This window comes from Cedecea neteri NBRC 105707 = ATCC 33855, from assembly GCF_001571265.1.
Taxonomy (GTDB): domain Bacteria; phylum Pseudomonadota; class Gammaproteobacteria; order Enterobacterales; family Enterobacteriaceae; genus Cedecea; species Cedecea neteri.
Genome location: NZ_BCTL01000010.1, coordinates 114,909 through 198,134, shown reverse-complemented (window position 1 = coordinate 198,134; position 83,226 = coordinate 114,909). Strand labels below are relative to the sequence as shown.

Annotated in this window: 82 protein-coding genes and 1 pseudogene (1 of these 83 cut by a window edge); 34 read left to right on the top strand and 49 right to left on the bottom strand. The window is 55.4% G+C overall.

Features of this window, described 5'->3' with window-relative positions:
- Positions 1-81 precede the first annotated feature (81 nt).
- From sctU to sctW, 11 genes are read right to left on the bottom strand one after another with little or no spacing between them, the layout of a single operon-like run.
- Complete coding sequence (gene sctU, locus CNE01S_RS06160) at positions 82-1,164, bottom strand: type III secretion system export apparatus subunit SctU (protein WP_045783357.1); 1,083 nt, start codon at positions 1,162-1,164, stop codon at positions 82-84.
- 24 nt (positions 1,165-1,188) lie between these two features.
- Positions 1,189-1,998 (bottom strand): type III secretion system export apparatus subunit SctT, encoded by an 810-nt coding sequence (sctT, locus tag CNE01S_RS06155; RefSeq protein WP_061274338.1) that lies wholly within the window; start codon positions 1,996-1,998, stop codon positions 1,189-1,191.
- Positions 1,995-2,261 (bottom strand): type III secretion system export apparatus subunit SctS, encoded by a 267-nt coding sequence (gene sctS / locus CNE01S_RS06150; protein ID WP_039291380.1) that lies wholly within the window; start codon positions 2,259-2,261, stop codon positions 1,995-1,997. Before sctS ends, sctT begins: the two co-directional genes overlap by 4 nt.
- Positions 2,262-2,268: 7 nt before the next feature.
- Complete coding sequence (gene sctR, locus CNE01S_RS06145; protein ID WP_008460987.1) at positions 2,269-2,934, bottom strand: type III secretion system export apparatus subunit SctR; 666 nt, start codon at positions 2,932-2,934, stop codon at positions 2,269-2,271.
- Positions 2,934-3,986, bottom strand: a complete 1,053-nt coding sequence (locus CNE01S_RS06140; protein WP_061274336.1) for a FliM/FliN family flagellar motor switch protein — start codon at positions 3,984-3,986, stop codon at positions 2,934-2,936. The genes sctR and CNE01S_RS06140 overlap by 1 nt, the downstream gene beginning before the upstream one ends.
- On the bottom strand, positions 3,983-4,606 hold the full coding sequence (locus tag CNE01S_RS06135) for a type III secretion system HrpP C-terminal domain-containing protein (protein WP_061274334.1): 624 nt from the start codon (positions 4,604-4,606) through the stop codon (positions 3,983-3,985). The genes CNE01S_RS06140 and CNE01S_RS06135 overlap by 4 nt, the downstream gene beginning before the upstream one ends.
- Entirely contained in the window at positions 4,603-5,070 is a 468-nt protein-coding gene (locus CNE01S_RS06130; RefSeq protein ID WP_061274332.1) for a hypothetical protein, read from the bottom strand. Before CNE01S_RS06130 ends, CNE01S_RS06135 begins: the two co-directional genes overlap by 4 nt.
- Positions 5,057-6,421, bottom strand: coding sequence for a type III secretion system ATPase SctN (sctN, locus tag CNE01S_RS06125; protein ID WP_061274330.1), 1,365 nt, complete (start codon positions 6,419-6,421; stop codon positions 5,057-5,059). Before sctN ends, CNE01S_RS06130 begins: the two co-directional genes overlap by 14 nt.
- Positions 6,415-7,359, bottom strand: coding sequence for an FHA domain-containing protein (locus CNE01S_RS06120; RefSeq protein ID WP_061274328.1), 945 nt, complete (start codon positions 7,357-7,359; stop codon positions 6,415-6,417). The genes sctN and CNE01S_RS06120 overlap by 7 nt, the downstream gene beginning before the upstream one ends.
- 11 nt (positions 7,360-7,370) lie before the next feature.
- Positions 7,371-9,467 (bottom strand): type III secretion system export apparatus subunit SctV, encoded by a 2,097-nt coding sequence (gene sctV / locus CNE01S_RS06115; RefSeq protein WP_061274326.1) that lies wholly within the window; start codon positions 9,465-9,467, stop codon positions 7,371-7,373.
- Positions 9,468-9,494: 27 nt separating this feature from the next.
- Entirely contained in the window at positions 9,495-10,670 is a 1,176-nt protein-coding gene (gene sctW, locus CNE01S_RS06110) for a type III secretion system gatekeeper subunit SctW (protein ID WP_061274325.1), read from the bottom strand.
- A 262-nt stretch (positions 10,671-10,932) separates the two neighbouring features.
- Between sctW and CNE01S_RS06105 the strand changes: the two genes are divergently transcribed.
- Positions 10,933-11,526, top strand: a complete 594-nt coding sequence (locus tag CNE01S_RS06105; protein WP_039291392.1) for an RNA polymerase sigma factor — start codon at positions 10,933-10,935, stop codon at positions 11,524-11,526.
- A gap of 45 nt (positions 11,527-11,571) precedes the next feature.
- Positions 11,572-13,059 carry a histidine kinase gene (locus CNE01S_RS06100; RefSeq protein ID WP_061274323.1) on the top strand — a complete coding sequence of 496 codons (1,488 nt, stop codon included), beginning with the start codon at positions 11,572-11,574 and terminating at the stop codon, positions 13,057-13,059.
- Here the strand turns inward: CNE01S_RS06100 and CNE01S_RS06095 are convergent.
- A complete protein-coding gene (locus CNE01S_RS06095; protein WP_061274355.1) occupies positions 13,037-13,669 on the bottom strand; it encodes a response regulator in 633 nt (210 codons plus the stop codon). The two genes, CNE01S_RS06100 and CNE01S_RS06095, sit on opposite strands and share 23 nt — an antisense overlap.
- Before the next feature lie 227 nt (positions 13,670-13,896).
- Here CNE01S_RS06095 and CNE01S_RS06090 point away from each other — a divergent pair, with 227 nt between their 5' ends.
- From CNE01S_RS06090 to ybiB, 6 genes are all read left to right on the top strand, one after another.
- Positions 13,897-14,379 carry a CesT family type III secretion system chaperone gene (locus tag CNE01S_RS06090; protein WP_169799398.1) on the top strand — a complete coding sequence of 161 codons (483 nt, stop codon included), beginning with the start codon at positions 13,897-13,899 and terminating at the stop codon, positions 14,377-14,379.
- A gap of 20 nt (positions 14,380-14,399) precedes the next feature.
- On the top strand, positions 14,400-15,035 hold the full coding sequence (gene xopG / locus CNE01S_RS06085; RefSeq protein WP_061274318.1) for a XopG/HopH/AvrPtoH family type III secretion system effector: 636 nt from the start codon (positions 14,400-14,402) through the stop codon (positions 15,033-15,035).
- 77 nt (positions 15,036-15,112) lie between these two features.
- The gene (locus CNE01S_RS06080; protein WP_061274316.1) at positions 15,113-16,492 is read left to right on the top strand and encodes a hypothetical protein; all 1,380 of its coding nucleotides are present in this window, start codon (positions 15,113-15,115) and stop codon (positions 16,490-16,492) included.
- Between the two features lie 2 nt (positions 16,493-16,494).
- A complete protein-coding gene (locus CNE01S_RS06075) occupies positions 16,495-16,893 on the top strand; it encodes a CesT family type III secretion system chaperone (protein ID WP_061274314.1) in 399 nt (132 codons plus the stop codon).
- 138 nt (positions 16,894-17,031) lie between these two features.
- Positions 17,032-19,191, top strand: a complete 2,160-nt coding sequence (dinG, locus tag CNE01S_RS06070; RefSeq protein ID WP_061274312.1) for an ATP-dependent DNA helicase DinG — start codon at positions 17,032-17,034, stop codon at positions 19,189-19,191.
- A gap of 14 nt (positions 19,192-19,205) precedes the next feature.
- Positions 19,206-20,168 (top strand): DNA-binding protein YbiB, encoded by a 963-nt coding sequence (ybiB, locus tag CNE01S_RS06065; protein WP_061274311.1) that lies wholly within the window; start codon positions 19,206-19,208, stop codon positions 20,166-20,168.
- 130 nt (positions 20,169-20,298) lie between these two features.
- On the opposite strand, the gene ybiJ is transcribed toward ybiB, so the two are convergent.
- Complete coding sequence (gene ybiJ / locus CNE01S_RS06060; protein WP_061274309.1) at positions 20,299-20,559, bottom strand: DUF1471 family protein YbiJ; 261 nt, start codon at positions 20,557-20,559, stop codon at positions 20,299-20,301.
- A gap of 361 nt (positions 20,560-20,920) precedes the next feature.
- Between ybiJ and CNE01S_RS06055 the strand changes: the two genes are divergently transcribed.
- The gene (locus tag CNE01S_RS06055; RefSeq protein WP_061274307.1) at positions 20,921-21,754 is read left to right on the top strand and encodes a hypothetical protein; all 834 of its coding nucleotides are present in this window, start codon (positions 20,921-20,923) and stop codon (positions 21,752-21,754) included.
- A gap of 33 nt (positions 21,755-21,787) precedes the next feature.
- On the opposite strand, the gene CNE01S_RS06050 is transcribed toward CNE01S_RS06055, so the two are convergent.
- The 5 genes from CNE01S_RS06050 to CNE01S_RS06030 all read right to left on the bottom strand — a co-directional run bounded on the left by CNE01S_RS06050 (position 21,788) and on the right by CNE01S_RS06030 (position 26,767).
- Positions 21,788-23,230 carry a leucyl aminopeptidase gene (locus tag CNE01S_RS06050; RefSeq protein ID WP_061274306.1) on the bottom strand — a complete coding sequence of 481 codons (1,443 nt, stop codon included), beginning with the start codon at positions 23,228-23,230 and terminating at the stop codon, positions 21,788-21,790.
- The gene (locus CNE01S_RS06045) at positions 23,227-24,195 is read right to left on the bottom strand and encodes a glycosylasparaginase (RefSeq protein WP_061274304.1); all 969 of its coding nucleotides are present in this window, start codon (positions 24,193-24,195) and stop codon (positions 23,227-23,229) included. Before CNE01S_RS06045 ends, CNE01S_RS06050 begins: the two co-directional genes overlap by 4 nt.
- 6 nt (positions 24,196-24,201) lie before the next feature.
- Positions 24,202-25,509, bottom strand: a complete 1,308-nt coding sequence (gene celB, locus CNE01S_RS06040; RefSeq protein WP_061274303.1) for a PTS cellobiose transporter subunit IIC — start codon at positions 25,507-25,509, stop codon at positions 24,202-24,204.
- Positions 25,510-25,701: 192 nt separating this feature from the next.
- Positions 25,702-25,959: a multiple stress resistance protein BhsA gene (gene bhsA, locus CNE01S_RS06035; protein ID WP_061274301.1), complete on the bottom strand. Its 258-nt coding sequence runs from the start codon at positions 25,957-25,959 to the stop codon at positions 25,702-25,704.
- Positions 25,960-26,140: 181 nt separating this feature from the next.
- Positions 26,141-26,767: a flavin reductase family protein gene (locus CNE01S_RS06030; protein WP_061274298.1), complete on the bottom strand. Its 627-nt coding sequence runs from the start codon at positions 26,765-26,767 to the stop codon at positions 26,141-26,143.
- A 102-nt stretch (positions 26,768-26,869) separates the two neighbouring features.
- Here CNE01S_RS06030 and rlmF point away from each other — a divergent pair, with 102 nt between their 5' ends.
- On the top strand, positions 26,870-27,811 hold the full coding sequence (gene rlmF, locus CNE01S_RS06025) for a 23S rRNA (adenine(1618)-N(6))-methyltransferase RlmF (RefSeq protein WP_061274296.1): 942 nt from the start codon (positions 26,870-26,872) through the stop codon (positions 27,809-27,811).
- A gap of 1 nt (position 27,812) precedes the next feature.
- Here rlmF and ybiO read toward each other — a convergent pair whose 3' ends face one another.
- The 6 genes from ybiO to rhtA all read right to left on the bottom strand — a co-directional run bounded on the left by ybiO (position 27,813) and on the right by rhtA (position 34,521).
- A complete protein-coding gene (gene ybiO, locus CNE01S_RS06020; RefSeq protein ID WP_061274294.1) occupies positions 27,813-30,071 on the bottom strand; it encodes a mechanosensitive channel protein in 2,259 nt (752 codons plus the stop codon).
- A gap of 132 nt (positions 30,072-30,203) precedes the next feature.
- On the bottom strand, positions 30,204-30,926 hold the full coding sequence (gene glnQ, locus CNE01S_RS06015; RefSeq protein WP_008461025.1) for a glutamine ABC transporter ATP-binding protein GlnQ: 723 nt from the start codon (positions 30,924-30,926) through the stop codon (positions 30,204-30,206).
- A complete protein-coding gene (glnP, locus tag CNE01S_RS06010) occupies positions 30,923-31,582 on the bottom strand; it encodes a glutamine ABC transporter permease GlnP (RefSeq protein WP_008461026.1) in 660 nt (219 codons plus the stop codon). The genes glnQ and glnP overlap by 4 nt, the downstream gene beginning before the upstream one ends.
- Positions 31,583-31,710: 128 nt before the next feature.
- Positions 31,711-32,457, bottom strand: a complete 747-nt coding sequence (gene glnH, locus CNE01S_RS06005; protein WP_008461028.1) for a glutamine ABC transporter substrate-binding protein GlnH — start codon at positions 32,455-32,457, stop codon at positions 31,711-31,713.
- Between the two features lie 362 nt (positions 32,458-32,819).
- Complete coding sequence (gene dps / locus CNE01S_RS06000) at positions 32,820-33,323, bottom strand: DNA starvation/stationary phase protection protein Dps (RefSeq protein WP_038474241.1); 504 nt, start codon at positions 33,321-33,323, stop codon at positions 32,820-32,822.
- A 310-nt stretch (positions 33,324-33,633) separates the two neighbouring features.
- Positions 33,634-34,521, bottom strand: a complete 888-nt coding sequence (rhtA, locus tag CNE01S_RS05995; protein ID WP_061274292.1) for a threonine/homoserine exporter RhtA — start codon at positions 34,519-34,521, stop codon at positions 33,634-33,636.
- Between the two features lie 371 nt (positions 34,522-34,892).
- On the opposite strand from rhtA, the gene ompX reads away from it, so the two are divergent.
- On the top strand, positions 34,893-35,402 hold the full coding sequence (gene ompX, locus CNE01S_RS05990) for an outer membrane protein OmpX (RefSeq protein ID WP_061274290.1): 510 nt from the start codon (positions 34,893-34,895) through the stop codon (positions 35,400-35,402).
- A gap of 71 nt (positions 35,403-35,473) precedes the next feature.
- Here the strand turns inward: ompX and CNE01S_RS05985 are convergent, their stop codons facing one another.
- Positions 35,474-37,057, bottom strand: a complete 1,584-nt coding sequence (locus CNE01S_RS05985) for a phosphoethanolamine transferase family protein (protein ID WP_061274288.1) — start codon at positions 37,055-37,057, stop codon at positions 35,474-35,476.
- 320 nt (positions 37,058-37,377) lie between these two features.
- Positions 37,378-37,506 (bottom strand): manganase accumulation protein MntS, encoded by a 129-nt coding sequence (mntS, locus tag CNE01S_RS05980; RefSeq protein ID WP_061274286.1) that lies wholly within the window; start codon positions 37,504-37,506, stop codon positions 37,378-37,380.
- A 190-nt stretch (positions 37,507-37,696) separates the two neighbouring features.
- Here mntS and mntR point away from each other — a divergent pair, with 190 nt between their 5' ends.
- The 3 genes from mntR (at position 37,697) to CNE01S_RS05965 (ending at position 40,446) form a co-directional block, all read left to right on the top strand.
- On the top strand, positions 37,697-38,164 hold the full coding sequence (gene mntR / locus CNE01S_RS05975; protein WP_061274284.1) for a manganese-binding transcriptional regulator MntR: 468 nt from the start codon (positions 37,697-37,699) through the stop codon (positions 38,162-38,164).
- A 2-nt stretch (positions 38,165-38,166) separates the two neighbouring features.
- Entirely contained in the window at positions 38,167-39,279 is a 1,113-nt protein-coding gene (locus CNE01S_RS05970; protein WP_061274282.1) for an anion transporter, read from the top strand.
- Positions 39,280-39,402: 123 nt separating this feature from the next.
- Positions 39,403-40,446 (top strand): aldo/keto reductase, encoded by a 1,044-nt coding sequence (locus CNE01S_RS05965; protein ID WP_061274280.1) that lies wholly within the window; start codon positions 39,403-39,405, stop codon positions 40,444-40,446.
- Between the two features lie 72 nt (positions 40,447-40,518).
- Here CNE01S_RS05965 and CNE01S_RS05960 read toward each other — a convergent pair whose 3' ends face one another.
- From CNE01S_RS05960 to CNE01S_RS05950, 3 genes are read right to left on the bottom strand one after another with little or no spacing between them, the layout of a single operon-like run.
- On the bottom strand, positions 40,519-40,959 hold the full coding sequence (locus tag CNE01S_RS05960) for an acetyltransferase (protein WP_061274278.1): 441 nt from the start codon (positions 40,957-40,959) through the stop codon (positions 40,519-40,521).
- Positions 40,960-40,977: 18 nt separating this feature from the next.
- On the bottom strand, positions 40,978-41,790 hold the full coding sequence (locus CNE01S_RS05955) for a Cof-type HAD-IIB family hydrolase (protein ID WP_061274276.1): 813 nt from the start codon (positions 41,788-41,790) through the stop codon (positions 40,978-40,980).
- Positions 41,791-41,801: 11 nt separating this feature from the next.
- A complete protein-coding gene (locus CNE01S_RS05950) occupies positions 41,802-43,007 on the bottom strand; it encodes an MFS transporter (RefSeq protein WP_061274274.1) in 1,206 nt (401 codons plus the stop codon).
- Between the two features lie 110 nt (positions 43,008-43,117).
- Here CNE01S_RS05950 and CNE01S_RS05945 point away from each other — a divergent pair, with 110 nt between their 5' ends.
- Entirely contained in the window at positions 43,118-43,678 is a 561-nt protein-coding gene (locus tag CNE01S_RS05945) for a TetR/AcrR family transcriptional regulator (protein ID WP_061274272.1), read from the top strand.
- Positions 43,679-43,883: 205 nt separating this feature from the next.
- On the opposite strand, the gene CNE01S_RS05940 is transcribed toward CNE01S_RS05945, so the two are convergent.
- Complete coding sequence (locus CNE01S_RS05940) at positions 43,884-45,566, bottom strand: aspartate:alanine antiporter (protein ID WP_061274353.1); 1,683 nt, start codon at positions 45,564-45,566, stop codon at positions 43,884-43,886.
- A gap of 297 nt (positions 45,567-45,863) precedes the next feature.
- Between CNE01S_RS05940 and CNE01S_RS05935 the strand changes: the two genes are divergently transcribed.
- On the top strand, positions 45,864-46,253 hold the full coding sequence (locus tag CNE01S_RS05935) for an inner membrane protein YbjM (RefSeq protein WP_061274270.1): 390 nt from the start codon (positions 45,864-45,866) through the stop codon (positions 46,251-46,253).
- A gap of 26 nt (positions 46,254-46,279) precedes the next feature.
- On the opposite strand, the gene CNE01S_RS05930 is transcribed toward CNE01S_RS05935, so the two are convergent.
- Entirely contained in the window at positions 46,280-46,552 is a 273-nt protein-coding gene (locus CNE01S_RS05930) for a GrxA family glutaredoxin (protein ID WP_038474203.1), read from the bottom strand.
- 98 nt (positions 46,553-46,650) lie between these two features.
- Between CNE01S_RS05930 and CNE01S_RS25715 the strand changes: the two are divergent.
- The 10 genes and pseudogenes from CNE01S_RS25715 to rlmC form a co-directional block, all read left to right on the top strand.
- Positions 46,651-46,743: pseudogene (locus tag CNE01S_RS25715) on the top strand (DUF1418 family protein); the annotation flags it as partial.
- Between the two features lie 49 nt (positions 46,744-46,792).
- Complete coding sequence (gene nfsA, locus CNE01S_RS05925) at positions 46,793-47,515, top strand: oxygen-insensitive NADPH nitroreductase (protein WP_061274268.1); 723 nt, start codon at positions 46,793-46,795, stop codon at positions 47,513-47,515.
- Between the two features lie 190 nt (positions 47,516-47,705).
- On the top strand, positions 47,706-48,608 hold the full coding sequence (gene rimK, locus CNE01S_RS05920) for a 30S ribosomal protein S6--L-glutamate ligase (protein ID WP_061274265.1): 903 nt from the start codon (positions 47,706-47,708) through the stop codon (positions 48,606-48,608).
- A 92-nt stretch (positions 48,609-48,700) separates the two neighbouring features.
- Positions 48,701-49,180 (top strand): YbjN domain-containing protein, encoded by a 480-nt coding sequence (locus CNE01S_RS05915; protein ID WP_045781881.1) that lies wholly within the window; start codon positions 48,701-48,703, stop codon positions 49,178-49,180.
- Between the two features lie 384 nt (positions 49,181-49,564).
- On the top strand, positions 49,565-50,677 hold the full coding sequence (gene potF / locus CNE01S_RS05905; protein ID WP_061274261.1) for a spermidine/putrescine ABC transporter substrate-binding protein PotF: 1,113 nt from the start codon (positions 49,565-49,567) through the stop codon (positions 50,675-50,677).
- Positions 50,678-50,818: 141 nt separating this feature from the next.
- Entirely contained in the window at positions 50,819-51,952 is a 1,134-nt protein-coding gene (potG, locus tag CNE01S_RS05900) for a putrescine ABC transporter ATP-binding subunit PotG (RefSeq protein WP_061274259.1), read from the top strand.
- A 9-nt stretch (positions 51,953-51,961) separates the two neighbouring features.
- Positions 51,962-52,924, top strand: a complete 963-nt coding sequence (potH, locus tag CNE01S_RS05895) for a putrescine ABC transporter permease PotH (RefSeq protein ID WP_061274257.1) — start codon at positions 51,962-51,964, stop codon at positions 52,922-52,924.
- On the top strand, positions 52,921-53,766 hold the full coding sequence (gene potI, locus CNE01S_RS05890; RefSeq protein WP_061274256.1) for a putrescine ABC transporter permease PotI: 846 nt from the start codon (positions 52,921-52,923) through the stop codon (positions 53,764-53,766). Before potH ends, potI begins: the two co-directional genes overlap by 4 nt.
- Positions 53,767-53,841: 75 nt before the next feature.
- Positions 53,842-54,315: a YbjO family protein gene (locus CNE01S_RS05885; protein ID WP_061274254.1), complete on the top strand. Its 474-nt coding sequence runs from the start codon at positions 53,842-53,844 to the stop codon at positions 54,313-54,315.
- A gap of 48 nt (positions 54,316-54,363) precedes the next feature.
- The gene (rlmC, locus tag CNE01S_RS05880) at positions 54,364-55,491 is read left to right on the top strand and encodes a 23S rRNA (uracil(747)-C(5))-methyltransferase RlmC (protein WP_061274251.1); all 1,128 of its coding nucleotides are present in this window, start codon (positions 54,364-54,366) and stop codon (positions 55,489-55,491) included.
- A gap of 78 nt (positions 55,492-55,569) precedes the next feature.
- Here the strand turns inward: rlmC and CNE01S_RS05875 are convergent, their stop codons facing one another.
- Positions 55,570-57,423: a hypothetical protein gene (locus CNE01S_RS05875; RefSeq protein WP_138089280.1), complete on the bottom strand. Its 1,854-nt coding sequence runs from the start codon at positions 57,421-57,423 to the stop codon at positions 55,570-55,572.
- A gap of 71 nt (positions 57,424-57,494) precedes the next feature.
- Complete coding sequence (locus CNE01S_RS05870; protein WP_061274247.1) at positions 57,495-58,424, bottom strand: DUF7916 family protein; 930 nt, start codon at positions 58,422-58,424, stop codon at positions 57,495-57,497.
- A gap of 323 nt (positions 58,425-58,747) precedes the next feature.
- On the opposite strand from CNE01S_RS05870, the gene CNE01S_RS05865 reads away from it, so the two are divergent.
- Complete coding sequence (locus CNE01S_RS05865) at positions 58,748-59,497, top strand: GntR family transcriptional regulator (RefSeq protein WP_061274244.1); 750 nt, start codon at positions 58,748-58,750, stop codon at positions 59,495-59,497.
- 313 nt (positions 59,498-59,810) lie between these two features.
- On the opposite strand, the gene artJ (CNE01S_RS05860) is transcribed toward CNE01S_RS05865, so the two are convergent.
- The 6 genes from artJ (CNE01S_RS05860) to CNE01S_RS05835 form a co-directional block, all read right to left on the bottom strand.
- The gene (artJ, locus tag CNE01S_RS05860; RefSeq protein WP_061274242.1) at positions 59,811-60,542 is read right to left on the bottom strand and encodes an arginine ABC transporter substrate-binding protein ArtJ; all 732 of its coding nucleotides are present in this window, start codon (positions 60,540-60,542) and stop codon (positions 59,811-59,813) included.
- Between the two features lie 158 nt (positions 60,543-60,700).
- Positions 60,701-61,369 carry an arginine ABC transporter permease ArtM gene (gene artM / locus CNE01S_RS05855; protein WP_061274240.1) on the bottom strand — a complete coding sequence of 223 codons (669 nt, stop codon included), beginning with the start codon at positions 61,367-61,369 and terminating at the stop codon, positions 60,701-60,703.
- Positions 61,369-62,085, bottom strand: a complete 717-nt coding sequence (gene artQ / locus CNE01S_RS05850; protein WP_038474157.1) for an arginine ABC transporter permease ArtQ — start codon at positions 62,083-62,085, stop codon at positions 61,369-61,371. The genes artM and artQ overlap by 1 nt, the downstream gene beginning before the upstream one ends.
- 8 nt (positions 62,086-62,093) lie before the next feature.
- Positions 62,094-62,825, bottom strand: coding sequence for an arginine ABC transporter substrate-binding protein (gene artJ, locus CNE01S_RS05845; protein WP_061274238.1), 732 nt, complete (start codon positions 62,823-62,825; stop codon positions 62,094-62,096).
- Positions 62,826-62,845: 20 nt separating this feature from the next.
- A complete protein-coding gene (gene artP, locus CNE01S_RS05840; protein WP_061274236.1) occupies positions 62,846-63,574 on the bottom strand; it encodes an arginine ABC transporter ATP-binding protein ArtP in 729 nt (242 codons plus the stop codon).
- A 227-nt stretch (positions 63,575-63,801) separates the two neighbouring features.
- Entirely contained in the window at positions 63,802-64,326 is a 525-nt protein-coding gene (locus tag CNE01S_RS05835) for a lipoprotein (protein ID WP_061274234.1), read from the bottom strand.
- Between the two features lie 108 nt (positions 64,327-64,434).
- Between CNE01S_RS05835 and CNE01S_RS05830 the strand changes: the two genes are divergently transcribed.
- Both CNE01S_RS05830 and CNE01S_RS05825 read left to right on the top strand, forming a co-directional pair.
- Entirely contained in the window at positions 64,435-64,758 is a 324-nt protein-coding gene (locus CNE01S_RS05830) for a heavy metal-binding domain-containing protein (protein WP_061274232.1), read from the top strand.
- The gene (locus tag CNE01S_RS05825) at positions 64,755-65,585 is read left to right on the top strand and encodes an N-acetylmuramoyl-L-alanine amidase (RefSeq protein ID WP_061274230.1); all 831 of its coding nucleotides are present in this window, start codon (positions 64,755-64,757) and stop codon (positions 65,583-65,585) included. Before CNE01S_RS05830 ends, CNE01S_RS05825 begins: the two co-directional genes overlap by 4 nt.
- On the opposite strand, the gene CNE01S_RS05820 is transcribed toward CNE01S_RS05825, so the two are convergent.
- The 4 genes from CNE01S_RS05820 to poxB all read right to left on the bottom strand — a co-directional run bounded on the left by CNE01S_RS05820 (position 65,582) and on the right by poxB (position 70,936).
- Positions 65,582-66,592, bottom strand: coding sequence for a 3-beta-hydroxysteroid dehydrogenase (locus CNE01S_RS05820; RefSeq protein WP_061274228.1), 1,011 nt, complete (start codon positions 66,590-66,592; stop codon positions 65,582-65,584). The genes CNE01S_RS05825 and CNE01S_RS05820 overlap by 4 nt on opposite strands.
- 88 nt (positions 66,593-66,680) lie before the next feature.
- Complete coding sequence (locus CNE01S_RS05815) at positions 66,681-68,132, bottom strand: DUF2867 domain-containing protein (RefSeq protein WP_061274226.1); 1,452 nt, start codon at positions 68,130-68,132, stop codon at positions 66,681-66,683.
- A gap of 15 nt (positions 68,133-68,147) precedes the next feature.
- Complete coding sequence (gene ltaE / locus CNE01S_RS05810; protein WP_061274224.1) at positions 68,148-69,149, bottom strand: low-specificity L-threonine aldolase; 1,002 nt, start codon at positions 69,147-69,149, stop codon at positions 68,148-68,150.
- Positions 69,150-69,214: 65 nt separating this feature from the next.
- A complete protein-coding gene (gene poxB, locus CNE01S_RS05805) occupies positions 69,215-70,936 on the bottom strand; it encodes a ubiquinone-dependent pyruvate dehydrogenase (RefSeq protein ID WP_061274222.1) in 1,722 nt (573 codons plus the stop codon).
- Between the two features lie 150 nt (positions 70,937-71,086).
- Here poxB and CNE01S_RS05800 point away from each other — a divergent pair, with 150 nt between their 5' ends.
- Positions 71,087-71,518: a DoxX family protein gene (locus CNE01S_RS05800; RefSeq protein ID WP_061274220.1), complete on the top strand. Its 432-nt coding sequence runs from the start codon at positions 71,087-71,089 to the stop codon at positions 71,516-71,518.
- A gap of 35 nt (positions 71,519-71,553) precedes the next feature.
- Here CNE01S_RS05800 and hcr read toward each other — a convergent pair whose 3' ends face one another.
- From hcr to aqpZ, 4 genes are all read right to left on the bottom strand, one after another.
- Positions 71,554-72,522 (bottom strand): NADH oxidoreductase, encoded by a 969-nt coding sequence (gene hcr, locus CNE01S_RS05795; protein WP_061274218.1) that lies wholly within the window; start codon positions 72,520-72,522, stop codon positions 71,554-71,556.
- Between the two features lie 9 nt (positions 72,523-72,531).
- Entirely contained in the window at positions 72,532-74,184 is a 1,653-nt protein-coding gene (gene hcp / locus CNE01S_RS05790) for a hydroxylamine reductase (protein ID WP_061274216.1), read from the bottom strand.
- A gap of 141 nt (positions 74,185-74,325) precedes the next feature.
- Positions 74,326-75,225 (bottom strand): LysO family transporter, encoded by a 900-nt coding sequence (locus tag CNE01S_RS05785; RefSeq protein ID WP_061274214.1) that lies wholly within the window; start codon positions 75,223-75,225, stop codon positions 74,326-74,328.
- A gap of 148 nt (positions 75,226-75,373) precedes the next feature.
- Positions 75,374-76,069 carry an aquaporin Z gene (gene aqpZ / locus CNE01S_RS05780; RefSeq protein WP_061274212.1) on the bottom strand — a complete coding sequence of 232 codons (696 nt, stop codon included), beginning with the start codon at positions 76,067-76,069 and terminating at the stop codon, positions 75,374-75,376.
- A gap of 410 nt (positions 76,070-76,479) precedes the next feature.
- On the opposite strand from aqpZ, the gene CNE01S_RS05775 reads away from it, so the two are divergent.
- On the top strand, positions 76,480-78,135 hold the full coding sequence (locus CNE01S_RS05775; protein WP_061274210.1) for an ATP-dependent endonuclease: 1,656 nt from the start codon (positions 76,480-76,482) through the stop codon (positions 78,133-78,135).
- A 24-nt stretch (positions 78,136-78,159) separates the two neighbouring features.
- Here the strand turns inward: CNE01S_RS05775 and CNE01S_RS05770 are convergent, their stop codons facing one another.
- Positions 78,160-79,107 carry a VirK/YbjX family protein gene (locus CNE01S_RS05770; protein ID WP_061274208.1) on the bottom strand — a complete coding sequence of 316 codons (948 nt, stop codon included), beginning with the start codon at positions 79,105-79,107 and terminating at the stop codon, positions 78,160-78,162.
- A 142-nt stretch (positions 79,108-79,249) separates the two neighbouring features.
- On the opposite strand from CNE01S_RS05770, the gene macA reads away from it, so the two are divergent.
- Both macA and macB read left to right on the top strand, forming a co-directional pair.
- Positions 79,250-80,365, top strand: coding sequence for a macrolide transporter subunit MacA (gene macA / locus CNE01S_RS05765; protein WP_061274206.1), 1,116 nt, complete (start codon positions 79,250-79,252; stop codon positions 80,363-80,365).
- Entirely contained in the window at positions 80,362-82,308 is a 1,947-nt protein-coding gene (gene macB / locus CNE01S_RS05760) for a macrolide ABC transporter ATP-binding protein/permease MacB (protein ID WP_061274204.1), read from the top strand. The genes macA and macB overlap by 4 nt, the downstream gene beginning before the upstream one ends.
- A gap of 89 nt (positions 82,309-82,397) precedes the next feature.
- On the opposite strand, the gene cspD is transcribed toward macB, so the two are convergent.
- Entirely contained in the window at positions 82,398-82,619 is a 222-nt protein-coding gene (cspD, locus tag CNE01S_RS05755) for a cold shock-like protein CspD (protein ID WP_008461102.1), read from the bottom strand.
- A gap of 323 nt (positions 82,620-82,942) precedes the next feature.
- Here cspD and clpS point away from each other — a divergent pair, with 323 nt between their 5' ends.
- Positions 82,943-83,226, top strand: the 5' portion of a protein-coding gene (gene clpS / locus CNE01S_RS05750; protein WP_008461103.1) for an ATP-dependent Clp protease adapter ClpS. 37 nt of this gene lie beyond the right edge of the window; the window shows 284 of its 321 coding nt (coding positions 1-284); its start codon is at positions 82,943-82,945; its stop codon lies off the right edge, out of view.

The following is an 83,226-nucleotide window of genomic DNA, read 5'->3' as shown; positions in this document are numbered from 1 at the left end:
TGCGGAGCGAAAGATATCTCCTGGAGGATTCACAAGTTAAATGTGACTAAGACAGAGCACAAGGAAGGGGCGATCGCTCCATTACTCCTCAAACTCAATCGTCTCACCCTTCAGGCGGCCCTCAAGCTTGCGCAGCAGGCGGTAAATAGCGGCCACCGCTTTTAGCGTGTCGCGCGGAATATAGGCCCCTTCTTCGGTGGTGCGATAAAGGTTACGGGTGAGCCAGACGTAGCGCACCACCGGGATATTGGCGGCATGGGCCAGTTTAATCAGCGCTTTGGCGTCTTCGTCCTGGGCTTTAAACAGCAGCACCGGCAGCGGCGTTTCGTCCGGAAGATAGCGCAGCCCCACGGCGAAGTGCGTCGGGTTCACCAGCAGAACGTCGGCTTTTTCCATCTCTTGCGGAGTGACTTTTTTTGCCGGGGCGTTGAGGATTTCATGGGCGACGTGTTTGCGGTGGCCCTTGGTGTGTGGGTCACCTTCCATCTGCTTATATTCGTTTTTTACGTCCTCGTGGCTCATGCGGTTCTGCTTAAGGAAGAAGTATTTCTGCAGCGCAAAGTCGGCCACCGAAAATACCAGCATCACGCCAACGATGGTGTGAGCGAGGGTTTCCAGAATCGCCACGCCCGCATGCCAGAAGCCGTCCAACGTGCCGCCTGAAAGATTGGCCATTTGCGACAGGCGGGGCTTGATAAGCAGCCAGAACACCACGGAAAGGGTGATGGCCTTCAGCAGGCTGTTGAGGATCTGAATAAACTGCTTCACCGAAAACATCTCTTTGAATTTATTCAGCGGATTCAGCGCCTCAAGCTTCGGGGCCAGCGCGGCGATGGCAAACAGCGGGCCAAACTGGATCCAGCCTGCGGCGATGCGCAGCAGAATCACGGTGCCCACCGTCATCATAAAAAACACCCCGACGGTCAGCAGCGCGGCACCACCCACTTCCCCTAACGCCTGGTTGAAGGGGCTGCTGAGGCGCATCAGCGGCAGGAGCATCAGCGCCTGAAGCTTCGCCATGCTGGCCTCCATCATCGAAAAAATAAGCTGCAGCACGCCGAACATAATCAGCAGTTTGGGAATGTCCTGGCTCTGGCTGACCTGGCCTTTTTTGCGGGCCTCCTGAAGTTTATGGGGGCTGGCCTTCTCTGTTTTTTCACTCACGGCTTGGCACCCTCCGAAGCGGCGTTACCAGGTGGTTTGACGGGCGGGCAGAATATCCGCCAGGTGCGGGATTAAATCGCGCAGGCTGCTGAACTGGTGGCCGGCGAAATACTCCAGCGTGGGCAGGTAAAAGATAAAGAACAGCAGCCCGGCGATGCACTTCAGCGGCACGGTCAGCACCGTAGCCTGCAGCTGAGGGCTGTAGATGCTGAGCACCCCGACGGCAAAATCGAGGAACAGCAGGAGCAGTACCAGCGGGCCAGCGTACAGAATGGTGTCGATAAACATCTGCTTCACCTGGTCGAGGAACACCAGGAATCCCTGCTCGCGGAAGTCCGGCAGCCAGCTGTCCACCGGCCACAGCCGGTAGCTGTCCCAAATAACCTGAGTGGCCAGGGAAAGGCCAAAGTTGACGATAAGCACCATCATCGACCACTGCAAAAGCATGTAGCCGAGCGGCGTTTCGTCTGCGCCCAACGCCGGGTTAAGCTGGCCGCCGCTCAGCGCCCCGCGCTGGTTATCAAACAGCACGCCAACGGACTCAAACAGCCAGAAGGGAAGCGCCAGAAGGTAACCAAGAAAAATCCCCAGCACCACTTCTTTCAGCATCATGGCGACAATGCCCCACGGCGTGTGCGGGGCATTAGTCAACATTGGCACAATGGTCGGCGTGACAAAAAGCGCCAGAGGGACAACAACCGCCGTGCGGATCATCCCTTTCAGGGCAGAGAACGCAAACAGCGGCGTCAGTAGCACGCAAGGGTAAATACGGGCGATTGCCAGCCCAAGTCCCAGCATGCCGTTGAAAATGGGCGTCAGTTCGGCGGCAATCATCGCAGGGTTCCGGACGCGGCCATCATGTTGAAGGCGGACTGCGCCAGCTCCACCATTTGCAGGCCAATCCAGCGGCCGCTCAGCGCCAGCGTGGTGCCCACGGCCACCAGCTTGATGGCGAAGGGCAGGGTCTGATCCTGGAGCTGAAACACCGCCTGCAGCAGGGACACCACAATGCCCACCAGCACGGCGACCACCAGCGGCGGCGCGGAGAGCACAACCACCATCAGTACCGCCTGCTTAAACATGTAGATCATGTCCATAACGTCCTCACATATAGCTGTAGAACAGGCCGTCCAGCAGGCGCGTCCAGCCGCTCACCATCACAAAGAGCAGAATTTTGAGCGGCAAAGAGATGGTCATCGGCGACACCATTTGCATCCCGAGCGCCAGCAGCACGTTGGAGACAATCAGGTCCACCACCAGGAAGGGGATAAAAATTAAAAAGGCGATCTTGAAGCCGTTTTGCAGCTCGGACAGCACGAACGCTGGGATCAGGATCAGCAGGTTATCGCGCTGGTGCACAACCTTTTCCGACAGATCTTTAGGCCACATGCGCTGGCTGTTTTCCATCAGGTGTGTTTCGAGGTCCGGGTCGCTGTTGCGCAGCATAAAGTCGGTCAGCGGCTTGATGCCGTACTGCAAACTGTTCTCCAGGCGCTCGGCGCTGGTGGTATCGAGAGGCTTTTCCTTGAAGCGGGTTTGCATCCCGTCAAACACCGGCGCCATCACGAACAGCGTGGCGGCCAGCGCGATGCCGTAAAGCGCCATGTTGGGCGGCGTTTGCTGCACCCCGATGGCGTTACGCGTCAGCATCAGCACCATTGAGATCTTGAGAAAGCTGGTGGTGATCATCAGCAGCAGGGGCAGCAGCGAAATGGCCCCCAGCAGGATGGCCAGCGCGAGCGGATTGAATGAGCTGATATTCTCGGCCATCAGACGGGTTCCAGGGATGAACCTGCCTGGCGAAGCATGCTAGTCACCTGGAAACCGAGCGTGCCGTTAACGTCCACCAGTTCGCCCTTGGCCAGCAGGCTATTGCCGTGACACAGCAGCGCCTCACCCGGCGTGACGTGCTGAACCAATACCGTTGACCCCGCATCCAGCTGCTGCAGTTCGCCGAGCGTAAGCTGTAAGTTGCCGCAGCGGATGGTCAAATCCAGCGACAAGTCGTCGAAACTCCCCCGTGTTGTTTGCCATTCCCCGGCGGGTACCACTTCCTCGCCGTCCTGCTGATCGTCGTACTCCTGGGAGGCGTTCGGGTAAGTCATGGTTAGCTCCTCGCTAAACGTAATGTGTAGTAAGTCTCTGTGAGTTGTTTCGCTCGCCAGTTCCAGGTGAACCTGAAATTGTCGTCGCGCCAGCGGCATGACGCCGTGCCCTTCCGGTGAAAAGAAAGCCTCGGTCGGCAGGAGCAAATCTCCATTAGCCAGGCGGCGGGCGGCACCTGCGGAAAGCTTGAGCTTGCCAACGGTCAGCGGTAACTGGAGCGGAGTTTCAGGGTTAAGCGGGGCCATCAGCCGCTGCCAGGCCGGATGCTGAGCAAGCTGATGCAGCGTGGCCCAGGAGAGCGACAGCAGGGTGCTGGCCTGGGCTTCGCCGAGAAAAACCTCAAGGCGCAGCGTGATGTCAGGCTTTTGCTGCTCTTCTGCGGGCTGCAGAAATTCAAAGAGTTCGGCCAGTTGAGGGCTGAGCTGCTGGCTGAAATAGCGCCAGTACCAGGCATTGTCCTCGGTGGCGATGCCGGGCAGCGCCGGGCAATCTGCCATTAGCCCCAGTACCGGCAGCGGGTCGCTAAAAAACAGCGTGCCCGCCGCGCAGCGGAAGGCTTCAGGCAGTATCTCGGGCTGGTTCTGCGTACGGGAAGGCAGGAGGCGGAGTTCGCCGGCCAGCTCCTCCCGAAAAAAAGGAAGCCGCCAGCCGCTGCCGGTCCAGCGCCGCAGGCGGGCTTCATCCGCTGACTGAGCGGCAAGCGCCAGACGTTTCATACCGCCTCCCGCCGCTTAAAGCGGAGGCGAACGTTTTTCCCCAGACGGCCGCTGAGCGAGCCCTGTCCGTCCTTTTCAAAGCCGCGAACTTTGTCCCAGGCCTCGGCGGAAAAGCCGAGTGCAATATCCAGCCCATCGCCATTGGCCGGGATAACCTGTGCCACCACTTCGCCTAAATCCGGCAGCAGCAGGCTAAAGCGGGCGGGCAGGCTTTCCTGCTGTTCAATACCCTGCACCAGATGCGATTCCAGCATTGCCTGTAGGGCTGAGGACTGGGATTCACTGGCCTGCTGCGGCTGTTCGGTACCGCCGAGCGAGCCGTCAAACAGGTTAAGCGCGAGAATAGGCATCACCGGGGCTGGTTCATCATCAGACAGGAGATCGCTGAACTCTTTTTCATCCCGCGATAGCTTCTGACGGTCGCTGGCCCGGCTAAAGGAGGAGGCGCTTCGGGCCGGCATTTGCGGCATTGTAGGCATGCTATTCACCGCCGTGCGCGGTGCGCGAGGGGCTGGCGTTTGTGGGGCGCTCTCCGGCTGGTGATGCGGCTGCGGGGCCGGATGAGCCTGTTGCCAAAGCCTCGGCTGTGGGTGAGGATTTTTTAGCGCGTGATGAATCATAAGGCGTTCCCCTGATTTTGGTTGAGCAAATACTCCATTTTTTCGATGTCCCGCTGGCAGCGCTGCACGGCTGACTGCGCGGCGGTGAGGCGTTCTTGCTGCTGCTGCGCCTCTGTATGCAACTGGTGCGTTTGCTGAATTTGTTGAATAACACCCGCACGGCTGGATTTCTCTACATCCAGCGTCTCCCGCAGGTCGTTAAGCGGCTGCGTGACGCCCGCGTGCCGGGGCACGAAATCATTGCGTAGCTGCAAATAGCCGATTTTCTGTTCTGCCAGCTGTTGCTCACCCCGTTCGACGGCCTGCTGGCAGCGACGAAGCTGCTGCTCATGCTGGCGCTGCTCGCTTTCACAGCGGCGTAAGCGCCGCCGCCGGATGGGGAGCAAAATCTTCAGCACCTGTTCCAGAGCAATCTGCTGTGGATCGGGTGAGGACGGCGTTTCGGCCTCGCTATAACGGCGCATAAGCAATCACCTCCTGCAGCTGCTGGCGGGTATCGACAAAGTCGCTCGGGGCGTGGTTGGCCTGGCGTAAAAAGGCGTTGATGGCCGACTGAGACTGCACCGCGGCGTCGGTCATTGGGTCATTTCCCGGCTGGTATTCGCCGAGGCGGATCAGCATTTCAACCTGTTGGTAAGCCGACATCATCTGGCGCAGCGTGCTGGCTTCGGCAATGTGTTCTCGTGGGACGACGTTGCTCATGGTTCGGCTTAGGCTGGCCAGCACGTCCACGGCAGGGTAGTGCCCACGCTCGGCCAGGCGTCGGGTTAAGACTATGTGGCCGTCTATCAGCGAGCGGACTTCGTCGGCCACGGGATCGTTCATCGAGTCCTGTTCAATCAGCACCGAATAAAGGGCGGTGATGGAGCCGCGCGAGGTTTTTCCGGCGCGTTCGAGCAGTCCCGGCAGCAGGGTATAAACCGACGGCGGCAGTCCGCCACGGCCCGGAGGTTCGCCGAGCGCCAGGCCAATTTCGCGCTGGGCACGGGCAAAGCGCGTTAGCGAGTCGATAATCAGCAGGACGTTTTTGCCTTTGTTACGGAATGCCTCGGCAATGGCCGTGGCGGTAAACGCCGCGCGGGCGCGTTCCATGCTGCTGCGGTCAGAGGTGGAGCAAACCAGCACGGTGCGTGAGCGCAGCTCGGCGTCCAGCTCGTGGTCGAGGAATTCGCGGAGTTCTCGGCCACGTTCGCCAATCAGGCCAAACACAATGGCATCGCACGGTGTGTTGCGTGCCATTTCGGCGAGCAGGGTCGTTTTGCCGCAGCCGGCCCCGGCGAAAACGCCGACGCGCTGGCCCACGCCAATCGTCAGCACGCCATCGATGGAGCGGATCCCCGTTGGCAGCGGAGTATCAATGCGCGGCCTGTCCGTGGGCGGCGGTGCATCGCCGAGCACGCCTCGGGCGTCCGGCGTTTCGCTGGCCAGCGCAAAAGCAGACAGACTGTCTTCGTCAATAGCGCGGCCGAAGCCGTCCAGCACGCTGCCAAATAAGCTGTCCGACACGCTAATCGAGTGGGGCTGAAACAGCGGCGTGACGCGGGCGCCCTGGGCGATGCCGTCCAGCGGTCCCAGCGCGGAAAGCAACGTGTGGCGAGGGTTAAAGCCGACAACTTCGGCCATTACTTCGGTGTCGCCGCTGCGGCTGATAAGACACAGGTCGCCGATGCGCGCCTGCGGCAAGCTGCTTTCTAGCAGAATGCCGCTGATGCCGGTGATGCGGCCATAGGCGCTGACGGCGGAAAGCTGGCTTAGGCTGCTATGGCGCTGGGCAAACCAGGCGTTGAGGTCGGTCTGATAGCGCACCATTACCATTTCACCGCGATGTTTTCCTTGCCGCCGAACTGCACGCTGTCGGCGGTAATGCCGGTCAGGCGCAGGCCGTTACGTTCGTCGCCGACAAACAGACGCTGCCCGTCCTCGGTCACGATGTTGGCGTGCGGTCCGGCGGTAATTTGCACGATATGGAAGGGCAGCACGGCCTCACGCACTTTAGTTTGGTTAGTCAGCGCCACCTTGAGCTGATAATCGCCGCGGATGCTGTCCACCATACGGCTGACAATCGGCAACTGGTTTTCCTGCAGGTCGCCGGTGAGCGTAATACCCTGCGGTGTGCTGGTGAGCTGCACCTTGTTATAAAGCTCGCGTTCGCGGAGATCCTGTTCCAGCACGCTGCGCAGTTCGTTGCTGTTGGTAATAGCCGGTTTAATTTGCGGCTCGTCGTCGCTGTTCTGCTGGGCGATGCCGGGCTGTAGCACCCAACTGAAGATGGTAAAGGTCAGCAGCATCAGGCTGGACAGGGTGAAGATTTGCGCCCAGCGGGGCAGGATCTTTGCCAGCAGCGAACGGCGTGCAGCCGGAGCCGGTTTGCTTTGTGTCCCGCCGACGGGTTCGCGTAGGGTGGGGGCCGGTTCGCTCGGGCTGGCAACAGGCAACGGCGGCGGCGGGCGGTTATCCCACTCGTCGTCGGCGGCAGCAAGCGTCAGCCAGACGCCGCCGACGGCGAAGATTTCACCGGGCTGCCAGAGCTGCTGTGTGCTCAGGCGCTCACCGTGGCGGTGGCAAACGGTGCCCTCCATCGGCGTGAGCAGCCAACCTTCGGCGCTGCGGCTTAGCTGGGCATGGCTGGCTTTAATGCCGCCATCGTTGAGCTGCAAATCGCTGTCGGCCGCGTTGCCCAACTGCCAGCACTCGCCGCTTAACGGCAGCGCCGCGCCTTCATGTAATCCGTTTAATACTCTCAGCTCATACATGGCAGCACCCTTTATGCAGTGAAGGCGTCAAGCGCGTTTTCGTGAATATCAATGCGCCCCAGCACGTTGACCGGAAGGTTAAATTGCAGTTCGGCGAACGAAAGCACCGGGACGTGATGGAATTCGTCCTGGATAAGCAGGCGCAGCGGGCTACGTAAATCCTGGGCGGACAGCAGCACGCTGGTTTGCCGCTGGAACAGGGGGAACACTTCCCGCAGCTGTTCCAGCAGCAGGGCGTGTTTGTCCTGGCTAAGGGCGAAGAAGGTTTCGTTCTGCGTCTGGCGCAGGCTGTCGCGCAGGATCTCTTCGGTTTCCGGCGTCAGCAGCCAAACCTGTATCCCGCCATCGTGGCTGTACTGGTGGCAGATGTGTTCTTTGATATCGATTCGAACCTGGTCGACCAGCAGGCCCACATCGCGCTCGTGCTGGCCATGCACAATCAGCGACTCGGTAATGCTTCGCACCGAGCGCAGCGAAATACGTTCCGCCACCAGGCGCTGCAGCACGGCGCTCAGGCGAGTGATTGGGAAGATGCGCTGGAATTCCTGTGCCAGTTCCGGCAGGTCCATCTCCAGCCACGAGATAATGGCGCGGGTCTCTTGCAGGCCAATAAAGCGCGGGCCGCTGGCAAAGAGCGCTTCTTCCATGCGGGCCAGCAGCAACTGGTGAGAACTCCAGGACTCCATCTGGAATTTATCCAGCAGTGGGTCGTTTTCTTCCAGCCACGCCCAGCCTTTTTCCTGCGGATAGGTTTCCGTGCTGAGTTCGGTGCCGGTCTCTTCCTGAGCCAGCAGGCGGTGGTCCAGCGCCCGCTTACTTGAGGTAAAGGTGCCAATCACTTTAGGCACTTCATACACCAGAAAACGAAATTCATTGTCGGGCTGGTACGGCGAAAAATCGATGTTGAACACCGGCAGCGTGAAGCCGTACTGGTTCACGATCCGGTTACGCAGGCGGCGAATGTCTTCGATAAGCGCCATTGCCGCCGGATCGCCGGCGCGAGCGGATGAGAAGCTGAGGACAAACAGGCGGCTGGGGTTGAAGGTACGAATGTCTTCTTCACCGTTGGCTTCCGGGGCGACAATCTCACCGCTGGTGCTGGTGGCCGCCGCGCGTTTGGCACGCCACATCTGGAAAAGCCCCGAGCCCAGAGTGATTATCCCCAGCACGATAAATACCGCCGTTGGCATGCCCGGCAGCAGGCTGAAGCAGAACATGCCGATGGCGGACATGATCCAGGCCTTGGGTTGGTTAGTCAGCTGGTCGCTTATTTCGCGGCCAATGTTGTTGTTGGGGATGTCTTCATTGGCCGATACGCGGGTGATCATCATCCCGGCGGTGAGCGAGATAAGCATCGCCGGGATCTGGTCAATCAGGCCGTCGCCGATGGTCAGAATGGAGTAGACATTGGCGGCGTCGCCCGCGGCCATGCCCAACTGCAGCACGCCAATACAAAAGCCGCCCACCATGTTGATGCTGAGGATCACGATCCCGGCGATGGCATCGCCTTTCACAAACTTCATGGCGCCGTCCATTGCCCCGAAAAGCTGGCTCTCTTTCGCCAGATCTTCACGTTTACTTTTGGCCTGCTGGACGTTAATCAGCCCGGCGCGCAGATCGCTGTCGATAGACATCTGCTTGCCCGGCATGGCATCGAGGGTAAAGCGGGCGGCCACTTCGGCGATACGCTCCGACCCTTTGGTGATAACGAGGAAGTTCACCACCGTCAGGATCAGAAACACCACCAGCCCCACCGCCAGATTGCCGCCGACCACAAAGTTGCCGAAGGCGGTGACGATATGTCCGGCGTTTTGCTGCAGCAGGATCTGGCGCGTGGTGGAGATAGAGAGCCCGAGGCGGAACATGGTGGTCAGCAGCAGCACCGCCGGGAAAGTGGTGAACGCCAGCGGTTTGGGCAGGTACATCGCCGTCATGATAAGCAGGCATGAGACGCTGATGTTGACCGCAATCAGTACGTCAATCAGCCCCAGCGGCAGCGGGATGATCAGCATGAACACCACCGCCAGCGCGATGAAAGCCCCGACGACTTCGGAGCGTTGCATGGCGGTTATTGCCAGCCGGTTAAGAAGGTTAAACAAAGCGTTCATGGGCTATTCAATCCTGGTAAAGTCCGTTTACTGCGCCAGCTGGCTGCGTTTTTCCCACGCGGCGTATTCGCCGTTCAGGGTGCGCAGCAGAAGCAGGGCGTTGCTGCGGGTTTCATCGTTCCCGCCCCAAATTTTTTCCGGCAGCGCCTGAAGCAGCGTCAGCAGACCGTTGAAAAAGAGCGACTGCTGTAAGGGTTTTTCACCTACTACCTGCAACCCAAGCTGGGTGAGGTCGCGGGAATAGAAGCCGTTGCGGCACATACTGAGCAAGGAGCGAGTCATGACATCGGCCCCCATAGTGACGTGGGAATATTTGCTCTTCAGGCGGTCGAGGAACTGGGCGACTTCCGACAGCGTGTGCGTAATCGCACGGGTATCGTTCAGCCCGGAGAGCAGGCGGCGCAGGGCCGTCGGCGGGGCGGAAGGCGCCAAAGCGGCGATATCATCGGAAAGCGCGCGCTGCAGCGTTCGCAGGGCGGGCACGAAGCCGTCGACGCCAAACTTGTCCAGCAGCACATCCATGATGTTGTCGGCGGACTGCTGGTTGATCACGCCGCTGTAATAGAGTTTGCGCATTTCGCGCTTCTGCGCCGGATCGCTGCTGAACGCGGCAATCGCCGGGGCGGTATTTACCCCGGCGTTAATTTTTTCCGGGTGCTGCTGCTGCAGGTCGGCAAGCATTTGCTCGACCCGTGCCGCAAGCGCCGGGTTGCTGCCGTTACGCAGGCGCATCGCCATCAGGCTAAGGGTCACAAATGCGGAGGCCGGGTCGTGATTGGCCTGTTCGAGCAAATCATCCAGCGTCGGGTTCTTCCCGTCGCCACCCGACAACATCCGTTCGAAGGCCGATTCCTGCTCGGCCTGCTCTTTCCCCGACGGGCTTTCTAGCAGTTTCCCCAGCTCCACAAGGTGAGTGACCTTGATAGCCGCCACGGAGATACGGCGCAGCTGGGTGGCCTGCGTGCGTTGCTCCTCATGTTTGATTTTCTGCTCGATGCTTTCCGCAAAGGCTGACGCCATCGACTCCTGAGCAGCACCGGGCCGCTGCGGGGCGGGAGCTGCACGGGTGGCGGACGATGAGCTGCTCGCCGCGCTCTTGTCGTTATTAGTGTCGCTGATTAGCTCATCGACCAGCGCGTCCGCCTGTTCGGTTTCGAGACGCAGATTGTGGTGATGGTGGTGCTGGGGGATTCTCATGTTCATTGCGGTGTGCCTTACCCGATTCGCCTGTCAGTGTGTGGGCTAAGGCCTGGGGCGGTTCCCCGACAAATAAAAAATTTCCGCCGCTGGGGTTGTGTAAAAAGTTGCACAAACCCGTTTTCGGGCTGTGTGTGTTTTTGCTCATATTTATCTGATTAATAAAAATTAAATGTTAATAATCAATGTATTGAGTTGATATTTTTCGCTGGCATGGCGCTTGCTATAGGACGAACTCCTGAATCTATTCAATAAAAAGGTGTTCACTATGTCAGCAATGTTTGATTTCGAATCACAGGTTTTCCCGGATGCCCAGTCTGCTTTTGAGTCCAACGTTGTGCAGGGCGAGTTTCCGGTGGTTAACTGGGAGCGCGTGATGCGCGACAACGAACAGCGGCTATACAATTTTATTCGTAAACGCGTGGCAAATTTTGCCGATATAGAAGACCTTGTGCAGAACACCTGGTATGAGGTGATTCGCAATAAGCACAAGTTTTGCGGCACGTCGCGCCCGGAAACCTGGATGTTCGGGATTGCGGTAAACCTGGTGAAAAATCACTATAAATCCGTCAAAGTGAGCTACCTGCACGATGAGTTAAACGATGACGTGCTCGGTACGCTGCTGCATTCGGAGCAGCCGGAAGGGGTGACTGAGGGTAAGGACATCCTGTCGAAAGTGTTGCAGCGCATTGCGCAACTCCCTGAAGATTATCAGCAATTATTACAGCTGATCGTTGATCACGATATCAGTTACCAGGAAGCGGCTGACCGGATGACTATTCCTATCGGCACCGTGCGTTCCCGTCTTTCCCGTCTCCGGCAGTCTTTGAAACAGGATCTGGGGTGGGACAGCCTGAACTGAGCGGGCGGTGCTTCGTGACTCCCTGAATGAGAAGAATCACACTTTATGAAACAAGACGGCGGGCCGCACCCACGGCCCAATGACACTCAGGCACTGCTGAGCGCCGCTTTTAACAGCATGCGCGAACTGGTTTTCATTGTTGACAGGGATTTCAATATTGTTTTTGCCAACCACAAGGCGCTCAGCCTTTGCCTGCCGGAAGATGCCGGCCAGGCAAGCGCCGGGCATCTGGTGGGCGAAAATATTTTTACCCGGCTGCGAGGCTATGGCGATCTGCCGCTGCTGGCGGTGGTTGAGCAACAGCTGGAGCAGCCGGAACATTCGCCGTATGGCGATAAAATTAATGCCCGGTTTCAGACGGCAGCGCAGGTTATTCCGGTGGAGGTTTGCCCGAGCCGCTTTGAGTTTCAGCGGCAAAACTGGGTGATGATGGTGGTATGCGATACCCGCTATCGCAATGATATTCATCGTTTTTACTACGATCGTGAAAACGAGCTTCGCGACATTCTGGACAATATGCCGGATGCGATTCTGCGCGTGGACAGCGAGCAGCGGCTGCTCTATGCCAACGAAACGGCGCTGCAGTGTATGCCCAGGAGCGCGGCGGCCATCGGGCTGAAGATCAATTCGCTTATTGGCGATTCGACGCTGATGGAGCAGATCAGCTGCTCGCTCCAACTGGTGCTGCGCAAGCATATTCAGCTGGAGGCCGTGCTGCACGGCGTGCGCTCCGACCTGAGGGTGTCGAGAATTTACCAGGCGCGTTTTATTCCTGAATTTACGCTGCAGCAGACGCTGAAATCCGTGCTGGTGATAGCTCGCCCGGCCTCCCGGCAATATTTTGCCGAGCAGCAGGTGCGCCAGACTCACGAACAGCTGCGGCAAATGACCCAAAAGCTGCAAAGCAGCGTCGAAAATGAACGCAAACATATGGCGCGGGAAATCCACGATGAGCTGGGTCAGCATCTGACTTCGCTGCGGGTAGGGATCTCTCTGCTGGGCCAGAACCATCCTGCGCTGCGGCAGGAAGTCGAACCGCTGACACAACTGGTGGATGGCACCATTAAAGTGGTGCGCGATATCGCCACCCAGCTGCGTCCGGCGGTGCTGAATATGGGGCTGAAGCCCGCGCTTATCTGGCTGCGGGACCAGTTCAACAAGCACCGTTCCGGCGTTTGTACGCTGACTATTCAGCCGCTGCCGGTGGCGCTGTGTGACGATGAGGTGACCGCCATTTTTCGCGTGGTGCAGGAGTCGCTTACCAACGTCCAGCGGCATGCCAAAGCGCGGGAAGTGGAGGTGAAAGTTTTGACTCGGGGCAAAGTCGTGCTGATTTGTATTCAGGATGACGGGCAAGGGTTTGACCCCGGTCAGGTATCCGACGGGGCCTTTGGATTATTGAGCATGCGGGAGCGCTGCATGATGAAAGGCTGGGCGTTTAACATCCACAGCGCGCCGGGTAAAGGGAGCTGTGTGCATATCGAGATCCCTTACACCCAGCCGACTCCGGCTAAAGTTTATGATAGCGAATAGCAAACTTGATGATGTCGGCGTTGTTGTCGAACTGCATTTTTTCCATCATCCGGGTCTTGTGGGTGCTGACCGTTTTGTTGCTGATGCTTAGCACTTCCGCAATCCCGTTGATGTTTTCGCCGCTGCTCAGCAGGCGGAGGATCTGCTTCTCACGTTGGGATAGCGTGGCGTAGCGGCGAAGCTGGTCGTTTTCCTGAGTTGAAAAGACGATGGCTTCCGCCAGCGAGGGGTCTATGTAACGCTGCCGGGAGGCAACGCGATGGATGGCGTGCAGCAGCGTTTGCGGAGCCTGGTCTTTAGTAATGAACCCGTGGGCGCCGCTGGCGAGGACCATTTGGGCGATTTGTGGCTCGTTGTGCATGCTCAGTACCAGCACCGGCAGCATAGGCCACAGGCGGGTAATTTGCTGTACCAGCTCCGGCCCGGAGTCACCGGGCATGGAGAGATCCAGCAGCAGGACATCTACGTCGGTTTCCGTCAGCAGTGACAGCACCGTTTTGCCACAGCCCGCTTCCGCCACCACTTTGATTTTCTTATCCAGTGAAAAAATCTGTTTCAGGCCCTCGCGCATCAAAATGTGATCGTCCGCGAGGAGGAGTCTGATTGCCATACCGTCTGTCATCCATAATTTATAGTTATTAAATCGTTCTTTTTTATAAGAATAATTATCACGCACGAATTGCAAAGACGCGTGTTAAATGAACATAGCAGCCTCGCTGCGGCGAATCTAGCTTTGCCGGGAGCGATAAGGTTGCAGCTTGTTACAAGTTCTCCCCGGAACCCGCTTCGTCCGCCGGCCACTCACGCCCCATGTTCCTGACCGAGACAGGTGAAATCATGGTGATTGCTGAGCAGCTCTACCACAAACTCCAGCCGCTGTTTAAACAGCTGAATGTTCCCGGCATTGTTTTCAACGCCCGGGGCTACTACTCGCTAACGCTCGACGATGGCCAGACGGTTTTTCTGGAACTGACGGAAAATATGACGCTGGCGATGGTGGGCCTGCTTGCGCTGCCCGACAACCCCGGCGAGGCGCTGCTTCTCGAGCTATTACAGGCCAACCTGAACATTGACCAGCAGCCAGCCGTCACCGTTGCCGCCGATAAAGACCGTGCACAGTTGGTGGTCTGGGCGGCGTTGCCGCTGGACGAGCTGCATCTCGACACGCTGCTTCCCCTGTTTGAGCGTTTGAGTTGGACGCTGTCGGTGATTGGCCGCTGGTGCCAGCCTGCCGCGCCGCGCGAACGGCAGGCTACGCCGGAGGCAGAAAAAGACCGGCTTCAGCGCCGTCAGGTTGAAGCGCTGCTGCTGCGACGTTAACGTCATACAAAGGGGAAAAGATGAGTACGATCTCTGCCAGCCATGTTGCACCACATATCGCGATTGAATATCACCGCCCGGAAGACTACCTCGCCGCTGAAAGCGCATTGCGAAAGCTGCTCAGTCGGCCTAATGGCAGGAGCCTGGTGGATGAGCTACGTAACCTCAGCACCCAGGGCCGTTACGTTAAAGTGAAGGTGACGGCGATGGCGAATACGGTTGCCCGCCCGGTGCTGACCGACTCTCAGGTTCGTCGGTTTCACCTCTCCAGCAGCGAATACGATAAGGCGCACAATAAAAAAGCGACGCACCTGGCCCAAAAACAGCCGCTCGGCAAGAAAGGCGAGGGGACAAGCGTCAGCGTCGACTGGAACCCACGGCAGTCCGTGGCTATCGATGCCCACGGTCGCCCAAGCCTGCTGGACGATACTTCGCTGGCCTTTGTTTCCCTTGCCCATGAACTGGTTCACGGTTACCGCATGATGAAGGGGACATACACCGGGGGGACTTCCGACCGCTACGATACTGGCTCTCCGGCCGGACAGGAGGAGTCCCGCGCGGTGGGGATCGGCAAGTATGCGGGGGAAGCGCTGTCCGAAAACGGTATTCGCCAGGAGCACGGCCTGCCGCTGCGCGGGCAGTACGCCGCAGGGTAAATTCTTTCGCGGCAGGAACCACCGCGCCACTCTCCCCACTTAACCTTTTGACTCAACAACTAAAGTGGGGAGATATCATGCCGTTAAACAACGTTGATACCAGCCTGCGGGTCGATCCCGGCCTGATAAGCGGTAACTCAAACCGACGGGTATCCATGCGCATCGCGCTGGAGCCTGACAACCCTCAGCATTTCGATTGCACCGTGAAGGTATCGTCGCGCCGGGCGGATGCGCTCTATTACGCTAATAAAGCGATTGATGATACCTGGCGTATTCTGGACATGGGGTCGGGCAACCAAAAGAACCATGTGCGCGCCACGATGGCCGAATCCTATAAGCGAACGCTCCTCTCGCAAAAGGGAACCGGCAACGGAGACTACACGGTGCGCGCCTGGGAGGCCGCTAAGTTTCGAGCGGGCAACTGCGGCGAAATGGCGGCGGTGAATGCGCTATTGTTGGCGAATACCCGCGTCAGGCAGCCGGTTTCCGTAGTGCACAACCGTGACGTAGACCATGCCTTTGTGGTCATCGGCGATCCGCGCGTAGACGGGAAGTCCATTGTGTCCGACCCCTGGCCGGAATTTGGCCGGGCGATGCGGATAGAAGACGCGAAATTCGGCGACAGTTACCACGTACTGCATACCTATCCTGTTGGCCACAGGGACGATGATGTCCGCGAGAAGCTGCTGCGCGGCGAGAAAGCGACGCAGGCGGAAGTGGATAAAGCGTTCCGCAAGGCCGCGCCAAAACTCGCGAAGCTTAGCCCGGAACAGCTGCGGGACTCGGTGGTGGCAGGGCCGGGATACGTGCAGCGCCACGCCTCCAATAACCTGGGTATTCAGTACGATGGTACCGACAGCCGGGGCGTTGTGCAGCATTTTGATCAGTCGCTGTCCGTTGGGCAGATGCGCTCTCGAGTGAATGGGCCTCAGGCGGCGGCAGAAGTCCAGCAGCGCGGAACGCCTGCGCCAACGTTCACCAGTAACGATCGGCCTCGTCAGCGCACGGAATCGTTCGCCGCGGAATCTTCTTCCCGGGGGCGCCGACCAAGAACGGCATCTAATGCCGTTCCAGCCACCGCGCCTCGTCGCCGGGCAAACTCCGTGGATATTCGCCCGGCCCCGATGCCCATTTATGCCCCACCGCCTCCCGCGCCGGGAGGGATGTACAGCACTGTTCCGTTGCCGGCTCATGGCCCCGCATTCAACTACGGTCCGCCACCTGCAGCCGCGCCGGTTTACAGCTACGGCCCGCCGCCTGCCGCAGCACCAGGTTACAGCTATGGCCCGCCGCCGATGCACGCCCACGCGCCGATGCACGCGATGGCAAGCCGCCCGGTTTACCGTGAACCGCCGGTTATTCCGCCAGACGTCTACGGCACTGCGCCAGCCCCGGCCCGAACGCGGCCTCGCTCTAACTCTGTCACGGCCGCATTCCGGCGAATTTTAGGGAACTAATGATGTCTGCACCTTCAAAATTAGTGCAAATTTTGCAGCCGCTACTGACCGATGAGCTGGGGCAAAGAGCCGAGCTTGAGAACGCAGAAGGCTATTCCGTTGAGCTTGGTGAAGGCGTGACGCTGGAGATCAGCGAATCTCCGGTTGGGCACCTGCTGCTGAGCTGCATGCTGCCCGTTCAACCCATCCGGCTTAGCGATACCGATACGCTCACGGTGCTGCTACAGGCTAATCTGCTGGGGATGGATTATCCACCTGTGCTCACCGGGATGCTGCCCGATCGGCAGCAGGTTGTGCAGTGGAGTAGTCTGCCGTTTCATCAACTGGAGCCGGAAGTGTTGAAGCGGCTGTTTAACCGTTTTGCGCAGCAGGCCGAAAAGCTGGCCGCGTGGTTGGTTTAAAAACGGTCTCCACGTTTTAACCGCCCCAGCGCGGTTAAAACGTTTTCCCGAATGAGCTTCGCAGAAGAGGAAAAAACGCTACTGTCAGGGGAGTAAAAGTGAAACAATAGTGGCTGTTTATACAGTAGAAGTGATGTTATGGCTTTGTCGTCGGCGCAAAAAGCGCAAATAGGTGCCTGGTATAAGGCGTTACAGCAGCAGATCCCGGATTTTATTCCACGAGCGCCTCAGCGGCAGATGATCGCCGAGGTGGCGAAAACCCTTGCCAGTGAAGAAGGGCGGCATCTGGCTATTGAAGCGCCAACCGGCGTCGGCAAAACCCTCTCTTACCTGATTCCCGGTATTGCTATTGCCAGAGGGGATCAAAAAACGCTGGTGGTCAGCACCGCCAACGTCGCGCTGCAGGACCAGATTTACAGCAAAGACCTGCCGCTGCTGCGCAAAATCATTCCTGACCTGAAGTTTACCGCAGCCTTTGGCCGTGGGCGTTACGTGTGCCCGCGCAACCTGGCCGCACTGGCGACAGATAACTTTACGCAGGGCGATCTGCTGGCGTTTCTGGACGATGAAATGTCGCCGACCAGCAAAGCCGAACAGCAGCGCTGCGCCAAACTTAAAGCCAGCCTCGACGGCTATAAATGGGACGGGCTGCGGGATCACACCGACGAGGCGATTGACGACGATCTCTGGCGGCGGCTAAGCACCGACAAAGCCAGCTGCCTGGGACGAAACTGCCATTGGTATAAAGAGTGCCCATTCTTTGTGGCGCGCCGGGAAATCGATGAAGCGGAAGTGGTGGTCGCTAACCACGCGCTGGTGATGGCGGCGCTGGAAAGCGATGCGGTACTGCCGGAAGCGAAAAACCTGCTGCTGGTGCTAGACGAAGGGCATCATCTGGCGGACGTTGCACGCGACGCGCTGGAAATGAGCGCGGAGGTAACGGCGGGCTACAGCCGCCTGCAGCTCGACCTGTTCAGCAAGCTGGTGGAAACCTGCATGGCGCAGTTCCGGCCCAAAAGCCCGCCGCCGCTGACCATGCCTGAACGTCTGACCAATCACTGTGACGAAGTGTACGAGCTGCTGCAGTCGTTTAACACGATCGTTAGCCTTTGGCTGCCGGGGGAACGGGAAGGCGAACATCGCTTTGAAATGGGCGTCTTGCCCGAAGAGGTGATGGTGATTTGCCAGCGCCTGGCAAAGCTGATGGAGGCGCTGCGTAGTCTCTCCGAAGCGTTGCTGAACGATCTGAGCGAAAAAACCGCCAGCCACGACATCGTGCGACTGCATCGGGCGCTGCTGCAGATGAACAGGGCGCTGGGCTTTTTTGAAGCGCAGAGCAAGCTGTGGAAGCTGGCGGCAATGGAGCAGGCCTCCGGCGCACCGGTGTCGAAGTGGGTGACGCGTGAAATCCGCGAGGGGCAGCCGCATCTGTTCTTCCACTGTGTGGGGATCCGCGTCAGCGATCAGCTGGAGAAAATGCTCTGGCGCAAAGTGCCGCACGTGATTGTGACCTCCGCCACGCTGCGTTCGCTCAACCGCTTTGATCGCCTGCAGGAGATGAGCGGGCTGCGTGAGAAGGCGGGTGACCGCTTTATCCATCTCGACTCGCCGTTTAACCATATCGAGCAGGGTAAAATCGTGATTCCGAAGATGCGCTTTGAGCCGCTGATGGAGCACGAGGCACAGCATATTGCCGAGATGGCGGCGTTCTTCCGCGCGCAGCTGGCACAAGGCGAGCACAAAGCCATGTTGGTATTGTTTGCCAGCGGCCGGGCGATGCAGCAGTTTTTAACCCACGTTACCGACCTGCGGCTGATGCTGCTGGTGCAGGGTGACCAGCCTCGCTACCGGCTGGTTGAGCTGCACCGCAAGCGCGTTGAGGCCGGAGAAACCAGCGTGCTTATCGGCCTGCAATCTTTCGCCGAAGGGCTGGACCTGAAAGGCGAGCTGCTGACCCAGGTCCATATCCATAAAATTGCCTTCCCGCCGGTAGACAGCCCGGTGGTGGTCACCGAAGGGGAGTGGCTGAAAAGCCTTAACCGCTATCCTTTCGAGGTGCAGAGTTTGCCCAGCGCCTCTTTTAACCTGATCCAACAAGTTGGACGTTTAATTCGCAGTCACGCCTGCTATGGTGAGATAGTCATTTACGATCGCCGCCTGCTGAGTAAACGCTACGGCGAGCGTCTGCTGGCCGCGCTGCCAATATTCCCGATTGAACAGCCTGACGCGCCGGAAGCAAAAGTGATAATAACGACGCCGAAACACACTGTACGGCGCAAACGTGTGAGCAAGAAATAGCAAGGAGAGTCTGAATGGACTATCGCAAAATCATTAAAGAAATTGGCCGTGGGAAAAACCACGCCAGAGATCTCGATTTTGATACCGCGCGCGGATTGTATAGCCATATGCTGAAGGGCGAAGTGCCTGACCTTGAGTTGGGCGGGGTGCTGATTGCCCTGCGTATTAAGGGCGAAGGCGAAGCGGAAATGCTCGGTTTTTATGAGGCGATGAAGCAGCATGTGATTACGCTCACGCCGCCGCCCGACAAGCCGATGCCGATTGTCATTCCTTCCTATAACGGCGCCCGTAAGCAGGCTAACCTCACGCCGCTGCTGGCGCTTTTGCTCAACAAACTTGGCTACCCGGTTGTGGTCCACGGCGTGAGCGAAGATCCAACCCGAGTACTGACGGAAACTATCTTTACGCTGTTGGGCATTGAACCGACCCGACACGCCGGGCAGGCGCAGGCAAAGCTTGAGTCTCATCATCCCGTCTACCTGCCGATTAGTGCGCTTTGCCCGCCGATGGAAACCCAGCTGGCGATGCGTTGGCGCATGGGCGTGCGTAACAGCGCGCACACGCTGGCGAAGCTGGCCACGCCGTTTGAGGAAGATGCCGCGCTGCGTCTGGCGAGCGTTTCTCACCCGGAATATGTGCCGAAAGTGGCGAAGTTTTTTGCCGATATCGGCGGACGCGGGCTGTTAATGCACGGCACGGAAGGTGAGGTATATGCCAACCCGCAGCGCTGCCCGCAGATAACGCTGATTGATGGTCAGGGCACCCGCATCGTGAGCGAGCGGCAAACCGAACAGGAAGGCGTCGTGCTGCCGACAGGCAAAGATCCTGCGGTCACCGCCCGCTGGATTGAGCGCTGTGTAGCCGGGGTTGAGCCTGTGCCGCAGTCGCTGAAAATTCAGATGGCCTGCTGCCTGCTGGCCACCGGCGAAGTGGCGACGCTTGAGGCTGGCCTGGCGCGTCTGGATGAGGTTTTCTGAATACTAAGCAAAAAAAAGCCCGCGACAGGCATCGCGGGCAAACAAGGGTAACATCAGGGTTAAACAAGGGTAGTGCTATCAAGGCCGATGAGGGTACCGGCCTCAATGAGGGTAATGCTTGAGCGCGTGATTATTTGTAGATAACCGCGGTGCCGCTCATTTGACCTTCAGTGTTGGCAGAGGTAATTGCGTAAGAGCTTGCGCCAGCTGCTTCCGCTTTAGCCGCCAGTTTTGCTTCCAGGCCATCCAGAGTCGTTGCACCAGTTGCGGAAACAACACCCATTTTATTCAGGTTCTGTGCCTGTGCTTCGTTCACGGATTGGGCAGCGAAAGCACCGAAAGACAGAGTAGAAAGAGCAATTGCAGCTACAGCATATTTGATGGTTTTCATGGCTAAATTCTCGCAGGTTGTTCTGTTAAGGTGACGTTGTTCCGTCGATGTGATTATGGTCACACTTTTTAGCGGAAGAATAAATCGAAGAGAATTGACGACCTTAATCAAAAAAATTGAATTAGTTATAACCTGTTGAAATAAATAGTGATTACGGGGTAAATAGTTTCAATGCGTGACGTTAACCCTGGAAACACTTAGCTTGCGCACATTTTGCTACTCTTTTTGCCAATGCTGGTCTTACCTGATGAGCAATCGCTTGCGCCTCTTTTTCAGCATGACTTTGATTATTTGCGCAGTAACATTCTGGGGAAGCTTTTATACTGTTGTCTTTCCTTTTCAATCCGATGGATGAGGTTCGATGGAGATAAAGCTGCACTCCAACGCCACAACAACGCCGCGTACGCGTAAGTACATTCAGGAGTCCGCAAAAACTGACGGTGAGCTGGCGGGAGAGCTGAACATTTCGGTCGATACCGTTCGGCGCTGGCGTAAGCGCGACGACTGTTACGACAAGTCTCATCGGCCCAATACGATTCATCGGGCGTTAAGCCACGAACAGGAGTCGATGCTGGTGTTCCTGCGTCTGCGCCTCGCGCTTTCCCTTGACGAACTTCTCGAGGCCGCCCGTTTACTGATTCAGCAGGGGATTTCCCGCGCCAGCGTCAGCCGTATGCTGCAAAACTGGCAGCAGTCGCGCATGACTAAACCGACGCTTAGCCAGATGCCGGGCCATTTTGTGCTGGATATCTTCCCGCTGCCGGAACTCATTAGCCATAAGCAGGGCGAGCTGCTGGTATTCAGCGAAAAAACCTCTGGTTATATGGCCGTTGCGCTGCGTGAACGCGGCAGTGAAGAGGTGGCGGAGCCTCTGGTGGGCTTTTTACGCGAAGGGTTACCGCTGGCCGTACTGTCCTTAACGGCAAAACCCTGCTCGTTCACCCGGAAGCTTGCCGGTGCGCTAGACGTGCCTTTACATACGGCGGAGCAGGAATCCTGGCTGGAAAAAGCCGGACAGGGCAATTATCACCAGCAGCTGGATGCGCTGTTAAACGGCGAGCGCTTTGATAAGCGGCTGGGGCTGGGGGCGGTGCTGCTGGAGTTTGAAGATCTGCTCAATAAAAGGATTATCCGCAGCCGACTGAAAAACCTGACGCCGGAAGCGTGGCTGAAGCTTAATCATTCCAGACGCTAAGCGCCCGTTTGGGCGCTATAGGTTGATGGAACGCTATTTCCCCTCACACAGCGACAGAAAATACTGCGTCAGCAAATGTGCCGGGCGGCCGCTGGCCTGGGTGAATTTCCCTCGCGACAGCGCTGTGCCGCTGACGTCCAGGTGCGCCCACGGGCGCTGGTGGCAGAACTTACTCAGAAACTGCGCGGCGGACACCGCAATGGCGGCGTTGTTGGGGGGCGTATTGGTGTAGTCGGCAATCGCACTTTTGACCTGGCGGTCAAAGCTTTCGTCCAGCGGCAGAGGCCAGACGCGGTCCTGCGTCAGACTGCCTGCCTGCTGCAGGCGCTGGCTTAACGCTTCATTGTTGCTCATTAATCCCGAAATGTCGTAGCCCAGGGCTTTAACCACCGCGCCGGTCAGCGTGGCGACGTCGATCATTTCGGCGGGCTTAAAACGCTCTGCGGCATAGCTGAGCGCGTCCGCGAGAACCAGTCGTCCTTCGGCGTCGGTATTAATAATTTCCACGCTTGCTCCTGCGTGGGAGCGCACGACATCACCCGGCATCATTGCTGTGCTGCCGGGCATGTTTTCGGCCAGCGCCATGACTGCCACGATGTTAATGGGCAGGTTCAGGCGTTTCACGGTTTCCATCATGCCGAACACCACCGCCGCGCCGCACATGTCGTACTTCATCGTGCGCATGCCTTCGCCTTCCTTCAGCCACATCCCGCCGGTATCGAAGGTGATCCCTTTGCCGACGAGGGCATAAACCGGCGCTTCCTCGCTGGCACCCTGCCAGCGCAACGTCACCAATCGGGGAGGATTGACGCTGCCTTTTCCCGTGGCGTGCAGGCAGCCGAGGCCGTGGTCAAAAATGGCCTGTTCGTCCAGAATCTCACACTGGGTTTGCGGGTGCTGGTGAGCCCAGGTTTCAGCCTGCAGCGCCACATCCTGCGGGCGGCAATCCAGCGCGGGCAAATCCGCCAACTGACGAGAGAGCAACATGCCCTGGGCGATGGCTTCGGCCTGGGAAGCCAGGCGGCGAGCCAGCGCATTATTGGGTTCGGTAATCAGCCACAGCTCGCCGTTGCTTTGCAGTTCATCTTCGCGATAGCCCAGCTGCGGCAGCTGATAGAAGCGGTTGAGGAAGGCAATAAGCAGAGTGCGCAGGCGAACAAACGTGGTTTCATCTGCCAGATTAAAGCCCGCGAGATCCAGCGCAACGGGCTGCAAAACAGGGGAGGGCACCAGCGTTTCAGCGGCGGAAAGCAGCTGGCGAAGCACGGCTGGCTGAGCGATTTCTGCGGAGGGCAGCAGCGACAGACGCTCGCAGATACCCTGTAAACCAAACGTGGTGGTTTGCGGTTCATCGTGGGCAGACATCTCTTCCAGCAAGGATTGCAGCGCGTTTGGCCAGCGGCTCAGGGAGGTGTCCCACAGGATAAGATGTGTATTGTTAAAGGCTGCATCGGGCGAAACGAGTATACATTTCATTGGATTACCTCCGCGGTGATGCGCTGTTTATAGGCGTCCAGCCACTCGCGGTCTGCTGGGCGGATGACCGTTCGGTTGCCGTCCCTGGTCGTGAGAAACACCTGGGCCGGCTGCGTCGGAGTGGCAACAGAGAAGGAGAAGTTGTCGATGGTTGTCGCCGCGCCGTATTCGCCCCGGTTGTTCATGCAGACGACGGACAGGTCGCCTGCCCGGCCATAGCGGGCAATCAGTCTGGCTTCAAGATCGTACACGGCGGACTCAGCCGCACGCTGGGGCGACATGCCATGCGCCATACGGCTGACGATCTCATAGCTGATACAGCCTTTCATCAGGTCTTCTCCCAGACCTGTTGCCGTAGCAGCTCCCACTTCGCTGTCGGCGTAGAAGCCGGAGCCGGAGACCGGCGAATCGCCCACCCGACCTGGGCGTTTCATAAACAGGCCGCTGGTGGAGGTGGCGACCGCCATTCTTTGCCGGGCGTCGAGGGCGATAACGCCCACGGTGTCGTGCCCGGTATACGGGCTTAATCCGCGATCCAGCGTTTCTCGCTTGCGCTTCAGGTAATGATTGTACGCGCGCTCGGTCAGCATAGTTTTGCTTTCAAAACCCCGATCTTTGGCCCACGTTTCTGCGCCCTGGCCGACCATGAAACTGTTGAAACGCTCTTCGCTCAGGGCTTTTGCCACCAAAATCGGGTTAGCAATATTTTTCACCCCGGCGACGGCACCGAGCGCGAGGCTGGTACCGTCCATAAAGGCGGCGTCGAGTTCGACTTCGCCTTGTTCATTAGGCAGGCCGCCAAAACCGACCGATTTATAGAAGGGATAATCCTCCACGCATTTAACCGCGTGCACGACGGCATCGGTCGCCGGAACGCCTTGCTGCAGGCGTTCAGCGGCCTCGCCTATCCCTTCCCATGCCATACGCCAGGTGGCGATCGTTCCCCAGTTTGCTGATAACGTCATGTTTAACTACTCCGTGGCGGGTTTACGTTCAGTCACTTGAGCCGGTGATTCATTGGCCCGATATTGCCGGTCGACCACTTTCAGGAACGGCAGATAAATCAGCGCCCCGATGCACAGGTTAATGAGCTGGATAACCGCGCCGCTCAGGTGGCCGGTGACGATAAATCCGCTTACGACCGGCGGCAGCGTCCAGGGGATGTACACCCCGGTGGTGGTGGCTACCATGCCAATGGACATCGCGATGTACTGCACCGTGACCAGCACCAGCGGCACAAGGTTGAACGGGATCAGCATGACGGGGTTCATGATGACCGGCAGGCCAAAGAGCACCGGCTCGTTGATGTTGAAAATGGAGGAGCCCACGGCCAGGCGCGAAACGTTTTTGATATGCTGACTGCGGGCGAACAGCAGCATGGCAATCACCAGCGATAATGTAGCGCCCGCGCCACCCATCCAAATCATGTCGTAAAACTGTTCAGTGACTACGTGCGGGGGCGGCATCCCGGCCTGCGTGGCGGCCAGGTTATCCATTTGGTTTTCCATCCAGAAGGGGCGAAGGATGCCGTTGACCATTGAGCCGGAGTTAATGCCCACCGACCACAGGCTGGTGATGCTGAAGCAGGTAAACAGCGCGCCAATATAAGAGGTGCCGAAGTGGCGAATAGGCGTCGCCAGCACTTCATACACGAACTGATGAATAGTGTGGTAGTCGGTTTTGGCAAACAGCACGCGAACCGCCAGGGCTATGATAAGAATCAGCAGCGAAGGAATGAGCGCCGCGAAGGATTTTTGCACCGCCGGAGGGACACCGTCCGGCATTTTGATCACCCAGTTCTGGCGCAGCATCCAGGCAAAAAGCTCCGTGCTCGCCAGCGCGCCTAACATTGCCACAAACAGCCCTTTCGATCCCAGCCACTCCATCGGGATCAGGTTGCCGACTTCCGGGTGCTTCGCGAAAGGCGTCAGGATCAGAAAGCAGGAGAGGGACAAAATGCCGGATGACATTCTGTCGATGTCGTAGCGTTCCGCCAGCCGGTAGGCCACCAGAAAACTGATAAACACTGCCATGGTAGAGAAGATGGCGTTAAAAGGGATCTCAACGGTGGCGGACCACCCCTCACCAAAGACAGAAGCCATAAACTGCTGGTAATGGGTGCTCGGGAAGGACGAGATCACCAGCAGAATGGAACCAACGATAATAAACGGCATGAACGAGATATAGGCGTCGCGGATGGCGCCGAGGTGGCGCTGCTGCGCCATTTTGGCAGCCAGCGGCATCAGCCGGGCTTCTAATGCGGCCATCAGGTTTTTCATTTTACCGCTCCGTAAGTAATCACAAGAGACAATTCTTGCGTGCCTCTACCTTAGAGCTTGTTCGTGGCTAATAAAGTGAGTTAATTCACAGATGAGCCATATAAGTATCATATGATTGCTTAAATGGTTTTAGGGGGAAGGTGCAATAAAAATGCCCCGCAAAGCAGGGCATTATGTTGGCGGAAGAACGGGCTATTTGTAGATAGTGGCGGTACCGTACAGGTGGTTATCACCGCCTGCAGAGTTAATCACGTAGCCGGTTGCGCCCTGTTCTTTGGCTTTTTCTGCCAGTTTGGCCTGCAGATCGTCAAGGTTGCTGGCTTTGGCCGTTACGGTGCCGATAGGGTGCATTTGACCAAGGTTTGCGTCACTCATTTCCTGGGCTGCCATGGAGGCAAAAGGCAGTGCAGCAAGAGAGATAACCGCAGAGAAATACAGCAGTTTTTTCATCTTTACATCCTCATGAGCGTTGAGAGCAAAACACCTTTTTGTTGTCTGACAATTACAGTCTAGTTCCCCTTTTGGCAGACAATGACGCAAAAAATTGATGGACTTGTGCTTGTTTTTTGAACGATAAAACTTGACCTAAAACTGACAAAAAACAGACATGTAGGTGACTGATATTGTTGATTTAGCGCGCGTCGGGGCGAATCAGGTCAAAACGTTGTGATTCATCAACCGTGTAATAAGCGGTTGGCCCTCCGGCCCGCAGCACGGGTTGTGCCAGTGCGGTTTGGTAGATACCGTCGATAAGTAAGGCTTCATCAATGTGTACGGCAACCACTTCCCCCAGCACCAGCCAGCTGTTCAATTCGTCGCCGTCGGCAGACGTCAGGCGAATGCACTGCGACAGGCGGCATTCAAAATTGACCGGGCTTTCTGCGACCAGACTGGCGCTGACCTTCGTGCCAGCCATTGGGGTCAGGCCTGCACGCTGGAACTCATCTTCGCCTCTGGGGAGCGTGACGGAGGTTTCATTCATCTGTTCTGCCAGCGGGCGCGTGGCCAGGTTCCAGACGAATTCTTTGGTGTCGAGGATGTTCTGGACGCTGTCTTTCCAGCCGGTGCTGGCGAAACCAATGATTGGTGGGCGATAGTTAAAACAGTTAAAGAAGCTGTAAGGTGCGAGATTACGCTGGCCCTGTAGATTGCAGGAGGAAATCCAGCCAATCGGGCGCGGCCCGACAATGGCGTTCAGCGGATCGTGTGGTAAACCGTGGCCTTCCGAGGGCTCGTAGTAATAACGTTTTTTACTCATTACGCACCTGAATTCATGTTGGAAAGGTCAAATCGTCAGCGATGTATTTACCCGACGCGGAGAGCAGAGTATCTTACGCGGCCACACAAGGAGAAGCCCCCAATGAAAACCCCTGCCGACACCAAACCTGGTTTGCATCCGCGCAACCGTCACCGCAGCCGCTATGACTTTGCCGCATTAACCGCGAGCAGCCCGGCGCTGGCCGAGTTTTTGCGCCCGGGTCCGCACGGCGACACGACCGTTAATTTCGCGGATCCGCTGGCGGTGAAGGCGCTGAACCAGGCGCTGTTGGCACACTTTTATCAGGTTAAGCAGTGGGATATCCCTGAAGGGTTCCTTTGCCCACCGGTGCCGGGACGGGCGGATTATATACACCATCTGGCCGATCTGCTGGCGGAAGGCAACGGCGGCGTTGTGCCTGCCCAGGCTTCTGTCCTGGATATCGGCGTCGGCGCTAACTGCATTTATCCACTCATTGGGCAACACGAATACGGCTGGCGTTTTACCGGCTCTGAGGTGGACGACGAAGCATTTCGCAGCGCGCAGCAAATTGTAGACGGCAATCCTGGGCTTAGCCGCATGATCCGCCTTCGTCGCCAGAAAAATGCCGACTGCATTCTGGACGGGATTATCCACAAAAATGAAACCTACGACGCCACGCTATGTAATCCGCCGTTCCACGATTCAGTCGAGGCGGCACGCAGCGGCAGCGAGCGTAAACGCCGCAATCTTGGCCAGGACGCAGGGGCCGCGCTGAATTTTGGTGGCCGCGAGCAGGAGCTGTGGTGCGAAGGCGGCGAAGTGGCCTTCGTTAGCCAGATGATCAAAGAAAGTAAGGCGTTTGGTCGCCAGGTCCTGTGGTTCACCTCGCTGGTGTCAAAAGGTGAAAATCTGCCGGCGCTGTACCGCGTGATGCAGGAAACCGGCGTGGTGAAAGTGGTGAAAAAAGAGATGGCCCAGGGGCAAAAGCAGAGCCGTTTCATCGCCTGGAGCTTTATGGATGATGCCCAGCGCGCACGCTGGGCAAAAAACCGCGGGAAGTAATTTAGCCGGTCGGGCTGGCGGGAGGTAAAGCGCCAGCCGCCGCCTCTGAGGCCTGTAAAGCCTGCGCCGCATCGGCCCCCGGCTGCATGACCTGCACGGTTTGCACCGGTGGCCTGATGCCCGCTTCATCAAAGTATTTTTTGACCATGCCGTCGAGCGCGTAGCGCACCGTCCACTGTTTTAGCGGCAGGGTGGTAAAGGTGACTCTCACCGTAAAGGCCTGATTCGTCAGCCTCACGATGCCCGAGAACGTCGGCTCGCCAATCACCAGCATTCGAATATCTTCCTGACCCATCAGCGCTTCCACCGCCTCTTTCAGCACCCGGTTAGCTTTATCCACGTCCTCCTGCCTGTCGACGTCATAGTTTGCGACGAAGGAGCCGATCCCGCGCACAAAGTTGGCGAAGGTCGTTATCGAGGACCACGGAATAATGTGGTAAGCCCCGGTATCCTGGCGGACGCCCACCGAACGAATAGACATTTTCTCAACGGTGCCGGTAATCGCGCCGATGGTGACGTAGTCACCGGTATTCATCCCATTTTCAAACTGAATGAATATCCCGGTAATAATATCTTTCACCAATGTTTGCGAGCCAAAGCTTATCGCCAACCCCAGCGCGCCCGCCCCGGCCAGCAGCGGTGCGATGTTCACGCCAATCTCAGAAAGCAGGATCATGATGGTGATGGTGCTTATCACCACGGCCAGCGCGTTGCGGAACAGCGTCAGCAGCGTGCGCGCTCGCGCACTTGGCATCGGGCGGCCGTGGATATCGGAGGCCAGGCGGTTTTCGATCAGGCTTGCCAGCAGCGTCCAGCCGACCGCAGAGAAGAAAAGGATAAGCACGATGCGAATCAGGATATCGACGGTTTTCTCCCCGGCTCCCTGGGTGAGCCATTGCCAGACATCGAAAAGTCCCCAGGCATCCAGCAGCAGCATGACTGCCACGCAAACGGTAAGAATGCGCGCCAGCTTCAGCGAGACGGATATCCAGCCGTTAAGGCGCTTTTGCAGCTCCGGATAATTACGCTGTACCTGGGGAGAAAGGGTGATGGTTTTTGCTATCCAGCGTGAAAGCATGCCGGAGATAAACGCCGCCACGCCGACGATCGTCAGGCTGTGCAGCGAGGCGCCCATCATAAATTTCAGGCTGTTGCCCGGATCGAAAAGCGAAAGGAAAAACAGCACCACAAAATAAAGGCAGGCGAGCCAGTGCCAGATGAGTGCAAAAGCACGAATAAACAGGCTAAAGAAGCTCATTGAGCGGTCTGCCAGGTGAATCAAGCTTTGCTGGATGGCGCGTTTATTGTGAAAAATCAGGTACTGCGCCCAGACGGTGATCAGCAGCATTACTACCACGTTGACCGTGGCGCTGATCTGGGCGTTGACCTGATTGGCGAGAATCGGCACCACCACCAATAATCCATAGCCGATAATTGTACTCAGCCACGAAAGGCGCAGGCTCCAGTAGCGGGCGCCCTGGTCGCCGATGGGGAAGGGGCGCAGCGCCGGGAAACGCGGGCTGAAAATAAGGCGCAGAACGGCCTTGAAGAATTCTATAAGCCCAAAGGCGTTGAGAAACAGCCCCTGCTGGCGCGCGATGGTGGCGTTGCCGGCGTTCATTTTGTCGCTGAGAAGCTGCCCGACGAACAGCGTCAGCGCCAGCAGCAGGATATCCACCGCGAAAGCACCGAGGATGGTTATAGGCAGGTGAAGCCAGTTGGTATGGTCGCGGTTTTTTCTTCTCCCCCAGTCGCCCATTTTGGCCCACAGCGGCCTGACGCAGGCGCGAAGCAGGAAATAAAACACGAAGACCGCGCTGGCAAGCATCGCGAAGTGGCTCAGCGCATTGAAGAAAGTCTGCTGGTTAAAGGCTTTCCTTGGTGCGCTGGCGATGTTTTGCTGGAGCTGCTCAAAGCGCTGCGTGAGTTCTCCCCCGTAGCGGCGGCTGACGTCGGTGACGTTTTCGAGCACGGTTTTATCTTCGGTGAGCGTATCCGGTGGCGTGATGGCAGGCACGGCCTGCGAGGCGTCGTCAGCGGCGACTTTGCGAAGCTGTTCGATAAGTTCACTGCGGGACTTGGGGTTGTCCAGGACGTCGGCGAGCGCCGAATAAGCTTTTTTCTTTTCTTCTACGCTGGGCTCAGCCGGTGTTGCGGTATTACTCTGGGACGTTGAGGCGGCAACGGCGGCGGCGGGTAAGGTGACCGCATGGCCGGGCAGGCTCATGAGGCTAAACAGTAATATCAGGATCCATCGCACAGCGCTCCTCCGGACTGAGAAAATCGGACAAAGGAGTAAGTATAGTGGCTGAGATTTTGGCGAGGTAAAAAGCGGGATAATTCCAGAAAAAGCAGGGCGGCCGGTTTGTTGCCCGCCGCCCTGAGTGAAACGTTATGCGACGTGCTGCAGGAACTCGCGCAGACGCGGGCTCGGCGGGTTGTCGATAAGCTCCTGTGGATTACCGTCTTCCGCCACGCGACCTTTATCGATAAAGATCAGGCGAGAAGCCACTTTGGCGGCAAAGCCGACTTCGTGGGTAACGATAACCATGGTCATGCCTTCTTCGGCCAGGTCCTGCATAACTTTCAGCACTTCATGACGCAGTTCCGGGTCGAGAGCCGACGTTGGCTCATCAAACAGCATCATCTTCGGCTTCACGGCAAGGGCACGGGCAATAGCCACACGCTGCTGCTGGCCGCCAGAAAGCTCTGACGGGTAGTGATGCGCGCGTTCCGCCAGGCCAACCTTCGCCAGCAGTTCTTTCGCCAGCTTCTCAGCGGCGTCTTTTTTCATGCCGCGAACGCGAATCGGGCCGAAGGCGACGTTTTCCAGCGCCGTCAGGTGCGGGAACAGGTAGAACTGCTGGAACACCATGCCAGCTTCCTGACGGATCAGGCGATCGTCGACCTTCGGATCGTTGACCTTCAGGCCGTCGACGATCAGGTCACCGCTGGTGATTTCTTCCAGCTTGTTGATGCAGCGCAGCAGGGTTGATTTGCCGGAGCCGCTTGGCCCGATAATCACCACCACTTCACCCTGTTTGATGTTCAGGTCAATATTGTGCAGCACCTGGGTTTGGCCAAAGTGCTTGGAGACGTTTTTAAATTCAATCACAGGATTTTCATCCTTCTTTCAAGGCGACGCAGCACGAAGCTCAGCACCAGGGTAATAATCAGATAGAAGACCGCAACGGCGCTCCAAATCTCCAGCGCGCGGAAGTTACCGGCGATAATTTCCTGACCCTGACGAGTCAGCTCTGCTACACCGATAACGATGAACAGCGAGGTATCTTTAATGCTGATGATCCACTGGTTACCCAGCGGCGGCAGCATACGGCGCAGCGCCAGCGGCATAATCACGTGACGGATGGTTTCACGTTTTGACAGCCCAAGCGCAAGGCCCGCTTCCTGGAAGCCTTTATGAATAGACAGTACCGCCCCACGGGTGATTTCTGCGATGTAAGCCCCTGAGTTGATCATGATGGTGACGACCGCCGCGCTAAACGGATCGATACGCAGATCTGTAAAGGCCATCGGCAGGGCGAAGTAGATAAACATCACCTGCACCACAATTGGCGTGCCGCGAATCACTTCGATGAAAACAAGGGCAACGTGGTTGGCAATCCAACCGCCGTAGGTGCGAGCAAAGCCCGCGACTAAACCAATTACTAAACCGCCGCAAAGCCCCAGGATAGAAATCCATAGGGTCATTTTAGCGCCTTCAAACAAGATGGGAATTGCAGGCCAAATGGCGCTCCAGTCAAACTGCATGATGTGTTCCTGTTGTCTACCGTGGTTCACCTCTTTGGGCTTTCAGGCCGGGGCCTGGCAGCGTGAGAGGCGTTTAATAATAAGAGGGGCGAAAGGCGCCCCTCAGATCTTACTCATACTTAGAATTATTATTTTGGTTCAGTGCCGAACCATTTTTTGTAGATTTCGTTGTACGTGCCGTTCTCTTTCAGGGTTTTCAGCGCGCCGTTGATTTTGGTGCGCAGTTCGTCGCTGCCTTTAGGCAGGGCGATACCGTACTGCTGAGCTTCCAGAGACTCACCTACCGCTTTGAACTGACCGTTACCGGCGGTTTTGATGAAGTACAGGATGTTTGGCGTGTCGTGCAGAACCGCGTCAGCGCGGTTGGTGCCCAGTTCCATGTAAGCGTTATCGATGTTCGGGAACTGACGCAGGTCTTTGGTTTTGATGTTGGCTTTGGCGTAATCAACGGAACCGGTGCCGCCTTTAACAGCAACCACTTTACCGTCCAGGTCTTTCACGCTTTTGATGTCGTTGTTATTGGCTTTGACCATCACCAACAGGCCGCTTTTGTAGTAGCCGTCGGAGAAGTCGATCGCTTTTTCGCGCTCAGGGGTGATGGTGATCCCGGCCAGCGCCAGGTCAACGTTTTTGGTTTGCAGGGCAGGGATGATGCCGCTGAAGTCCATTGGCTTCAGGGTGTAGTCCAGCTTCAACTCTTTGGCGATAGCTGCCCACAGATCCACGTCAAAGCCGACATACTGATCGCCTTGTTTAAATTCAAAAGGAACGAACGCGGTGTCGGTCGCAACGACCAGTTTTTTATCAGCGGCATGGGAAGATACAGCGAAAGCCAGGGTAAGTGCAGCCAGTGAAACTTTCAAAATCGACTTCATAGCATTTCCTTTGTTAATCCACGGGGCGATCCCCTGCGTCAGCGGCGACTCATGAAAGAATCGTGCCAAATTTGCAACTTACTGTTTTTGCAAGGATATGATTATTTAACATTGCGCATCGAGCGTTGCAAGCTGGTCATAACGCACCGTTATGGTGCACCATTTTGGTGCGTGTTATGGGCCGGCAGGGCTGGGGGTAGTTTTACCGCGAAAACAGTGGACAAAACAATCATTCGTTAACGATTGTGTGAGGTGATTATTACATTTGATTAACTTTGGGCTATGAATTAATCGATGGTCTGCTCTGTTTTGGTGCAGGCTCCGCCCCCGGGCGGAGGAGGAGCCATAGGAAAATGCTCTGGTTACTCGATATTGGACTCAATGAACCACAAGAATTTGTCCAAATCGCGGGAAGCTGCGGTCAAAATATCTGCGGTGTCTTCGTCTTTCGCTTCGCTGACGGCTTTACGCACATCGTTCGCTACGATGGCATAGCGATCGGCCAGTTCTTTCAGGTGTTCCTGAACGGTGTGAATGTCCAGCGGGTAGCTTTTCAGCGGGGTTTTGCTGTTGATCACCTGAGTGGTGCCCAGCGCCACGCCGCCAAGCTGCACGGCACGTTCAGCCATGGTGTCCAGGTGCTCGGTCAGTGCGGTGCGGAAGCCGTCCAGCATTTCGTGTACTGCAATAAAGTTAGCCCCGCGCATATTCCAGTGAGCCTGTTTGGTAATCAGCGACAAGTCGATGAACTGGACGACCTGGCGATTCAGCAGCTCGATGGTGGCTTTTTTCTCGCTGTCTTTCACATCATTGCGGGTATATAGCAGGTTTGTAGATTTAGTTTTTACCAGTTTAGCGGTACTCATAATCTTTCATCCTCTTGATGTTGGTGTCCCAATGAATTACCGGCAATAAGTATAGCACCGCTTTTTTACTTTGCTGGTGAGGGTAATACCTATCAAACCGATAGCGAGAGGAAAATGGTAAAAGTAAATGCATTGTGGAACAGTGGGTTATCTTTACTTTCAAATTTGTGTCAAAAAGAATGAATAAATATGACGGCGAAAAGAAAATAATTCTTATTGAGTATTACAGAGTGGACAAAATATAAGTGCTTGATTGCGAGTAAATCATTTAATGCGGTAATTATCACCGCATTAAATGAAGGGCGACGGATTAATTTATGTCGACATTTTTAAGCTGCGTTTCGCGCTTCATGGTCAGCGTTGAACCCACTGAAGCCGCGATGATGGAGAGCAACGCCAGCCATTGCACCAGCGTCAGATGTTCGCCGAGGAACAGCATACCTGACAGCGCCGCGAGGCCGGGTTCCAGGCTCATCAGCGTGCCAAAGGTGCGGGTTGGTAGCCGGGTTAACGCAATCATTTCCAGCGAGTAGGGCAGCGCCGTTGAAAGCACGGCAATCGCCAGGCCGACGGGCAGCAGCGACCACTGCAGCAGCGAGCTGCTGGCTTCCCAGGCGCCCAGTGGCACAAAAATAATGGCCGCAATCAGAGACCCAAACGCGACCGTGGCCGGGCCGTGCTCAGCGCCCGCTTTTTGCCCGGCAATAATATAGACCGCCCAACAGGCACCCGCCCCCAGCGCATAGGCGGCGCCAGCAAGGTCAACATGGGAGATGTCCTGACCCAACGGGAGCAGGAACCACAGTCCGGCAACCGCCAGCACCACCCAGATAAAATCCACCGCCCGGCGTGAAGCGAATAGCGCGACGGCTAGCGGCCCGGTAAATTCGAGCGCCACAGCAATGCCCAGCGGCACGGTACGCAGCGAGACATAAAAGAGATAATTCATGCTGCCCAGCGCCAGCCCGTAAAGCAACAGAGGTAAACGTTGTTCTGGCTTAAAGCGCAGACGCCAGGGCTTAAAAATCACCACAAGGATTAGCGTTCCCAGAAACAGACGTAGCGAAGTCACGCCCTGAGGACCTATTAGCGGGAATAATGATTTAGCCAGCGAAGCGCCGCTCTGAATCGACGTCATGGCAATAAGCAGAACTACGATGGGCAGCCAGCGCGGCATATTACGGGAGGTTTGCGGCATCCTGTACCTTGTCAGTATTTGTCTGTATTTGGTCAAGAAAATAAAAGTCAGCCCAGTCTAAAGGATTAAGTTATGGGTGGTTGAACTTTCATTAAGAAAAATTCTCATGACGTGGAGTACGATCGGGGCACTTTTGTCAGTTTGTGTCAAAAATAATTCCAGAATTATCTGAATGACGACGTTGTTAAAGGGGTTAATATTTGCCGTCGTATGGCCTTATTCCTCTGGTTTTTTAGTAAGTTAACATGTAGTGGAAATGTTATGTTACATGAAAAGGTTCGTTAGACAACACAATTGGCGAAGAGTTTCTGTCATGGTTTTGTTATATTTAAAACTTAGGACTTACTTGAAGCACATTTGAGGTGGATATTATGAAAAAAATTGCATGTCTTTCAGCACTGGCCTGTGTACTGGCCGTCTCCGTAGGTACCGCATCTGCAGCAACCAGCACCGTAACCGGTGGTTATGCTCAGAGCGATATGCAGGGCGTTGCTAACAAAGCTGGCGGTTTCAACCTGAAATACCGTTACGAAAATGATACCCCGCTGGGCTACATCGGCTCCTTCACCTACACCCAGAAAAGCGACACTTCTGACGGCGTTTACACCAAAGGCCAGTACTACGGTATCACCGCTGGTCCAGCTTACCGCATCAACGACTGGGCAAGCATCTACGGTGTAGTCGGTGTTGGCTACGGTAAATTCCAGGCAACTGAATACCCAGCTGCTCACGATTCCGTTAGCGACTACGGCTTCTCCTACGGTGCTGGCCTGCAGTTCAACCCAATTGAAAACGTTGCTCTGGACTTCTCCTACGAGCAGAGCCGTATTCGTAGCGTTGACGTTGGCACCTGGATCGCTGGCGTAGGTTACCGCTTCTAATATCCCTTCCGGGATAGAAATAAAAAATCCGCCCAAGTGGCGGATTTTTTTTATCGGTAAACCGACTGAAGTTAGCGAGTCCTGGTCTCAAACATATCCGTCTGCAGATGAGTATAGTCCACTTTTTTCAGGTTGAAGTTGGTTATCCAGACCAGCCCGGCTTTTTGCTCGGAGATAAACTTGTACTTCGGCGTAAGCTCTTTCGCCTTAATCCCCGTCCATGCAGAGAAGAAGTTGAGGAAATCATTGGCGCTGCGGCGGGCTTTGATTAGCCGGTGCGTGGTGTCATCGCTCGACAGCACCATAAACGGCACCTGGAAATTCTGCTGGAACTTATCGTCGTGCGCCAGATATTGCACGTCGGTACCGCGCTCTTTGAACGCCAGCCCGTGGTCAGAGAAATAGACCATTGAGAAGGTGTTGCCGGTGTTTTGCAACTGCAGATAAAGCTGTTTTAGCAAGTCGTCGGTTTGCGTCATGCTGTAGAGATAGCAGGACGTCTCTTTAGACTGCACAAAATCTTTGTATTTGCCCTGAGTACGATCGCAGGCCTGCGGGTGAGAGCCCATCAAATGCAGCACAATCAGCTGCGGTGTGTTGCGCTGAGTGGCAAAAACCTGAGCCGTCATCTTTAACAGAGCTTCATCTCGGGTGTTTTTATCCGCCTCAAAATCCCCATTTTTCAGGAACTGCACTTCGTCCGCGCGTTTGGCGATACTGGCAATGGCGGTATCGTATTCGCCTATCTGCCCCTGGTTTGAGAACCACCAGGTCTGGAAGCCCGCGCGGTTTGCCAGGGTCACAAAATTGTCCTGATATTGAGGTTTACCGTCCACGACGCGGTTCAGCGTCAGCCCCAGCGATTTTTGGGTTGAGCCGCTGGCGGAGACGTAATCCATAAACAGATTGCCTTTTACCTGGCTTGCGAAGGGGGTGTTGTCCCAGTGGCCGCCAAAGGCACCCAGCGCATCACGGCGAGCGCTTTCGCCAATCACCACCACATAGGTGTGGTATTTAGGCTGCACCGACAGCACGTTCCAGGAGTCTTTTTGCTGTGAAAGCGCCTTCATGCGGGCTTGCTCTTCGATGACTTCGTGGTTGTTGACTACGACATCTTTTACGAAGCGCACAACCGGGTAGCCGGTATCTTTAAATTTAAATACGCCGCCGTAGGCGAGGTTGGTGACCGGCGTGACAAAAAAACAGACCACGCTGACGGCCAGACATAAGCTATCGAAATGACCCCAGGGACGTTTTTCTTCACGTTTGCGGCGCAGCGCCATCACGCCGAGGGCGAGAATAAAGAGAGAAACCACGTAGCTGTACCACGGGAAGATAGTCATGATTTCCGTGGATTCTTCAAAGTTGGTTGAGTGCAGCGCCAGCAGAGTATTGAAGTTGGGTGAGCCGTAGGCCTGGCCAAACGGGAAGTACATTGCCGCCACGAGACTGCAAAGCCCAAGCAGGGCTTTCTGGGCGCGTGGAGCCGTGCGCCACAGCAGCATAAGTACGCAGCTAAAGGCGATGGCGTAAATCAGGCTGAAGGCATAGCCCAGCGCAAAGTTGATCAATAGAGACTGCAAAAAATAGAAACCAGCCCACGGATTCAACACGATTCCGCGAGCAGTCAGGGTGTCTTTAACCGTTACATTCATCTTTATTATGGTCTTGCAAAACGCCATGCGGTGACCCTGGCGATAAGGGTAGAGCCTGCCTGACAGACGGAAACGAAGGGGAATTGCACCGCATCTGCGAGCCGCTTCATGTGCAGGGCTGCAAGAAGATAGAGCCGTAAGATAAGAATATCAACTGATAACAGAGCGCGGTTTTGCGAAGCTGATTGCAAATCCGACAAATGATGGGGTTAAAGCTCGGCCAGAGTAGCCATTAACGGGGATTTTGCAGGGGGATTATGACAAAAGAATGATCGTTAGCGTGGAACGCTAAACAAAATCGCCAGGCGGCGGGCCTGGCGTTATTGCTGTTTTTCTTCTTTCTGCTGGGGTTTGCCGACAACCCACTCACAAATCATGTTCAGCAGCATTAAGCGTACCTGGAAGGGAGATTGTGAAAACACGTTGATGCACCTCTTGAATTCGTTCATAGCGTCCTCCTGTTAGCCGTACGACCGTTTTTCCGTAAACGCGTCTGACTGGATTACATACAGGTATAGCACAGGCTATATTTTATAGCCACGGCTATTTCGTTAATTTTTTGTGGATGAGCAATGCTGGTTTACAATAAAGCCTTCCGTCGTCAGATGACGACGCCGCGCCACTGGAAGAGGAAGCACTATGAGCCGTCGGGTAGGGCAAAAGAACAGCGAAAAAGTGACGCCATTACCGAATATTGAAGAGCATGTTGAGGGCTTCAGGCAGGTACGCGAAGCGCATCGCCGCGAGTTAATTGATGATTACGTTGAGCTGATTTCGGATTTGATTCATGAAGTGGGTGAAGTACGCCAGGTGGATATGGCCGCTCGTCTGGGCGTTTCCCAGCCGACCGTGGCGAAGATGCTTAAGCGTCTTGCATCCGTTGGCCTGATTGAGCAAATTCCGTGGCGTGGGGTCTTTTTAACGCCGGAAGGGGAAAAACTGGCGCAGCAAAGCCGCGAGCGCCATCAAATCGTTGAAAACTTCTTTCTCGCGCTGGGCATCAGCCCGGAGACCGCGCGCATTGACGCCGAAGGTGTGGAGCACCACGTCAGCGAAGAGACGCTGGAAGCTTTCCGTAAATTCAGCGCAGAGCGGGGTATCGGCTAAACATGCTGCTGCGTCTGGCGCAGCCGTTCCTGCGCGATCGATTCCTGCATTTATTGTTGTTAATCGGCGTCGCCCTGAGCCTGGCGGTGCCGTTCCGCCCGGCTTTGTGGCCCGCGGCTATCGACTGGCACACCATTATTACGCTGACCGGGCTGATGATGTTGACCAAAGGCGTGGAGCTGAGCGGGTATTTCGACGTGCTGGGCCGCAAGATGGTGGCGCGTTTCGCCAACGAGCGGCAGCTGGCGCTGTTCATGGTTGCGGCGGCGGCGGTTCTGTCGACTTTCCTGACTAACGATGTTGCGCTGTTTATCATCGTTCCGCTGACCATCACGCTGAAAAAACTCTGTTCCGTACCGGCCAGTAAACTGATTATTTTTGAGGCGCTGGCGGTCAATGCCGGCTCTTTGCTTACGCCTATCGGTAACCCGCAGAACATCTTACTGTGGGGGCATTCCGGGATCTCTTTTGGCGCGTTTACCTGGCAGATGGCACCGCTGGCACTGGCAATGATCGCCAGCCTGCTGATACTGGCGTGGATCTGCTTCAAACCCAAACCGTTGAGCTACCACGGCGAAGTGAATGAAAACCGCTGGCAGCCTAAGCTGGTCTGGTGCTGCCTGGCGTTTTATATCGTGTTTATTCTCGCGCTGGAGTTGAAGCTTGAACTCTGGGGGCTGGGGCTGATTGCGCTTGGGTTCCTGGGGCTGGCGCGCAAAGTGCTGCTCAGCATTGACTGGAGCCTGCTGGTGGTGTTTGTGGCGATGTTTATTGACGTTCACCTCATTACTCAACTGCCGGTGCTGCAGCACTCTCTTCAGGGCGTGGCGCAGCTCTCTTCTGGCGAGTTGTTTGGTCTTGGTATTTTGCTTTCGCAGTTTATCAGTAATGTTCCAGCCACTATTTTATTGCTGAACTATGTACCCGCCTCGCTGCTGCTGGCCTTTGCGGTCAATATCGGCGGTTTTGGACTGTTGCCGGGTTCGCTGGCTAATCTGATCGCCCTGCGTATGGCGAACGATCGCCGCATCTGGTGGCGCTTCCATCTCTATTCTCTCCCTATGCTGCTTTGGGCCGCGCTGGTCGGCTACGGCTTATTACTGCTTTTGCGTTAACGCATGGTCAGGCAGAAACAGGCAAGGAATGAGCAGAAATCCCCCATTCCAGAACCTCGCGCGACGCGTATAACTGGCAGTCCGCACTCTTCCTTCCTGAAATACTGACCACGAGGTACCGCTATGCGTTATAAAAAATTAGGGAATACCGGCCTGTTTGTTTCAGAGCTTTGCCTGGGCACCATGACCTTTGGTGGTGAAGACGGTATCTGGGGAAAAATAGGCCAGCTTGCGCAAAACGATGCCGACAGGCTGGTCGGGAGCGCCCTGGACGCCGGGATTAACTTTATTGATACGGCTAACGTGTACTCCGGCGGACGCTCGGAAATTATCACCGGCCAGGCGCTGAAAAACCTTAACGTGCCGCGTGAGAATGTGGTGGTGGCCACCAAAGCCTTTGGCGAAACCGGCACCGCCGGGCCGAACTCCCGGGGCTCATCGCGCTACCATCTTCTGAACAGCGTCAAAGAGAGCCTGCAGCGGCTGCAGCTCGACTATATCGACCTGTACCAACTGCACGGCTTTGACCCCGCAACGCCGATAGAAGAAACGCTACGGGCGCTGGATTCGCTGGTGCAGCAAGGGCTGGTACGCTACATCGGCGTTTCCAACTGGGCAGCCTGGCAGATCATGAAGGCTCTCGGGATCTCCGAACGTCTGGGGCTTGCGCGCTTTGCCTCTTTGCAGGCTTATTACACCCTTGCCGGGCGCGATCTGGAGCGAGAGCTGGTGCCGATGATGCAAAGTGAAGGCGTCGGCCTGATGGTGTGGAGTCCGCTCGCGGGCGGGCTGCTCAGCGGCAAGTACGACCGAGACGGTAAAGCCGAAACCGGGAGCCGCCGCCTGGAGTTTGATTTCCCGCCGGTCAACAGGGAGCGCGCGTTTGATTGCGTGGATGTGATGCGTGACATTGCCGGCGTCAAAGGCGTATCCGTGGCGCAGATTGCGCTGGCCTGGCTGCTGCATCAGCAGGCGGTGACGACGGTCATCGTTGGCGCGAAACGCATTGAGCAGCTTGAGGACAATATCGCTGCCACGGGCGTTCAGCTTAGCGCGGACGAACTTGAAAGGCTGAATGCGGTGAGTGAGCTGCCGCGCGAATATCCGGGCTGGATGCTTGAGCGGCAGGGGGAGTATCGCCGGGAACAGCTCAAGAATCAGTCATAAATCGGGAGTAATTTAGCCCTCACCCCGGCCCTCTCCCTGAGGGAGAGGGGGAAAACAAGCGATGCGATAAAACTATCGTTTAAGCTTCAAATGCAGCAAAGGGAAAGGATTCCCTTCACCGTCGAGTTCTGAACGCCCGATCTGTGCAAAACCCATATGCAGATAGAAACCTACGCCCTGCGGATTTTGTTCGTTCACATCCACTTCATCGACCTGCAAATGTTCAATAGCGTGCTGCAGAAGCTGCTTACCCACGCCCGTGCCACGGCTCTCCGGCGAAACAAACAGCATTTCAATCCGATTATCGTGACAGCCGATAAAGCCCAGTGGCTCGCCGGTTTTGCCGGATGCCAGCAGCATCGGGATCTGCGGCATATAGAGTTCGCGAACCTGAGGCTTCAACGTCCTGATATTTTCCTCAGGTAAAAAATCATGCGTGGCGCGAACGGACGCCTCCCAGATTTCCGCCAGCGCATCAAAATCCGCCGGGGTTGCTTTTCTTATCGTTAACATTCTTGTTCTCAGAGGCTGTCAGTTAAATGGCGCTTCTTTCTTCAGGATCTTGTCGATCACATCCAGCACGCCTTGCTGATTGCAGTGTCCGGCCTGGTAGCTGGCAATGCGTTTGATTTTGTCCGGTGCGTTGGCCATAGCAAATCCATATCGGGCCTGGGTTAGCATCTCGATGTCGTTGCCGCCGTCGCCGAAGGTCACCACTTCGCTGTCCTGGATGCCCCATTTTTCCTGCAGGATCCGCAGGCCGTTAGCTTTATGGATGCCCGGAATAATCAGGTCGATAGAGCCGTGTCCGCTGGTGACCGGCACCATAATGCCTTCCAGCTCTGCGCCCAGAGCATCCATGGTTTCATCGAGCTGGCTGTCCGGCAGGTTCAGGGCAAACTTGAAGAACACATCGTCCAGGCCGGAGAAGTTTTCCACGTGTTCAAGGCGGTGGTAGTACTTCGCCGCCAGCGCTTTAAAGTCGTCGTCATAGCCGTTGAGGGTATAGCCGTTACGCTTGCCACAGGCGATGATCTCCACGTGTGGCAGGGTCAGCAGGTGATCCACCACCGTGTTGAACTCTTGTCTGGTCAGCTCGCCGTTGAACAGATCTTTGCCTTCGCTGACCACCCAGCCGCCGTTATCGGCCACGAAAGAGATCTCGTGGGCAATTTCCGGAAAGAAGGAGATCAGCTGAAAATACTGGTTCCCGCTGGCCACCACAAAGCGGATGCCTTGCTCTTTCATCTGCTGATATTGCGCCGCAAAGCGTTCGCGGTTGTAGGTTTTTTCGTCATTAAGAAAAGTGCCGTCCATGTCTACTGCAATCAGTTTGATGCTCATTGAACTCTCCATTATTCAGTTTCTAAAGTCTGCCTGGAAGATTGCCCTGGTTTAGCCACGGCGCGGGCAACCAGCGCCGCAATCACCATCAACGTCAGCACGACCAGCATGGCCTGGCGTAGGCCGTAGTGCTCGCCGAGGAAGCCCAGCAGCGGCGGGCCAACTAAAAAGGCGACGTAGCCCGAAGCGGCAACGACGCTAACCCGGCTGGCCGGATCGGGGCCGGTATCGCCCGCCGCAGAAATGGTCAGCGGGAAGCCTAAAGAGGTGCCTAGCCCCCACAGAATCACCGATACGCCAGCAAGGAATGCGTTGTCGACGAACACAATGGTGCCGATACCAATAATGCCCATGATCGCACAGGCGCGAACCACAATAACGCGGCTGTAGCGGTCAATAAACCAGCCGCCGGTGAAGCGCCCGACCGTCATGCCGAGGGTAAAGCCAACGTAGATTAGCGACCCGGAGGTTGGGCTAAAGCCGTGCCCGTCCACCATTAACAGCGGCAGCCAGTCGTTGGCCGAGCCTTCGGCAAAGGCCATCGCCAGCACGACAAAGCCAATCAGCAATAGCTGAATATCTTTATAAAACGGGCGATGCGGCTCGTGCGCTTCGTCTTTCTCCTGGTTGTCTTTACCCACGCCGTGCGGCACGGCGATAAGCGCGATGGCAATTGGCGCGATGGTCAGCAGGCCAATCAGCAGCAGGTGCCCCCAGGACACTACGTTCCACGCGGTCAGGCTCAGGCCAATCCCGGCACCAACGAGCGTGCCCAGGCTAAAGAAGCCGTGCATCATCGGCAGCACCGTTTTCTTCATCAGGCCTTCGATAATGGCACCTTCGACGTTCATCGCCACTTCAGACGAACCCAGTCCGCTGCCAAGCAGCGCCAGGCCAAAGGCAAACAGCACCGGCGAGGCAAGATAAAGCGCAAGGCTCATCACCAGCATCCCGATGACCATCAGCGTCATGCCGCTGCGAATAATGGTGCGGGTGCCAAAGCGTTTCACCAGCCAGCCGGAACAGAGAATACCGCCCATCGATCCTATCGACAGGCCAAATAATACGATGCCCATTCCGGCCGTAGAGACGCTGAGCGTATCGCGGATTGCAGGGGTGCGCGTGGCCCAGGATGCCATCACCAGGCCTGGAAGGAAGAAGAAGGTGAACAAGGCCCAGGTACGGAGCTGTAAGGCTTTTCTCGGCGAAACGGACATAAACAACAACCAGTGAAAGAGAAACAGGGATGCAGACTAGCAAGCTTGTGTACATTTGTACACATCCCGGTATAGACTCTTTGTCATACTCTAAATTCAGGTAGGTAATGATGAGCAAAGCCCCGCGCCGGAATGACCCCGAACGCCGCTCGCGTATTTTGCAGGCGACGCTGGATATGGTGGTAAAGCATGGCATAAGCGATATCACACACCGCAAAATTGCCGCTGAGGCCGGCGTTTCGCTGGGATCGATGACCTACTATTTTGCTGGTATTGAGTCGCTGCTTTGCGAAGCGTTTACCCTGTTTGCCCACCAGATGTCGGACAGTTATCGGGAGCGAATGCAGCAGGCCAGCAATCGCGATGAGGCGTGCGAAGCGATTGTCGATATGATTTGCGGTGGCTGCGTGGCCACGCCGTACAACATGCAGGTGATGTACCAACTTTATGCTTATGCCAGCTGCAATCCGCAGCTAAAAGGCATCATGCAAGAGTGGATGATCCGCAGCCAGCAGGCGCTGGAGCCGTTTTTCGATCCGCTAACCGCCAGGGCGCTGGACGCGTTTCTGGAAGGCATGACGCTGCACTACGTCACCGATCGCGAACCGATGAGCCGCGACGATATGCGGGTAATGGTGAGAAGGATTGTGGTGGCGAGTGATGCAGAATAGAACGAGTGGAAAATCCGATAATGCTTTGTTGTTAATGCTCTAAAAAATAAAAACCCATCAACCTTGAACCGAAAACGGCGGGGTTGATGGGCTCCACAAATTGGGGACATCAAAGAAAAGCAGTGGCACTAATTCAGACTGACGCCCCGAAAGAAAGTTCGCTCAGGCATAAAAAAAAAGTATTTTTCTTTGTCTGTGGTTGCGATCACAAACCTGGCCATATCACGACAATTAGCGTACCGGCCAGCGTTAACAACACGTTAGCGATAGCATAGGTGCCGGCGTACCCCAGCGCAGGGATGTTGCTGCGGGCAGTGTCGCTGATGATCTCCATCGCTGGCGCACAGGTTCGTGCCCCCATCATCGCGCCGAACAGCAGCGCGCGGTTCATTCGCAGCACATAGGCACCGAACAGGAAGCAAATGATGACCGGCACCAGGCTCACGATAAGGCCAGAAATCAGCATCTGGCCGCCTACAGCGCCGAGGCCATTGCTGATGCCGCTGCCGGCGCTCAGGCCAACCCCCGCCATAAATACCATCAGCCCGAACTCTTTCACCATGTTCAGTGCGCCCTGCGGAATGTAGCCGAAGGTTGGGTGGTTGGCACGCAGGAAGCCAAGCATGATGCCCGCAAACAGCAGGCCCGCGGCGTTACCGACGCCGAAGCTGAACGAGCTGAACTGGAAGGTGACCATACCCACCATCAGACCAATAACGAAGAAGGCGCAAAAGGCCAGCAGGTCGGTTATCTGGCTGTGGATGGAGATAAAGCCGATGCGCTCTGCAACGGTTTTGACGCGTCTGGCATCGCCGCTCACCTGCAGAACATCGCCTTTGTTCAGCACGATGTTGTCGTCGATAGGCATCTCAATCTGGCTGCGGATCACGCGGTTCAGGAAGCAGCCGTGGTCGGTAAGCTTGAGCTGGGCCAGGCGACGGCCCACGGCGTTGTGGTTTTTCACCACAATCTCTTCGGTGACGATACGCATATCCAGCAGATCGCGGTCGAAAACCTCTTTGCCGTTTCTGAAGCTTGGGTCAAGGCGCGCATGCGAGTCCGGGTAGCCCACAAGGGAGATTTCATCGCCCATTTGCAGCACCGCATCCCCGTCAGGGTTAGCCAGAATACCGTTGCGGCGAATACGTTCGATGTAGCAGCCGGTCTGACGATAAATGCCCAGTTCACGCAGGTTTTTGCCGTCGGCCCAGGCAACCAGCTCCGGCCCGACGCGGTAGGCGCGGATCACCGGGAGGTAAACTTTACGGCTGGCGTCGGTATCCAGACCGCGTTCGCGGGCAATTTGCTGGGCACTGGTCTGCAGATCCTGATGCTGAAGCTTCGGCAAATAGCGAGCGCCGACAATCAGGCTAACCAGGCCAATCAGGTAGGTCAGGGCATAACCGAGGCTCAGGTTATCCAGAGAGGTCGCAAGCTGTGCGGCGGGAATACTGGAATGGCGCAGGGTATCGCCCGCGCCGACCAGCACAGGCGTGGAGGTCATGGCGCCAGCGAGCATACCGGCGGTCAGGCCGATATCCCAGCCGAAAAGTTTGCCCAGGCCGAGGGCAATCAGCAGCGCGCTCCCGACCATGACCAGGGCCAGCATCAGATAATTTTTGCCGTCGCGGAAGAAAATAGAAAAAAAGTTTGGTCCCGCTTCAACGCCCACGCAAAAAATGAACAGCATAAAACCAAGATTTAACGCGTCGGTATTGATCGAGAAATGTTGTTGCCCAAGTAATAAAGAGACCACTAAAACACCAATGGAATTACCCAGTTGCACCGGACCGAGGCGTAATTTCCCCAGGCAGAGTCCGAGCGTGAGTACAACAAATAACAAAAGGATGTAATTCCCGTTTAACAAATCTGCGACGTTTATATTCACGAAGGCTAACTTCTTGTTTACCAGTAAGCTGTTGAAAGAGATAGAGTTATGCGCTAAGGTTTTGACGGTTTCGTCAGTGACGACCGGCAAAACATCACGCATCTAAATATCTCACGCGATGACCGAATTTCCGCCGCTAGTTTAATCTTTCTCAGTATCAGCGGCTAGTAAGAATATTGTGCTAATTGTGGCAATGCTTTATCGGCACGGATGGCCAGGATTTATCAAATCGGGTAAAGACTCTGCAGAGCGTTCAGGCGGGGTATTTGCGAGCAGAAGCAGATGTCAGGAGGTAAAATGCACAGACGAGCGCAACGGTGGCTGGGGATTATCTGCTGCTTCGTGCTATTTATTCTGGTTTTTCTTTCGCTGCATTTAAATATGATGGGGCGATTTATTGCAACCGGACACTATGAGCTTGGGCTGCTGTTTTTCCTCTTCCCAGGTGCTGCTGCCAGTTTTTTCTCCCGGGACGATAAGGTGGTAAAACCGCTGGCTGGCGCAATGCTCGCTTCGCCGCTTTGTTTGTTGATTGCTCACCTGTTTTTACCCGTAACTCGCTCCTTCTGGCAGGAGGTGGCGTGGTTGCTCAGCGCGGTGTTTTGGTCTTCTCTTGGTTCACTTTGCTACCTTCTCTTTATCATGTGCCGCGACCGGGCGCGCAGCCATAAAAAAACCGACTCCTGAGAGTCGGTTTTCTGCGTGCTTAAAGCTTACTGTGCGGTCTGGAACAGGTTCAGGTGTTCTTTCGCGTAGGCTTCAAAATCAGTGCAGCCACCGATGTGCTGCTGATCCAGGAAGATCTGCGGCACGGTTTCAACCGGTTTACCCACGGTTTTTTCCAGGTCGGCTTTGGTAATGCCTTCGGCGTGGATATCAACATAGCGGAAGTTGAAGTCATCACGCTCGGCGGTCAGTTTCTCAGCCAGTTCTTTAGCGCGAACACAATATGGGCAGCCAGGGCGTCCAAAAATTACTGCAAACATGCTCTCTCCTCAGTTTTTATGGCCGATACGAACCGGCGAATGATCTTATAATGCCGACATCCGTCACATTTTGAAAGAAGGTCGTGCCTGTTAGTTCGATGCCCGTAGGCTATCTGACGTTGCCCGCACCAATCGCCAGTGCAACGGCGGCTATAGTCATGGTATTTATTGGCCCTGGGCTAATACAGCCTGGTTCTGTTTCGCAATACTCTGATTTAAAAAAGCCAAAGGAAAATCGTGATGACGCCGACCATCGATCTGCTTCGTTCCCACCGTTCAATTCGTCATTTTACCGGCGAACCCATTACCGACGAGCAGCGCGAGGCAATTATTGCCAGCGCACAGGCGGCTTCTACTTCCAGCTTTCTCCAGTGCAGTTCAATCATTCGCATTACGGATAAAGCGCTGCGCGAGCAGCTGGTGCCGCTGACCGGCGGCCAAAAGCATGTGGCGGAAGCGGCCGAGTTTTGGGTGTTCTGCGCCGACTTTAACCGCAATCTGCAAATCTGCCCGGATGCCCGACTTGGGCTGGCGGAACAGCTGTTATTGGGCGCAGTTGATACCGCTATTCTGGCGCAAAATGCGTTTACTGCCGCAGAATCTCTGGGGTTAGGCGGCGTCTATATTGGCGGTATCCGCAACAATATTGAAGCGGTGGGAGAGCTGCTGGGCGTGCCGAAATACGTGTTACCGCTGTTCGGCCTCTGCCTGGGCTGGCCTGCCGCCACGCCGGATATCAAGCCGCGTATGCCGGCCGCAATGCTGGTGCATGAAAACCGCTATCAGCCGCTGAACAGACCGCTGCTGGACGAATATGACGAGCAGCTGGCGCAGTATTATTTAAGCCGGGACAGCAACACGCGGCGCGACACCTGGAGCGATCACATCAGCCGCACCATTATTAAAGAAAGCCGGCCTTTCATTCTCGATTATCTGCATAAGCAGGGCTGGGCGACGCGCTAATTCACGCGGGGTCAGGTCGATTCCCGCCGATCTTTATGCCGTCTTCTATCCGATGCATCTCACTTCGACCACAAAGTCATTCATTGAGGTACTTAAGAAGTCTCCCGCTGATTAGCCCATCGTTGAAAGGTAAGGGCAGTGGTATGATTAGCGGGCGGTTAATTTTGGTCTGGTTGCTCAGAGGTGCAGGTTGAAAATCGCTATTTTATCCCGGGATGGAACGCTCTATTCATGCAAGCGCCTGCGCGAGGCGGCGATGCGTCGCGGCCATCAGGTGGAGATCATCGATCCCCTTTCTTGCTATATGAACATTAATCCGGCCGCGCCTTCCGTGCACTACAAGGGACGTCAATTGCCGCATTATGACGCGGTTATCCCGCGTATTGGCTCGGCTATTACCTTTTACGGTACGGCGGTGCTGCGCCAGTTTGAAATGCTGGGAAGCTATCCGCTGAATGAGTCGGTGGCGATCACCCGCGCGCGGGACAAGCTGCGTTCGCTGCAATTGCTGGCGAAGCAGGGAATTGATTTGCCGGTGACGGGGTTTGCCCACTCGCCGGACGACACCAGCGATCTGATTGATATGGTGGGCGGCGCGCCGCTGGTGGTGAAGCTCGTTGAAGGCACGCAGGGCATTGGTGTGGTGCTGGCCGAAACGCGGCAGGCAGCGGAAAGCGTGATTGATGCGTTTCGCGGTCTGAACGCCCATATTTTAGTGCAGGAATACATCAAAGAAGCGAAAGGAAGAGATATTCGCTGCCTGGTGGTGGGTGACCAGGTTGTTGCCGCCATTGAGCGTCAGGCCAAACCCGGCGATTTCCGCTCAAATCTGCACCGCGGCGGCGTCGCGCATCAGGTAACCATTACCGACCTCGAGCGAGAAGTGGCGCTAAAAGCGGCCAGTACGCTGGGGCTGGATATTGCCGGCGTGGACATTTTACGCGCCGATCGCGGGCCGCTGGTAATGGAAGTGAACGCCTCGCCGGGGCTGGAAGGCATTGAAAATACAAGCGGTGTTGATATCGCCGGGCTGATGATCAAATGGATAGAGCAGCAGGCGCGTCCTGGGTACTGTCTTAAAACCGGGGGATAATCGCCAAATCGGCGCTTATGCATAGTATGACGTGTCATTTTTGCGTAAGATGGCACGTTAATTTTTGAACCGGTAATGAGGTTTTTGCGTTTATGGATTCACTCGTCGTCCCTACTCTGGACACTTTACGCCGCTGGCTGGATGAAATCGGCGTAACCTTCTTCGAGTGCGATACCTGCCAGGCATTGCATTTGCCCCATATGCAGAACTTCGATGGCGTATACGACGCAAAAATCGATCTCGTGGATAACATTATTCTGTTTTCCGCATTGGCAGAGGTTAAGCCTTCGGCGCTGTTACCGCTGGCGTCCGATCTCTCCTCGATCAATGCCAGCTCGCTGACGGTGAAAGCGTTCCTGGATATACAGGATGATAACTTGCCGAAGCTGGTGGTGTGTCAGTCTTTGTATGCCTCGGTGGGCATTACCCGCGAGCAGTTTGCCGCTTTCGTACAGCAGAGCGAAGAGCAGGTTTCCATGGTGATCCTCGAGGCCTGTGCGAATCAGCTGCTTTTTGTGGCTGAAGAAGAAGAGCGCGACAGCACAATTATTCACACTCACTCTCTGCACTGATCCTTTCTTATTTTGACGCAGCGGCCACCAGCGCCGCCGCGTTCCGCATGTTTTTATTCTGTCATATTGCCGTCACAGCCAGACAAATCCCTGCCATAAGGCGCGTTTTTGCCGAATGAATAGACGAAAGATGTCTAAAAAGTTGATAAAAGGCGTTTTTTCATCCGGGCTATAGTCGCCAACCCTGGCTACAGTTATTCTTGCGTGGCCGTAAAAACGAGCAACGTCTGCGTGAAGATTACCCAAATTCTTTTTCTGCAGAATGAATAGAGATGCATGAATCTTGCATGTTGGAAACAGCGTGCGGTGAGTGCGGATAAGCCACATTGCGTAAATTCGGCTCATACGAGCCAGGTTTGGCCTTTATTCAGAAGGAATGAAATTATGCTCTACCTAGGTAAAAAAGGGTTGTTGGGGATGGTTGCTGGTGCGCTGATGGTGGCTTCTGCCGCCAGCTCTGCCGCCGAACAAAAGACGCTGCACGTCTATAACTGGTCTGACTATATTGCGCCGGATACCCTGGCAAACTTCACGAAAGAGACCGGCATCAAAGTGGTCTACGACGTGTTCGATTCCAACGAGGTACTGGAAGGGAAGCTGATGGCGGGCAGCACGGGTTATGACCTGGTGGTGCCGTCTTCGCAGTTTCTTGAGCGCCAGGCTCAGGCCGGTATTTTCGAGCCTCTGGATAAAAGCAAACTGCCGAATTACAAAAACCTCGACCCGGAAATGCTCAAACTGGTGGCGCAAAACGACCACGACAACAAATACGGCATTCCTTACATGATGGTGACGACCGGCATCGGCTATAACGTCGAGAAGGTGAAAGCCGCGCTGGGGAAAGACGCGCCGGTAGACAGCTGGGATCTGATCCTTAAGCCAGAGAACCTTGAAAAACTGAAAAGCTGTGGCGTGTCTTTCCTGGACGCACCAAGTGAAATTTACGCCACCGTGCTGCACTACCTGGGCAAAGATCCTAACAGCACCAACGCCGCAGACTACACCGGGGCGGCTAACGATCTGCTGCTGAAGCTGCGGCCAAATATTCGCTACTTCCATTCATCCCAGTACATCAACGATCTCGCCAACGGTGATATTTGCGTGGCGATTGGCTGGTCCGGGGATATTCTGCAGGCCGCTAACCGTGCCAAAGAAGCCAAAAATGGCGTGAATGTTGCTTACTCCATTCCTAAGGAAGGCGCGATGGTCTACTTCGATATGTTTGCCTTGCCGGTAGACGCGAAGAATAAAGACGAAGCGTATCAGTTCCTGAACTACCTGATGAAGCCGGACGTTATCGCCAACATCAGTAATCATATTTACTACGCGAACGCCAACAAAGAAGCTACGCCGTTACTGAGCGAAGAAGTCCGCAGCAACCCGGGCATTTACCCGCCGGCGGATATTCGTGCCAAGCTGTTCACACAAACGGTGATGCCAGCGAAGATTGACCGGGTTATCACCCGCGCGTGGACTAAGGTTAAAACAGGCAAGTAGTCCTGTGACGCCCTGCACCGGGCGGTTGCACCAGAGTTGTGCAATCGCCCCAGCCTGAACGGAAGCCCTTGTTTCCGGGGTGGCTAAAAGTACGGCAACCGGGCCGTATCTTCTTTTTGCTTTTGCCGGAGAGCAACAGAATTGAACGACGCAATCCCTCGCCCGCAGTCCAAAACACCCAAAGCGCTGACGCCGCTGCTGGAAATTCGTAACCTTACTAAATCGTTTGATGGTCAACATGCCGTGGATGACGTCAGCCTGACCATCTATAAAGGCGAAATTTTTGCTTTGCTGGGCGCCTCGGGCTGCGGCAAATCTACGCTGCTGCGCATGCTGGCGGGGTTTGAGCAACCTAGCGCTGGGCAAATCATGCTTGATGGCGTCGATTTGTCGCATGTGCCGCCTTACCAGCGTCCGATCAATATGATGTTCCAGTCCTATGCGCTGTTTCCACACATGACCGTGGAGCAAAACATCGCCTTTGGCCTGAAGCAGGACAAGCTGCCGAAGGCGGAAATTACCCGTCGCGTGGCAGAAATGCTGACCCTGGTGCACATGCAGGAATTTGCAAAGCGCAAACCACATCAGCTTTCCGGCGGCCAGCGTCAGCGCGTGGCGTTAGCCCGAAGCCTGGCTAAGCGCCCCAAATTACTGCTGCTCGACGAGCCCATGGGGGCGCTGGATAAAAAGCTGCGCGACCGCATGCAGCTTGAAGTGGTGGATATTCTTGAGCGCGTCGGCGTGACCTGCGTGATGGTGACCCACGACCAGGAAGAGGCGATGACCATGGCCGGGCGGATTGCGATCATGAATCGCGGTAAGTTCGTGCAAATTGGTGAGCCGGAAGAGATTTATGAGCACCCAACCACCCGCTATAGCGCGGAGTTTATCGGGTCGGTAAACGTCTTCGAAGGGCTGCTGAAAGAGCGCCAGGACGACGGGCTGGTGATCGATAGCCCTGGACTTGTGCATCCGCTGAAGGTGGATCCTGATGCTTCCGTAGTAGACGGCGTACCGGTTTTCGTCGCCCTGCGCCCGGAAAAGGTGATGCTTTGCGAGGAGCCGCCCGCCGATGGCTATAACTTTGCCGTCGGAGAAGTGGTGCATATCGCCTACCTCGGCGATCTCTCCATCTACCACGTTCGCCTGAAAAGCGGGCAGATGATCAGCGCCCAGCTACAGAATGAGCACCGCTACCGTAAAGGGGCGCCCACCTGGGGGGATGAAGTTCGTCTGTGTTGGGATGCCGACAGCTGCGTGGTTCTGACAGTTTAAGGGGGCAAGATGACAACACTTTCTGAAGGCCCGGCAGAGACAGCGGTTCCTCGGCCCTCGGGCGCGAAGCGTTTGCTCGCCCGTTTGCAGATGGCGCACGGGCGCAAGCTGGTGATTGCGCTGCCCTATTTGTGGCTGATCCTGCTGTTTATGCTGCCGTTCCTGATCGTTTTTAAGATCAGTTTTTCGGAAATAGCCCGCGCGATCCCGCCTTACAGCGACCTGGTGAGCTGGGCTGACGGCCAACTGTCGATCACCCTGAACCTGGCGAACTACTTCCAGCTGACGGACGATCCGCTCTATTTCGAGGCTTATCTGCAGTCTCTGCAGGTGGCGGCGGTGTCAACGCTGTGCTGCCTGGCGCTGGGCTATCCGCTCGCCTGGGCGGTGGCGCACAGTAAACCCTCGACGCGAAACATCCTGCTGTTGCTGGTGATCTTACCTTCGTGGACCTCGTTCCTGATCCGCGTGTATGCGTGGATGGGCATCCTGAAAAACAACGGCATCTTGAATAATATGCTGCTTTGGCTTGGGGTTATCGATCAGCCGCTGACTATTCTGCACACCAACCTTGCGGTCTACATCGGGGTGGTTTATGCCTACCTGCCGTTTATGGTGCTGCCGATTTATACCGCGCTAACGCGCATAGATTATTCGCTGGTGGAGGCTTCGTTAGATCTCGGCGCTCGGCCGCTGAAAACGTTCTTCAGCGTGATTGTGCCGTTGACCAAAGGCGGGATTATTGCCGGCTCGATGCTGGTGTTTATTCCGGCGGTAGGGGAGTTTGTGATCCCGGAACTGCTTGGCGGGCCGGACAGCATTATGATTGGTCGCGTTCTGTGGCAGGAATTCTTTAATAACCGCGACTGGCCGGTGGCCTCTGCCGTGGCGATTATCATGCTTCTGCTGCTGATCGTGCCGATCATGTGGTTCCATAAATACCAGAACAAAGCCGCGGAGGATCACGCATGAACAACTTACCGGTTGTGCGCTCCCCGTGGCGTATTCTTATTCTGGTTATTGGCTTTACCTTCCTGTATGCGCCAATGCTGATGCTGGTTATCTACTCGTTTAACAGTTCTAAGCTGGTAACGGTGTGGGCTGGCTGGTCAACGCGCTGGTATGGCGAGCTTTTCCGGGATTCAGCAATGATGAACGCCGTTGGCCTGAGCCTGACCATTGCCGCGGCTGCCGCCACGATGGCCGTTATCCTGGGGACGATTGCCGCCGTGGTGATGGTGCGTTTTGGTCGCTTCCGTGGCTCAAACGGCTTTGCCTTTATGCTGACCGCACCGCTGGTTATGCCGGACGTGATCACCGGGCTTTCGCTGCTGCTGCTGTTCGTGGCGCTGGCGCACGCGATTGGCTGGCCGAGTGACAGGGGGATGCTCACCATTTGGCTGGCGCATGTGACGTTCTGCACCGCCTATGTTGCGGTCGTCATTAGCTCGCGCCTGCGGGAGCTGGACCGTTCCATTGAAGAAGCGGCGATGGATCTGGGGGCGACACCGCTAAAAGTTTTCTTTGTTATCACCTTACCGATGATCTCGCCTGCCATTATCTCCGGCTGGCTGCTGGCGTTCACGCTTTCGCTTGACGATCTGGTTATCGCCAGCTTCGTGTCGGGACCGGGCGCGACCACGCTGCCGATGCTGGTGTTCTCAAATGTGCGTATGGGGGTTAATCCGGAAATTAACGCGCTGGCGTCGATTATTCTCGGCGTTGTGGGCGTTATCGGCTTGATTGCATGGTGGTTTATGGCGCGAGCAGAAAAGCAGCGGCTGCGTGATATCCAGAGTGCAAGACGTGGTTAAAACGCCTAAAATCTGCAATGATGTGCCTCCGGTGCCGCGCTTGTCGCGGCACCGTGACGTAAGGAACGCGAGGTTGTGGAAATTATCAGGAAACAGCGGTCATCCCATGCAAAATTAAACGTCCCCACGCTGGTGATGGTGGCGGCTATCGGCATCGTCACTACCCGATGCCTCGATTTGCTACTGCTGTTGAATATGCTCGGCGTCAGCGGGGTGATGGATTTTGTGCACCGCAGCGTACAAACCTGGCCCCTGACGCTGGTGTTTCTCGGCAGCCTGGTGATGCTTTTTGTCGAACTGCGCTGTGCGTTCGTGATAATCAAAGGACGCAACTGGGGGCGCTGGGTGTTCCTGCTGACCCAAATTATTTCCGTGGCTTATTTGTCTCTGGCCTCGCTTGGCTGGGGGTATCCGGAGTTATTCAGTATTTCCGGCGGCACAAAACGTGAGATCTTCCGTTCGCTGTTCACCCAAAAGCTGCCTGATATTCTGGTGCTGCTTCTGCTGTTTGTCCCCGCCCGCAGTCGGCTTTTTTTCAGACTTCAGTAAGCGCAGAGTGCTACAATCTGCGCCCTCGTTTTTTCTCAGGGTTTATCTATGCAATGCGCGCTCTATGATGCCGGTCGCTGTCGTTCCTGCCAGTGGATTGAACACCCGGTTGAAGACCAGCTTCTCGCTAAAATGACCGATCTCCGGCATCTGCTGGACGGGATTGTGGTGGGCGAGTGGTGCCAGCCGGTCAGAGGCCATGAGCAGGCATTTCGCAACAAAGCCAAAATGGTGGTCAGCGGCAGCGTGGAAAAACCGCTGTTGGGGATGCTACACCGCGACGGCACGCCCGAAGATTTAACCGACTGCCCGCTTTATCCCGCTTCATTTGAGCCTGTTTTTGCAGCGCTAAAGCCGTTTATTGCTCGTGCGGGATTAACTCCGTATAACGTGGCGCGCAAGCGTGGGGAACTGAAGTATCTGCTGCTGACCGAGAGTCAGGCCGATGGCGGCATGATGCTGCGCTTTGTATTACGTTCGGAAAGCAAGCTGGAGCAGTTGAAAGCAGCGCTGCCGTGGCTCCAGCAGCAGCTTCCTCAACTTAAGGTGATTTCGGCCAACATTCAGCCCGTACACATGGCGATTATGGAAGGCGAGCAGGAAATTCCGCTGACCGAACAGCGTGCGCTCGAAGAGGTTTTCAACGGCGTGCCGCTTTATATTCGCCCGCAAAGCTTCTTCCAGACCAACCCTCAGGTGGCTTCCCGGCTGTACGCCACGGCCCGTGACTGGGTGCGCGCGCTGCCGGTTAACCATATGTGGGATTTGTTCTGCGGCGTCGGCGGTTTTGGACTGCATTGCGCCACGCCGGAGATGAAGCTAACCGGGATAGAAATTGCCCCGGAAGCCATTGCCAGCGCGAAGCAGTCGGCTGAAAAACTGGGCCTGCATAATCTTCATTTTCAGGCGCTGGATTCCACGCAGTTTGCCGTCGCCCAGCAGGACATCCCGCAGCTGGTTCTGGTGAACCCGCCGCGTCGAGGCATTGGCAAAGCGCTGTGCGATTATCTGACGCAGATGGCCCCGGCGTTTATAGTCTACTCAAGCTGCAATGCGCAGACCATGGCGAAGGATATTAAGATGCTGCCGGGTTACCGCGTGGTGCGTACCCAGCTGTTTGATATGTTCCCACATACTTCGCATTATGAAGTGCTGACGCTGCTGGTGCTGGACTAAAATCCCGGGAAGCGGAAGTCGCCTGGTTGGTGCCATCATGATGCATGTGTCCGCTTCTTTATGTTGCCGTTAAGAATGTCAGAAGCCAGTGATCATGATATCACCCAGCCTGTGTTTAATGGCGTGCATCTCGTTGATGAATTCTGTGTTCCAGCATTTTGAACCGTCTTTAAACAGTTTAGCCACTTGCTGACGCAAGGGTAGTTCAGGCATTTCCGTTTCAGGAATCTCAATAGCGTTGCTGAGCATTTTGTTATTCTCAAGCATCAGTCCCAATTCCCATGGGCTGGCGAAATGAACGGAATTTGTCGCCTTGTCGCTATACCAGATGTTGATGCTGCCCGTCGGTGAAGAGGCCAGAGCCTGCATGCCCTGAAACACAATTTTTAGATAACGGCGGGTGGCTTTTAATACCACCGACTGGTTCATCTTTTCCTCTAAATTTTTCAATCGCCGGGAATCATTGGAGAGCGGAAGCTGCCTGAACAAAATGTCGTGGGCCTTTGAAACATAGCTTTCCTGCGAGGAAATGGTTTCAATTAATGCGGTCAGCGTCAAATGTGCATCGATAAAGTCAGGTTCAGTAGAAATATATCTGTCGAGCGCCGCTTCGAGTTTTTCATTTTCGCCAAGCTGATAGATAAAGTCTCTTGTAGCGGCATGACTGCTGAGATATTGGGTGTTGGCCAACTGTTCGTTGTGCCCTTCAATAGGCAATACCAGTAGGCGGGTTTTACATGGAGTATTACGATGTAAGTAACTGAATTCACCGTTGGTGCCAGCCCCTGCGGTGGTAATGCCATCAGCATCGGCCAGGTAGGCCAGATGCAGTGCGTTATAGTTTCCTGCTGCTTTTGCGCCACAGAACAAAAATATGCGCCGGGAATAATGCTCATCGTTGTGGCTGATTTTAGACAGCACATGCTGGGCAATGAGATTGCTTTTTTTATGCGCGTAAACATAAACAATGTTGCGTAGAGCCATGTTTGCCATGCATCCGCTTCCCGCTATCACTCCCGCAAAGAGAGTACCACTCCCTAAGGCACTCGCGACCGCATCCAGGGGAAGGGCATGAGCCTGCAGCAATTCAAGAATTTTCGTATGTGCTTCTCTGATCCCGCTGCCTGAGATGATCCCTAGCATGTCGGCGGTAGATTTTACTGAACTCAACGTATTTTTTTCTCCGAGGGATATATGGGAAATATTTTCGTAGGTACCGCCCAATACCTTTGCTAATAACGCATATTTTGGTAGTAAATTCATTGCCGAATTTTTTGGATCCAACAGAATGGCGTGGTTTTGCTGATCCAGGCGGTGTATCGCGGACACGCCAGCTTTAGCGGCTGATTTTTGCAGGGAATAATCCATATCAGTAAGTACATAGATACGCTCTTGAAACACTTTTCTGTCGAGATATTTTTTCAGATAGCTAAAAAGATCGGTGCTTTCAATAATGGGAAGTTTATTGATATCGAGGATTTCTCGAAGAAACATTTTCGAGGATAGCGTTTGCGTACGATGTGATATGTCAGGCAATAAAGTAGGGCGGTTGCTCCGATGGCGTAAAGGATTACTGGCCAGTCTTTCAAGTATTTTTGCATCGTCCGATCCGCCTGTATTATCATCCAGATAACCGTAGACGGGTTTAGTTGATTCTGTCAGTAATACATGAATACCCAGACCCACAAGCTTATTTGCGAGCGTCTGAAGTTCTCCACGGCGTTGGATATTCTCCCAGGCCGGAGGTGCATGAAATATTACTATAGAGTCTTTAGATAGCGTGTCCTGCAGAAGGGCATGATCGATAATTTGCAATAGTCGACCGGTATGTCCTCCACCGGTAGGCGAATAGCCGACGATCAGAAGCTTTGTTGTTTTTTCCAGATTAAATTGGGTAAATAGACGGGGAAGTGAGGTTGCAGCAAGTGGCATAATTATCGTACCTCATAGATATTTCATTTTTGGGTAATTCCAGCCAGTGAATGGGCAGGAATTGGTTGTCATTAACGATTTACTGAACGGGCGATTCGGCTGTAGGTATGCCGGACTCCTCTGATAGCTACGCTATAGGCGAAAATATTTTCTGGCAACGCGATCCCCATGTAACCGGTATCGCCAATATGATGCAGGTCGGCACCGGCCATTTTGCTCATCAGCGCTATCTGGCGAACGGTTTCCCGATCGGCACCTTCCTGAGAGGTACCAATTGCCGTCATCGCCATCATGCCAGCCGAATGTGCGCAGCGAATGAGTGTACTGACTGTCTCAATGCTCATGCCTGGCACGGTACCCGGGGCTGGGATCAGCGCAATATCAACGCCCTGGCGGGCAAATTCCTGTAGATCGGTTTCACTGATAATGGCTGTACCACTTTCCTGGATCACGCCTGCACCGTGCATTTTTCCACTGATAATGATGGCTTCGTCGCCAACCGCGCTGCGAATTTTTCCTGCCGACTGAGCCAGAGCCTGATTACTGACACCATTGTTTGGGTTACCGGTAAGCACTAAAATTTTTACCCCCATCTCTACCAATTTGCGGGCATTATCAGGTGTTGCCGCACGGCCAGGTTTCATTTTCCATAACTCATCGTGTTCCGTGGCGAACCGTGGATCGACGGCCTCGAGATTGACGCCAATCACGCGGCCGGTTAGTTGCTGGAGCACATGTAAGGTCTGTGCCGGATCGATACCACCCGGCATGCCCTGTATCACAGGTTGTTGGCAGTCGAACATATTGATCAGCAGAATATCGGCGCCCTGAGAGGCGGCAAGTTCCGCATTCGTGATGTTCTTGAGCAGAGGTGGAGTGATGGCTATAGTTTCACTGACCATGACCCGACCCTCACTTGCGCGAATAGCGTGAAGTAGCTGTGGTTTAGTGAGCGCAGCCAGCTCAGAAGCACTGCAGTCAAGTAAACGTTTAAATGTCATTTCAGATTTCCTCATTGGCACAGTAGTTAACAAAAAACACCTGCGTTCTGCAGGGCATTTGTGTTGGGGAGAGCGGTGTTTTACCGCAATAAACGTTCGTTCATAAAAGCTGTTTACAAATTCAGATTGTTTGGGTGTACCAGTTGTATACCTTTTGTGTACCATAATGGCAGTAAGATGTATTTTCATACTTATTTTGTCTTTTTTGTGATCTTGCACAGTCCTTTAGATCGCCAGAAGTAGCAAAAATCACGTCATCACTCTTTGTGTTGTCAATAAGTGGTATAGTTGAATGGCTACCTGGTAACCTGGACGTAAAGAGAATGAAGTTGCTGCAACCTGCTGATTTAAAAATCGATGGTTCAAATGCCATGCCGCTGTATATGCAACTGGCGAATGAGATCCAGCGTGTCATTGATGAAGGCCAGCTTCGCCCTGGAGATGCTTTACCTTCAGAACGCACGCTGATGGAGATGTTAGGTATTTCTCGGGGCACCGCCAGAAAAGCTATTGAGCAGCTTATCGAGGATCGGATCCTCATCCGAAATCCTGGCTCCGGGACCTATGTTGCTCCTCACGTCCGGCAGTCATTAGTCCAGTTGGAGAGCTTCAGTGAAATAGCCTTTGCCAGCGGGGGTGAGGCACAAAGTGAACTGGTGGGCTACTTTCGTAGAGTTGCGACTGAAAAAGAACAACAGCTTTTACAACTCGAGGAAGGTAAAAAAGATATTGTCGAGCTGACGCGTCTGCGTAAAATTAGCGGCACCGTCGTTTCGGTACAAAGGGCTGTATTACCCTCGCCGTTGCTGAATAAAATTAACGAATTGAATGAATCGCTCTATCGCTATCTTGAGGAAAAAGGCGTCCCTGTGTTATCCGCTACCCAAAAATTTAGCGCAGTTGCCGCAGATAAGCAGTTAGCCTATTACCTGAATATCTCTGAGCGCGATCCTATATTACTCGTCACCCGGACTGGATATAGCCATAATAATATTCCCGTAGAATATACACAGACATGGTGTCTGAACGAATATTACGATTTCAAAATTGAACTGAAAATGCCAGATAAATAAGTCTTAGTGAGATTAGAGACTGCTCGTTAACACTAATGAAAGGTGAATATGGTTTTTTAAATGTTCAGATAATAAATGTTATTTATCTGGCAGAAATTAACTATTATTATATGGATTATGTTTTTTGTTCGGAAAAAATAGCGTCAAGCGTGGGGGGCGTTCCGGGTGATTTTTTTTAGTTGTGGCTCACCGATATAAGCAGGAATAAAACCTGAGAGTTTGTTGCAAACCCTCAGGTTAGAAGAATAGCTAATAGAGATCAGGCTAATAACCAGGTACGAAAGGTCATAATTTATAATGAATCCAGGAATTATCAGCCTGGGAACCACTCGCTACTGATCTTCTGGTAAGTCCCGTCTGCTTTAATTGCCGCCAGCGCATCGTTGAGTTTCTTCAGCAGCGCCTGATTATCCGGGCGAACCGCAATCCCTAAACCGGTGCCAAAGTACTGTGCGTCGGTCACATGCTCGCCCACGGTGCCCAGCTGCGGGTTGGTTTTCAGCCATTCGTTCACCACGGCGGTATCGCCGAACACGCCATCGATACGGCCATTTTTCAGGTCAATAATCGCGTTCTGGTAGCTGTCATAGGAGACGGTTTTGATCTCAGGATGTTTATCCTGCAGATATTTCTGGTGCGTGGTGCCGTTTTCCATCCCGATGCGTTTGCCCTTAAGGTCGTCCAGCGAAGTAAACTGGCCTTTTTTCGCAATTACCACCGCCGAGTTGGCGTAGTACGGGTTGGTGAAGGCGACCTGTTTGGCGCGCTCAGGCGTGATATCCATACCGGAAATCACCGCGTCGTATTTACGGAACTTCAGGGAAGGGATCAGGCTGTCGAAAGCGTGGTTGGTGAAGGTACATTCAGCCTGCATTTGTTTGCATAATGCTTTAGCCAGATCGATATCGAAACCGACGATCTGATTGCTGGCGTCCAGAGATTCAAAAGGAGGATACGTTGCCGAAGAGCCGAAGCTGATTTTCTCCACTGCGCCCGCGCTGAATGCGGTTGTAGCGAACATAGCGGCTAACAGTAACTTTTTCATGCGTGTTGCTCCTGTCTGTCAATATTGTTTTAAGTCGCCGTTTCTCGACGTCAAACAACCATGCCAAAACATGAATTTATATGCAATAAAAATGTATAATTATATTTATTGGGATGTAAAAAAAGCGGGGTTTTTCCCCGCTTTTATTTTTGACCTTTCTAGCTTCGGCGTTCGAAGGCCAGCGCCCGGCGTTCGATCAGACGCATCAACAGCGTAAGCAGCCCGTTGACGATGAGGTAGACCAGCCCGGCGGCGCCGAAGACCGCGACATCATAGGTGCGGCCATACAGCAGCTGCCCGTAGCCCATCACTTCCATCAGCGTGATGGTGTAGGCCAGGGAGGTACTCTTGAACACCAGCACGACTTCGTTCGAGTACGAAGAGAGCGCGCGTTTAAAGGCATAAGGCAACAGGATGGCCAGCGTGTCTTTCTTGCTCATCCCTAAGGCGCTGCAGGACTGCCACTGACCTTCCGGAATGGCTCTGATCGCGCCGTAGAACAGCTGCGTGGTATACGCGGCGCTGTTGAGCGACAGCGCAATCAATGCGCACAGCCACGGCTCGGAAAGCAGATGCCACAGCACCGGATAGTGCTGAAGTGACGGGAACTGCCCCGGGCCGTAGTAAATCAGGAAGATCTGCACCAGCAGCGGCGTGCCGGTAAACAGCGTGATGTAGGCGCGCACAATGTGCACCAGCCCCGGCGTTTTCAGCGTCAGAACGATGGTGAACAGCAGCGACAGCACGAGCGCGACGGCAATGGAAGCGGCGGTGAGCGTCAGGCTGGTGTGCAGACCCTTCATCAGCTCCGGTAAGTACTCGAGCATCAGTCAGGTCTCCGTTCAAAGCGCGTGGCGCGTAGGTCGATACGCTTCAGGATGTACTGGCTCAGCAAGGTGATAACCAGGTAAATCGCTGCGGCAATCACGTACCAGGTAAACGGTTCCTGGGTGCGGGTGGCGATGCTTTTAGTTTGCAGCATCAGATCGTTCACGCTGATAAGCGACACCAGAGCGGTGTCTTTCAGCAGCACCAGCCACTGGTTACCCAGACCCGGCAGCGCGTGGCGCCACATCTGCGGCATCACCAGCCGGAAGAAAATCGCGGTTTGGGATAAACCCAACGCCTGGCCTGATTCCCATTGCCCAACCGGCACCGCTTTCAGCGCGCCGCGCAGCGTCTGCGACGCATAGGCGGAATAGAGCAGGGAGAGGGCAATCACGCCGCAGAGGAACGGGCTGACGTCAAAGTTCTCAATCTCCATTTTGACCGGGATTGCGGCAAAACCGAGGTTAATAGTAAAACCGTCAGAGAGCATCAGCAGCAGCTGGGAGGAGCCGAAGTAGATAAACAGCACCACCAGGATTTCAGGCAGGCCACGGAAAAGCGTGACCAGCCCTGAGCCAATCCATGCCAACGGGCGCCATTTGGCGGACTCCCAGACGGCAAAGATCATCGCCAGCACAAGGCCGACTATCAGGGCACAAACGGCAAGGCCGACGGTCATCCCGGCGGCGCTTGCTAATGGAAACAATTCGTTCATCGAGTCGATTACTTCTGGAACCATTTGTCGTAGATGGCTTTGTAGGTGCCATCTTGTTTCACTTTATCCAGCGCGGCGTTGAATTTGCTTTGCAGGTCAGTGTTGCCCTGGCGCAGGGCGATGCCGAGGCCGGTGCCGAAGTAATCTTTGTCGGTCACTTTATCACCTACGGCAACCAGTTCCGGGCTGGCTTTCAGCCACTCGGTCACCACGGCGGTGTCGCCGAAGACGGCATCAATACGACCGTTTTGCAGATCCAGCTTGGCGTTCTGGTAGCTGTCGTAAGGCACGGTGGTGATTTCTGGGTGCTTATCGGTGATGAATTTCTGGTGGGTAGTGCCGTTCTGGATGCCCACTTTCTTGCCTTTCAGCGCGGCAATATCAGCGTACTTGCCCTTAACGCCCACAAACAGCGCGGAGTTGTCATAGTAAGGTTTGGTGAAAAGTACCTGTTTTTCACGCTCAGGGGTGATGTCCATCCCAGCCATTACCGCGTCAATGCGGCGGAATTTCAGGCTTGGGATCAGGCTGTCAAACGCCTGATTGGTGAAGGTACAGGTGGCATCGATCTGCTTGCACAGGGCGTTAGCCAGGTCAACGTCAAAGCCGACGATCTTGTTGTTGGCGTCGATAGACTCAAACGGAGGGTAAGAGGCTTCGGTAGCAAAACGGATAGTCTGTGCGGCGGTAGCAGAAAGGCTCAGAGTGGCTAAAAGTGTGGCCAGCAAAACTTTTTTCATTGTCGTTTTCCCGTTCAACATCAGTGAGATAGATAGAATTTAAACGCATCGGTTTGCGGGTTAGCAAAGCAGCTGGCATCACCTTGTTCGATGATGTGGCCGTTTTCCATATACACCACGCGGCTGGCGGTTTTACGCGCCACTTCTACTTCATGGGTCACGATGACCTGAGTAATGTTGGTTTCCGCCAGCTCGCGAATAATGCTGACGATCTGCGCGGTGATTTCCGGGTCGAGGGCGGCAGTCGGCTCATCAAACAGCAGAATCTGCGGCTCCATCATCAGCGCGCGGGCAATGGCCACGCGCTGCTGCTGGCCGCCTGAAAGGTGCAGCGGATAGCGGTCCATGTAGGGCTTCAGGCGCAGGCGCTCAAGCAGTTTATCGGCGCGTTCACGCGCCTGATCTTTGCTTAATCCGAGCACGCGGCACGGCGCTTCAATCAGGTTTTGCAGCACGGTTAAGTGCGGCCACAGATTGTATTGCTGGAAGACCATGCCGACGTTCTGGCGCAGATCGCGAATCGCTTTGTCACCGGGAGCTTTGGCGAAGTCGAAAGTTGTGCCTGCAATGCTCAGCTTGCCGGAACGCGGCATCTCGAGCAGGTTAAGGACGCGCAGCAGAGAACTCTTGCCGGCACCGCTCGGGCCCAGCAATACCAGCGTCTCGCCCTGCGGGCAATGTAGTGTGATATCGAACAGCGCCTGATGGGCACCGTAAAAGCAATTAATGCTGTCTAGTTGAATACTCATGCGCTGAAGTTGAATAGCAATTGAGGCCGCAAAGGGTACCTTTAACAGAATAGTTATGCAATCTTTGTGCGTTAAAACTTATAATTAACGGCTTGTCTGGCCTAAAGTTAGCACAAAATAGCGAGGCGGGTGGTGGCTAAGTATAAAAAACCGAGATCCCTGAATATACCAGACTATTTACAGGGGTTACGTTTCTTCCACCCGCATAGCGTAAGCATAAATTGCCGCTATTTCCCTTCAACTGCCTGGCGTAGCGTGCCGGTTGGCGCGTGGCTCGCTGCACCGAGATAGCGCACATCGTCCACCGCCCAGCACTGGCCTTCGCGCACCATCAAGACTTCATCTTTCCAGGTCTGGCTACCGCGGGTCAGCTCGACGCGCAGTGGAATATTTCGTGCATCGGTGTTCGGGATAGTTGACGCCGAAGCCACACTGGCTTTGTCCGGCCCTTCGGACTGGCTGGAGAAGATGTCGCTGCGGGTAAACGCGCTTTGCGCCACCGGAGAAGTGCTGGATTTTTGCAGAAGCTGGAACAGGGAATCGCTTAGGTAAGGGCGCAGCGCGGAAACGGAACTCAGGCCTTCGCCTTTGTGCGCGATACGGTAATCATAGAACTGCTGAGCAACATCATCCGGGCCGCCGCTGACGCAGGGGCCGCTGCGGGTGCCGATGTCTTTAAAGGCTGGCGTGACGGTGGTACAGGCCGACAATACCATCGCACAGGGGAGAAGAGCCAAAGCTGAGCTGCGCATTTTTATTTCCTTATTTTCTCAGGAGGACTACCTTAGCATAGCGTATTGGCTCAAAATCGCGTGGCGATTGCCGGGCTAACATGTTGATGGCAAAGAGAGGAGAACGAGATGCAGTTTACAACGACGCCAGGCCTGGAAGGCCAAACCATTACTGAATACTGCGGCGTGGTGACCGGGGAAGCTATCCTCGGCGCCAATATTTTCCGCGATTTTTTTGCCGGGGTTCGCGACATCGTCGGCGGGCGTTCCGGGGCTTATGAAAAAGAATTACGTAAAGCGCGGGACATCGCGTTTCGCGAGATTCAGGAACAGGCTGAAAGCCTGGGCGCTAACGCCGTGGTCGGGATTGATATCGACTATGAAACCGTCGGCAAAGACGGCAGCATGCTGATGGTTTGCGTAAGCGGCACAGCGGTTAAAACGCGAAAATGAAAGCCAGGATCTTAGCGCTTGCCCTGGCGCTGCTGCTGGCGGGCTGCGCTGGCCCAAAAGGGATTGTCGATCGGGGCAGCTATAAAGTAGACACCAGGCACCAGGCGCAGGCCGCTTATCCACGAGTGAAAATTCTGGTGATCCACTACACGGCGGATGATTTTTCAAGTTCGCTTTCCACGCTCACCGATCGTAACGTCAGCGCCCACTATCTTGTTCCTGCCGAGCCGCCGCTGTCCGGCGGGAAACCCGTTGTCTGGCAACTGGTGCCGGAAGAACAGCTGGCCTGGCATGCCGGGATCAGCTTCTGGCGCGGTGCCACGCGAATTAACGACACGTCCGTGGGCATTGAGCTGGAAAACCAGGGTTACACCCGGGTGGGCGGTGTTCAGCGCTTCTACCCCTTCAGCCAGCCGCAGATTGCGGTGCTTGAGGATTTAGCGAAGCAGATTATTGCGCGCTATAACATCGCGCCGCAAAACGTGGTCGCTCACGGAGATATCGCGCCGCAACGCAAGGTTGATCCGGGGCCATTGTTCCCGTGGAAGCAATTTGCGGATATAGGTATTGGCGCGTGGCCAGATGCGGCGCGGGTGGCATTTTATCTCAACGGTCGTGGCTCTTATCAACCGGTGGATAAAACAGAGCTGCTGGATGTGCTTTCCCGTTATGGCTACGAAGTGTTGCCGGGTATGACCGATGCGCAGCAAAAAAGGGTGATTACCGCCTTCCAGATGCACTTCCGCCCGGCCAACTACAGCGGCGAGGCGGATGCAGAAAGCCTGGCGATAGCCGAAGCATTACTGGAAAAATACGGCCAGGGCTAGCCGCGGTGCAGCGTGCCGTGATCTTTCAACCACAGCGCGGTACGGTGAATGCCTTCATCAAGGGTAACGATAGGCTGGTAGCCCAGCTCCGTTTCTGCGCGCGTGGTGTCCAGAGTTAAGTCGAAGTTCAGCTTGGAGACGCCGTAGTGCGTGAGCACCGGCTCTTTGGCTGATTTATTGCCAAAGTGCTCCAGGCTGCGGGCAATGATATCCAGCATCGGATATGGCACAGAACGAATGCGGCATTTGATGCCCAGCTCGTCGATCAGTTTCTGCACGATAGTCCGCAGCGGGCGCGCTTCCATATTGGTGATGTTGTAGGCGCGGCCGGAGGGTAAGTTCTGTTTCTGCGTCGCCAGCCACATTGCGTGTACCGCGTTTTCCAGATAGGTCATATCCACCAGCGCATCGCCCCCGCGCGGCAGCAGCACGCTGCCGTAGTGGCGCATCATCTGCACCAGGCGTGGGAAAAACACTTTGTCGTGTGGCCCAAACAGGCTTTGTGGGCGCAGGATGGTGAAACGGGTGTTTGGGTTGGCCTGTGCCAGCAGCTGAATCACCTCTTCGCTGGCGGCTTTGCTGCGGGCAAATTCGTTGGCGAAGCGCACCGGGCGAAAGTCTTCGCTGATGTTCCGGTGGTGGTGGTAGTCGAAATAGAGCGACGGCGACGAAATATGAATAAAGTCACGCACGCCCCAGGCCACGGCCCATTCGCCCAGACGGCGGGTGGCACGGACGTTGGCGAGGTCGAAAGCCTGTTGGGTTCCCCACGGCGAAGTGAAGCTGGAGCAATGCCACAGCGTATCGACGTCCGCGAGCATCACTTTAGCCTGAGAAGAGACCAGCTCGGTCAGGTCGGCATGGACAAATTCGGCACCCATTTTCTGCAGTAGTTTGCCCATCGCTTCGTTGCGCCCGGTTGCCCGGACGCTAACGCCCCTGGCGCGTAAATACTCGACCGCGTTTCGGCCTAAACCGCTGGTTGCGCCCGTGACCAGTACCTTCATGTGACCAACTCGTTATGTTTGAGATTAACGCTGCGCATTTTTCCGTGAAATGGCAGCGCATGCAATGGGAATACTGAAAGATTAGGAGCTAACTTCTCTTTTTGATCGAGTTTTGTTCCGCTAAATGAACAATTCGCCGCGCCATTCCCTTAAAGATAAATAAATGGGCGGGGATCATCACCAGCCAGTAGAGCAAACCGGCGCAGCCGTGAGGGTGCCACCAGGCTCTGACGTCCAGCCGACGCTGGTGGCCATCATCCTGCAGGGTGAAAGAGAGCCGCCCGAGGCCCGGAGCCCTCATTCCAAACAGCAGCGTCAGCTCTTTTTCCGGCTCGGCGATAATCACTTTCCAGCTATCGACGGTGTCGCCCACTTCCAGCATGGCTTTTTCAGGCCGACCTTTGGCAAGCCGATGCCCGACCAGCAAATCCATCAGCGCGCGTGTTTTCCACAGCGCGTTGCCAAAAAAGTAGCCTTCTTTGCCGCCGAGCTGGTTGATCACCAGCCAGAGCGAAGAGAGAGAGGCCCGGGTGGTCAGCGTGCAGCCCGCCTGTTTGGCAAAAAAGCCGTAATCTGGCCGCCAGCGGGCAAACGCCTGAGCGTCATAGCCCCAGTCCTGCGAGTTGGCGAGCTTGTGTTCGTTTGCCAGCGTCAGGCGTACGGCGTCGTCAAAGCTGATGAGGTGCTGCGGGATGAGTTCGCGCAGGCTGCGGTCATCCGCCAGCAGATCGTGTTCGAGTCCCTGAATCAGCGCTTTAGCAATGCCGGGCGGTACCGAGGTAATAACGTTCAGAAACCACACGGAAATCCAGCTGGTGGGAAGAGGGACAGGAATCAACGGACGACGGCGGCCGCTGATAGCCATAAAGCGTTCAAACTGCTGCTGATAGCTAAGGACTTCCGGCCCGGCGGCTTCAAACAGGCGATGCCCTGTGGCCGGATGATCCAGCAGCCCGAGCAGGTAATGCAGCAGGTTATCCAATGCAATCGGTGAAGTACGAGAGCGCACCCAGCGCGGCGGCGTTAGCACCGGCAGGTTATAAACCATATCACGCATGACCTCAAAGGCCGCTGAGCCTGCGCCAACAATAATCCCCGCGCGCAGTTCGGTGACCGGCACACCGGAATCACGCAGGATATCCGCAGTGATTTGCCGTGCTTTCAGGTGCTTAGAATGGGTTTGCCCGTTTTTGGCCTGCAAAGAGCTGAGGAAAATAACCTGCTTAACCGGATGTTCGGTCAGCGCGTCACGCATATTCAGCGCCGCCTGGCGTTCGAATTCCAGAAAATTATCGCCGTCGCCCATGCTGTGGATCAGGTAGTACACGATATCCGCACCTTCGAGCAGGGCGCCCAGGCGGTGCGGCCAGTGTAAATCTACGTGTCGGCACTCAACGCCAGGCCAGGGCTGTTTCTTCAGCCAGTCAATGCGTCGGGCGGCGGCGGTGACGTGATGTCCCGCCGCCACGAGTAACGGCACCAGATGTTGGCCAATGTAGCCGCTGGCACCGAGGACCACTATCCTTTGAGGTTCTGCCATCGTCCCTGAATTCCCTTAGTTTTGCAGGAAGCTGCGCCAGTGGGCGACGACTTCAGCCAGCTGACTGCGGGTGACGTCCAGATGGGTGACGAGGCGAGTTGCCGGGCCAGCGCTGATAATGATGCCGCGCTCACGCATGTATGGCCCCAAATCTTCCGCTTCTTCCGCCGTCATGCGTACAAATACCATGTTGGTGTCCTGACGCATCACATCGACGCCGATTTCACGCAGTTCGCCTGCCAGCCAGTGGGCGTTGTCGTGGTCTTCTTTCAGGCGCTCGACGTTATTTTTCAGCGCATACAGGCCTGCCGCCGCCAGAATACCGGCCTGGCGCATACCGCCGCCCGTCATTTTGCGCCAGCGCACAGCGCGCTTGATGTACTCTTTACTGCCCACTAGCAGAGAGCCCACAGGCGTGCCCAGGCCTTTCGACAGGCAAATGGTGAAGCTGTCGCAGTAGCGGGTAATGTCTTCCAGCTGGCAGCCATAGGAAACCACGGCGTTGAAGATACGCGCGCCGTCTACGTGCAGCGCCAGGTTGTGCTTGCGGGTGAATTCCCAGGCCTGCTGGAGGTATTCGCGCGGCAGCACTTTGCCGTTATGGGTGTTCTCAAGGCTCAATAATTTAGTGCGGGCGAAGTGAATGTCGTCCGGCTTAATTTTTGCCGCTACTTTATCCAGCGGCAGCGTGCCGTCGCGATCCGCTTCAATGGGTTGAGGCTGAATACTGCCCAGTACCGCCGCGCCACCGGCTTCATAGAGATAGTTATGTGCGGCCTGGCCAACGATGTACTCTTCGCCGCGCTCGCAGTGGCTGAGCAAAGCGACGAGGTTAGCCTGAGTGCCGGTAGGTAAAAACAGGGCAGCTTCTTTCCCGCTGATTTTTGCTGCGTATGCCTGAAGCTCGTTAACGGTCGGGTCGTCGCCGTAAACGTCATCTCCGGTCGGGGCGGCCATCATTTGTTCAAGCATGGCGCGGGAAGGGCGGGTAACGGTATCGCTGCGTAAATCGATCATGACGGGTCCTTTATCGGAAGGCTGCGCCCGGACGGTTATCCGGGCGCCTGAGGCAACCTTCTTTTTTACCGGAACCAGTTGGTTTTCGCCAGCTCGATCACTTCATCTCCGCGCCCGCTGATGATAGCGCGCAGCATATACAGGCTGAATCCCTTAGCCTGCTCCAGCTTGATCTGCGGCGGGATCGCCAGTTCGTCTTTGGCGACGACAACATCGACCAATACCGGGCCATCGATGCTGAAGGCCCGTTCCAGCGCGCCGTTCAGCTCTTCGGGTTTTTCAACCCGAATGCCGGTAATGCCGCAGGCTTCGGCGATACGGGCGAAGTTGGTGTCGTGCAGTTCGGTGCCGTCGGTGAGGTAGCCCCCGGCTTTCATCTCCATCGCCACAAACCCCAGCACGCTGTTGTTGAAGACCACTATTTTAATCGGCAGCTGCATTTGCGCGACGGACAGGAAATCACCCATCAGCATGCTGAAGCCGCCGTCGCCGCACATGGCGACTACCTGGCGATCGGGCGCGGTGGCTTTAGCGCCCAGTGCCTGCGGCATAGCATTGGCCATCGAACCGTGGTTAAACGAGCCCAGCAGGCGGCGCTTGCCGTTCATTTTCAGGTAGCGTGCGGCCCAAACGGTCGGCGTGCCAACGTCACAGGTAAAAATAGCGTCATCTGAGGCGTAATGGCTGATTTGCTGCGCCAAATATTGCGGATGGATTGGCTTGCCTTCGGTGGCTTTTGCCAGATCGTCCAGATCCTCACGTGCTTTGCGGTAATTCTCGAGCGCTTTATCGAGGAAGCTGCGATCGGTTTTCTCTTCCAGCATCGGCAGCAGGGCGGCCAGCGTGGCTTTGATATCGCCAATTAGCGCCATGTCGACCTTGCTGTGCGCGCCGATGCTGCCTGGGTTGATATCTATCTGGATAATTTTTGCATCCGTCGGGTAGAACGCGCGGTAAGGGAACTGGGTGCCGAGCAGGATCAGCGTGTCGGCGTTCATCATGGTGTGGAAGCCGGATGAGAAGCCGATTAATCCGGTCATGCCCACGTCGTAAGGGTTGTCGTACTCGACGTGTTCCTTACCGCGCAGAGCGTGAACCACAGGCGCTTTCAGCGTGGCCGCCAGCTGAACCACTTCATCGTGGGCGCCGGCACAGCCGCTGCCGCACATCAGGGCGATGTTGTCGTTATAGCGCAGCAGTTGGGCGAGTTTTTTCAGTTCGTCATGATGCGGCACCACGACGGGCTGGGGGGCCGGATACCAGTGAGTGGTCGCGTTTTCTGGCGCAGGCTTAAGCGCCACGTCGCCCGGCAGTACAACGACCGAAACGCCCCGGTTCAGGATGGCTTTACGCATGGCGATCGCCAGCACCTGCGGGATTTGTTCCGGGTTAGAGACCAGCTCGCAGTAGTGGCTGCACTCGCGGAACAGCTCTTCGGGATGGGTTTCCTGGAAATAACCGCTGCCGATTTCGCTTGAAGGAATGTGGGCGGCAATGGCGAGAACAGGGACGTGGTTGCGGTGGCAATCGTACAGGCCGTTAATCAGGTGCAGGTTGCCTGGCCCGCATGAGCCCGCACAGACCGCAAGCTCTCCGGTAAGGTGCGCTTCTGCGCCAGCGGCGAAAGCGGCGACTTCTTCATGGCGGGTTGGCATCCACTTGATGGTACCCATTCGGTTGAGGCTGTCGCTGAGGCCGTTCAGTGAATCACCGGTGACGCCCCAGATACGTTTCACGCCCGCGCTCTCAAGGGTTTTGGCCAGCCAGGCCGCTACGGATTGTTTCATCGGTTTTCCTTGTCCAGTGTGATAGCGCTTACAAGCTTAGTTCAATTCCACGTAAGAGCAGGTAAAGGCCTCCCTAAAATTGGGGCTATTTGTTACCGAATATTAAGCGTAAATTATTCTCGTTATCATTTTAAAAGGGTGGCAATTCATATGGTTACTAAATTGTTAAATGCAGTGAATGGCGCGCTGAATAAAGACGATCTGGGAAAACTTTTACTGCGTCTGGCGGTTGGGGGGCTGATGCTGTTTCACGGCCTGCATAAGCTGTTTGGCGGTGTGGGCGGGATTAAGGGAATGCTTGCTGCGCAGGGCATACCGGAGTTTGTGGCCTACGGCGTGCTGCTGGGCGAGGTGCTTGCCCCGCTGCTGATTATTTTGGGGATCCTGACGCGTTTGTCTGCGCTTGGGCTGGTATTCACCATGATTGTGGCCTGGCTGCTGGTGGGCGTGGGCGAAACCTTTATGCTGGATAAAACCGGGGCATGGGGCATTGAAAGCCTGATGTACTTTTTCCTCGGCGCGCTGGCGATTGTCTTTTGCGGCGCAGGGCGTTACGCGTTTGGCAAGTCTGCCTGGCGGTAGAAAAAGAAGAGGCACCGCGAGGTGCCTCTTTAGATTTAAGCGAGCACCAGGTCGCTCTGAGGGTGGCAGGAACAGGCCAGCACATAGCCGCTGGCAATCTCCTCTTCCGTGAGCGTCATCGTGCTGGAGACGGTGTAGTCGCCAGAGACTACTTTCGTTTTACAGCAGCCACAAACCCCGGCGCGGCAGGCGGCATTCACCGGCACGCTGTTGCTTTCGAGCGCGGCAAGCAGCGTACTGCCCACCGGAGAGTAGAACTCACGCATCGGCTGCAGCGTGGTGAACTTCAGGCCGCTAGCTGCCGGAGCGGCTACTGGAGTAAAGAACACCTCCTGGTAAAATGCTTTTACGCCGAGCGCCTTAACTTCTTTCTCGACCAGATCCATATAAGGCGCAGGCCCGCAGGTCATGACCGTCCGGCTGGCGATATCCGGCACTACGGCCAGGAGCTCGCGGCTCAATCGCCCGGCAATGAAGCCGTGTGTGGCGTTATTTTCTGCCACCAGCGTGACCGGATAATGCCGCCATTCGTCAGCAAAAATCACATCCTGAGGAGAGCGCACGCTGTAAATGACCTGCACGTCCGCCTGCGGGCGATGCTTTGCCAGCCAGCGGCGCATGGCCATAATCGGCGTGACGCCGCAGCCCGCCGCCAGCAGCAGATAGCGTTCCGACATGATGTCCTCACAGCTGAACTCGCCCTGGGCTTCAGACAGCCATAGATAGTCACCGATTTTCACTTCCCCGGTCAGCCACTCCGAGCCAGCGCCACCGTCGATGCGACGGACCGTCAGCGTGATGAATTCACTGAGGCCCGGCGTGGAGGAGAGAGTGTAGGCCCGCAGCGTCTCGCTGCCGTGGCGAATGCTCACCAGCGCATATTGTCCGGCTTTGTAGGGATAGAAGTCGTGGTTGATCAGCGACAGCGTCCAGACATCCGGCGTTTCCTGATGAATATGGTGCACCTGCATACGGTGCGGGCACAGCGGCGTGGGCATGGTCATGGGGTCTCCTTACGCGCTCATTAACTGTTGGATGTCTTGCTCAACGGTGGTGATGGCGCGCAGGCCAAATTTCTCGTTCAGCACAGCCAGCAGATTTGGCGTCAGGAAGCCCGGCGCGGTGGGGCCGGTCACAATGTTGGTAACGCCGAGCGAGAGTAGCGTCAGCAGAATGACAATCGCTTTTTGCTCAAACCAGGAGAGCACCAGGCTCAGCGGCAGATCATTCACGCCGCAGCCCAGTTTTTCTGCCAGAGTGACGGCCAGAATAATCGCCGAATAGGCGTCGTTACACTGGCCCGCATCTACCAGACGCGGCAGCCCTTCGATGTCGCCGAAGTCCAGTTTGTTAAAGCGATATTTACCGCAGGCCAGGGTCAGGATCAGGCAGTCCTGAGGCACGCTGGTGGCGAAGTCGGTGAAGTAGTTACGTTCGCCGCGCGCCCCGTCACAGCCGCCGACCAGGAAGATGTGGCGCAGTTTTTCACGACTCACCAGATCGATAAGCGTGTCTGCCGCCCCCAGCAGGGTCTGGCGGCCAAAGCCGACGGTGATCAGGTGTTCGATTTCGCTGTACGGGAAGCCCGCCATTTGCTGAGCCTGGGTAATCACCGGGCCAAAGTTGTCGCCTTCCAGGTGGCTGACGCCCGGCCAGCCGACGATGCTGCGGGTCCAGATCCGGTCATCGTACGCGCCCACGGTTGGGTCGATAATGCAGTTGGAGGTCATCACAATCGGGCCAGGGAAGCGGGCGAATTCCGTTTGCTGATTCTGCCAGCCGCTGCCGTAGTTGCCGACCAGATGTTTGAATTTACGCAGTTCTGGATAGCCGTGCGCCGGAAGCATTTCGCCGTGGGTATAGACGTTAACGCCGGTGCCTTCGGTTTGCTCGAGTAAGTTATAGAGATCTTTAAGGTCATGACCGGAAATCAGAATGCACTTCCCGGCGACCGGGCGCACGTTAACCTGGGTTGGGGTTGGATGACCGTATTTACCGGTTTCCCCCAGATCCAGAATGCTCATCACTTTGAAGTTCATCTGGCCGATTTCCATGGAACAGTCCAGCAGGGCGCCCATGTCTGCAGGCCAGGTGCCGAGCCACGCCATGATTTTATGGTACTGGGCGTAGATGTCGTTGTCGTACTGGCCCAGCACGTGCGCATGTTCCATATAAGCTGCAGCGCCTTTCATGCCGTACAGGCACAGCAGGCGCAGGCCGAGAATGTCTTCGCCAATGTCGGCTTTATCGCGGTTGGGCGTAAATTCGGCGGCCTGGCGCTGGAGATCGCCGAGGTCGCTGCTGACCAGCTGCAGCTCTGCCATCGGATTAGTTACGGTTGCCGAAGGATCGATAGCCAGCGTGCGGGCTTTCAGATCTTCACGCATCGTAATCGCATCGCGGGCATAGCCTACGATGCGCACGGAGTCGAAATTCACGTTTGTCAGCGTGGAGAAGAAGGCGCGCGGGGCAAAGTTATCAATTTCGTGGTCGATAATACCGCGTTCACGAGCGGCGACCGCCCAGGCGGAAAGCCCCTGCAATGTCGCAATCAGCAGATCCTGCAGGTCGGAAGTCTGGGCCGTTTTACCGCAAACGCCCTGGGCATAGGCGCAGCCGTCGCCGGCCGGGGTACGGATGGTCTGTTCACATTGCACACAAAACATGATCTCACCTTAAAGTTATATTTTAAATACATGTTTAAGGTTAGGCCGTGATTTAGTCGGTTAAAAGGACTTTTTGGTGCAACTTAAAGGGAGATTGATATAGCTCAACTTTGGCGGCAGCAGGCTACCGCCAGAGAGGTATCAGGAGGCGAAGAAGGCCATCAGTAACGGTGTCAGCAGGCTAAGAATAAATCCATGCACGATGGCGGCAGGCACAATTTCTACGCCGCCGCTGCGCTGCAGAACCGGTAGGGTAAAGTCCATCGAGGTCGCACCGCAAAGACCCAGCGCCGTCGAGCGGCTACGGCGAACGAGGGCAGGGATCAGCATAATCGCCAGCAGTTCGCGCACCAGGTCATTAAAGAAAGTCGCGCTGCCAATCACCGGCCCGTAAGACTCGGTCATCAGGATCCCGGACAGCGAGTACCAGCCAAACCCGGAAGCCATGGCCAGGCCGGTCTTGATTGGCAGGCCGAGAATCATGGCGTTTATCACCCCGGCGACCATCGAACTCAGGACGACCACGACGGCAACTATCATGCCGCGACGGTTGAGGACGATTTGCTTGATGGTCATGCCGCTGTTGCGCAGCTGAATACCGACCAGCAGCAGCAGGAAGATGAGCGTGTATTCGCTTGCCTCAGTGGCATGTTTCAGCACTTCGAACCCTGTCAGCCCCAGCAGGAAACCGAGGGCGACCACGCCGCAGAGCTGCAAAGACTCCAGCGCCATTGCCAGGCGGGACGGCAGTTTTTCCTGTTTATGCTGGTGCCGCCAGGGCAGAGAACGTTCCAGCAGCAAAAGGCCCGCTACGTTACACAGCAAAATCACGGCCACGCTGATGACCGAGTAATGCAGGATGGTCAGCAGGTTGCTGGCGAGGTTATCGAGAAACGCCAGGCTAATGCCCATCAGGAACAGGATCACGTAAACAATCCAGCTCAGCAGGCGGTTAATAAGCTTGAGCAGGTGAGTTTGTTTCAGTGGGATCAGGTAGCCGGCAATCAGCGGCACCAGGATAATGAGTAATCCTGAGAGCATGGGTGGGACAGTCCTTGTAGTTAAAATGTTACGACGGATGTCACACTACCGAAAGAAAGGAAACGAGTCGAGTAGAGACGAAGAAAAAGGTTGGCGCGAGAGATAATGGAGAAATAGCAGGCTTACCGGAGTAAGCCTGCATAAAGACTTAACTGCGTTTTTCCAGCAGAGTACGGTAAATAATACCACCCAGAATCCCGCCAATAATAGGCATGACCCAGAAAAGCCACAGTTGATCCAGCGCCCAGCCCCCCTGGAAAATAGCCACTGCGGTACTGCGTGCAGGGTTTACGGAGGTATTGGTAACCGGAATACTAATTAAGTGAATTAAGGTTAATGCCAGGCCAATGGCTATTGGCGCAAAACCCGGCGCTGCAAATTTGTCCGTTGCACCATGAATAACAATCAGGAAGCCGCAGGTTAATACGATTTCAATCACAATGGCGGACAGCATGGAATATCCACCCGGAGAATGTTCACCATAGCCATTAGAAGCAAAACCGCTGGCGGCCGCATCAAAGCCGGTTTTACCGCTGGCGATTAAATACAAAATACCCGCAGCAACAATACCGCCAATGACCTGGGCAATGATGTAGCCAATCACTTCCTTAGCCGGGAAGCGGCCGCCGGCCCACAGGCCGAGGGTAACAGCAGGGTTAAAATGTCCGCCGGAAATATGACCGACGGCAAACGCCATGGTCAGTACGGTTAAACCAAACGCCAGTGCCACACCCACGAAACCAATGCCTAATTCCGGAAATGCTGCCGCTAATACCGCGCTACCACAGCCACCAAATACCAGCCAGAACGTCCCGAAGAACTCGGCTGCTAATTTTCTAAACATAACCACCTCTACTAAAAGCAAGAAACAACTTACGGCTCACGCGCTAAATCACACGAACCCGATTGTCGCTAATTCACCGTCATTAAGTGAATGACGAAAGTAATATTAAATACGCGTTAATATTAGGTATTTCGCCAATTCGCCACCAGCACAATAAATTCCTGTTTTTTGATTTAGGGCAATGAGGTGTTATTCCTTTTATGAGGAGAGGTATCGGAAGTATAGATTATCTTTGAATGAAGTAAGAATATTCTGGATAGCAAAAAATAGCTCCCCCGCACGAATAGATTATGTTACTGGTGGCCCGTTTTTATCGCCTAACGCTTTGACATTGTGTGGTTACATTGCCCTCCGGGTTGCCGCTATACTCGAAAAGAGCGATGGATAAAAGCGGATGCACAGGAGGCGGTATGTTTCTCGAGCGGGTTGAAGTGGTTGGTTTTCGCGGTATTAACCGTTTGTCGTTAATGCTTGAGCAAAACAATGTGCTGATTGGCGAAAATGCCTGGGGGAAATCTAGCCTGTTAGATGTGCTGACCTTGCTGCTTTCACCGCACCGGGAGCTGTACCATTTTGTGCGCGAAGATTTCTATTTCCCCCCTGGCGAACTGCACGGCCGAGAAAGTCACCTGCAAATCATCCTGACCTTCCGTGAGGCGGCGTCCGGCCACCATTTAGGGCGACGTTATCGTAATCTTTCCCCCGTCTGGGTGGAGGGGAACGACGGCTTTCATCGCATTTATTACCGCCTGGAAGGAGAGCTTGGGGATGAGGGGACAGTTTTAACATTGCGAAGCTTTCTCAATGCCCACGGTCAGCCGCTGACGCTGGACGCCATCGACGAAATGGCGATGAATATTACGCGGCTAAACCCCGTGCTGCGCCTCAGAGATGCCCGATTCATGCGGCGACTGCGCAACGGCAGCATGCCAGAAATGCCGGAAACGGAACTGACCGCACGCCAGCTAGATTTTCTGGCAAGGGAGCTGGTGTCGAGGCCGCAAAATCTTACCGATGCGCAGCTGCGGCAGGGGCTGTCGGCCATGGTGCAGCTGCTTGAGCACTATTTCTCTGAACAAGGGGCGGTAGCGCATCAGCGGCTGATGCGACGGCGCTCCCATGATGAGCAGCGCAGCTGGCGTTATCTGGATGTGATCAACCGAATGATCGACAAGCCGGGCAGCCGTTCGCACCGCATGATCCTGCTGGGCATGTTTTCCACGTTGCTACAGGCGAAGGGCAGTATTGCGCTCGACAGAGATGCCCGCCCACTGCTGCTGGTGGAAGATCCTGAAACTCGTCTACACCCGATTATGCTTTCTGTTGCCTGGCACCTGCTGAATTTGCTGCCGCTGCAAAAAATTACCACGACAAATTCCGGAGAGTTGCTCTCGCTGACGCCGGTAGAACAGGTTTGCCGGCTGGTGCGTGAATCCTCCCGCGTGGCCGCATGGCGATTAGGACCGGGCGGTATGAACGCTGAAGACAGCCGGAGAATTGCTTTCCACATTCGTTTTAACCGCGCGTCCTCGCTTTTTGCTCGCTGCTGGCTGCTGGTGGAAGGCGAAACCGAAGTGTGGGTGATGAACGAACTGGCGCGGCAGTGTGGGCACCATTTTGATGCCGAAGGGGTGAAGGTTATCGAGTTTGCGCAATCTGGCCTGCGTCCTTTAATTAAGTTCGCCAGGCGCATGGGCATTGAATGGCATGTTCTGGTGGACGGTGATGATGCCGGTAAAAAATATGCGGCTACCGTGCGCGGCCTGCTGGATAACGATCGCGACCAGGAACGCGATCACCTGACGGCGTTGCCCGCGCTGGATATGGAGCATTTCATGTATCGGCAGGGGTTTTCGGATGTGTTTCACCGCGTGGCTCAATTGCCTGAAAATGTACCGATGAATTTGCGCCGAATTATTACGAAAGCCATTCATCGTTCGTCAAAGCCGGATTTAGCTATCGAAGTGGCACTGGAGGCGGGGCGACGGGGCGTGGATGCGGTTCCGCCGTTGCTGCGGAAAATGTTTTCCAGGGTGCTCTGGCTGGCGCGCGGCCGGGCAGATTAGTGCCCGGCTGGCAATCAATATAGTTTAGAAGTGGCTGTTGATATTACTCATCATGCCGTCGAGCAGTTCATAACGGCGGCGATACTCAGCGCGTTTTTTGCTTGCAATGTCTTCCAGCGGTTTGCGCTCAACGCTGGACGGCAGGGCAAACAGGCCGTCGGCGCGAGATTGGCCGCTCATGGACTCCCAGAAACTGTCATAGTCCGCATGTAGACTGTCTTTTTTCTTTTTCTCGTAGCGCCATGAGCGGTAAATATGAGTGCTGTTGCCTACGGCCAGAATGCGCTCTGCGTCGAAAAGTTTCGCCAGTTCACACGCAACTTCAAGCAGTATGCGTTTAGGGAACAATCCGTGACAGGCTTTAGTCGCAGCCTGTATCGCTTCGTGAGGCACCCAAGGTTTTGCACCCTGCAGGCAACCAATAAAGAAGGTATTTTTGCCTTCGAACTGGTTGAGAGTGAAGGTCATGCGCGCCAGCGGAACGCCCTCTTCATTACAGAAGTTCAGGAAGGCTTCGCCTTCTTTACCTTCTATATCGTGTGAAGTGAGGTCGATAAACATCAGTTCGTTGTTTTTACCCACCAGTGAGGCCAGGCGATAACCTTCGGTGGAAAAATGCCCGTTAAGCAACTTTTTCGGCATTTTCTCGGCAATTTTCTGGTAGTGGTAAGCGATAGTATCCCGCGTATGCTTACGTTTCAGCGGCATCGCAAGGTAAGGGCGATGCAGTCGGCACGGCAGGCCCGGCTGAGCGTTCAGCATGTTGGCAAGATGAGGCTGGCTTGCCAGGTTTTTCATCAGGCTGGCGGTATACACCGGCATCACCAGTGAGCGTAAAATAAACTTGCGGCGGTAAGCCTTCTTGCCCCAGGATGCTCCCGGCTGCCATTCCCCAGTTGCGAGGGAAAGGAAGAGTTTCCAGCCTGATTGAGGCAGGGTTTCGGTAGCTTGCGCGGCAGCGATCTGGGACATGATAAAAACCTGAATATTCGGAAAGATGCCATTATTTCAACACGCCGGATGTCAACCGACGTTCAATAACTGTTACATATCTTCACATTGTGAAGTTTGTTTAAGAACCGTTTAATCATGCGTTAGCTATTTCAGGATTTATATGAAAATTAAGGGAAAATTTAAAAAACGTTATTGGCTTTACGCACTGTTAGTGGTGATATTTTTCCTCTGGCTTTGGCAGTTTTTACGTGCGCCAGCCCCACAGTATCAGACGATGATCGTGCGTAAGGCTTCGCTTCAGCAAAGCGTTCTGGCAACCGGAAAGCTTGATGCCGTGCGCAAAGTTGACGTCGGGGCGCAGGTGAGCGGGCAGCTAAAAACACTGTCGGTTAGCATCGGCGATAAAGTGAAAAAAGATCAGCTTTTGGGGGTTATCGATCCCGAACAGGCAGAAAACCAGGTCAAGGAGGTTGAAGCCACGTTGATGGAGCTGCGGGCGCAACGTATGCAGTCCGAAGCCGAAAGTAAGCTTGCCGCCGTGACGCTCTCCCGCCAGCAGGCGCTGGCGAAAACCCAGGCTGTGTCCCGGCAGGATCTTGATAAAGCGGCAACCGATCTGGCGGTAAAACAGGCACAGACAGGCACCATTGATGCGCAGATTAAGCGCAATCAGGCCTCACTCAGCACCGCGAAAACGAATCTTGAATTTACCCGCATCGTCGCGCCAATGGCGGGCGAAGTGACGCAAATCACGACGCTGCAGGGGCAAACTGTGATTGCCGCTCAGCAGGCGCCGAATATCCTGACGCTGGCGGATTTAAGCACCATGCTGGTGAAAGCGCAGGTCTCTGAAGCCGATGTTATCCACCTCAAGCCGGGCCAGAAAGCCTGGTTTACGGTACTTGGCGATCCGATGACGCGCTATGAAGGCGTGCTGAAAGATATCCTGCCGACGCCAGATAAAGTCAACGAGGCCATTTTCTATAATGCGCGTTTTGAGGTGCCGAATCCGAACGGCATTCTGCGTCTGGATATGACCGCTCAGGTACATATTCAACTCGGCGGTGTAAAAGATGTGCTGACGATTCCGCTGGCCGCGCTGGGAGAACCGATTGGTGATAATCGCTATAACATCACCGTGTTGCGCAATGGGGAAACCAAAACCCGTGAGGTCACCATCGGCATGCGTAACGACACGGAAGTTCAGGTCGTTAACGGGCTGGAAGAAGGCGAAGAGGTGGTGACTGGTCGCGCCAATGCCGGGAGTAGCAAATGACGGCGCTGCTTGAACTAAAGGACATTCGCCGCAGCTATCCTTCCGGTGAAGAACAGGTTGAGGTACTGAAGGGCATTAGCCTGACGATTGAAGCCGGGGAAATGGTAGCGATTGTCGGCGCGTCCGGTTCCGGTAAATCGACGCTAATGAATATTCTCGGGTGCCTGGATAAACCCAGCAGCGGAAGCTATAAGGTCGCGGGCGTGGATGTGGCTGGCCTGGATAACGATGCGCTGGCGACGCTGCGTCGCGAGCATTTCGGCTTTATCTTCCAGCGTTATCACCTGCTTTCTCACCTTAATGCTTCGCAAAATGTTGAAGTCCCTGCGGTTTACGCCGGGACAACACGATCCCAGCGTCAGCAGCGCGCGCATGAATTGCTTGGGCGTCTCGGGCTAAAGGAGAGGGTTGAGTATCTTCCTTCGCAACTTTCGGGCGGGCAGCAGCAGCGGGTCAGTATCGCACGTGCGCTGATGAACGGTGGGCAGGTGATTCTGGCCGATGAGCCTACCGGCGCACTCGACAGCCATTCCGGCGAAGAGGTGATGGCAACCCTGAAGCAGCTTCGCGAGCGCGGGCATACGGTGATTATCGTGACCCACGATCCGGCGGTGGCGGCGCAGGCTCAGCGTATTATCGAAATTCGCGACGGAGAAATTATCAGCAACCCTCCGCCGGTTCATCAGCCTGCCGCGCGTAGGGTTGAAAATCAGGCTCTGCGGAGCGGTTCGTCAATACAGCAAGTCATCAGCAGCTTCCGCGAGGCGCTTGGTATGGCCTGGCTGGCGATGGCTGCGAACAAGATGCGCACGCTGCTGACCATGCTTGGCATTATTATTGGTATTGCCTCGGTGGTTTCGATCGTGGTGGTGGGGGATGCCGCCAAACAGATGGTGCTGGAAGATATTCGCTCTATCGGCACTAACACGATTGACGTCTATCCCGGCAAGGATTTTGGCGATGATAATCCGCAGTTCCAGCAGGCATTGAAATATGATGATTTGCTGGCTATTGGCCAGCAACCCTGGGTGAGTTCGGCCACACCTTCTATTTCCAGTAATTTGCGTCTGCGTTATGGGAACACGGATGCGGCGGCCAGCGTTAATGGCGTGAGCGGCGACTATTTTAATGTTTACGGCATGACCATGAGCCAGGGCGCGAGCTTTAACGACGAGCAGATGAAGGGGCGTGCGCAGGTTGTAGTGCTGGATGCGAATAGCAAAAGGCAGCTATTCCCGAACAAAAGTGACGTTGTCGGGGAGGTTGTGCTGGTGGGGAATATGCCCGCTACGGTGATTGGTGTGGCGCAAGAAAAACAGTCGATGTTTGGCAGCAGCAAAGTGCTGCGCGTGTGGCTGCCTTATAACACGATGGCGGGGCGCGTGATGGGGCAGAGCTGGCTCAACTCGATAACCGTGCGGGTGAAAGAGGGTTATGACAGTCATGAAGCCGAGCAGCAGTTGAATCGCCTGTTGTCGCTGCGCCACGGCAAGAAAGACTTTTTCACCTATAACATGGACGGGCTGTTGAAAACGGCGGAAAAGACCACACGTACTCTTCAGATGTTCCTGACGCTGGTGGCGGTGATTTCGCTGTTGGTTGGGGGCATTGGGGTGATGAATATCATGCTGGTGTCGGTCACTGAACGCACGAAAGAGATAGGTATCCGCATGGCGGTGGGCGCGCGAGCCAGCGATGTACTGCAGCAGTTTTTAATTGAAGCGGTGCTGGTTTGTCTCGTCGGGGGCGCGTTGGGGATATCGCTGTCGCTGGTTATCGCGTTCACGCTGCAACTGGTGCTACCGGGCTGGCAGATAGGTTTCTCGCCTGTGGCGCTGCTGACCGCGTTTGGCTGCTCAACGGCAACGGGTGTGCTTTTTGGTTGGTTGCCGGCCAGAAACGCGGCGCGCCTGAACCCTATCGATGCCTTAGCGCGTGAGTAATGAGTAAGTAATCCCAGCCGTTGGCCATAAAAATGCCAGCCTTATGGGCTGGCATTTTATTTGCGGGATGTACACAATTAACAATGGAACTAGGCGACCGCTTCCGCTTCATGGGGAACGATCAGGCTGGCATGGTTGCCTTTAGGTCCCTGATGTACATCAAACCGGACAAGTTGCCCGGCTTTTAGCGTTCTGTATCCGTCCATTTGAATGGTGGAGTAGTGGGCGAAGATATCTTCGCCGCCGCCTTCCGGGCAAATGAAACCGAACCCTTTGGCGTTATTGAACCATTTAACAGTACCCGTCTCCATGCTTCGACATCCTTCGTAACTCTTAATAGTGAGATGGAATCAACCGGTGGGTAAGGGCGGGCTGTTCAAAACCTCGCCAACTCACCCCGCTACAATGTAGATATTTTATACACTGCGTCAAGCGTCTGGCGGGGCTGGCGGGGCAACAATGAGTCAAAAATTTGAAGCAGTTAACGCTATTGCTATTAATGTGATGTAGTTCGCTTTAAGGAAAAAGCCGCAGAATCGAATACGTTGTAATACGTTTGCGAAAAGCGTATTACACTCAATATAAGGCCTTGCCTGACAGTGTGTTGGGCTTCAACAAACGATGAAAAATCGCAATGGGTAAGACGAACGACTGGTTGGACTTTGACCAAATGGCGGCGGATAAACTGCGCGAAACGCTAAAACCGCCTTCCATGTATAAAGTTATACTGATGAACGATGACTACACGCCAATGGAATTTGTTATTGACGTACTGCAAAAGTTCTTTTCTTATGATGTTGAACGTGCCACGCAGTTGATGCTCACGGTTCACTATCAGGGTAAAGCTATCTGTGGCATCTTTACTGCAGAAGTAGCGGAAACCAAAGTGGCGTTAGTGAACCAGTATGCAAGGGAGAA

Excerpts from the sequence above, each read along its gene's own strand:
- artQ (WP_038474157.1), bottom strand. The coding sequence starts at position 62,085 with ATGAACGAATTGTTTCCATTAGCAAGCGCCGCCGGGATGACCGTCGGC.
- CNE01S_RS06120 (WP_061274328.1), bottom strand. The coding sequence starts at position 7,359 with ATGTATGAGCTGAGAGTATTAAACGGATTACATGAAGGCGCGGCGCTG.
- CNE01S_RS06030 (WP_061274298.1), bottom strand. The coding sequence starts at position 26,767 with ATGAGTAAAAAACGTTATTACTACGAGCCCTCGGAAGGCCACGGTTTA.
- cspD (WP_008461102.1), bottom strand. The coding sequence starts at position 82,619 with ATGGAGACGGGTACTGTTAAATGGTTCAATAACGCCAAAGGGTTCGGT.
- rlmC (WP_061274251.1), top strand. The coding sequence starts at position 54,364 with ATGCAATGCGCGCTCTATGATGCCGGTCGCTGTCGTTCCTGCCAGTGG.
- CNE01S_RS06090 (WP_169799398.1), top strand. The coding sequence starts at position 13,897 with ATGGTGATTGCTGAGCAGCTCTACCACAAACTCCAGCCGCTGTTTAAA.
- mntR (WP_061274284.1), top strand. The coding sequence starts at position 37,697 with ATGAGCCGTCGGGTAGGGCAAAAGAACAGCGAAAAAGTGACGCCATTA.
- CNE01S_RS05785 (WP_061274214.1), bottom strand. The coding sequence starts at position 75,225 with ATGCTCTCAGGATTACTCATTATCCTGGTGCCGCTGATTGCCGGCTAC.
- CNE01S_RS06055 (WP_061274307.1), top strand. The coding sequence starts at position 20,921 with ATGGAGATAAAGCTGCACTCCAACGCCACAACAACGCCGCGTACGCGT.
- CNE01S_RS05915 (WP_045781881.1), top strand. The coding sequence starts at position 48,701 with ATGGATTCACTCGTCGTCCCTACTCTGGACACTTTACGCCGCTGGCTG.
- CNE01S_RS05775 (WP_061274210.1), top strand. The coding sequence starts at position 76,480 with ATGTTTCTCGAGCGGGTTGAAGTGGTTGGTTTTCGCGGTATTAACCGT.
- CNE01S_RS05970 (WP_061274282.1), top strand. The coding sequence starts at position 38,167 with ATGCTGCTGCGTCTGGCGCAGCCGTTCCTGCGCGATCGATTCCTGCAT.
- CNE01S_RS05830 (WP_061274232.1), top strand. The coding sequence starts at position 64,435 with ATGCAGTTTACAACGACGCCAGGCCTGGAAGGCCAAACCATTACTGAA.
- macA (WP_061274206.1), top strand. The coding sequence starts at position 79,250 with ATGAAAATTAAGGGAAAATTTAAAAAACGTTATTGGCTTTACGCACTG.
- CNE01S_RS05985 (WP_061274288.1), bottom strand. The coding sequence starts at position 37,057 with ATGAATGTAACGGTTAAAGACACCCTGACTGCTCGCGGAATCGTGTTG.
- potH (WP_061274257.1), top strand. The coding sequence starts at position 51,962 with ATGACAACACTTTCTGAAGGCCCGGCAGAGACAGCGGTTCCTCGGCCC.
- rlmF (WP_061274296.1), top strand. The coding sequence starts at position 26,870 with ATGAAAACCCCTGCCGACACCAAACCTGGTTTGCATCCGCGCAACCGT.
- CNE01S_RS06105 (WP_039291392.1), top strand. The coding sequence starts at position 10,933 with ATGTCAGCAATGTTTGATTTCGAATCACAGGTTTTCCCGGATGCCCAG.
- poxB (WP_061274222.1), bottom strand. The coding sequence starts at position 70,936 with ATGAAACAATCCGTAGCGGCCTGGCTGGCCAAAACCCTTGAGAGCGCG.
- artJ (WP_061274242.1), bottom strand. The coding sequence starts at position 60,542 with ATGAAAAAGTTACTGTTAGCCGCTATGTTCGCTACAACCGCATTCAGC.
- CNE01S_RS05930 (WP_038474203.1), bottom strand. The coding sequence starts at position 46,552 with ATGTTTGCAGTAATTTTTGGACGCCCTGGCTGCCCATATTGTGTTCGC.
- sctV (WP_061274326.1), bottom strand. The coding sequence starts at position 9,467 with ATGAACGCTTTGTTTAACCTTCTTAACCGGCTGGCAATAACCGCCATG.
- sctW (WP_061274325.1), bottom strand. The coding sequence starts at position 10,670 with ATGAACATGAGAATCCCCCAGCACCACCATCACCACAATCTGCGTCTC.
- ybiJ (WP_061274309.1), bottom strand. The coding sequence starts at position 20,559 with ATGAAAACCATCAAATATGCTGTAGCTGCAATTGCTCTTTCTACTCTG.
- CNE01S_RS05770 (WP_061274208.1), bottom strand. The coding sequence starts at position 79,107 with ATGTCCCAGATCGCTGCCGCGCAAGCTACCGAAACCCTGCCTCAATCA.
- rhtA (WP_061274292.1), bottom strand. The coding sequence starts at position 34,521 with ATGCCGCAAACCTCCCGTAATATGCCGCGCTGGCTGCCCATCGTAGTT.
- CNE01S_RS06130 (WP_061274332.1), bottom strand. The coding sequence starts at position 5,070 with ATGCGCCGTTATAGCGAGGCCGAAACGCCGTCCTCACCCGATCCACAG.
- bhsA (WP_061274301.1), bottom strand. The coding sequence starts at position 25,959 with ATGAAAAAACTGCTGTATTTCTCTGCGGTTATCTCTCTTGCTGCACTG.
- ltaE (WP_061274224.1), bottom strand. The coding sequence starts at position 69,149 with ATGATCGATTTACGCAGCGATACCGTTACCCGCCCTTCCCGCGCCATG.
- artM (WP_061274240.1), bottom strand. The coding sequence starts at position 61,369 with ATGCTCGAGTACTTACCGGAGCTGATGAAGGGTCTGCACACCAGCCTG.
- dps (WP_038474241.1), bottom strand. The coding sequence starts at position 33,323 with ATGAGTACCGCTAAACTGGTAAAAACTAAATCTACAAACCTGCTATAT.
- macB (WP_061274204.1), top strand. The coding sequence starts at position 80,362 with ATGACGGCGCTGCTTGAACTAAAGGACATTCGCCGCAGCTATCCTTCC.
- aqpZ (WP_061274212.1), bottom strand. The coding sequence starts at position 76,069 with ATGTTTAGAAAATTAGCAGCCGAGTTCTTCGGGACGTTCTGGCTGGTA.
- potF (WP_061274261.1), top strand. The coding sequence starts at position 49,565 with ATGCTCTACCTAGGTAAAAAAGGGTTGTTGGGGATGGTTGCTGGTGCG.
- CNE01S_RS06075 (WP_061274314.1), top strand. The coding sequence starts at position 16,495 with ATGTCTGCACCTTCAAAATTAGTGCAAATTTTGCAGCCGCTACTGACC.
- CNE01S_RS05945 (WP_061274272.1), top strand. The coding sequence starts at position 43,118 with ATGAGCAAAGCCCCGCGCCGGAATGACCCCGAACGCCGCTCGCGTATT.
- mntS (WP_061274286.1), bottom strand. The coding sequence starts at position 37,506 with ATGAACGAATTCAAGAGGTGCATCAACGTGTTTTCACAATCTCCCTTC.
- CNE01S_RS05820 (WP_061274228.1), bottom strand. The coding sequence starts at position 66,592 with ATGAAGGTACTGGTCACGGGCGCAACCAGCGGTTTAGGCCGAAACGCG.
- artP (WP_061274236.1), bottom strand. The coding sequence starts at position 63,574 with ATGAGTATTCAACTAGACAGCATTAATTGCTTTTACGGTGCCCATCAG.
- hcp (WP_061274216.1), bottom strand. The coding sequence starts at position 74,184 with ATGTTTTGTGTGCAATGTGAACAGACCATCCGTACCCCGGCCGGCGAC.
- nfsA (WP_061274268.1), top strand. The coding sequence starts at position 46,793 with ATGACGCCGACCATCGATCTGCTTCGTTCCCACCGTTCAATTCGTCAT.
- CNE01S_RS05935 (WP_061274270.1), top strand. The coding sequence starts at position 45,864 with ATGCACAGACGAGCGCAACGGTGGCTGGGGATTATCTGCTGCTTCGTG.
- xopG (WP_061274318.1), top strand. The coding sequence starts at position 14,400 with ATGAGTACGATCTCTGCCAGCCATGTTGCACCACATATCGCGATTGAA.
- CNE01S_RS05950 (WP_061274274.1), bottom strand. The coding sequence starts at position 43,007 with ATGTCCGTTTCGCCGAGAAAAGCCTTACAGCTCCGTACCTGGGCCTTG.
- artJ (WP_061274238.1), bottom strand. The coding sequence starts at position 62,825 with ATGAAAAAAGTTTTGCTGGCCACACTTTTAGCCACTCTGAGCCTTTCT.
- CNE01S_RS06100 (WP_061274323.1), top strand. The coding sequence starts at position 11,572 with ATGAAACAAGACGGCGGGCCGCACCCACGGCCCAATGACACTCAGGCA.
- CNE01S_RS05825 (WP_061274230.1), top strand. The coding sequence starts at position 64,755 with ATGAAAGCCAGGATCTTAGCGCTTGCCCTGGCGCTGCTGCTGGCGGGC.
- CNE01S_RS05960 (WP_061274278.1), bottom strand. The coding sequence starts at position 40,959 with ATGTTAACGATAAGAAAAGCAACCCCGGCGGATTTTGATGCGCTGGCG.
- CNE01S_RS05800 (WP_061274220.1), top strand. The coding sequence starts at position 71,087 with ATGGTTACTAAATTGTTAAATGCAGTGAATGGCGCGCTGAATAAAGAC.
- CNE01S_RS06140 (WP_061274336.1), bottom strand. The coding sequence starts at position 3,986 with ATGAAACGTCTGGCGCTTGCCGCTCAGTCAGCGGATGAAGCCCGCCTG.
- ybiB (WP_061274311.1), top strand. The coding sequence starts at position 19,206 with ATGGACTATCGCAAAATCATTAAAGAAATTGGCCGTGGGAAAAACCAC.
- ompX (WP_061274290.1), top strand. The coding sequence starts at position 34,893 with ATGAAAAAAATTGCATGTCTTTCAGCACTGGCCTGTGTACTGGCCGTC.
- glnP (WP_008461026.1), bottom strand. The coding sequence starts at position 31,582 with ATGCAGTTTGACTGGAGCGCCATTTGGCCTGCAATTCCCATCTTGTTT.
- CNE01S_RS05865 (WP_061274244.1), top strand. The coding sequence starts at position 58,748 with ATGAAGTTGCTGCAACCTGCTGATTTAAAAATCGATGGTTCAAATGCC.
- CNE01S_RS06050 (WP_061274306.1), bottom strand. The coding sequence starts at position 23,230 with ATGAAATGTATACTCGTTTCGCCCGATGCAGCCTTTAACAATACACAT.
- CNE01S_RS06045 (WP_061274304.1), bottom strand. The coding sequence starts at position 24,195 with ATGACGTTATCAGCAAACTGGGGAACGATCGCCACCTGGCGTATGGCA.
- sctT (WP_061274338.1), bottom strand. The coding sequence starts at position 1,998 with ATGATTGCCGCCGAACTGACGCCCATTTTCAACGGCATGCTGGGACTT.
- potI (WP_061274256.1), top strand. The coding sequence starts at position 52,921 with ATGAACAACTTACCGGTTGTGCGCTCCCCGTGGCGTATTCTTATTCTG.
- sctN (WP_061274330.1), bottom strand. The coding sequence starts at position 6,421 with ATGGTAATGGTGCGCTATCAGACCGACCTCAACGCCTGGTTTGCCCAG.
- CNE01S_RS06080 (WP_061274316.1), top strand. The coding sequence starts at position 15,113 with ATGCCGTTAAACAACGTTGATACCAGCCTGCGGGTCGATCCCGGCCTG.
- CNE01S_RS05870 (WP_061274247.1), bottom strand. The coding sequence starts at position 58,424 with ATGACATTTAAACGTTTACTTGACTGCAGTGCTTCTGAGCTGGCTGCG.
- CNE01S_RS05965 (WP_061274280.1), top strand. The coding sequence starts at position 39,403 with ATGCGTTATAAAAAATTAGGGAATACCGGCCTGTTTGTTTCAGAGCTT.
- sctR (WP_008460987.1), bottom strand. The coding sequence starts at position 2,934 with ATGGCCGAGAATATCAGCTCATTCAATCCGCTCGCGCTGGCCATCCTG.
- glnH (WP_008461028.1), bottom strand. The coding sequence starts at position 32,457 with ATGAAGTCGATTTTGAAAGTTTCACTGGCTGCACTTACCCTGGCTTTC.
- dinG (WP_061274312.1), top strand. The coding sequence starts at position 17,032 with ATGGCTTTGTCGTCGGCGCAAAAAGCGCAAATAGGTGCCTGGTATAAG.
- CNE01S_RS05815 (WP_061274226.1), bottom strand. The coding sequence starts at position 68,132 with ATGGCAGAACCTCAAAGGATAGTGGTCCTCGGTGCCAGCGGCTACATT.
- CNE01S_RS05955 (WP_061274276.1), bottom strand. The coding sequence starts at position 41,790 with ATGAGCATCAAACTGATTGCAGTAGACATGGACGGCACTTTTCTTAAT.
- CNE01S_RS05875 (WP_138089280.1), bottom strand. The coding sequence starts at position 57,423 with ATGCCACTTGCTGCAACCTCACTTCCCCGTCTATTTACCCAATTTAAT.
- CNE01S_RS05835 (WP_061274234.1), bottom strand. The coding sequence starts at position 64,326 with ATGCGCAGCTCAGCTTTGGCTCTTCTCCCCTGTGCGATGGTATTGTCG.
- CNE01S_RS06135 (WP_061274334.1), bottom strand. The coding sequence starts at position 4,606 with ATGATTCATCACGCGCTAAAAAATCCTCACCCACAGCCGAGGCTTTGG.
- celB (WP_061274303.1), bottom strand. The coding sequence starts at position 25,509 with ATGAAAAACCTGATGGCCGCATTAGAAGCCCGGCTGATGCCGCTGGCT.
- hcr (WP_061274218.1), bottom strand. The coding sequence starts at position 72,522 with ATGACCATGCCCACGCCGCTGTGCCCGCACCGTATGCAGGTGCACCAT.
- sctS (WP_039291380.1), bottom strand. The coding sequence starts at position 2,261 with ATGGACATGATCTACATGTTTAAGCAGGCGGTACTGATGGTGGTTGTG.
- CNE01S_RS06095 (WP_061274355.1), bottom strand. The coding sequence starts at position 13,669 with ATGGCAATCAGACTCCTCCTCGCGGACGATCACATTTTGATGCGCGAG.